Genomic DNA, 112,593 nt, shown 5'->3' with positions numbered 1-112,593 from the left:
GTCATAGGGCTGGAGCAGGGTGCAGCCGTGCTCGGCCCAGAAGTTCGAGAGGCGCAGGATGATCTGCTGGAAAGTCGGTTTTTGGACGGACATGGGCGCTCCGCGGCACAGGCCGCGCGAATTTGGGCAAAACGCGGATTTTACTGGGTTTCCACCGACTTTGAATGCCTGATGGTGCGCGGGGCGGCAAAGCCCTTCAGAACGGGGCCGGCCCGTCCGGCGACGAAATCTGTAAAGGAAATGAACAGGCGACCGTAAATAAGCCACACATAATAAACACCGGTGCCCCGGCGACCGGTGATCCATCCAGAGCCCCGCCTGTTGCTGAGGACCCGCCATGAGTCTCGACAATCTTCGCGTCGCCACGCGTATGCGACTGCTCGTCGCCCTTGCCCTAGTGGGCCTCTCCCTATTATGCGCAGTGAGCCTTGCCCACCTTCACACCAGCATGATGGAAGACCGAAAGCTCCAGACCAGGCTCCTTGTCGAGAACGGCAGCGGGGTCATCGAGCACTTCTACAAGCAGTTCCAGGCCGGCGCGATGAGCGAGGCCGATGCCAGGAAGGGCGCCACCGAAACCCTGCGCACCATGCGCTATGACAAGACCAATTACCTGTTCGTGGTCGATCAGCGCAGCTACTACGTGCTGATGCCCCCCAAACCCGAGCGGGAGGGCACCGATGCCAGCGGTCTCAAGGACACCAACGGCAAGAGCATCATCGTCGAGCTGGTCAAAGCCGGCAGCGCTGGCGGCGGCTTCGTGGATTACTGGTTCCCGAAGGCCGGGGAGAGCGCACCCCAGCCCAAGCTGTCCTACGCCCTGCCCTTTGCCCCCTGGGGCTGGATCCTCGGCACCGGCATCTATATCGATGACGTGGACCGCGAGTTCCACAACATCGCTCTGCTCCTCGGCGGCATCTCCGCCGTCATGCTGGTCGTGCTTGGCCTGGCTGGCTGGCGGATCAGCGCCAGCGTCACCACTCAGCTCGGCGGGGAACCCCGGCAAGCCACGGCGGTAATGCAGCAGGCCGCGGCCGGCGACCTCACCGCCGCCCTCGGGGACGCCCGGGAGGGCAGCATGCTCAAGGCCCTGGCCAGCATGGTGGGTGCCCTGCGCTCGATGATGGGCGAGATCAACAGCGGCGCCAACCAGCTGGTCAGCAACGCCGATCACATCACCCGGGTGTCCGCCGAAGTGGCTGATGCCGCCGTGCGCCAGTCGGACGCCACCGCCGCCATGGCCGCCGCCATGGAGGAGCTGACCGTCAGCTCCAGCCACATCTCCTCAAGCGCCCTGGAAACCGAACAGAACTCCCAGGAGGCCATGCGCCTTGCCGCCGAAGGCAGCGAGCGCGTCGGCCAGGCGTCCGAGGCGATCCGCAAGATGTCCGAGACCGTCACCAGCGCATCGGGGCGCATCCTGGCCCTCGAGGAGCGCATCGGTCAGGTCTCGTCCATTGCCAACGTGATCAAGGAGATCGCCGGGCAGACCAACCTGCTGGCCCTCAATGCCGCCATCGAGGCCGCCCGGGCCGGCGAGCAGGGCCGCGGCTTTGCGGTGGTGGCGGACGAAGTACGCAAGCTGGCCGAGCGCACCTCGTCGGCCACCACGGAGATCGAGCAGATGATTTCCGGCATCCAGGGCGACACCAGCAGCGCCGTCGATGCCATGAACGCGGCCCTGCCCGAGGTGGACCAGGGCGTCGCCCTCGCAGCCTCGGCCGCCGAAGCCCTCCAGGCCATCGAGGCGGGAGCCCGTCAGACCCTGTCGCGGGTCCGCGAGATCGCCGATGCCACCCGGGAACAGAGCGCCGCCAGCACCTCCATCGCCCAGCGCGTCGAGGAGATCTCGAACATGGTGGAGAGCACCTCCGAGAACATCCGCGGCGCCGCGGATGCCGCTGTCGGCCTGGAGCGCATCGCCGTCAGCCTGAAGGACCAGATCGCGCGCTTCCGGGTTTAGGCGGAAGCACGCCGGCGCAAGCCGGACGACAAGATGCAGAAGGGGGCCTCGCGGCCCCCTTCTTCGTTCACCGGAAAGCGTTGCGTATCAGGCTTCAACCTTCGGCAGCCCCGCCAGAGCCAGGGCCAGAGCCTGCTCGTCGTAGGGCTGGTCGGTGAGTTTGCCCGACAGGTAGTTGGTGTAGGAGGTCATGTCGAAATGGCCGTGCCCCGACAGGCAGAACAGGATGGTCTCGCTCTTGCCTTCCGCCTTGCAGCGCAGGGCCTCGTCGATGGCGCCACGGATGGCGTGGGTGGATTCCGGCGCGGGGACGATGCCCTCGCTGCGCGCAAACATCACCCCGGCCTCGAAACAGGCGGTCTGGTGCACACCCTTGGCCTCAATCAGGCCCAGCTCCTTCACGTGGCTGACCAGCGGCGCCATGCCGTGGTAGCGCAGGCCACCGGCGTGCAGTCCGGGAGGCGTGAAGTCACTGCCCAGAGTGTGCATCTTGACCAGCGGCGTCAGGTGCGCCGTGTCGCCGAAGTCGTAGGCGTACTTGCCCCGGCTGAGGGACGGACAGGCCGACGGCTCCACGGCCACGATGCGGCGTTTCTTGGCGTTGGGGCCGCCACGCAGCTGCAGGCCGATGAAGGGGAAGGCGATACCGGCGAAGTTGGAACCACCGCCCACGCAGCCCACCACCACGTCCGGGTCGTCACCGGCCATCTCCATCTGCAGGATGGCTTCCTCGCCTACGATGGTCTGGTGCAGCAGCACGTGGTTGAGCACCGAGCCCAGGGCGTACTTGGTATCGTCATTCTTCGCCGCCACCTCGACCGCCTCGGAAATGGCGATGCCGAGGGAGCCGATGTGGTCCGGGTACTCGGCCATCACCGCCCGACCGTACTCGGTCTCGGCCGACGGGGAGGCGATGCAGCGTGCACCCCAGGTTTCCATCAGCGCACGCCGGTAAGGCTTCTGATCGTAGGAAACGCGCACCTGGAACACCGTCACGTCCAGCCCGAAAAGACCGCCCGCGTAAGCCAGAGACGAACCCCACTGGCCGGCACCGGTCTCGGTGGACAGGCGCTTGACACCCTCCTGGGCGTTGTACCAGGCCTGGGGCACGGCGGAGTTGGGCTTGTGGCTGCCAGCGGGGGACACGCCTTCGTACTTGTAGTAGATCTTTGCCGGCGTACCGAGGAGCTTCTCCAGCCGGCGGGCGCGGAACAGGGGGCTCGGGCGCCACTGGGTCAGCACGTCGCGGACCGGCTCGGGGATGTCGATCCAGCGCTCGGTGGACATTTCCTGGGCAATGATCGCATTCGGGAAGATCGGCGCCAGATCGGACGGGCCGAGGGGCTGCAGGGTGCCCGGGTGCAGCGGCGGCGGCAGGGGTACCGGCAGGTCGGCGGCGATGTTGTACCAGGCCTTGGGCATGCGGGATTCGTCGAGCAGATACTTGATCTGGTCGCTCATGGCTATCCTCCTCAATCGTCTTGGTTTTATGGTTCGAAAGCAGAAAGCGGGGCAGGCGGATCAGCGCCGCCCGCACAGGTCAGGCAGCAGCCAGATCCTCGAGAGCGAGGCTCCAGCGGCTCATCAGGAAGCGCAGCAGGGTCTCTTCGCCCTCGCTCACGCTGCCGTCGCTCTTGGCCAGGATCAGCATGGCGGACAGGGCCACCTTCTGCAGGGCCGGATCGGTGAGGTCGTCGGCGAGGCGGGCAAGGCGGTGATCCTCCAGCAGGAAGACGCGCTCCTGCTCGGCTTCGTTGATCACGTCACGGCAACAGTCCAGCAGGACCTGGATCAGGGTGTCCCGGTCGACGCCGAGCAGGGCAGCGGTGTCGTTGTGCTTGATCCAGTCCACTTCCCGGTTGTCCAGGCGGCCATCGGCGAGAATCGCCATGGCAACCAGACGGGCGAGGGCTTCGGGGCTGTTCGTAGGATAGGAGCGCATGGTTCGGGGTGTTCTGTCTTTGAATGGGCGAAGCGCGATGATACGCCGTCCGCCTCAGCTCCGCCGCCACCGGGCACACGACAGCAGCGCCAGGGCCGCCAGCCCCACCGCCGCCCAGTTGCCCCAGCGGGCGTAGGGCGTCAGGCCCTGGTGGCCACGCACTTCCACCACTAGCCCCCCGGCCTGGAAGGCCGGCAGCACTGCGGTCACCGCGCCATCGGGCATCACCAGTGCGGTCATCCCGGTATTGGTGGAGCGCAGCATCGGCCGCCCCGTCTCGAGGGCCCGCATGCGGGCGATCTGCAGGTGCTGGGGCTGGGCAAAGGAATCACCATACCAGGCCAGGTTGGAGAGGTTGAGCATCAGCGTGGCCTCCGGCAGGCTGCGGATCAGCTCCTCACCAAACACATCCTCGTAGCAGATATTCACCGCCACCTTCTGCCCGGCCAGGGCCAGGGGCGGCTGACGCTCGGCGCCCCGGGTCTGGTCGGCCATGGGGATGTTCACCAGGCTGTAGAACCACTGGAACAGCGGCGGCGAGTATTCACCGAAGGGCACCAGGTGCTGCTTGGCATAATGCCCCGCCGGCGAACGGCCGAGGCTGATCGCCGCGTTGTAGATGCGCCCGGCGCCATCACGGGTGAAAGTGCCGAGGATCACGTCGCCCCCGTTGCTGTCGGCGATGCGCCGGAGCTCATCCAGATAGCCCGGTGGCAGATGCTCCACCAGCAAGGGCAGGGTGGTCTCGGGGAGGACGGCGATATCGGCCGGGTGGCTGCGGAGCAGATCCAGATTGACGTCGAGCCAGCGCTGCAGCATCTCGGGTCGCCATTTGAGGCTTTGCTCGATGTTGGTCTGCAGCAGGGCAATCTTCACCGGCGCACCGACGGCTTCCGTCCATGCAAGCTGACGCAGACCCGCCCCGGCGGCGAGCACCGCGAGCACGGCCAGCAGCGGCCCGCGCCGGCGCCCGAACACAGCCTGGCATGTCCAGGCCGCCGTCAGGGCCAGCAGCCCGCCCACTCCGAAGACGCCAAACACCGGCGCAAAACCGGCCAGGGGGCTGGGCGGGCTCTGGCTGTAACCGCTGACCAGCCACGGAAAACCGGTGAACATCCAGCCCCGCAGCCATTCGGTGAGCAGCCACAGGGCGGCAAACAGGGCGGCATCGCGCCATGCCCGGCCCTGCCGCAAAGTGGCAAACAGCGCACCGGCCAGACCGGCATACAGGGCCATGCCGGCGCAGAAGAGCAGGATGGCAAATGCCGCCAGGGGCATGGGCATGCCACCAAAGCGATGGAGGGCGACGTAAACCCAGGACACCCCGGCCAGCAGCGCCCCCAGCCCCCAGGCAAAGCCGATGGAAAACCCATATCGCGCCCGGCGCGAACGGGGCGCGTCTGCCAGCCCCACTGGCAGCAGCGGGGCGAGCAGGCCGTAGAGTACGGCCAGGCTCAGAAGTGCCAGGGGAAAGAGTTCGAACGGGGCGTAGGCCAGCACCGACGCGCCCCCCGCCAGCAGGGCCAGGCCCTGTCGCCAGAAAGCCATCAGCCGCCGATCGCCTCAGGGTCGGGCATGCGTTCGACGAGGAGGGAATGGACGCGCCGGCTGTCGGCCCGCAGCACCTGGAAGCGCAGGCCTTCGAGCTCGACGATCTCGTTGCGCTTGGGCAGACGCCCGAGCTTGCGGATCAGCAGGCCGCCGACGGTGTCGTATTCGGCATCGCTGAAGGTGGTGGCGAAGGCTTCGTTGAAGTCTTCGATCTCGGTCGCCGCCTTGACCCGATAACGCCCGGCCTGGTCGAGGCGGATGTTGTCGGCGGTTTCGTCGAAGTCGTACTCGTCCTCTATGTCGCCGACGATCTGCTCGAGCACGTCTTCGATGGTCACCAGACCGGCCACACCGCCGTACTCGTCCACCACGATGGCCATGTGATTGCGGCTGACCCGGAAATCCCGCAGCAGCACGTTGAGGCGCTTGGATTCCGGCACGAAGACGGCCGGGCGCAGCATGTCGCGCAGATTGAAGGACTCGCCGGCAAAGACGCGCAGGAGATCCTTGGCAAGGAGGATGCCGGCCACGTCGTCCTTGTTCTCGCCGATCACGGGGAAACGGGAGTGGGCCGCACCGATGGCAAAGCGGGTGATGTCCTCGACCGAATCGTCAAGGCAGACAACGTCCATCTGCGCCCGCGGGACCATCACGTCCCGCACCTGCATCTCGGAAACCTGCAGGGCACCTTCGATGATCGCCAGCGCATCCGCGTCGAACAGGTTGCGGTCGTGGGCGGAATGCAGGAGGTGCAGCAACTCTTCCCGGTCTTCCGGCTCCCGGGTCAGGAGGGCGGAGAGCCGTTCAAGCAAGGACGGTTTACTACTGGAGGGTTCCATAAAAAAGGTGGATGAGAAATGGGCCATGGGCGATGGAGAGCGGCTTCACGTCCTTCCATCGCCCATGGCGCATTGCTCACCTCACCACTCAGCGCTCCCCCGCGTACGGGTCGGCGTAGCCCAGACCGGCCAGAATCTGGCGCTCCCGGGCTTCCATTTCATCGGCTTCTGCGTCTTCCAGGTGGTCAAAACCCTGTAAATGCAGCATACCATGCACGGATAAGTGGGCGTAATGCGCATCCAGGGCCTTGCCCTGCTCGGCCGCCTCGCGCTCCACCACCTGCCGGCACAGCACCAGATCGCCCATCAGGGGCAGGCCCTCGGGCAGGGGCATGTCATCTCCTTCACCATAGGCGAAGGTCAGCACATTGGTGGCGTAATCCTTGCCCCGGTAGTCCCGGTTCAGCTCGCGCCCTTCGTCCTCATCCACGATCCGGACGGTGACGCGGGCTGCGCCGGGCTCGGCGGCCCGCAACCAGCGGCGGAATTCGACCCGGGACGGTACGCCGTCGCGATTACACGCGTATTGCACGGACAGGTCGAGGCGGCGGGGAAGCTTGATGTCGCTCATTGTTGCTGGGTCTGCTGTTGCTGGTTGTGATGCTGGGGTGCCACCACTGCCGCGCTGCGCTGACCATGCTTCTCGTAGGCATCGACGATGCGGGCCACCAGCGGGTGGCGCACCACGTCTTCCTTGAGGAAGCGGGTGAAGGCCACTCCACGGACATCGGCCAGCACCTGTGCGGCCTCGGCCAGGCCGCTCTTCTGGCCCCGGGGCAGGTCCACCTGGGTCAGGTCGCCGGTGATCACCGCCCGGGAGCCGATCCCGATGCGGGTGAGGAACATCTTCATCTGCTCCGGCGAGGTGTTCTGGGCTTCGTCGAGGATGATGAAGGCCCGGGACAGGGTGCGGCCGCGCATGAAGGCCAGGGGGGCGATCTCTATGCAGCCGCGCTCGAAGAGCTTGGCCACCCGCTCGAAGCCCATCAGGTCATAAAGGGCGTCATACAGAGGCCGCAGATAGGGGTCCACCTTCTGGGCCAGATCGCCAGGCAGAAAACCCAGGCGCTCGCCCGCCTCCACCGCCGGGCGGGTGAGGACGATGCGCTCGACGTGCTCACGTTCGAAGGCGTCCACGGCGCTGGCCACGGCCAGATAGGTCTTGCCGGTGCCGGCCGGGCCAATGCCGAAGGTGATGTCGTGTTCCTGGATCTGGCGGATGTAATCCACCTGCCGGGGCGTGCGGCCGTGCAGCTCGCTCTTGCGGGTCATCAGCACCGGCGCCGGGCCGCTGCCCTCCCCCAGCTTGACCACCTCGATCAGGCCCAGCTGGATGTCATCCACCGACAGGGCCTCGTCGGACTTCTCGTAGAAGTGGCGCAGGGCGCGCGCCGCGTGATGCATCTGGGGGGCAGCGCCATGCAGGGTGAAACGCTCACTGCGGCGGGCGATGGTGACGTCAAAGGCGGTCTCGATCTGACGGATGTTCTCGTCAAGCGCCCCGCACAGATTGGCGAGGCGCACGTTGTCGAGGGGATGCAGGACGATTTCCGTGGGCTTCATTGGCCGCATGCTGCCAGACTGAAGCCCGCCGGGGAAGGGAAAACCATCAAATTCGTCAATCCCGCGTCACGATCTCGCCGCGCAGGGAATGGGGCAGCGCCGAAACGATGCTCACATCCACGAAGTGCCCGATCAGGCGCGGGTTGCCGGCAAAGTTGACCACCCGGTTGTTGTCGGTGCGGCCGGCCAGCTCGTTCGGATCCTTCTTCGACGGCCCTTCAACGAGGATGCGCTGCACCGAACCGACCATGCCGGCGCTGATCGTGGCGGCATGCGCCTCGATGCGCTTCTGCAGCCGGGCCAGGCGCGCCAGCTTGACGTCCTGGGGCGTGTCGTCGGCGAGATCGGCGGCCGGCGTGCCCGGGCGGGAGCTGTAAACAAAGCTGAAGGACGTATCGAAGCCCAGATCCTCGATGAGCTTCATGGTCGCCTCGAAGTCGGCCTCGGTCTCACCCGGGAAGCCAACGATGAAGTCGGACGACAGGGAGATGTCCGGCCGCGCCGCCCGCAGCTTGCGCACCAGAGACTTGTACTCGATCACCGTATAGCCCCGCTTCATGGCCGCCAGCACCCGGTCGGAGCCGGCCTGCACGGGCAGATGCAGGTGCGACACGAGCTTGGGCAGGCGCGCGTAGGCGTCCACCACACGCTGGGTCATCTCACGGGGGTGGGAGGTGGTGTAGCGGATGCGTTCGATACCGGGGATGTCATGCACACACTCCAGCAGGAAGGCAAAGTCGGCCATCTCACCGCCATCACCATCCACGGGGGCACGCCAGGCGTTCACGTTCTGGCCGAGCAGGGTCACTTCCTTGACGCCCTGGGCCACCAGCCCCGCCACCTCGGCCAGCACGTCGGCCAGCGGGCGGTAGATCTCGTCACCCCGGGTGTAGGGCACGATGCAGAAGGTGCAGTACTTGGAGCAGCCCTCCATGATCGACACGAACGCGCTCGCCCCCTCCACCCGCGCCGGCGGCAGATTGTCGAACTTCTCGATCTCGGGGAAGGAGATATCCACCTGCGAACGCCCCGACGCCTTGCGCTCGGCGATCAGCTTGGGCAGGCGGTGCAGGGTCTGGGGGCCGAACACCAGATCCACATACGGCGCCCGCGCCACAATGGCCTCGCCCTCCTGGCTGGCTACGCACCCCCCCACGCCGATGATCAGATTGGGGTTCTTCTGTTTCAGATGCTTGACCCGCCCCAGATCGTGGAAGACCTTTTCCTGGGCCTTCTCGCGCACCGAACACGTATTGAAGAGGATCACATCCGCCTCTTCGGGGTTGTCCGTCTTCTCCAGCCCGTCGGCCGCCCCCAGCACATCCGCCATCTTGTCCGAGTCGTACTCGTTCATCTGACAACCGAAGGTGCGGATATAAAGCTTTTTCATCACGTGTTGACCAAGAACCATCAAACCCCTATTATAGCGGGCTTCGGTTGGTGATGTAGCTCAGATGGTTAGAGCGATGGATTCATAACCCATAGGTCGGCGGTTCGACTCCGCCCATCACCACCACCCGATTCAAGCAAAAAGGCCAATCCGCGAGGGTTGGCCTTTTTGCTTTTCACCGTTCGCCCTGCCTGCCGCTAGTCCCACTCCCGATGCCGCAGCACGCAGCCGCGGATGCGCTCCACGGTCTCCTCCACCGGCGCCTTCCTCGACACTTCCAGTCCCAGGTCCCGGGCAATGGCGTTCACCCGCGCGGGGTTGAGAGGGATGCCGCCCCGGTCGATGGCATCGATCAGCTGCCGGGCCCGCTCGATGTCCGTCAGCGGGCGAGGACGCGCAAAGCGCTGCCGGACCCACAGGAGGAGGCCGGTCTTCATGGCGCATCTCCCACAGCCTGCAGGGCCTCGACCAACTCGGCAAAGCGCGGCCGGGCCGCCGGATCGGGCTGCAGACAGCGGTCGCGCAGGGTGACGAGTGCCGGCGTGATGGTGCCGCTCGGATCACTGCCGTCACAGTGCTCGACGAGCTCCTCCAGCAGACAGCCAAAAGCGCGTACCTCGAGACGCTGCAGCGCCTCGGCCAGCTCCGGATCATCCGGCGGAATGAAGGATGCGGCGCCGAAATCCCCCAGCAGCGCCCGGCCGTCATCCGGCCGATACAGGATGTTGTGGGCGTAGAGGTCGCCATGGAGGATGTGCCGCGCGTGCAGATGGGCGGCCGCACCGGCCATGTCGGCCGCCAGACGCAGTACCGCCCGAGCGGGCAGGCACTGGTCCGGCGCATACACGTCCCGGGTACACGACGCCCGGCTGGGCGGCCCGGCCAGGGTACGGAAGGCCGGGTCGATCCGCTCCATCACCAGGCCCGCCACGCCCTCGGGGTGATCCCCCAGACGCCCCAGCACCGGAATGAGGCCGGGATGCCGGCCGCTGTCGAGACAGACCGCCATCTCGTTGCCGGGCAGGCCGTCGCTGGTCACCGCGCCCTTGAAGCACTTCACAGCCACGTCCCGCCCGGCGCCATCGGCACCCCAGCGGGCCTGATGGATCACCCCCGAGGCACCCTCACCCAGCACCCGCTCCATCTCCAGCCCGCCCCAGGACACATCGGGCACCCGGATGCGGGCCTTGCGATCCACCTCCAGACCTAAGCAGAAGGGATTGCCGGCATAGGCCAGCCAGCTCAGGCGCGGCATCTTCAGGAGCCAGCCGGGCAAGGCAACAAGGCGGTTGGCGGCAATGCGCAGCAGCTCGAGGCGGGTACACCGGGCCAGCTCCGCCGGAAGCGTATCAAGGAGATTGCCGGCCAGCATCAGCTTCTGCAGCCGGCCGCAGCGTCCGATAGCGGCAGGCAGCCGCCCGATGCGGTTGTCGGTGAGGATCAGCCAGCGCAGACGGGGCGGCAGCGCTTCGGCGGGCACGCTTTCGATGCGGCACGATTTGAAGCCGACCATCTCCAGCTGCGGACAGCGCCCGAGGACCTCCGGGAGGACGCGAAAGGGGTTGCCAGAGCAGAACAGCACCCGCAGACGATGCAGGCGTGGCAGCATATCGGGCAGGCTCTCCAGCTGATTGCCCGACAGATCGAGCACCTCCAGGCTGTCGGCAAGCTCGAAGATCTCTTCGGGAAAATTGGTCAGACCAAAAGACAGGCGCAGCTCACGAGCGCCGTGCAGGCGTCCGGCGCGCAGTTCATCCAGGGTATTCATCGGGCAATCAGCGCGGCAGACAGGACTTGATCCTAGCGTGCGCCGGCATCGCTCTCGCTCACCTCGACGCCCGCCTCGGGCTTGGCCAGTCGCCGCGCCGCACGAGCCCTGGACTCCCGTTCTTCATGACGCGCCCGCTCTGCCATGCTCTCGTGAACGAAGTTGATGTGCGCCCGCACGGCGGCCGAGGCTGCGCCGGGATCGCGGTTGCGGATGCCCTCCCAGATGGCCCGGTGCTGATCGCGCAGCTTCAGCCAGTCTCCGTCCTGGCGCCGCAGGTGGCGCAGATTGCGGTCGATGTGATCGTTGATGACCCGGAACAGGCTCGCCGTCAGGTGGCCGAACATCACGTTGTGGGCCGCCTCGGCAATGGCCTGATGAAAGGCCAAGTCGGCCTTCACCTGCCGCTCCAGCACCTCCGGCGAGGTGCCCTGGGCGAACAGCGACTCCACCACGGCGAAGGTATCGCCGATGCGCTGCAGATCGGCCTCGGTGGCCCGCTGGGCCGCCATAGACGCAGCCTCACACTCCAGCATGCCGCGAAACTCGAGCAGATCGGCCTGGATGTTGGGGTGCTGGGCGAGCATGTCGTGCCAGGGGTCGGTAAACCCCACGTCGAGCCGATCGGTGACGTAGGTGCCGCCCCCCTGCCGGCTGTGCAGCAGGCCCTTGGACACCAGTTTCTGGAGCGCCTCGCGCAGGGACGGGCGCGACACGCCAAGCTCGGCCGCCATCTCCCGTTCGGGCTGAAGGCGGTCGCCGGGTTTGAGGGCTCCGTCCAGGATGCGCCGCTCGAACTCGTGGGCGATGGTGTCGGAAAGGCGCTGGACCGCCAGTTTGCCATTGGCCATGTAGATGCCACCTTGATTGGTCAGACCAAAATTCTAGGTCGCACCTTGATGGACCACAAGCCAGACTACAAAACGCCACCGCCGGCGCCTTGCCCCAAATTTATAGGTTTACCCCTATAACCCCATGAAATCAATCCGTTGAGTGCGACCCCCAATTGACTCGGGGAGCGTCGAAGCGTACATTTCCGTACATCCGATCAATTGGTCTTACCAATTTACCGGAGCATCCAAAACCACAGACAGCCAGACCCGCAGCGACACGGCCCGTCGCGCACCGGCAGAACTGGAGGAGACATGAGCAAGACCCCCCAAACGGCAGGCGCCAGTCACGGCGCGCGCAGCTACCCCCCGCGCCCCGAGGCGGTGTATTTCTACGCAACCTGCCTCGTGGACATGTTCGTCCCCGAAGCCGGCATGGACGCCATCACCCTCCTCGAGCGGGAAGGTGTGCGCGTCATCTTCCCCGACAACCAGACCTGCTGCGGCCAGCCTGCCTACACCAGCGGCTTCCCCGACGAAGCCCGCCAGGTGGTCGAATCCCAGCTTGATCTCTTCCCCGGCGACTACCCCATCGTGGTGCCCTCCGGCTCCTGCGGCGGCATGATCCGCTGGAACTGGGAGAAGGTCGTCGCCAACGACCCGGCCCTCAAGGCCCGGGCCGCCGCCATCGCCGAACGCACCTTCGAGCTGGCCGAGTTCCTGGTCCATGTGCTGGACTTCAAGCGCCCCGACCAGGGCCCGGCGCTCACCGTGGCCCTGCACACCTCGTGCTCGGCCCGCCGCGAGATGGGCACCCTGCTTGTGGGCCGCGAGCTGCTGGCCCGACTCGGCAATGTCACCCTCGCCATCCACGATCACGAATCCGAATGCTGCGGCTTCGGCGGCACCTTCTCGCTGAAGCACCCGGACGTCTCCACGGCCATGGTCAGCGACAAGGTCGCCTCCCTCAAGGCCACCGGCGCCGGCCAGATGGTCACCGCCGACTGCGGCTGCATGCTCAACATCACCCGCCGCGCCGCCCGGGAAGACCTGGACGCCGGCCGCGCCGCGCCGTCCCTGCCCGGCGAGCACCTGGCCACCTTCCTGCTCAAGCGCACCGGCGGAAAGCCCAGTGGAGAACACGCATGAGCGCCCGCGACCGCATCCTCGCCAAGCTGCGCGGAGCCCGGCCCGCCGAGCCCCTGCCCCACCCCGACCCGGCGCCCCACTACGCCACCCGGGCCCGCAATGAATCGAAGGCCGAGCGCCTGGCCCGTTTCCGCACCGGCATCGAAGGCTTCCACGCCGACGTGCATGTCACCACCGAAGCCGACTGGCCCGCGCTGCTGGCCAAGCTGTGCCGCGACAAGCAGGTGGGCACCCTGATGTTCGGCGCCAACACCCCGGCCGGCCAGCGCCTGCAGGCCGACACCTTCGGCGACATCAGCCTGCGCCCCTGGGCCGGCCAGGTGGAAGACATCAAGGCCGACCTGTTCCACCGGGTGGACGCCGGCTTCACCCAGACCCGCGGCGCCATCGCCGAAACCGGCAGCCTGATCCTGTGGTCGTCCGCCGACGAGCCGCGCACCCTGTCCCTGGTGCCGCCCATCCACTTCGCCCTGCTCGACGCCGCCCGCATCCACCCCACCTTCTACGACGCCCTGGTGAGCGAGAACTGGGCGGCCGGGCTGCCCACCAACGCCCTGCTGATCTCCGGCCCGTCCAAGACCGCCGACATCCAGCAGACCCTGGCCTACGGCGCCCACGGCCCGAAGGAGCTGATCGTGCTGGTCATCAACGCCGAAGGAGACGTGCAATGAGCGCCCACCAGCAGACCAGTACCGGCGGCAAGGACGCCGGCAAGCCCATCGCCTTCGTCTCGGCCCAGGCCCTGCGCGAGCGCATGCACGACGCAGTGAATGATCCGCACCTGCGCCAGAGCTTCCGCGGCGCCATGGACTTTCTCATGGCCAAGCGCGCCGCCCAGTTCCCCGATACGGACGAGCTGGACTCCCTGCGCAGCCTGTCCGAGGCCATCCGCCAGTACAGCCTGTCCAAGCTGCCCGACCTGCTCGAACAACTCGAGGCCAACCTGACCCACAACGGCGTGCAGGTGCATTGGGCCGAAACCCCCGACGAAGCCAACGCCATCATGCTGGGCATCGCCCAGCGTCATGCGGCCAAGCTGATCGTCAAGGGCAAGTCCATGGTCAGCGAGGAGATTGAGTTCAACCACGCCATGGAAGCCGCCGGCGTGGGCGCCCTCGAATCCGACATGGGCGAATACATCGTCCAGCTCGCCGGCGAGAAGCCCTCCCACATCATCATGCCGGCGATCCACCAGACCAAGCAGCAGATCGCCAAGCTGTTCGCCGAGCACATCCCCGGCGTCAGCTACACCGACAACGTGGACGCCCTCATCCAGATCGGCCGCCGGGTGCTGCGCGAGAAGTTCGAGATCGCCGACATCGGCCTCTCCGGCGTGAACTTTGCCGTGGCCGAGACCGGCACCCTGTGCCTCGTCGAGAACGAAGGCAACGGCCGCATGTGCACCACCGTGCCCAAGGTGCATATCGCCATCACCGGCATCGAGAAGGTGGTGGAGAAGCTGGAGCACGTCGCCCCGCTGTTCTCCATCCTTACCCGCTCGGCCACCGGCCAGGCCGTGTCCACCTACTTCAACATGATCTCCGGCCCGCGCCGGGGCGAAGACAAGGACGGCCCCGAAGAGGTGCACCTGGTGCTCCTGGACAACGGCCGCAGCCAGGCCTACGCCGACGAACAACTGCGCAAGACGCTGCAATGCATCCGCTGCGGCGCCTGCATGAACCACTGCCCGGTCTACACCCGGATCGGCGGTCACGCTTACGGGACCACCTACCCCGGCCCCATCGGCAAGATCGTCTCGCCCCACATGATGGGGCTTGAGCAGACCCACCTGCTGCCTACCGCCTCCAGCTTGTGCGGTGCCTGCGGCGAAGTCTGCCCGGTGAAGATCCCCATCCCCGAACTGCTGATCCGCCTGCGCGGCGAAGCCAACAGCGAACCCCACGCCAACCCGGCCATGGTGGGTCAGGGCGCCGGGCACAATGCGCTGACGAGCTTCGTGTGGCGCATGTGGGCGCGGGTCCATGCCCGCCCCGGCAGCTACCGGGCCTTCAGCTGGCTGGCCACCCGCTTCCGCGCCTTCACGCCCAAGCGGCAAGGCGGCTGGACGGCGGCCCGCACCCCCCTGCAACCCGCCCCGCGAAGGCTCCGAGACATGGTCAAAGACCGACGCTAGCGCTTCGTGTGTAGGGGCGACTTCAGTCGCCCACTGATCCCGATCAACGGCACATGCCTGTGATCTACGCGCGGATGGGCGACTGAAGTCGCCCCTACATGCCCCCCTCAAACCCCAACCCAATCCCTGCCCGGGAGGACCCGTCATGTCCGCACTCATCGACGCCCTGCGCAACACCCTCTCCACCGACCGTGTCATCACGGACGAACTCCGCCGCCTCGCCTACGGCACCGACGGCAGCTTCTACCGCCTGATCCCCGAGGTGGTGGCCGTGGTCAACGACGAAGGCGAGGTGCGCAAGGTGGTGGATCTGGCCCGCCAGCACGGGCGTCCGGTCACCTTCCGGGCCGCCGGCACCAGCCTGTGCGGCCAGGCCGTTACCGACGGGGTGCTGGTGCTGCTGGGCGAAGGCCTGGCCACCTGCCGCATCGCCGCCGACGGCCAGAGCGTGGAGGTGGGCACGGCCATGATCGGTGCCGAGGTGAATCGCCGCCTCGCCCCCCTGGGCCGCAAGATCGGCCCCGACCCGGCCTCCATCAACGCCGCCAAGATCGGCGGCATGGCCGCCAACAACAGCTCCGGCATGTGCTGCGGCACCGCCCAGAACAGCTACAACACCCTGGCCTCGATCCGCGTGCTGCTGGCCGACGGCACCCTGCTCGACACCGGCGAGCCGGCCAGCGTCGCCGCCTTCCGGATCAGCCACAAGAGCCTGCTCGACCGCCTTGCCGGCCTGGCCGACCAGGTGCGGGCCGACAAGGCCCTGGCCCAGCGCATCCGCAGCAAGTACAAGATCAAGAACACCACCGGCTACAGCCTCAACGCCCTGGTGGACTACAGCGACCCGGTGGACATCCTGGCCCACCTGATGATCGGTTCCGAGGGCACCCTCGGCTTCATCTCCCGCATCACCTACCAGACCGTCCCCGAATACGCCCACAAGGCCAGCGCCCTGGCCTTCTTCGAGGACATGGAAAGCGCCTGCCGGGCCGTGGTGGGCCTCAAGGAACGGCCGGTGGACGCGGTGGAGCTCCTCGACCGGGCCTCCCTGCGCTGCGTCGCCCACAAGCCCGGCATGCCGCCCCTGCTCAAGACCCTGCCCGACGGCGCCACCGCCCTGCTCATCGAAACCCGCGCGCCCTCGGCCGTGGAGCTGCAGCAGCGCATCGACTCGGTACTCGAAGAGCTGGCTGCCTACACCCTGATCGAAGCCCCCGCCTTCACCACCGACGCCACCGAGATCGAGCGCCTGTGGAACGTGCGCAAGGGCACCTTCCCGGCCGTCGGCGCCGTGCGCAAGCCCGGCACCACCGTGATCATCGAGGACGTGGCCGTGGCCGTGCCCGACCTGGCCGCCGCCTGCCTGGATCTCCAGCACCTGTTCGCCAAGCACGGTTATCACGAGGCCATCATCTTCGGCCACGCCCTGGAGGGCAACGTCCACTTCGTGTTCACCCAGGACTTCGGCATCGACACCGAGGTGGCCCGCTACGCCGCCTTCATGGACGAGCTGTGCACCCTGCTGGTGAAGAAGTACGACGCCTCCCTCAAGGCCGAGCACGGCACCGGCCGCAACATGGCCCCCTTCGTCGAGCTGGAATGGGGCACCCAGGCCTACGGCCTGATGCTGGAGATCAAGCAGCTCTTCGACCCCGAAGACCTGCTCAACCCCGGCGTGATCATCAACGACGACGCCGAGGCCCACCTCAAGCACCTCAAGCCCATGCCCGCCGCCGGCCAGCTCTACGCCCCGGTGGACCGCTGCATCGAATGCGGCTTCTGCGAGCCCCAGTGCCCGTCCCACGGCCTCACCCTGTCACCCCGCCAGCGCATCGTCGGCTGGCGCGAGCTGTCGCGCCGCCAGGCCGCCGGCGAGGCCCCCGGCCAGCTCGGCGAGGACTACCTCTACATGGGCCTGGACACCTGCGCCACCTGCGGCCTGTGCTCCACCGCCTGCCCGGTGGGTATCGAGACCGGCGCCCTGACCCGTGCCGTGCGCGGCGAGAAGCTGTCCAGCGTGGCCCGCAGCCTGGGCCAGGTGGCGGCCAACCACTTTGGCGCCACCCAGGCCCTGGCCCGCACCGCCCTCAAGGCCGGCCACCTGGCCGAGAGCATCGTCGGCACCAAGGCCCTGTCACGCCTCACCGGCGGCGCCTGGAAGGAAGGCATGCCCACGCCCCAGCCCCTCGGCCGGGCCACCCGCCAGCAGGGCGACAAGGTGGTGTACTTCCCCACCTGCGCCGGCCGCATGTTCGGCGCCGACAGCCCGGAACAAGCCCTCTCGGCCACCGTCATCCGGGTACTGGAGCGGGCCGGCTACGCCCCCATCATCCCCGAGGACGTCAACAGCCTGTGCTGCGGCCAGTCCTTTGCCAGCAAGGGCCTGGAAGCCGACGCCGACCGCAAGTCGGCCCAGCTCGAAGCCGCCCTGATGAAGGCCAGCAACAACGGCGAATACCCGGTGGTGCTCGACGCCAGCGCCTGCTCCCTGCGCATGAAGACCTTCCTGGCCGAGCGGCTCACGGTGCACGACCTGGTGGAATTCGCCCACGACGCCCTGCTGCCGCGCCTGATGCTGCACAAGAAGGAGGAGCCGGTGCTCATCCACCTCAACTGCTCCGCCCGCCGCATGGGCGCCGAAGCCAAGCTCCGGAAGCTCGCCGACGCCTGCGCCACCCGCAGCATCCTGCCCGCCGAGGTGAAGTGCTGCGGCTTTGGCGGCGACCGGGGCTTCGTGGTGCCCGAACTCAACGCCCACGCCCTGCGCAAGCTCCACGCCGACGTGCCCGCCGGCTGCTGCGGCGGCTACTCCAGCAACCAGACCTGCGAGATCGGCCTCACCAACGCCACCGGCCTGCCCTACCGCTCCATCGTGCATCTGCTCGACGAGTGCAGCGAGGAGGCTGCCCGCCTGGCCACCTGCTGAACAAGCCAGACCACCCGCAGGGGCGACTGAAGTCGCCCCCACAAAAAAGCAATACAAACAGCAGTAAAGACGACACCGACTCTCGGCGATACCCACCCCGCATTCACCAAGGAGGAAACACGAATGCAACCCTGGATGCAGATTTACGACCCCTTGGGCAACCTCTGGTTGTCCTCGCTGGTCGCCGCGCTACCGATCATTTTCTTCTTCGTCGCGCTGGCCGTCCTGCGCCTGAAGGGGCATGTGGCCGGCACCATCACCGTGGCCATCGCCCTGGCCGTGGCCATCTTCTTCTACAAGATGCCCGTCGAGATGGCCCTCGCCTCGGCCGGCTACGGTTTCCTCTACGGTTTGTGGCCCATCGCCTGGATCATCATCGCCGCGGTGTTCCTCTACAAGATCACCGTCAAGACCGGCCAGTTCGACATCATCCGCGCCTCGGTGGTCTCCATCACCGATGACCAGCGCCTGCAGATGCTGCTGGTGGGCTTCTCCTTCGGCGCCTTCCTGGAAGGTGCAGCGGGCTTCGGCGCCCCGGTGGCCATCACCGCCGCCCTGCTGGTGGGCCTGGGCTTCAACCCCCTCTACGCCGCTGGCCTGTGCCTGATCGCCAACACCGCCCCGGTGGCCTTCGGCGCCATGGGCATCCCCATCATCGTCGGCGGCCAGGTCACCGGCATCGACCCCTTCAAGATCGGCCAGATGGCCGGCCGCCAGCTGCCGCTGCTGTCCGTCATCGTCCCGTTCTGGCTGGTGGCCATGATGGACGGCTGGCGCGGCATCAAGGAAACCTGGCCCGCCATCCTGGTGGCCGGCCTGAGCTTCGCCGTCACCCAGTTCTTCACCGCCAACTACATCGGACCGGAACTGCCGGACATCACCTCCGCCCTGGTCAGCCTGATCTGCCTCACCGTCTTCCTGAAGAACTGGAAGCCCAAGCGCATCTTCCGCTTCGACAACCAGCCCAGCGCCGTGCAGGGTGCCGACGAACAGCACAGCTTCGGCAAGATCGCCAAGGCCTGGTCGCCCTTCGTCATCCTGACCATCATGGTCACCATCTGGAGCCTGAAGCCCTTCAAGGCCCTGTTCGCCAAGGACGGCCCGCTGTATTCGCTGGTGTTCCAGTTCCCGGTGCCCATGCTCGACAAGCTGGTCATCAAGATGGAGCCCATCGTCGCCAAGGCCACTCCCTACGCGGCCGTGTACAAGCTCGACCTGCTCTCCGCCACCGGCACCGCCATCTTCCTGTCGGCGCTGATCAGCATGATCGTGCTGGGCATGCGCAGCGGCGATGCCGCCAAGGCCTTCAAGGAAACCGTGGTCGAGCTCAAGCGCCCGATCTACTCCATCGGCATGGTGCTGGCCTTCGCCTTCGTGGCCAACTACTCCGGCCTGTCCGCCACCCTGGCCCTGCTGCTCGCCGGCACCGGCGTGCTGTTCCCGTTCTTCTCGCCCTTCCTGGGCTGGCTGGGCGTGTTCCTGACCGGCTCCGACACCTCGTCCAACGCCCTGTTCTGCTCCCTGCAGGCCACCACGGCGCACCAGGTGGGCGTGTCCGACACCCTGCTGGTGGCGGCTAACACCACCGGTGGCGTGACCGGCAAGATGATCTCGCCCCAGTCCATTGCCGTGGCCTGCGCCGCGGTCGGCCTGGTGGGCAAGGAGTCGGACCTGTTCCGCTTCACCGTCAAGCACAGCCTGATGTTCGCCACCATGGTGGGCATCATCACCACCCTGCAGGCCTACGTGTTCACCTGGATGATCCCCTGATCCATCCCGTTCTCTCTTCAGTACGGGGATGATGCGTCCCCTGGGAGCCTCAACGGCGGCCGGTGATCCGGTCGCCGTTTTTTTGCGTCCACCCCGGCGGGCCGTGATGGAGCGCACACGAAGCGCCATCCACCGCTCGACACGCTTGCGGCGGCCACCTGGAATCAGCCACTCTACGCTCCAGGCGCCACCCTCGAAGCGCCACCGAAGGAACCCCCGGCAGCATGGAACGGCAACTCGAAAACCGGCTTCTCAAATGCGTCGACCTGCTCCTCGACGCTGTCTTTCTCGTGGACGAAGACGGGCACATCGTCTACGTCAATTCCGCCTGTCAGGGCATCCTCGGCTACACGCCGGCCGAGATGATCGGCCGGTCGATGGCCGACTTCATCCTCCCCGACGACCGCCCCCTGACCGCGCGGGAATCGGCCCAGGTGATGGCCGGCCATGGCCGCGTCGGCTTCGAGAACCGCTATGTTCACAAGGACGGGCACACCGTGCACATCATGTGGTCGGCGCGCTGGTCCGAGGCCGACCGCCTGCGCATCGGTGTGGCCCGGGACGTGACCCGGCAGAAGCGCGCCGAGGCCATCCAGATCGCCACCTACGCCGTCTCCGAAGCCGCCCATCAGGCCACCGACCTGGACAGCCTCTTCGAATGGATCCACGCCATCATTGCCGGGCAGGTGCCCCTGGCGGGGCTGGCCGTGGCCATCCGCGCCCCCCGTGGCGAGCTGAGCTTTCCCTACCAACGGGGCGAGGGAGGCGCCTCGCCCATCCTCGACGAAGCCCGGGCCCACGCCCTGTGCACCCGGGTCATGGCCGAGGGCACGGCGCTGCACCTCAGCACCGACACACTCGAGCTGGCCTCTGCCGGCCAGAGCCCGCGTTACGCCTCGTGGCTCATCCTGCCCCTGGTCACCCGCCAGGAAGCCATCGGCGCCCTGGCCCTGCAGGCCCCCGCCGGCGCCCGCTACGATGACGCCGACCGGGAGCTGCTGCACTTCGTCTCCGCCCAGGTGGCCACCGCCATCGAGCACGGCCAGCTCAAGGCCGAGCTGCTGCGGGCCGCCCGGTATGACGAGCTGACCAGCCTCCCCAACCGGCGCCTCTTCCACGACCGCCTCAACACCGCCCTGGCCCGCAGCAGACGCAGGCCGTGCGGCATGGCCCTGCTCTACATCGACATCGACGACTTCAAGCACGTGAACGACACCCTCGGCCATGCCGCCGGCGATCTGCTCCTGCAGCACATCGCCCGCCGCCTCGAAGGCTGCGTGCGCAAGGCCGACACCGTGGCCCGCCTGGGCGGCGACGAATTCGTGGTGATCCTGGAAGAAGTGCACGGCCCCGACGATGCCCGGGAGGTCGCCGACAAGATCCGCAGCGCCCTGCGGAACTACATCCGCATCGACGACAGCCTGCTGCGCACCGAAGCCAGCATCGGCATCGCCATCTACCCGGAGAACGGCACCAATGCCGAAGCGCTGCTGAAGCATGCCGATGGCGGCATGTACCGGGAGAAGATGGGCTGAACCCCGGCGCCCCCGGCGGGCGCGCTCAGACCCTGCTGAACTGCCGCAACATCTCGGTCACGGCCCCCGGCCGGGCCCCGATGGTGGCGGCATCGAAGCCCCCCAGCAGGAAGGGCGCAAAGGCCGGGTGATGCTCGACATCCCTTTTCGTGAGGCGCCGGAAACCCATGCTCCAGCCGGGGAAGTCCCGCTCGGGGATGACGTCCCTGGCGAGCACGAAGAGGCCCTTGTGGCGCTCATCGTCACGAATCCGGCTGTAGGTCTCATCGATGGCCGCCTCTTCACCTTCGATGACCTGCATGAAGTTGCCGTTCAGGTACAGGAGCACCCCGGTGATGCCCTGCTGCGCATTGTGGCGGATGGAGGATTCGAGAATGCGGTCCAGCTCGTCGTCGGACAGCTCCTTGCAGGCAGAGCTCACGTAAATCAGTTGGACCAGGGGCATGACCGCTCCAGGAAACGGGAAAAACCATTTTAGCGCAATGGCCTTGCCTGCTCGCGGCCTCCTGCTGTGCCGCCCTCCGGGGCTGGCGGTGGTGCTACGGGTGCCGCCACGCCCTGCTGCTGCGCCCCCCGGTAGCGGCTGTATTCGCCGAATCCATACCAGGCCAGGCCTGCAACGAGCAGCAGGAAGATCAGCTTGCCGGCACGGCCGGCGCCGGCTTTCGCCCGGGGCGCAATGTCCGGGGGCGGCTCCCGGACCACGGCCCGCCGGCAGCGCAACAGCCTCACTCCACGCCGCTTGCCATCCGGGTCCAGGTCGATCTCGAAGCTGAAGCGGTCGCCCAGGCTGGGGCGGATGCCATCCTGGGGAAAGGCGGAAATATGGACGAAAACGTCGGGGCCGCCCTGGGCGGGGGCGATGAAGCCAAAGCCGCGGTCATTGTTCCATTTGGCGATGGTGCCTTCGATGCGCATGGGAGGGGTCGGTGAGCATGTTCTCTCACGGGCCGGCGGGGACGGGGGCGGGCGCGAGACAGGAAAGTGTGTCGCCCGATGGTGGCACAGGCGTTCACGCCGGCTCTATGGACCAGTTCACTGGAATCGGTCGCCTTATTTGACATTTGCGACACAGTTAAGGCCCGGCTCTGGCACAGATCATCACAGGGGGCGCAAACGCGGATGCGCTGCCGGATTCCTGACCTGTGATAAGAATATGAAGGAAAATTTGCTGCGAACCTGGGGAGCGACGGAGGATAATGCTGCACCTCCGATCTTCCGCTTTTTGACATGGCTGCCTACATCACCGAAAAAGTCCTCAGCGTCCATCACTGGAACGAGACTCTGTTTTCCTTCACCACCACGCGGGATCGCTCGATCCGCTTTGAAAACGGCCAGTTCGTGATGATCGGCCTGGAAGTCGAAGGCCGGCCCCTGGTGCGGGCTTACTCGATCGCCAGCGCCAACTACGAAGAGACCCTGGAATTCTTCAGCATCAAGGTGCAGAACGGCCCCCTCACCTCGCGCCTGCAGCATCTGCAGCCGGGTGACGACCTGCTGGTGTCGCGCAAGCCCACCGGCACCCTGCTGCTCTCCGACCTGCTGCCGGGCCGGCACCTGTACCTGTTCTCCACGGGCACCGGCATGGCGGCCTTCATGAGCGTGATCCGCGACCTGGACGTGTACGAGCGCTTCGAAAAGGTGATCCTGATCCACGGCGTGCGCCAGGTGAGCGAGCTGGCCTATCACGACTACATCACCAAGGAGCTGCCCCACCACGAATACCTGGGCGAGGCCATCTCCGAAAAGCTGATCTACTACCCCACCGTGACCCGCGAGCCCTTCCGCAACCAGGGCCGCCTGACCGACCTGGTGGAGAGCGGCAAGCTCTTCGAGGACATCGGCCTGCCGCCCCTCGACCCGGCCGTTGACCGGGCCATGATCTGCGGCAGCGCCGCCATGCTCAAGGACAGCCGGGCCATGCTGGACAAGCGCGGCTTCCGCATGTCCAAGCGCATCGGCGATCCGGCCGACTACGTGATCGAGCACGCCTTCATCGAGAAGTAAGCACCCGCTCCCTGCACAGGCAAAAGCCGGGGCGTGCCGCAAAGGGCACGCCCCGGCTTTTTCATTGCCGCGCTCAGAAGGCCTTGGTGACGCTCACGAAGAACTTTTCCTTGGCGATGTCGTGCTTGGAGGTGCCGTTGTTGAGGCTGTAGTAGCTGCGGTAGGCGTCGGGCTCGCTGGTGGCCGAGAAGAAGGCGCCGGCGCTCCAGCCATCGGGCAGGGCCTTGGTGATGCCGACCTTGTAGTAGCTGATATCCAAGCCAGTGGCATGGGCGATGACCTGGCGGCCGATCTGGCCACTGAGGTTCCAGCCCTCGGCGATGTCGTAGGCGGCGTTGAGCTCGTAGAAGTGCGAGCCGCGGGTGTTACCGGTGACGCCGGCGCTGGCGTCGCCGAAGAAGCCGCCATTGGTGGGCGAGTTGTTGGTGCTCCAGCCGAAGTACTCGGTGAGGTTGCGGCCGGTCTTGAAGGTGAGCCACTCGTAGCTCAGGGCAATGTAGGCCTCCATGGTGTTGAGACTGTTGGAGCGGTTGTAGCCGGCAAAAGCCGAATCCGTCCAGTTGCCGCCCGGGTAGGTGTAGTAGATCAGGCCCGCGTCATAGCCCACGGTGTCGGCGATCTTGCCCCGGTAGCCACCATAGAAGTCCATCTCCACCGCCGCACCGGGCAGCCAGTGGTCGGACACGTTGGAGGCGAAGAAGCCCGCGTAGACACCGGAGGTGTGGGCCGCCTCGACACTGAACTGCAGGGCCGGCTTGCCCCAGGTCTGGGTCTGGCCGCGGAAGATGTAGTCGCTGACGAAGCCGAGGCTGACCGGTACGGTCCAGGCGGATTCGTCGGCCGCCAGGGCCGGGGTGGTGGCGCCAAGGCTGGCACAGGCGAGGCACAGGGCGGCCGAAGCACGCAGGGAAGAGTGGGACATTGGGGGTTCTCCGTTAAGTGAATGACGAGCTGAAAGGTCGGGTTGTGGATCTAGGGGGCCAGCCCCGCGGCGGGTCTGGCGGCATCGGGCAGGGCAGCGTCACTGTCGTCCTTCAGATCGACACCGGTACGCCCAAGCTTGAGGGCGCCGGCGATCAGGAAGGCGAGTTTTCGCGCTGCTTCGGGGTAATTCAGCCCTTCCGGGCGCACATTGGAGATGCAGTTGCGCTGGGCATCGGTGAGGCCTGGCCGGGGCCGGGCCGTGAGATAAAGCCCCAGGCTGTCGGGGGATGACAGCCCCGGCCGCTCGCCGATCATGACCACCACCTGCTCGGCGCCCAGGGCCTGGCCGATCTCGTCGCCCAGGGCCACGCGGGCCTCACTGGCGATCACCACCGGGAGGGTGGGCAGTTCGGGGAAATACGGCTGCAGGGCCTGCAGCAGGGGCAGGCCGTGACGGGCCACGGCCAGGGACGACAGCCCGTCGGCCAGCACCACCGCCAGCCGGGGCCGTGCGGCCCACAGCCGGGGGCCTTGCCTGGCCAGCAGGGCCAGGCTCTCCGGGGTCAGGCTGCGCCCCCGGTCGGGGCGGCGCAGATACATGCTGCGGTCGGCGGCCTGGCTATGCACGGCCAGGCTGGCGAAGCCGGCGTCCTGAAGGTCGGCCTGCAGGCTGGCCACGTCGAGGGCCTGGTGCACGGCATCGCGGGCCTGGGCGTGGGCGGTGCCAAAGCGCAAGACCTCTCGGGTCGGCAGGCTCACCCCGGCGCGGCCCAGGGCCACCCGGGCGCGGGTCAGGCCCTGCAGGCGCAGCCAGGGGTCGGGGGTGACGATGGCGGGTTTGCTCATGGTCGATCTCCCCTCACAGCGTGGCGGCCAGGGCCAGCAGGGCCTGCTGCTCACCCTGGGGCAGCAGATTGCCGCGAAAATCGGCGATGCCCATGCGCTCCAGCCAGTCCTCGAATTCGGGGGCCCGGCGGCGGTCGAGCACCTTGCGCACGTAAAGCGCATCGTGGAAGGACGTGCTCTGGTAGTTGAGCATGATGTCGTCGGCCCCCGGCACCCCGATGATGAAGTTGATGCCCGCCACCCCGAGCAGGGTCAGCAGGGTATCCATATCGTCCTGGTCGGCCTCGGCGTGGTTGGTGTAGCAGATGTCGCAGCCCATGGGCAGGCCCAGCAGCTTGCCGCAGAAGTGGTCCTCCAGCCCGGCGCGGATGATCTGCTTGCCGTCGTAGAGGTATTCCGGGCCGATGAAGCCGACCACGGTATTCACCAGCAGCGGCCGGTAGCGCCGGGCCAGGCCGTAGGCGCGGGCTTCCAGGGTCTGCTGGTCGGCGCCGTGGTGGGCATTGGCGGACAGGGCGCTGCCCTGCCCCGTCTCGAAATACATCACGTTGTTGCCTACGCTGCCGCGGCCCAGGGCCAGGGCGGCGGTGTTGGCTTCGTCCAGCAGGGCGGCGCTGACGCCGAAGCTGCGGTTCACCGCCTCGGTACCGCCAATCGACTGGAACACCAGGTCCACCGGGGCGCCCTTGTCTATGGCGCGAATCGTGTTGGTGACGTGGGTCAGCACGCAGCTCTGGGTGGGCACCTCGTACTGCTCGCGAAAATCGTCGATCAGGCGCAGCAGGGTGGTGATGGCGGGCAGGCTGTCGGTGGCCGGGTTGATGCCGATCACCGCATCGCCCACGCCATAGAGCAGGCCGTCGAGCATCGACGCGGCGATACCCCGGGGGTCGTCGGTGGGGTGATTGGGCTGCAGGCGCACAGCCAGCCGGCCGGGCAGGCCGAGGGTGTTGCGAAAGCGCGTGACCACCCGGCACTTGGCGGCCACCAGAATCAGGTCCTGGTTGCGCATGAGCTTGCTCACCGCAGCCACCATCTCGGGGGTCAGGCCCGGCGCCAGGGCCTGCAGGCTGGCCGCATCGGCGGCATCCGAGAGCAGCCAGTCACGGAACTCGCCCACGGTGAGACCGGCCACCGGCGCAAAGGCCGCGGCGTCATGCCCGTCGATGATCAGGCGGGTCACCTCGTCGTCCTCGTAGGGCACCACCGCCTCCTGCAGGAAGCGGCCAAGGGGCAGGTCGGCCAGCACGATGCGGGCGGCCATGCGCTCCTCTTCCGAGGCGGCGGCGACGCCGGCCAGCATGTCGCCCGAGCGGGCCGGGCTGGCCTTGGCGAGGAGGGTCTTGAGGTCGCCAAACACATGGCGACGGAGTCCGAGGGTGCAGGCGTAGGTCATGGTCTTGTTCTTCGTCTGTGGTCATCCTGCATCTGCATCGCGCCGGCCCCCGAGCTGGCGGGCGCCGGATCGCATTTGCAGGTTCTGTGCCAGCAATCAGCCCTCGGCCCGGGCCAGCTCGGCAAAGGGCAGCTCCTCGCGCTGCTTGTGGGTCAGCTGGAAGTAGCCGTAGCCCAGGGCCAGGATCGCCACGAAGACGCCGGTGAGGAGCGGGTTGAACCAGGCCACCGTGGCCAGGCAGATCAGCGCCCCCACCAGGGCCACGGCCGGGAAGACCGGGTAGAAGGGCACCTTGTAGGGCCGCGCCAGGCGGGGCTCGGTGGCGCGCAGCTTGAACAGGGCCGCCATGCTCAGCACGTACATCAGCAGGGCGCCGAGCACCGCCATGGTGACGATGTTGGCGGTCAGGCTCTGCCCGCCGAAGGACAGCAGCTCATCGCTGAAGATGGCGGCGATGCCCACCACGCCGCCGGCCAGGATGGCCCGGTGGGGCGTCTTGAAGCGCGGATGGACCACGCCGAACCAGGCCGGCAGGTAGCCGGAACGGGCCTGGGCGTAGATCTGGCGGGAGTAGCCCAGGATGATGCCGTGGAAGGACGCCACCAGCCCGAACAGGCCCAGCCACACCAGCATGTGCAGCCAGCCGCTGGACTCGCCGACGATGGTCTTCATGGCCTGGGGCAGCGGATCGTTGATGTTGGCCAGCTTGGTCCAGTCGCCCACGCCGCCGGCAAACACCATCACGCCCACGGCCAGCACCACCAGCGTGAGGATGCCGCCGGTGTAGGCGATGGGGATGGAGCGCTTCGGGTCCTTGGCCTCCTCGGCGGCCATGGCGACGCCCTCGATGGCCAGGAAGAACCAGATGGCGAACGGGATGGCGGCGAAGATGCCCGGTACGGCGGCCAGGGAGAACTCGTCCGCGCCGCCCCAGCCGCCCTTGGTGAAGTTGGCCAGCGAGAAGCCCGGCGCCACCACCCCCATGAACACCAGCAGCTCGAAGATGGCGAGCAGGGTCACGAAGAGTTCGAAGGTAGCCGCGATGGTCACCCCGACGATGTTGAGCCCCATGAACACAATATAGGCGCCCACCGCCGCGATCTTGGGATCGAGGGCCGGGTACTGCACGTTGAGGTAGGCACCGATGGCCAGGGCAATGGCCGGCGGCGCAAACACGAACTCGATCAGGGTGGCCATGCCCGCCACGTAGCCGCCGGTGGGGCCGAAGGCATGGTAGCTGTAGGCAAAGGGGCCGCCGGCGTGAGGGATGCTGGCGGTGAGTTCGGTGAAGCTGAAGATGAAGGTGCCGTACATCACGGCCACCATCACGGTGGTGACCAGAAAGCCCAGGGTGCCCGCCGAGGCCCAGCCGAAGCTCCAGCCAAAGTACTCGCCCGAGATCACCAGCCCCACGGCGATGCCCCACAGCTGCCAGGTGCCCAGGCTGGCCGACAGGCCATGGGCGGATTGCGTGTTCGCACTCATGATTCACTCCAGGAAAATTGATGGGTGAATCGTCGCCCACACCGCCCCGGCGCATCTATCAAGTTTCAGCACCGCAATAGCAATTTTCGGCACCGCTGCAGGATGCCTGCAACACAGCGACAAAATCCTGCACCAGCCCAGTGCCTGCAGCCATCGACCTGCACCGCGACGGGGCCGGAAGGCGGCACCGGGCGACCCGCCCACCCCCGCTCAGGGCGCACTGCCCCGGCACGCCGACGACGGTACGGCGCTTGCTAAACCCGTACACACATTTTCCGTACAGGAAACCCCCATGAGCGCCATCTCCCCTCCTCCACCCGCCCAGACCCACCCCCTGCGCCGGGTGACCCGCTCCCGGGACGCGGATGAGCATGCCCACAACCTGTCCCAGTGGGACCAGCGCTACGACCAGCTCACGCCGGGCAGCTTCGAGGGCGCGGTGACCGAGCTGTGGCTGCCCCGCACCCAGGTCTTCGTCGAGACGGCCAACCGCCGGCTGCGCCAGACCTGCGCCGCCTGGCCGCGCTCGGTGTGGTTCGGCATCCCCGCCGCCCGGGACGGCATGATGTGCCTGGGGGGCAAACCCCTGTCATCCCGCGCCGTGTGCGTCCGTGACGGCGGCGCCGAGTTCGACCTGCTCACCGCCCCCGACTTCAACCTCTTCGGCGTGGTGGTGGACCGCCTGGCCTTTGCCGACTACCTGGACCGCCGCAGCCACCAGGACCTGGACCGCCTGCTGCTGCAGGGCGACGTGCTGCACCTGGCCCCCGGCCGCAAGGAGACCCTCATCGCCACCCTGGCCGACATCCTGGCCGACGCCGGCACCCCCGCCGCCCCGGCCAGCGCCGACGCCCTGCAGCTGCGCATCTTCGGCGCCCTGGCCGGCATGTTCGAGGAACGCGACAGCGCCCCGGCAGCCCTCAGCCGCAGCCGCCTGCTGCACCAGCAGGCCGTGGACAAGGTGCGCCAGTATGTCCTCAACCACCCGGAGCAGCCCCCCACCATCCCCGAACTGTGCGCCCACCTGCACCTGAGCCGGCGCGCCCTGCAGAACTGCTTCGAGGACGTGACCGGCATGCCGCCCCTGGCCTACATGCGCAGCCTGCGCCTCAACGCCGTACGCCGGGCCCTGCGCTACGGCGACGGCCTGCGCCCCATCTCGTGCATCGCCTACGACTGGGGCTTCACCCACATGAGCCAGTTCGCCCGGGACTACAAACGCCTGTTCGGCGAGCTGCCCTCGGACTCCCTGCGGCAAGGCTGAAACGCCGGAGTCCGTGCCGTTACTGGCTTGCGTTCCGTTGTTTTGCGTGACCTTGGCCGGGATTTCGCCCCGGCGGGGCGGAACGGGCTTTTCGGAGGCACCGAGCCCCTGCGGACATCAAGTCGGGTACTGGCCGTTGATCACCTGCATCTCCTTTCCCCTCTGGCACGCCGACTGGAGGTAATGCCGGGCGAAAAAGGGCTGCGCATGTCTGAGCCCGCAGGGCGAGTTTGCGCAGACCCCGCCCGGCATTGCCGGAAGGAGGGAACCCCCGCAGGGGGCGCGACAGCGGGGTACGTTTTCTTGCCTTCTTCTTTGTCGTACAACAAAGAAGAAGGTCGGCCGCCGGGCCGAGACCCGGCCAACGTAACGCAAAACAACGGAAAGCCAGCCCGCATGGCTCAACGATTCGAGGTCGAATGAATTCGACCCCACAGAACTGCGACCTGCCCGCTCACCCCGCTACACTAGCGGGCCCCCGCCCTTGCATCGCCCTCGTCCATGCCCCACGCCCCCGCCTCCTCCTGCCCTTCAGCCCCGCTGCACGCCGCCGATGCCGACGCGCCCCTGCCTGCCCATCGCCCTCTGCCGGTGTACCGGGTGGACGGCACGCAGACGCACGCCGGCATTGATGAAGTGATCGAGGAAGTCCCCGTGGCCCTGGTCTTCAACGGCATCTCCCACGCCGTGCTGCTGGCCACGCCGACCGATCTGGAGGACCTGGCCCTGGGCTTCAGCCTGAGTGAGGGCATCCTGGCGGAACGCAGCGAGCTCTACGACCTGGAGTGCTTCGCGGGGCCCCAGGGCATCGAGCTGCGCCTGGAGATCGCCTCAAGCCGCTTTGCCAGCCTCAAGGCACGTCGGCGCAACCTGGCCGGCCGCACCGGCTGCGGGCTGTGCGGGGTGGAGAGCCTGGACGCCCTGGCCCGGCCGCTCGCCCCGGTGCCGCCCCACCCGGCACTCGACACCGCGGCGGTGGCCACCGCCCTGGCCGAGCTGCCCGGCTGGCAGGGCCTGCGCCAACTCACCGGCGCCGTGCATGCGGCGGCCTGGGTGGATGCCGACGGGCATATCCGCGCCCTGCGCGAGGACGTGGGCCGCCACAACGCCCTGGACAAGCTCCTCGGCCACCTGGCCCGGACGGGCACCGATACGCAGAGCGGCTTCGCGCTGGTCTCCAGCCGGGCCAGCTACGAGATGGTGCAGAAAGTGGCCGTGCGCGGCATCGGCTGCCTGGTTGCCGTCTCCGCCCCCACTGCCCTGGCAGTCAAGCTCGCCACCGAAGCCGGCCTCACCCTGGCCGGCTTTGCCCGGGGCGAGCGCCTGGTGGTGTACAGCCACCCAGCCGGGCTGGGGCTGGCGGCCACCTGATCGTACGGAGCAGCAAAAAGGGCGGCCGAAGCCGCCCTTTCCTGGTCGCCAACGCGCCCCGCTTACTCCAGGTCGGCGCGCTTCACGCGGCGCTGACGCACCGCCTCGGCGAGGATCTCCAGCACTTCCAGGCTGTCTTCCCAGCCGATGCAGGCATCGGTGATGCTCTTGCCGTATTCCAGCTCCACGCCGGGCTTGAGGTCCTGGCGGCCTTCCTTGAGGTGGGACTCGACCATCACGCCGATGATGCGGTCTTCACCGTTGGCCAGTTGGCCGCCCACGTCCCGGGCCACGTCCACCTGCAGCTTGTGCTGCTTGCGGCTGTTGGCGTGGGAGAAGTCCACCATCAGCTTGGCGGTCACGCCCGAAGCAGCGAGCTCCTTGCAGGCGGCGTCGACGCTGGCGGCGTCGTAGTTGGGGCCCTTGCCGCCGCGCAGGATCAGGTGGCAGTCCTCGTTGCCGCCGGTGGACACGATGGCCGAATGCCCGGCCTTGGTCACCGACAGGAAATGGTGGGGCGACTGGGCCGCCTTGATGGCATCCACGGCGATGCGGATGTTGCCGTCGGTGCCGTTCTTGAAGCCCACCGGGCACGACAGGCCGGAGGCCAGCTCGCGGTGCACCTGGCTCTCGGTGGTGCGGGCGCCGATGGCGCCCCAGGAGATCAGGTCGGCAATATACTGGGGGGTGATCATGTCGAGGAACTCGGTGCCGGCGGGCAGACCCAGCTCGTTCACCTCCCACAGCAGCTTGCGGGCGATGCGCAGGCCGTCGTTGATGCGGAAGCTGTTGTCCATGAAGGGGTCGTTGATCAGGCCCTTCCAGCCCACGGTGGTGCGGGGCTTCTCGAAATACACGCGCATCACCACCAGCAGGTCGTCCTTCAGGCGGTCGGCCTCGGCCTTGAGGCGGCGGGCGTATTCCATGGCCGCGTCGGTGTCGTGGATGGAGCACGGGCCGATGACCACCAGCAGGCGGTCGTCGGCGCCAAACAGGACGCGGTGAATGGCGGTGCGCGCCTCGAAAGCCGTCTCGGCCGCCTTGGGGGTGGCCGGGAATTCCCGCAGCATGTGGATGGGCGGGGCCAGTTCCTTGATGTCCTTGATCCGGACATCGTCGATATGGACTTTCGATGAGGCGTGCATGGTCAATCCTGTCGGCTGCTTTTGAGTGAGTCGATGATTCTAGCCCATGGCCCCGGCCCGAGGCCATGCCGGGCAGGCCAGGACACCTGCCGTCACCCTAGAGCATCACCTGGGTGCCCAGCTCCACCACCTGGTTGGAGGGCAGCTTGAAGTAGGTGGCCGCTCCTTCCGACTGGCGCATCATCCAGGCGAAGAGCCCGCAGCGCCACGCCGGCATCTTGCCGGGGCCGTCCACGATGCTCGAACGGGCGACGAAGTAGGTGGTGGTCATGGGCTCGAGCTCCAGGCCCAGGGGCGCGGCCAGGGCCAGGGCGGCGGGTACGTCGGGCTCCTCGCGAAAACCGAAGCGCGCATCCACGTTGTAGATGCCCTCGGCGAGCTGGGTCACCGTGACCCGCTCCCGGTCGTCGATGCGCGGCACCTCCTCGTTCACCACATGCAGGAACACGGTGCGCTCGTGCATGACCTTGTAGTGCTTGAGGTTGTGGAACAGGGCGCTGGGCACCAGAGAAGGCTCCGAAGTGAGATACACCGCCGTGCCGAAGACATGGGGCACATCCGGCAGGGGCCCCTTGATGAAGCCCGCCATGGGCACGTCGATGCAGCCCCGCTGCTCGGCCAGCAGGCGACTGCCCTCCTTCCAGGTGGTGAGCATCAGGAAGATGCCCGCGCCCAGGGCCATGGGCATCCAGCCGCCCTCGCCGAGCTTGGTCAGGTTGGAGCTGAAGAACAGCAGTTCGAGGGCGCCGAACACCGCCATCGCCGCCAGCAGCCGGATGCGCCCGCGCACATCCGACACCAGCAGGATGAACACCGTGAGCAGGGTGGTGATGATCATCGTGCCCGACACGGCGATGCCGTAGGCCGCCGCCAGGGCCCCGGAGGAGCGGAACTCCAGCACCAGGATGATCACCGACACCAGCATCAGCCAGTTCACGATGGGCACGTAGATCTGCCCCCGCTCGGTGTCGGAGGTGTGCAGGATGCGCAGGCGCGGCAGGTAGCCCAGCCGGGTGGCCTGCAGGGTCATGGAGTAGGCGCCGGTGATGGTGGCCTGGGAGGCGATCACCGTGGCCAGGGTGGCGAGGCCCACCAGGGGCAGCAGGAACCAGTCCGGCGCCAGCAGGTAGAAGGGGTTCTCGATGGACACCGGGGCCCGCAGCACCAGCGCGCCCTGGCCGAAGTAGTTGAGCATCAGCGCCGGCCACACCAGCCCATACCAGGCCAGCCGCACCGGCCGGGGCCCGAAATGCCCCATGTCGGCGTACAGGGCCTCGCCACCGGTCAGGGCCAGGAACACCGCGGCGAGCAGGATGAAGGCCACATGGGGCTTGTCGATGGCAAAGCTGAGGGCGTAGCGCGGGTCCACCGCCCGCAGCACCTCCGGGGTCTGCACGATGCTGGCCACACCGAGAATGGCCAGGGTGGCGAACCACAGCACGGTGATCGGCCCGAAATAACGCCCGACCTGCCCGGTGCCGTGCTTCTGGATCATGAACAGCCACACCAGGATGCCCACCGTGATGGGCACCACGTAATGCTCCAGGTGCGGCATGGCCACGCTCACCCCCTCCACCGCCGACAGCACCGAGATGGCCGGGGTGATGATGGCGTCGCCGTAGAACAGGGCCGCGGCGAAGATCCCGGCCCCCACCGCGAGCTTCGCCCACAGCGGCGTCGGGGCGTCCCGGTGGGCCCGGGCCGTGAGGGCCAGCACGCCGCCCTCCCCCTCGTTGTCAAAGCGCAGCACCACCCACACGTATTTCAGGGAGACGATCACCAGCACTGCCCAGAAGAAGGCCGACAGGGTGGCCAGCACGTTGGCCTCGCTGGGGTCGATGCCATGGGCGCCGGCGAAGGCCTCCTTGAAGGCGTAAAGGGGGCTGGTGCCGATGTCGCCATAGACCACCCCCAGGGCGGCCAGGGCGAGCGCCGCCGTGCTGCTTCGGGAATCCGTGTTCGGGTTGTGCATGAGTGACTCCGCGGGAGACCGTACGACTAGAGTTGAAACCGGTAGCCGACCCCGGTCTCGGTGAGGAAGTGGCGCGGCTGCGCCGGATCGTCTTCGAGCTTGTGGCGCAGATGGCCCACGTAGATGCGCAGGTAGTGGCTGTTGTCGCCCGTGGCCTGGCCCCACACCGCCTGGAGCAGCTGGCGGTGGGTCATGACCTTGCCGGCATTGGCGGCCAGCACCGCCAGCAGGCGGTATTCGAGGGGGGTGAGGCGCACCGCCTCGCCCCGGCGCTGCACCCTATGCAGGGAGAAATCCACCTCCACCTCGCCGAACACCACCCGGGCGGCCTCGGTGTCGGGCCGCCCCCGGCCGCGCCGCAGCAGCGCCCGCACCCGGGCCAGGAGTTCGCCGATGGAGAAGGGCTTGGTCAGGTAGTCGTCCGCCCCCGCGTCGAGCACCCCGATCTTGTCGTGCTCGGTGGACCGGGCCGACAGCACCAGCACCGGCGCCGACGACCAAGCCCGGAAATCCGCCACGAACCGGCTGCCGTCCCCATCGGGCAGGCCCAGGTCCAGGATCACCAGCTCGGGCTGACAGCGCCCGGCCTCGAGCAGGCCTTCGCGCAGGGTCTCCGCCTCGCTCACCCGCAGGCTCTCCTTCTCCAGGGCACCGCGCACAAAGCGGCGGATCTGGCGCTCATCCTCGATGAGCAGGATCATCGCGTCCTTCATGTCCCCTCCCCTTGCACCGGCAGGGTCTCGGGTTCCAGCATTTCGGACTCGATGGGCGGCGGGTTGCCCAGGGGCAGGCAGAAGGCCACGCAGCCCCCGCCCTCTGCGGGATTGAAGGCGCGGATGCGGCCCCCGTGGGCCTCGACGATGGCCCGGCAGATGGCCAGCCCGATGCCCATGCCGGGTACCGCCGTCTCGGGCTGACCGCGCTCGAACAGCCCGAACACCTTGTCCAGCTTGTCCGGCGGAAAGCCATCGCCCCCGCTCGCCACCTGCAGCTCCACCATGGACGGGCCGGCGATGGCCGAGAGGACGATGGGCGAACCCGGCGGTGAATACTTGGCGGCGTTCTCCAGCAGATTGCAGAAGACCCGCTCGATCAGCACCGCATCAAACTCCAGCAGCGGCAGCGTCGCCAACCCCAGCACCCGCAGCGGGTGCCCGTCCAGGGCTCGGCCGAGCAGCTGCAGGCTGGCCCCCACCACCTCCTCCACCGGCTGCCACTCCTTGCGCAGGCGGACCGGCCCGCTCTGCAGGCGGGCCATGTCGAGAAGGTTGCCGACCATGCCATTGACCCGCAGGGCCTGGTCGCGGATGGCCCCGGCGATGTCCCGGGCCTCGTCGGGCAGGGGCGGTGGCCCCACCACCAGGGAATCGGCCAGCCCATAAAGCGCGGTCAGCGGGGTACGCACGTCGTGGGACAGGGCCGACAGGATGGAGCTGCGCAGGCGCGCCGATTCGGCCTCCAGCTGGGCCGCCTGGGCCACCTCGACAAAATGCAGGCGTTCCACCGCCGTGCTCACCAGGGCGGCCAGCACCGCCAGCAGGGGCCCGATGTCGTCGTCGTCCTCCTCCAGCACCACCATCAGCACGCCCCGGTTGCGGGTGGCGCCGGCCAGAGGCAGGGCATGCAGATGGCCGGAGCCACCCCCGGCGGGCACCCGCAGGGGACGCAGGCCACTACGGGCCTGGGTCAGCAGCGCCGAGCCGGCGTCCAGGAAGGGGCCACTGCGCTCCCCCACCGCCCGCAGCCCCTCGTCCGGCGCCGGCAACAGCAGACGACAGGGGGCCTGCCACTGATCCTGCAGAAAGCGCGCCACCGACTCATCCACCTGCTCCACCACCATGGCGCCGGCCAGCTCCCGGGCCAGGCCGTACAGCCCCCGCGCCACCCGCTCCCGGCGCGCCGCCTCGCGGGCCTGGGCGCGCAGGCCGGCGGTGAGCTGACCGACGATCAGCGAGACCACCAGCATCACGGCAAAGGTGAGCAGATGCGGCGCGTGGCTGACCTCGAAGGAGAAGCGCGGCGGCACGAACAGGAAATCGAACAGGGCCACGCCGAGCACCGAAGCCAGCACGGCCGGCCCGCGCCCGGCCATCAAGGCCACCACCACCACGGTCAGCAGAAAGAACATCACCGTGTTGGGCAGATCGAGATGGGTGCGGAAGGGCAGCAGGCCCAGCACCACCACCCCGCAGGCCAGCACCGCCAGCCCATAGCGCCCCCCCGCGGAGCGCTTGCGGTCTTCAGTCAGCAGGATGGACGACGACATCAACTCTCCCCATGGGACAGCCCCTCGGAGGAGCACGGGGAAATTGTTGCACCGCTTCCATAAAAAAGGCGTAAACGCCGCTATCGCGGTCGTTCCTGCCCCAGCGCATCCCGGTGTAGATGAACAGCGGCCCGGCGTAGTGCCTGGCGGCACGCCCCCGAAACAGAAGTCAGCACCTCCAACCAGATCGACTTCTGACCGCTGCCACAAATGGGGGAATTTCCGTCAGCCCTCCGACAGCCCGCCCCCCAGCGCCTTGTAGAGGGACAGCGCGTTCTTGAACACCGCGCGGCGCAGGGTGAGCACGCCCTGCCGGGCCGCGTAGGCCTGCCGCTGGGCGTCGAGGAGCTCCAGCCGGCTATCCTGCCCGGCACGGTAGCGGAGATTGGACAGATCCCGACGACGCTCGGCGCTGGCCACCACCCGCACCTGCGCCCGCAGCTGGGCATCGAGAGTGGAACTGGCGGAGAGACCGTCGGACACCTCCCTGAAGGCCGTCTGGATGGTCTTTTCGTACTCGGCCACCGCCGCCGTCCGGCGGGCCTCGGCCAGATCCCGCCCGGCGGAGAGGCGGCCGTTGGTGAAGAGCGGCTGGGTGAGCTGGGGGGTGAATCCCCAGGCCAGCTGGCTGCCCTTGAACAGACTGCCCAGCGCCGGGCTGGCGTAGCCCAGGCTGGCCGTCAACGACAGGGTGGGAAAGAACGCCGCCCGGGCCGCGCCGAGATCCGCATTGGCCGCCCGCAGGGCCTGCTCGGCCTGACGCAGATCGGGCCGGCGCAGCAGCAGGTCGGACGGCAGGCCCGCCGGCAGGAGGGTGCGGATGGGCTGCTCCGCCAGCGGCCGCCCGGCCGGCAGATCATCCGGCGGCGCGGCCCCCAGCAGCAGGGTCAACGCGTTGCGGGCCTGGGCCAGATCCCGGCGGCGGCTTTCCAGATCGGCCTCGGCGGAAGCCACCTGCCCTTCGGCCTGGGCCACGTCGAGGCCGCTGTTCTGCTTGGCGTCCTTGAGCAGGCGCGCCAGGGACAGGGACTGCTGCCAGTCCGCAAGGGTGGTCTCGGTGAGGTGGAGCTGCTCCACGGCCAGCCGCTCCTCCAGGTACGCATCCGCCACGGCTGCCACCAGGCTGATGCGGACCGCCCGGGAGCCCTCCGCACTGGCCAGATAGCGTGCCTGGGCGGCGTCGGACAAGGCCCTCACCCGACCGAACAGGTCAATCTCGAAGGCGCTCAGGACGAGGCCGGCGGCATCGCTGCCCTGCACCACCGCGGGGCCACTCCCGGTGGCGGCCACCCGCTCCCGGCCCAGGGTGCTGCGGGCATCCACCCGCGGCAGCAAGGCGCTGCGCTCGATGCCGTACAGGGCGCGCGCGGCCTCGACATTGGCAACGGCGACCCGCAGATCGCGGTTGTTGGCGAGGGCCAGACGCACCAGGGCCTGCAGGCGCAGGTCGCCAAACATTTCCCGCCAGCCGAGATCGGCGCCATGGCCGTCGTGCAGGGGCGCGTCGGCGTAGGTGGCGGGCAAGCCGGCCTCCTGCGCCGGCAGGGGCGGCACCAGGGAACACCCCGCCAGCGCCAGGACAAGACTCAGGGGAAGCAGACGCATCATTCAGCGCTCCACGACAGCCCCGCGCCGGAACAGACGCTGGAGGCGCCCGTGCAGACCGAGGACAAACACAAAGAAGACCGGCACGAAGAACACCGCCAGCACCGTGGCGCTGACCATCCCGCCAAACACGCCCGTACCGATGGCATGCTGGGTTTCGGCACTGGCGCCGGTGGCCAGCATCAGCGGCACCACCCCCAGCGCAAAGGCGAGGGACGTCATCAGGATGGGCCGCAGCCGCAGGCGGGACGCCTGCACGGCGGCCTCCACCAGGCCCATGCCCTGCTCCCGCAGCTGCTTGGCGAACTCGATGATGAGGATGGCGTTCTTGGCCGACAGACCGATCACGGTGATCATGCCCACCTTGAAGAACACGTCATTGGGCAGGCCGCGCACGCCCACCGCCAGCACGGCGCCGATCAGCCCCAGGGGCACCACCAGCATCACGGCCAGGGGAATCGCCCAGCTCTCGTAGAGCGCCGCCAGCACCAGGAAGACGACCAGCATCGACAGGGCCATCAACACCGGCGCCTGGGCGGCGGACTGGCGCTCCTGCAGCGACTGCCCGGTCCATTCGATGGCGAAGCCCGGCGGCAGCCTGGCCGCTAGCCGCTCCATCTCGGCCATGGCCTCACCGCTCGACACCCCGGGGGCCGCCGCGCCGGAGATGCGCACGGCGGGATAGCCCTGGTAGCGCAGCATCTGCAGCGGCGCGTCCGCCCAGACGGGGTTCACCACCTCACCCAGGGGCACCATGCCCCCCGCCGCATTGCGCACGTAGAGCTTGAGAATGTCATCCACCTGCATCCGGGCCCGGGCGTCCGCCTGGACGATGACCTGCTGCATGCGCCCGGCGTTGGGAAAGTCATTCACGTAGAGGGAGCCCATGGCGATGGACAGGGTGTCGCTGATCGCGGCAAAGGACACACCCAGCGCCTCCGCCTTCTGGCGGTCGATGTCGAGCCGGACGCTGCTGCCCGGGGGCAGGCCTTCCGGATACACCATGCCAAACACCGGGCTCTCCGCGGCCAGGCCGAGCAGGGTCTCCTGGGCCTTCATGAGGGCGTCGAAGCCCTGGTTGGCCCGGTCCTGCAGACGCATGGCGAAGCCCGACGAGGTGCCCAGCTCTTCGATGGCGGGCGGCATGAGGTTCATCACCATGCCCTCCGGCGTGCCGGCCATGGCGCCCTGGGCCAGGGCCACCTCTTCGGCGGCGGTGGCGCCGTTGCGCTCGCCCCAGGGCTTCATGTTGGAGAACACGATGGCCGCGTTGGGGCCCGAACCCGAGAAGCTGAAGCCCAGCACGGCCTGCTCGGAGGCAATGCCCGGACGCGTCGAGGCGTGGGCCTCGAAGGTCCTGACCACCTCCAGGGTACGCTCGGTCGTGGCGTCGGAGGGCAGCTGGATGGAGGTCATGAAATACCCCTGATCCTCCTCCGGCAGAAAGGCGGAGGGCAGCGCCCCCAGCCCGAAGGACAGGGCCCCCACCAGGGCGGCAAACACCAGCATGACCCGGCCGCTGCGCAGCAGCAGCCCCTGCACGCCGCCCGCGTAGCGACGCTCCATGCGCGCAAAGCCCTGGTTGAACCAGCCGAAGAAACCCCGCTGGGCAGCATGCCCCGCGTGGGGATGGAGCAGCGTGGCGCACAGGGCCGGGGTCAGGCTCAAGGCCAGGAAGGCCGAGAACAGGATCGCCACCGCCATGGACAGGGTGAACTGGCGGTAGATGACCCCCACCGACCCGCTGGCGAAGGCCATCGGAATGAACACCGCGATCAGCACCAGGGTGATGCCGATCACCGCGCCGGTGATTTCCTTCATCGCCTTGAGCGTGGCCTCCCGCGGCCCCAGCCCTTCCGAGGCCATCAGGCGCTCCACGTTCTCCACTACCACGATGGCGTCGTCCACGATGATGCCGATGGCCAGCACCATGCCGAACATGGTGAGCACGTTGATCGAGAAACCCGCCACCAGCATCACCGCAAAGGTGCCCAGCAGCGCGATGGGCGCGACGATGGCCGGGATCAGCGTGTAGCGGACGTTCTGCAGGAACAGGTACATCACCAGGAACACCAGCACCATGGCCTCGAGCAGGGTCTGCGCCACCTTCTCGATGGAGATCTGCACGAAGGGCGCCGTGTCGAAGGGCACGGAATAGCTGATGCCCGCGGGCATGGCGCGGGACAGCTCGGCCATGCGCGCATGCACTGCCGCCGCGGTGCGCACCGCGTTCGCACCGGGGGCCAGCTGCACCGCCAGCGCCGAGGCCGGCTGGCCGTTCTCGCGGATGGTCTCGGCGTAGGACTGGGCACCCAGCTCCACCCGGGCCACATCGCCCATCACCACCTTGGACCCGTCCGGATTGGCCTTGAGCACGATGGCGGCGAATTCCTCCGGCGTGCGCAGCTGCCCCTGCACCGTCACCGGCACGGTCACCCGCTGGCCTTCGACGGTGGGCGCGCCCCCCACCCGGCCCGGGGCGATCTGCACGTTCTGGCGGCCCACCGCGTCGCTCAGGTCACTCATGGAGAGCTTGTAGGAGAGCAGCCGGGCCGGATCGACCCAGATCCGCATGGCCCGCTCGGCGCCAAACAGCTGCACCCGGCCGACCCCCTCGATGCGCCGCAATTCCTCCACCACGTTGCGGGCCAGGTAGTCGCTGAGGGCCACCTCGTCGAACTGCCCGTCCACCGACTTGACGCCCACGATCATCAGGAAGGACGACGCGGCGGACTCCAGCCGGAGGCCGTTCTGGCGCACCACCACCGGCAGGCGCGGCTCAATGGCCTTGATGCGGTTCTGCACGTCCACCTGGGCCATTTCCGGGTTGGTGCCGGGCTTGAAGGTGGCGCGGATCTCGGCCGCACCGGAGGTGTCCGTCGAGGACTCGAAGTACAGCAGATTGCGGACGCTGGACAGCTCCCGCTCGATGAGCCCCACCACCGCATCGTTCATGGTGCGGGGGGTGGCCCCGGGGTAGGTGGCGTAGATGCTCACCGTCGGCGGAGCGACGGTGGGGTAGCGGGCGATGGGCAGTTGGGGAATGGCGATGAGGCCCAGCAGGATGATGAACAGGGCCACCACCCAGGCAAAGATCGGCCGGTCGATGAAAAAACGGGGCATGGGCGATCCTCCTCAGCGCGCGGCGGTCGCCGCTTTGGCGGCCCCGTCGGACCAGGCCTGCGCCCGGGCGGGCTCACCGACGCGAAGCCGATCCTGCCCCTCCACCACCAGCGTGTCGCCCGCCGCCAGGCCGGATTCGACCGGGTACTCGCCGGCCTTCACCTTGCCCACCCGCACGATGTGCTGGCGTGCCTTGCCCGCGGCGTCCAGCGTCCACACCCGGGGCTGGCCGTCGCCGGCCCGCACCACCGCCTGCTGGGGCACCGAGATGCCCTCCACCGGCCCGCCCCGGGGCACCTGGGCCCGCACGAACATGCCCGGCAGCAGGTGCCGCGCCGGGTTATCCACGCGAATCCGCAGCACCACATCCCCCGTCCCCACATCCACATTGACGCCGGAGAACAGGACACGGCCGCCCACCGGGTAGGGCCGGCCCTGGGCATCCAGGATGCTCACCCGGCCCGGGGCCTCGCCCTCCCGCCCGGCCGACGCCCGGATGGCGTCGAGCATGGAGGCAGGCTGGCGCACGTCCACATACACCTGATCGATCTGCTGGATGCGGGCCATGGGCGTGGCGTCATTGCTCGCCACCAGCGCCCCCTCGGTCACCATCTCCTCGCCGATGCGCCCGCCGATGGGCGCGCGGACGGTGGCGAACTCCAGGTCGAGGCGCCGCCGGGCAAGCTGGGCACGGGCCTGATCCACCTCGGCGGCGGCCTGGTTGCGCTGGGACAGGGCATCGTCGTAGAGCTGGCGGCTCACCGCGTCGGCATCCACCAGCGGCTCCAGCCGCTGGGTCTGCTGACGGGCCCGCTCCAGGGCGGCGACCGCGCGCTTCAGGCTGGCCTCGGCGTTGTCCACCTCTGCCTTGAAGGGCGCCGGGTTGATCTGGAACAATACCTGCCCGGCCTTCACCTCCGCCCCCTGCTCGAAGAGCCGGCGCTGCACGATGCCCCCGACCTGAGGACGGATCTCCGCGGTACGCACCGCCGCCACCCGGCCGGGCAGGTCGTCATCGGTCTGCAGCGTGCGGGGCTGCACGCGGAGGGTGGACACCAGCGGCGCCTCGGCCACCGGCGGAGGCGCCTCCTGGGCGGAACACGCCGCCAGCAGGCACACAAGAAGCGCCGCCGCAGAGGGTGGCAGAAGAGCGGGCAAGAAATCAGGCTTGGTCATTTCGGGCTTGGCCGCGCATGCTGCGCAGCAACATCAATGCAATGGCCCGAGCCTACCCCCCGCGTGTTGGGCCTTCGCGGGCGGAAGATGGAGATTCGATGGAGCCCCAACCCGAGGCAAGAGCACACCCCATGAACAACGCAGCACTGGTCCTGATCGCCGAGGACGAACCCGAGATCGTGGACATCCTCAAGGCCTACCTGCACCGGGAGGGCCTGCGCACCGCCTGGGCCGCCGACGGCAGGGCCGCCCTCGACATGCACCAGGCCCTCAAGCCCGACCTGCTGCTGCTGGACGTGCAGATGCCCCTGGTGGACGGCTGGCGGGTGCTTTCCGAAGTACGCACCCGCGCCACCACGCCGGTGATCATGGTCACGGCCCACGACCAGGACATCGACAAGCTGATGGCCCTGCGGGTGGGCGCCGACGATTACGTGGTCAAGCCCTTCAACCCGGCGGAGGTCGCCGCCCGGGTGCAGGCCGTGCTACGCCGCAGCCGGGGCAAGGACGAGACGCCCGCCGACGTCCTGCGGATCGGCAAGCTCGAGATTGACCTGGAAGCCTTCCACGCCCGGATCAACGATGCCGGAGTCCAGCACCCGCTGCCGCTGACCCTCACCGAGTTCCGCCTGCTCGCCCACCTGGCCCGGGCGCCGCGGCGGGTGTTCAGCCGCGGCGAGCTGATCACCGCCTGCCTGTCATCCGAGGGGGACGTGCTGGAGCGCACCGTGGACAGCCACATGAGCAAGCTGCGCAAGAAGCTCGAAGACGCCGGCCTGCCCGGTGTGCCGGTCAGCCTGCGCGGCGTCGGCTATCGGCTCGAGGAGGTGGCCTGATGCGCACCACCGGCCTCAGCCGGCAGCTGGCGCTGTCCCTGTCGGGTATGGTACTGGGGGTCATGCTGCTGCTGCACGCGGGCTTCTACCTGTTCTACGCCATCGTGATGCGGGTCAATCCCGCCCTGGTGTCCCCCACGATGGATAGCTGGCCGCCCACACCGTCGGAGTGGGCGCTCATCGCCACCCTGACGGTGCTCGGCCTGTTTCTGGCGGTGAACACCGCCCTGCGCCTGTCCCGCCGCATCCTGCAGCCCCTCAACTCGGTGGCCCAAGGTGCCCGCCAGCTGGCCCGGGGCGATCTGTCGGTGCGCGCCAGCACCGAAGACCGCAGCCTGGGCGAAGCCGTGGGCCTGGTGGATGACTTCAACTCCATGGCCGAACGCCTTGAGCGCATGACGCGGGAGCTCGTCACCTGGAATGCCGCCATCGCCCACGAACTCCGCACACCGGTCACCATCCTGCGGGGGCGCCTGCAGGGCCTCGCCGAAGGGGTCTTCGAGCCTGATGAAGCCCTGTTCCGCAGCCTGCTGGCCCAGGTGGAAGGCCTGTCCCGGCTCATCGACGATCTGCGCACCCTGAGCCTGGCCGACAGCGGCCACCTCAGCCTGCACCGGACCCGGGTGGACATGGCCGCCGAGATCCGCGCCATCGTAGATCTGATGGCGCCGGAGCTGCGGGCCGCCGGGCTTGAGGTACAGCTCGCGCTGGAGGCCGGCCCGCTCCACTGCGACGCCGCGCGCCTGCGCCAGGTGGTGCTGGCCCTGCTGGAAAACGCCCGGCGCCACGCCTCCCCCGGCCCGCTGCGGATCAGCACGGCGCACATCAACGCCGAGTTCGTGCTGCGCGTGGAAGACGCCGGCCCGGGGATTTCCGAAGAGCTGGCGGCGCACATCTTCGAGGCCTTCGTGCGGGGCGAGGAATCCCGCTCGCGCCAGAGCGGCGGCACGGGCCTGGGGCTGGCCGTGGTAAGGGCCATCGTGCAGGCCCACCACGGCCGGGTGGCCTGCCAGCCGGGCACACACGGCGGAACGTGCTTCAGCGTGAGCCTTCCGGACGCCCCCGACGAGGACTCCGCCGCGAGCGGATCACCGCCTCCGGGCTGAGCCCCGGCCTGCCTCAGTCGCTGCTGGCGCCGGCGATACAGGTCTGGACTGCCCCCATGGAAATGCCTCCTTGCAGTGAAAGGGTTCGGTCGGCCGGCATCGTCACTTGAGCAGCGTGACCGGCACGTCGGCCAGGCGGACCACCTCGGAGGCCACCGATCCGAGGAACAGCTTGGTCAGCGCGCCACGGCCGTGGGTGGTCATCAGGATCTCGTCGCAGGCCAGGCGGGTGGCCAGGCCGGCAATCGCCGCGGCGGGGTCCTCGCCCACCAGCACGTGGAGCTGCGGGCTGTGGCCGACGGCCTGCAGGGTCGCGCGCACACTTTCCAGGGCCTTGAGGCCCTCCTCCCGGTGGTAGTCCTGCAGCGTGTCGTGGCCGACGAACTGCCCCACGTCATGGCCGACGGGGTGCTGGACATTGACCAGGTGGAGCACGGCCGGCGCCCGGTACAGGGCAAGCCGGGCCGCCAGGACATCAGCGACGCGGGCGGAGGCTTCGGAACCATCGATGGGCATCAACAGGGTGGGCATGGTCATCTCTCCTTCAGCGCGGGGTGCTGCTGTGCGGGGCGCTCTCGCCCAGGGGGATCTCGACGGCGGCCTGGCGCGCCTGGCGGGCAGCCATCAGCTTGCCGACCCCCACCACGAAGACCGCGCCGGCGATCGGCAGGGCCCGGTGCAGCCAGGCAGCGTTGGCGTCGATCCACGGCCCGAGGAAGAGGTCGCTGACGAACATCTCCCCGGCCACGTAGCCGAGCAGTGCGGCGCCGGCGGTGATCACTACCGGGAAGCGCTCCATCACCTTCATCAGGTAGGTGCTGGAGAAGACCACCAGCGGAATGCTCAGCCCCAGCCCGAAGACCAGCAGCAGCACGCTGCCCTTGGAGGCGCCGGCAATCGCCACCACGTTGTCCATGCTCATCACCAGGTCGGCCAGCATGATGGTCTTGATGGCGGCGATGAAGCCGCCGCTGATCGGGCCGGCCCCAGCCCCTTCGTCCTCGCTCTCGGGCACCAGCAGCTGGACGGCGATCCACAGCAGGAGCACGGCGCCGACCACCTTCAGGAGCGGCAGACGGAGCAGCTCCGCGGCCACGATGGTCAGCACGACCCGCATCACCACCGCGGCGCTGCTGCCCCACATCACCGCCTTGCGGCGCTCGGCCTCGGGCAGGGCGCGGGCGGCCAGGGCGATCACCACGGCGTTGTCCCCGGACAGGACGATGTCGATGCCGATGATCTGGATCAGGGCGATCCAGAAGGCATGGTCAAACACGAACTCTTGCATGCTTCTTTCCTTCCAGCGGGTCGGGCAGCGGGGCCGCCCTTCCCTTCAGTGGCTTACTTGCGAACCTTGGCGAACTCACTCACCTGCATGCCGGCCTTCTTCGGATCCTCCAGCGCCTCGTTGGCCTGCTGGCGGGACACCTGGCGCTGGTAGGCGGCGGCGTCACCGATCAGTTTCTTCTCGTCGGCGCTCAGGCTGTCCCACAGCTTCTTGCTGAAGACCAGGGACTTGGGGTGTAAACGTGACGGGTGACAGCCAGATGCTTCTGCACTTCACTGAGCTTGGCGGCGCGGAGGGAGGGCTCCCTGTCCGCCTGCCAAGAACCGTCGGCGTTCAGCGGCCGATGCGGATGCCCCAGTTGATGCCGCCACGCCCCCAGGGGTGGCCAGGGCGACCGTAGGAGCGGAAGGGCTGGCCGTAGTAGATCGAGCCGTAGGGGTACACCGGGTAGGCGTCCCAGGCGCCGCGGCGATAGGCCTCGGCCCGGGCCCGGTCGACGGCGGCAGCCTGCTCGGTCTGCTGGCGCGCCCTGGCTGCGGCCGCATTGTCCTGCTCCCAGCGGGCCTGGGCTTCGGCCAGGGCATCGAGCACTTCCGGCGCCACGCCCTGCTCACGCAAACGCAGGACTTCTGAAGGGCTCAGGGCATGGTGGGTGCCGGTGCTGCGCAGGGTTTCGAGCAGGGTGGCGGTAGGAGTGCCCTGCCGGGAGAGACGCACCACCTCGTCGAGGCTGAGGGGCTGGCCCGGGCGCGCCGCGTCGATGCGGGCGCTCTCGGCCGGATCAAGCCGGCGCACCGCCCGGGGGTCGGCGGACGGGGGCGTGGCGCAGGCCGCGCCGAGCACGGCCAGGATGGCGATCAGGGGGTAACGCAGGTTCATGCTCGTCCGCTCCATCAACGCTCGGCGGCGGTGGCGAGCTTTTCGTAGTGGCCCACCACCAGGTCCATCTGCTCCAGGATTCGCTCGCTGGTGGTGCCCACATCCGCCGCGGCCTTGCGCTGCCCCCCTGCATCGCGCATGCTCAGCGCGTTCTGGAAGAAGAACCACTGCTGCTCCACCAGGGCCAGTTCGGACTTGATCTGCGGCGTGTTGACCGCCGCAGCCTTGAGCTCCTCGTGGGCCTTGGCGAACTCCTTCATGGCGGTGTCGAGCATCTCGCCCGCTGGCGCGGCGTTGATGTCCATCTGCCGGAAATAGTAGGCCTTGGCCATGCGCTGGGACAGCATGCGCTGCCGGCCCGACACATTGACGAGACGCCCGGCCGAGGAGCCCGCGGCCTTCTCGTAAGCGAGCGTCAGCTTCTGGGCGCTGGCGAGCACCGCCTCGCTGTTTGTCCAGATGGCCTTGGCGTCGCTGCGGATATCCGCCAGCTGGGGGCGCAAGCGCCCCCAGTCGTGCTCCAGCTGCAGGTGCAGGGTGTGCAGCTCGTCGCTGGGCAGCAGGGTCTTGAGCTCCGCCAGCTGGGCCTCGAAGAGGGAGGATGACTGGCCCAGGATGGCCTTGGCACGCTCCGGAAAGACCCCCATCACCAGCATCAGCCAGGCCTTGGCCGTGCGCTGGGAGAGCATGCGCTGACGCCCGGCCTTGTTGATCGCCGCCGGCAGGGACAGGCCACCAGGCGTCGCCGCCGGGGCAGCCCAGGCTTCTGCCAGGGGCTGTGCACACCATCCACCCGCCAAGGCCAGGAAGGCGCGCCGCTCCATGTCAGCCTCCGGTGCCGCCGACGGTCAGGCCGTCGATGCGCAGGGTCGGCTGGCCGACCCCCACCGGCACGCTCTGGCCGTCCTTGCCGCAGGTGCCGACGCCCGGGTCCAGGGCCATGTCGTTGCCGATCATGGACACCCGGGTGAGGCAGTCGGGGCCGTTGCCGATCAGGGTGGCGCCCTTGACGGGGCGGGTCACCTTGCCGTCCTCGATGAGGTAGCACTCGGAGGTGGAGAAGACGAACTTGCCGGAGGTGATGTCCACCTGGCCACCGCCGAAGTTGGCGGCATAAAGGCCGTTCTTCACCGAGGCGATGATCTCGGCGGGCTCGTGCTGGCCAGCCAGCATGATGGTGTTGGTCATGCGCGGCAGGGGCAGGTGGGCGAAGGATTCGCGGCGGCCGTTGCCGGTGGGCTTGACGCCCATCAGCCGGGCATTGAGGGTGTCCTGCATGTAGCCGGTGAGGATGCCGTCCTCGATCAGCACGGTGCGCTGGGTGGGGTTGCCCTCGTCGTCGATGGTCAGGGAACCACGGCGGTCCGGCAGGGTGCCGTCGTCCACCACGGTGACGCCCTTGGCCGCCACCCGCTCGCCGATGCGGCCGGCGAAGGCGGAGCTCTCCTTGCGGTTGAAGTCACCCTCCAGGCCGTGGCCGATGGCTTCGTGCAGCAGGATGCCGGGCCAGCCGTTGCCGAGCACCACGGTCATCAGGCCGGCCGGTGCCGGGCCGGCGCCCAGGTTGACCCGGGCCTGGTGCACGGCGGCGCGGGCGAAGCCGGTGAGCACCTCGTCGCTGAAGTAGCTGTAGTCGTAGCGCCCGCCACCACCGCCGGAACCCTGCTCGCGGCGGCCGTTCTCTTCCATGATCACCGTCACCGAGACCCGCACCAGGGGGCGCACGTCGGCGGCCAGGTGGCCGTCGCTGCGGGCCACCATGACCACCTCCCAGGAGCCGACCAGGCTGGCCATGACCTCCTTGACCCGCGGATCCTCGGCCCGGGCCATGGCTTCGAGGCGCTCCAGCAGCTTGACCTTGCTGACGTCGTCGAGGGACCCCTGGGGGTTGTCGGGGATGTAGAGGGCGGCCGGCGACTTCTTGGCGGCCTCGACCTTGTGGGTCTTGCGGCGCCCGCTGTCGGCAATCGCCCGGGTGGCGTCGGCGGCGTCCTTGAGGGCCTTCAGGCTGATGTCGTCGGAGTAGGCGAAGGCGGTCTTCTCGCCGGTGATGGCGCGCACGCCGACACCCTGTTCGATGTTGAAGCTGCCCGACTTGACGATGCCCTCTTCCAGGCTCCAGGCCTCGGAGCGGTGGTACTGGAAGTACAGGTCGGCGTAGTCGAGCTTGTGGCGGAAGAGCTTGCCGAAGACCTTGTCGAGATCCTCGAAGTCCAGGTCGTAAGGCTTGAGCAGCAGCTTGCTGGCGATCTTCAGGGGATTGGGGGGAGGATTCTTGCTCATGATCTCTCGGGGTGAATTCGGTTTGTTTAACTGATCTTGCGGTGGCGCAGCGCAGGCAGGCTGGCGCGGACGTCGGCGATGCGAGCCGGGTCCAGGTCGGCCACAACCACGCCGGGGCCCTCGGGCAGGCGCGCCAGCACCTCGCCCCAGGGGTCGATGATCATGCTGTCGCCCCAGGTGCGCCGGCCGCTGGGGTGGCGTCCGCCCTGGGCGCTGGCCAGCACGTAGCACTGGTTTTCGATGGCCCGGGCGCGCAGCAGGACTTCCCAGTGGGCCTGGCCGGTGGTCCAGGTGAAGGCGGCGGGCAGGACAATCAGGTCCACCTCGCCCATGGCGCGGAAGAGCTCCGGGAAGCGCAGGTCGTAGCAGATCGACAGGCCGATCTGGCCGCAGGGCCCCTCGAAGGCGACCACCTCGTTGCCGGCCTCGATGGTCGCGGATTCGTCGTAACACTCGTCGCCCTTGCGGAAGCCGAAGAGGTGCACCTTGTCGTAGCGGGCCACCCGCCGGCCTTCATCGTCGAAGACCAGAGTCGAGTTCTTGACCTTGTCGGGGCTGCCGGCCTCCATGGGGCAGGAGCCGCCGATCAGCCACAGCCTGTGGCGTCGTGCCGCGTCCCGCAGGAAGTTCTGCAGCGGGCCGTCACCCTCCTGCTCGCGGATGCGCACCTTGGCGGTTTCGTCGCTGGTGATCAGGGGAAAGTATTCGGGCAGCACGGCGAGGCGCGCGCCCGCGGCGGCGGCTTCACCGATCAGGCGGTCCGCCTCGGCCAGGTTGCGGTCCACGTCCGGGCCGGAAACCATCTGGATGGCGGCGATTCTGCACACCGGTGTGTTCATGGAGAAGTCCTTGACGGCACGGCAGGTTGAGGTGAGGCCACGGGAAGGTCCGAAAGTTTCTCCACCTTGGGGTCGGACCAGCCTCCGGTCACGGCGTATTCGAAACTGAAGAGTTTTTCCACAGGGTCACGCAGGGCCTTCTGGACCAGGTAGGCCGCCAGGCCCAGGGCCGGGTTGATGGCGCCAGTGGTGGCGATGGCGGAGCCCACCGCGATGGATTCGGAGAGGGTCGGCTGCACCTTGACCCGCAGGTTCTGGGTTTCGCGCGCCGCGTCGGCCTCGCCGCTCATGAAGACTCGCGCCGCCGGTCCGAAGATCTCGAGATCGTCGGTGCGCAGCACGCCGCTATCGAGCCGGATGCTACCGGAAATGCGGTCGAAGGCGAATCCTTCGGAGAACACGTCACGAAAGTCGAGGGTGATGCGCCGGGGCAGGGCCTGCAGGTTGAGCACCCCGAGGAGGCGCCCGACACCGGGCTCGAGCTGGGTGAACTGGCCGCTCTCGACCCGCACGTTCATCCGCCCTCCCAGGCTGGGCAGGTGCAGGGCCGTCGGCGGCCCCTTCCACACCAGCTGGCCCTCCAGATTGCCCTGGCCACGGCGCACGGCCTCGGGGTAGCCGAGGCGGCTGAGCATCTTCTCGACGCTGCCCACATCGAGCTTGAAATTGAGGCGGGTCTCCTCCCGCGCGCCGGGGCGCCACACCCCGTCACCACTGAGGCTGCCATCCGGGCTGACGATGCTGAGCTGCTCCAGGCGCCAGTTGTCCCCCCGGTTGGCCGCCTTCAGATCGAGGCGCCCGAGAGCGTGGCCACGCAGGATGAAGCTGTCGGCCGTCACGTCGAGGCCGGGCAGCGCCGACAGGCGCTCCTCGTCGGTGGCAGCCGGCTCTGCATTTTTCGGCGCGCCCTGGGCCGAGCCGATGGAAAGCTGCTTGAAACGTGCCTGCAGGCGGCCCCGGCCCTGGTCGCGCCACAGGATGTCGCCGCTGGCCTCCTTGCTGCTGAGGCGGGCCTGCCAGCCGCCCTCCTCCATCACGGCGCGCAGATTCACGTCACCCAGACGCTGCCCCAGGATCAGCAGCTCACCGGCCCGCAGGGCCAGGCCGGACAGGGGAAAGTGGCCGGCGTCGGCATTTTCGGCGCTGTCGGCCGGCACTGGCGCGGGCTTGCCAGCGAGGGCCTTGCGCCAGGCGTCGGCATCCAGGCGGTCGGCCCGAGCGGCCACCAGCACGCCCTTGTCGGCCAGCCGGACGGGCTCGTTCAGGGCCATGCCGCCCCGGGCGATGACCATCTGCCGGCCTTCCCGGCGGCGCTGGAACTGGGCCTGGAACACCGACCCGGCGGCCAGCTTGAGGGTGTCGCCGGGCACCCCGCCGGCGGGCGGCACGATCATCTCGAAGCGGAAGGGCAGCGTTCCGGTGGCCGATTTGTTGAGGGGCTCGGGCAGACTCGACGAAACCCCCAGCAGGCCGCTGTCGAGCACGAACTCGACCCCACCCTTGGGCATGACGGTAATGCTGCCCTTCCAGGCCGCGGAGCCCGACAGGTGATCGAGCAGGGGCAGGCCCAGCTCCTTGCGCAGGGCCGGCATGCCGAGGCTGCCCTGGGCGTTAAGGAGGATGCTGCCATCGGCCCGGCTGCCCCCGGAGACGCTCACCGGGTCACCGAAGATGCGCGCTGCGCCGCTGCGCACATTGAGCTGGCTCTCGGTGAACTCGACCCGCCCGGTGGCCTCGGTGAGGACGGGCATGGCCGCATCGAGCTGAAGCTGGTTGCGGGTGAACTGGTAGTCCCCCTTCACCCGCGACTGGTTGAGCTTGTGCAGGGGCAGCACCAGCTGCAGGTCGAGCTTGCCACGCCCATCGGCCTGGAAGGGGTCGGTGAAGTGGTTGATCATGCCGGCCACCGGGCTCTCGGCGATGAAGCGCAGGAAATCCTGGGTCGCCCCATGGGCGCTCCCCCGGACGGTGAGCACCGCGTCGCTCTCGAAGTCGGGCAGCACCGCGCTGACATCCTGCAAATCGACGCCGAAGATGCGCCCGTGGCGGGCCTTCACCGTCATGCCGGCGCCTTCGAAGAGCAGCTCGCCGGCCACATCCTCGATCTTCGGCCAGCCCGGGGCGTAATCAAGCTGCCCGTCGCGGATGCGCGCCGCCACCCGGAAGCTGCCGTCCCGCGGATTGCGGAAGGGGAAGCGCGACAGATCGCCCTTGAGCACCAGCCGGGTATCCGCCGCCTTGCCGCCCACCAGGGCCTGCTGCAGCCAGTCCCGGGCCGTCTTGCCAACCACGTGGGGAATGTAGCGCCACACGGCGGTGGCATCCGCCTCCGTGAGGTGGGCCTGGAGATCGATCTGGCCCGGGGTGTCAGGCGTGGCCCGATAGCGCCCGGAGGCAGTGCCGCGGGCATCGTGGTTGGCAAAGCTTGAGCTGGCCAGGGTGACTTCGAGGGCCCCCTCGGGGTGACTCCAGCTACCCTCGGCGGCCAGTTCGGACAGGCGCAGGTGGGACTCGGGGAAGACCTGGGGGAGCTCCAGGGCAGCATCCCGCCCACTCAGGGTGAAGCGCCCGCCCTTCTCGTTACCGGCGATCCGCCCCGCCACACCGGCAAAACCGGGCCAGGCCCCCAGAGGCTCGATGCCGACCCCCTCGAAGCGGGCATCCACCGCGTAGGTGGCCAGCGCCTCGTCCTTCAGGCTCCATTTGAGATCCACCGGCGCGACCCGGCCGGCCGGGGCCAGGGTGGCCAGGCGCTTGCGCAGCCCCCCGTCGAAGGGCAGGCGGCCGGCCAGTCGCGACAGCACGCCCAGGTCGAGCTGATTGGCCACGAACTCGCCCCGCGCCGGGGTGGTGGCGGTGGCCTCGTCGACCCGCAGGAAGAAGTCGGTGGGGGCCACCACCAGGCCGTCGCGGGTCTGCAGGCGCAGCTTGCGGCCGCTGGCCTCCAGCCCGCCCTTCTCGCGCCGCACCCGCAGGCGCCCGGCGGCCTCGCTCATGGCGATGTCTTCCAGGTCGGGGGCCAGGCGCACGCGGGCATCGCGCAGGGCAAAGTCGGCGGTGGCACCGAGCAGGCGGCCGTCGGCCAACTCCAGCCAGGCCCGGACACCGCCGGCTCCGCTCACGTCGAGGGGGTAATCCACCCAGACCCGCCAGGCGCCCAGATCGGCGTAGTCGAGGCTGGCATACAGCTCGCCGCGCCACTCGGCGGGGCGAGCCGGGTCACGGCCGCGCAGATCACCGCGCAGGTCGAGGGCGGCGGCCAGGCGGGCCGGGGGCTGGGCGCGCAGGCCGAAGCGGTGGTGATCGCCCCGGTTGTCGAGACGGAACTCGAGTTTGTCGAGCACCAGGGTCTCCGCACCCCGCAGGGCATCCGACCACTCCAGCCTGGCATTGCGGATCACCACCTGGCGCTGGTCCAGCAGCCAGCTACTGAAATCCCCCTGGTCGCCACCGGCGGCCACCGGCAGGCCGGCCACGAACACCTGGCCGTCGGCATTGCGCCGGATGGCCAGCTGCGGCGAGTCGATCTCCAGGCGATGCAGGCGCAGGCGCATCAGCCACAGGGAACTCCAGCCCACCTCGGCATCCACCCGGTCGAGGCTCAGGGCCGCCTGCCCCGCGGCATCGCGGATCGTCAGCCCGCCCATCTGCAGGCGCGGGTGCAGGCCCTGCCAGTCGGCCGACAGGCTGGCAATGTCCACCGGCAGGCCGAGGGAGCGGGACAGCATCTGGGCCACCTCGCCCCGATAGTCCGGCACCTTGGGCAGCACCCCATGGCGCAGGACCAGGAAGGCCAGGCCGAAGACGAAATAGGCGATCACCCCCGCCCACGCCAGACGTTGCAGGCACAGGCGCGGCAGATGGAGAAAGGACAGGCGGCCTTCAGCCACGCGCAGGATGAGGGCTCATCGGGGCCGCGGATGCCCGCGCGGGGGCGGCTACATCACGCAAAGACCGGACAGACCCGCGGAGGCAGACGCATCCGGCATGAGGCTTGACGAAAATCAGTCCGGCAGACATAAGACGGGTTGAACATTAACGAATCCGTATTCTACCAATCGGCCCACGCCATGTCCGAACAGCCCATCGCCCTGCCCCAGCCCATCCTCCACGCCCTCGCCTGCTCCCGCTTCCTGCGCCGCCAGCTCGACAGCCGGCCGTGGCTGGCCGAAAAGCTCGCCGCCAGCATCGCCACCCCGCTGGACGCCACGGCCCTGCGCGATTACCTGCGTGAGGAGAAGGTGGACGACAACACCCTCAAGACGGTGTTGCGCAAGCTGCGGGCCTGGGTGATCTGCCACGTGATGGTGCGCGACATCGCCCGCCTGGCCGAACTGAGCGAAGTCACCGAGACCATGACCCTGCTGGCCGACATTGCCGTGGAGACCGCCCACGACGTGCTGCGCGAACAGCTGGTGGCCCGCCACGGGCAACCCGTATCGGCGGACGGGCGCGAGCAGGAATTCATCATCATCGGCATGGGCAAGCTCGGCGGACGCGAGCTCAATGTGTCGTCGGACATCGACCTGATCTTTGTCTACCCCGAAGACGGCAGCACCGCCGGGCCCAAGATCATCGACAACTTCGAGTTCTTCACCAAGCTCGGGCGCGGCCTGATCCAGGCCATCAACGACCTCACCGGCGACGGCCAGGTCTTCCGGGTGGACATGCGCCTGCGCCCCAACGGCGAATCCGGCCCCCTGGTCGCCAGCTTCGACATGCTCGAGAACTACTTCATCACCCAGGGGCGCGAGTGGGAGCGCTACGCCTGGATCAAGGCCCGGGTGATGACCGGCATCCGCAGCGCCGAGCTCAACGCCATCTCCCGGCCCTTCATCTTCCGCAAGTATCTGGACTTTGGCGCCATCAACGCCATGCGCGACCTGCACGCCCAGATCCGCCGCGAAGTGGCGCGCAAGGACATGGTCAATAACGTCAAGCTCGGCCCCGGCGGCATCCGCGAGATCGAGTTCCTGGCCCAGGTCTTCCAGCTGATCCGCGGCGGCCGCGACACCTCCCTGCAGATCAAGCCCACCCTCAAGGTGCTGGGCCGCCTGGCCGAGCGGGGCATCATCACCCATGAGGCCGAGCGCGAGCTGGCCGCCGCCTACGACTTCCTGCGCCGGGTAGAGCACCGCCTGCAATACCTGGACGATGCCCAGACCCACAACCTGCCCACCGGCGAAGCCGACCAGGCCATCGTTGCCCGGGCCATGGGCTTCGGCTCCTACGACGCGCTGCTGGCCGAGCTTGACGACCACCGCTCCGCCGTTGCCCGCCACTTCAACGGCGTCTTCGGCGACCCCACCGAAAAGGGCCACGACCTGGACAACCTGTGGGCCTGCGCCGGCGACGAGGAGCGCTGCGGCGAAGAGTTCCAGCGCCTCGGCTACCCCGACCCGGCGGCGGCGGCCCGCCGCCTGGCCACCCTCAAGGCCGGCAACCGCTACCTGCAGATGCCGCCCTCCATCAAGACCCGCTTCGACCCGCTGATCCCCCGGGTGGTCGAGGCCGCCGCCGAAACCGCCGCCCCCAACGCCACCTTCGAGCGCCTCCTCGACATGCTCGACGCCATCAGCCGGCGCGGCTCCTACCTGGCCCTGCTGCAACAGTATCCGCAGACCCTGCACAAGGTGGCCGAGCTGGTGGGCGCCTCGGCCTGGGCGGCCCAGTTCCTCAACCGCCACCCCATCCTCCTCGACGAAGCCCTTGATCCGCGGATGCTGGAGGAAGAGATCGACCCGGGCGCCTTCCGCCGGGAGCTGAGCACCCAGCTGGACGAGATCGAGCCCGACATGGAACGCCAGATGGACCTGATGCGCGAGCAGCACCACGCCCAGGTCTTCCGCCTGCTCACCAAGGACATCGCCGGCAAGCTCACCGTCGAGCGCCACGCCGACTTCCTGTCGGCCCTGGCCGACATCATCGTGGACCTCACCGTCACCATGTGCTGGCGCAAGATCAAGACCCGCCACCGGGACGAACCGAAGTTTGCCGTGCTGGCCTACGGCAAGCTGGGCGGCAAGGAGCTGGGCTATGCCTCCGACCTGGACATGGTCTTCGTCCACGACGACGACGCCCCCGAAGCCGCCGAGGTGTACACCCGCCTGGGCCAGCGCACCAACACCTGGCTGTCCACCCAGACCCCGGCCGGGCAGCTCTTCGAGACCGACCTGCGCCTGCGCCCCAACGGCGACTCCGGCCTGATGGTGGTGTCGCTCGAATCCTTCCGTCAGTACCAGCTCGAAAACGCCTGGGTGTGGGAACACCAGGCCCTCACCCGGGCCCGCTTCTGCGCCGGCGACAAGGCCATCGGCGCCAAGTTCGAGGCTATCCGTATCGAGGTGCTGCGCCAGAAGCGTGACTTGGCCAAGCTGCGCGACGAGGTGCTGGCCATGCGTCAGCGCATGGCCGACGGCCACCCCAACAAGACCGACCTGTTCGACCTCAAGCACGACAAGGGCGGCCTGGTGGACGTGGAGTTCATGGTCCAGTATCTGGTCCTCGGCCACGCCCATGAACACCCCAGCCTGTGCGGCAACCTGGGCAACATCGCCCTGCTCCACATGGCCGGCGAACTCGGCCTGATCCCCACCGACCAGGCCAGCGCCGTGGCCGACTCGTACCGGGAATACCGCCGCCTGCAGCACGGCCTGCGCCTCAACAACCAGGCCTCGCGGGTCGAACGGGACCAGGTGGCCGAGGCGGCGGCGGGGGTGCAGGCCCTGTGGCAGACGGTCTTCGGCACCGCCCGCTGAACGGCCCTTGCCAGACTCAGCCCTTGCGGCTGTCCAGCCACACATCCAGCCCCTGGGCGTTGAGTTCCACGTCCAGAGCCAGGATGCGCCGCCACTCGGCTTCGGGCACGCCCCAGCCCGCCCGGGCGGCCTCCTCGCCCACCAGCGCCCAGATGTCCTGCTCGATCCGCTCCTTGCGGCCTTCGGCGGCCTCGTGGCGTTCGGCGATGGCCACGTGGGCGTCGATCAGGCGGTGCATGTCCGCAGCCAGGCGCGGCACGTCGCGCACCTGGGCGTAGTGGGTCAGGTACATGGCGGTGGGCTGCTCGGCCTCCATGCGCCGGATGGAAGCGTGCATGGCCTCCGGCTCAAACTGCACCGGCGTGGTGGTGGGGAAGATGCTCGGCCGCCCGTCCACATCGAAGGCCCGGTAGGACAGACCGAAGGTGTCGCCAGTGAAGAAGGCGCGGCTCTTCGTGTCGAAGTAGCACACGTGATGGCGGGCATGGCCCGGGGTATCGAAGACGCGGATGACGCGCCCGCCCAGGTTCAGCTCATGGCCGTCGCCGGCCTCGATGATGCGCTCGACGGGCACGGGGATCAGCTCGCCATACAGTTCCTTCGCCCGCTCCGGCCCATACACCGCCGACACCCCGGCAAACAGCTTTGACGGCTCGGCCATGTGCCGGGCACCCCGCGGATGCACCACCAGCCTGGCGTTGGGGAAGGCCTGCATGAAGGCACCCGCCCCGCCGGCGTGATCCAGGTGGATGTGGGTGAGCAGCACGTAGTCCACCGCATCCGCAGACAGGCCGGTCTCGGCCAGGGCCGCCAGCACATGGCGCAGGGACTCGTTGTTGCCGGTATCCACCAGCGCCGCCCGACCACCCTCCTCGATCAGATGGATGGCCGCCACATCCGGCCCCGTGTAGCCGGAGTCCACAGCGTAGATGCCGCTCCCGAAATCGATCAGTCCCTGCATGGCCTTACCCCTGAAAAAGCCATGATTCTAGCCGGCGGAGGCAGGTTTATGTGACGTGCACGTCAAGTAAGTGAAGCACCTTGCCCCAAGTCACTCAAGATCTCCTCTCCGGCCCGGCAAAGCTGTTCTGACCCCATACGCCGGCCGGGGTAGAATCCGGGCCCTATGAGCCGCGCCCGCGAAACCCTCTACCACGTCTTTGGCTACGCCCAGTTCCGTGGCCCCCAGGAAGACATCGTCGAACACGTCTCGGCCGGGGGCGACGCGCTGGTGCTGATGCCGACCGGCGGCGGAAAGTCCCTGTGCTATCAGATCCCCGCCCTGCTGCGGCCCGGAGTGGCCGTTGTGGTCTCGCCCCTGATCGCCCTGATGCAGGACCAGGTCAGCGCGCTCAAGGAGGTGGGCGCGGCGGCGGATTTCCTCAACTCCAGCCTGAGTTTCGACCGGGCCATGGAGATCGAGCGGGCAACTCTGGCCGGGGCGCTCGACCTGCTCTACGTGGCGCCCGAGCGCCTGGTCACACCGCGCTTCCTGGACCTGCTCGACCATCTCCACGAAGCCGGCCAACTGGCGTTGTTTGCCATTGACGAAGCCCACTGCGTATCCCAGTGGGGGCATGACTTCCGGCCCGAATACCTGCAGCTGTCGATCCTGCCGGAGCGCTACCCGCAGGTGCCGCGGATCGCCCTCACCGCCACCGCCGACGCCCAGACCCGCCGCGAGATCGCCGAGCGCCTGCGCCTCACGGAGGCCCGGGAGTTCGTCTCCAGCTTCGACCGGCCCAACATCCGCTACACCATCGTCCCCAAGGACAACCCCCGCGCCCAGTTGCTGGCGTTTCTCAAGGACGGGCACCTGGGCGAAGCCGGCATCGTGTACTGCAGCTCCCGCAAGAAGGTGGACGAGACCGCGGCCTGGCTGCTGGAAAAGGGCATCGCCGCCCTGCCCTACCATGCCGGCATGGCCGCCGACGAGCGCGCCACCAACCAGGATCGCTTCCTGCGGGAGGACGGCATCGTGATGGTGGCCACCATCGCCTTCGGCATGGGCATCGACAAGCCCGACGTGCGATTTGTCGCCCACCTGGATCTGCCCAAGTCCATCGAGGGCTACTACCAGGAGACCGGCCGCGCCGGCCGGGACGGGCTGCCCTCGGAGGCCTGGATGGCCTACAGCGTGGCCGACCTCGTGCTGCAGCGCCGTTTCATCGACCAGGGCGAAGCCGACGCCGAAGTGAAGCGCGTGGCCACCGCCAAACTCGACGCCCTGCTGGGCCTGTGTGAAACCACCGGCTGCCGGCGCCAGCGCCTGCTGGGTTATTTTGACGAGGATTCGGCGCCCTGCGGCAACTGCGACACCTGCCTGAATCCGCCCCAGGTGCAGGACGCCACCGAGGCCGCCAAGAAGGCGCTGTCCTGCGTGTTTCGCACCGGCAGCCGCTTTGGCGCCGGGCATGTGGTGGATGTGCTGCTGGGCAAGGCCACCGACAAGGTCAAGGAATGGCAGCATGACCAGGTGAGCACCTTCGGCATCGGCTCCGATTTTGACGACAAGGGCTGGCGCACCCTGATCCGGCAGCTGGTGGCCCACGGCGCGCTGGCCGTGGATCATGAACGCTACGGCGCCCTCACCCTCACCGAGGCAGCCCGGCCGCTCTTGCGCGGCGAGTCCCGCTTCACCCTGCGCATCGACACCACGCCCCAGAAGAAGAGCCGCAAGGCCGATACGTCGCGCAAGCTGCGCGAGTGGCCCGAAGCCACCGGCGCCGAGGCAGCGCTGCTGGAGCGCCTGCGGGCCTGGCGGGCCAGCACAGCCCGGGAACGCAATGTGCCGGCCTACGTGATCTTCCACGACGCCACCCTGCGCGACATCGCCCACCAGCGCCCCGACAGCATCGAGGACCTGGGCAGCATCTCGGGGGTGGGTGACCGCAAGCTCGAAGCCTACGGGCAGGACATCCTGGAGCTTCTCGCCGACGCCGACTGATCAAAACAGCCCTGTGGGGTCGAATTCATTCGACCGCGGACTCCGATCAAAGGCAGACCGATAATGCAGCGCGCGGAGGTCGAATACATTCGACCCCACGCAAAACCTGCCCGGCTCAGGGCTTGAGGCGCATCTCGGCGGAGCGGGCGTGGGCCTGCAGGCCTTCGCCGTGGGCCAGCACCGAGGCGATGCGGCCGAGGGTCTGGGCGCCGGTTTCGGACACGTCGATCAGGCTGGTGCGCTTCTGGAAGTCGTAGACCCCCAGCGGGCTGGAGAAGCGCGCGCTGCGCATTGTGGGCAGCACGTGGTTGGGGCCGGCGCAGTAGTCGCCCAGGGCCTCGACGGAGTGGTGACCGATGAAGATGGCACCGGCGTGGCGGATGCGGTCCACCCACGGGCCCGGCTCGGCCAGGGACAGTTCCAGGTGCTCCGGCGCGATGCGGTTGGCGATCTCGCAGGCCTCGGCCAGATCGCGCACCAGGATCAGCGCGCCCCGGTTCTTCAGGGAGGTGGCGATGGTCTCGCGGCGGGGCATCTCGGGCAGCAGGCGGGCGATGCTCTCCTCCACCCGGGCAATGAAGGTCGCGTCGGTGCACAGCAGGATGGACTGGGCCAGGTCGTCATGCTCGGCCTGGGCGAAGAGATCCATGGCCACCCAGTCGGGGTTGCCGGAGCCATCGGAGATGATCAGCACCTCGGAGGGGCCGGCCACCATGTCGATGCCAACGGTGCCGAACACGCGGCGCTTGGCGCTGGCCACGTAGGCGTTGCCGGGGCCGACGATCTTGTCCACCTGGGGGATGGTCGCCGTGCCGTAGGCCAGGGCGGCCACGGCCTGGGCGCCGCCGATGGTAAACACCCGGTCGACACCGGTGATGGCCGCGGCGGCCAGCACCAGGGGGTTCTTCTCGCCCCGCGGGGTGGGCACCACCATGATCAGCTCGCTCACCCCGGCCACCTTGGCGGGGATGGCGTTCATGAGCACCGAGCTGGGGTAGGACGCGCGACCGCCGGGCACATACAGGCCGACGCGGTCGAGGGGCGTGACCTTCTGGCCCAGGCGGGTGCCGGCCATTCCCGGCGCCTGATCTTCGTACTGCCAGGATTCCTGCACCTGCCGGGCGTGGTAGCTGCGCACCCGCTCGGCGGCGGCCTCGAGGGCCTGACGCTGCTCGGCACTGAGCCCGGCCAGGGCGGCCTCGAGCTCGGCCCGGGGAAGTTCCAGGGCCGCCATGTCGGCGGCATCCAGGTGATCAAACCGGCGGGTGAATTCCACCACCGCCTGGTCGCCATCCCGGCGCACGGCCTGCAGGATGTCGGCCACGGCCTGCTCGATGGCCGCATCGGTGCTGCCTTCGAAGGCCAGCAGGGCGTCGAGGGTCGCGGTGAAGCCCGCATCGGCAGACGAAAGGCGACGGATCTGCTCGCTCATGGTTTGACGGCTCCGGCGAAGGCGTCCAGCACGGGCTGGATCAGCTCGCGCTTGAGCTTGAGGGACGCCTGATTGACGACGAGACGGGAACTGATGGGCATGATGTCCTCGACCTCGATCAGATTGTTGGCCTTGAGGGTGCCGCCCGTGGACACCAGGTCGACGATGGCGTCAGCCAGCCCGACCAGGGGCGCCAGCTCCATGGAACCATATAGTTTGATGAGGTCCACATGCATGCCCTTGGCGGCAAAGTGGGCCTTGGCCGCGGTCACGTACTTGGTGGCCACACGGATCCGGGCGCCACGCTTGACGGCGGCGGCGTAGTCGAAATCCTTGCGCACGGCCACGCACAGGCGGCACTTGGCGATGTTCAGATCGAGGGGCTGGTAGAGCCCGGCGCCGCCATGCTCGATGAGCGTGTCCTTGCCGGCGATGCCCAGGTCGGCGGCGCCGTACTGCACGTAGGTCGGGGTGTCGGTGGCCCGCACGATCACCAGCCGCACATCCTCGCGGTTGGTGCCGATGATGAGCTTGCGCGAGCTCTCCGGGTTGTCGGTCGGGGTGATCCCGGCGGCGGCAAGCAGCGGCAGGGTCTCTTCGAAAATTCGGCCCTTCGAAAGGGCAAGCGTAATGCCGTTCAAGATGATGATCTGTCTGCGTAAAAAGCGATTCTAGCCGATCGGGAAGCGATCCGCCCCGGGGGCTGCGGCGGGAGGTTTGTCCTGCCCGGCAGCTTCTGATAGCCTGTGCTGCATGGCTGAACCGCAACACGCGGTGTCGGCCATTTTCTTTTGTTCAATTCCGAGGAGTCTGTGATGAAACCCGAAATCATCGTTTCCAACAACGACCTGGAGCGCCTGGAAGGCCTGCTCTCCAAGCCCCCCACCCGCAACCGCAGCGATCTGGACGGCCTGCGCGACGAGCTGGAGCGCGCCCGCGTCGTGGACGCTGCCGACCTGCCCGCCGACGTGATCGCCATCGACCGCCGCGCCCGCTTCCGTGAGGAACATTCCGGCCGCGAATACGAACTGACCCTTGCCTGGCCCCATGAGGCCGACGCCACCCAGGGCCGCGTCTCCATTTTTTCTCCCGCCGGCAGCGCCCTGCTGGGCCTGGCCGCCGGCCAGGTGATCGACTGGCAGACCCCCGAGGGCCACGCCATCCAGCTCCGCGTGCTGGAAGTCCTGCCCGCAGCCTGAGTGCCCCCGGCAGGGAAACACAGGGGCGGCGCCCGCCGCCCTATGCCTTTCAGCGGATACGGCTGACCCGCGCGCCCAGGGCGGCGAGCTTTTCTTCGAGCTTCTCGTAACCCCGATCCAGGTGGTAGATGCGTTCGATGGTGGTCTGCCCTTCAGCCACCAGGCCAGCGATGATCAGGCTGGCCGAGGCCCGCAGATCGGTGGCCATCACGGTGGCGCCCTGCAGGCTGGTCACACCCTTCACGAAAGCCGTGTTGCCGTCGATCTTGATGTCGGCGCCCAGACGCTGCAGCTCGACCGCGTGCATGAAACGGTTCTCGAAGATGGTCTCGCGGATCACCGCCGTGCCCTCGGCCACCGCATTGATGGCCATGAACTGGGCCTGCATGTCGGTGGGGAAAGCCGGATACGGAGCCGTGCGCAGGCTCACGGCGTTGAGCCGGGCCGGGGCCTTGAGCCGCACCGCGTCGCGCTCGGCGACGATCTCACAGCCGGCGTCCATCAGCTTGTCGATGACGGCGTCCAGGTAGCTGGCCGAGGTGCCGGTGAGGCGCACCTCGCCACCGGTGGCGGCAGCGGCGCACAGGTAGGTGCCGGTCTCGATGCGGTCGGGCATGACCCGATGGGTCGCGCCGTGCAGGGCGGCAACCCCCTGGATGCGGATCACGTCGCCGCCAGCACCTGAGATACGGGCGCCCATGGCCACCAGACAGTTGGCCAGGTCCACCACCTCGGGCTCGCGGGCGGCGTTCTCGATCACCGTCTCGCCGTCGGCCAGACAGGCCGCCATCATCAGGTTCTCGGTGCCGGTCACCGTCACCATGTCGGTGAAGATGCGGGCGCCCTTGAGCTTGGGCACCTTGGCGTGCACGTAGCCGTGCTCCACCTTCACATCGGCGCCCATGGCTTGCAGGCCCTTGATGTGCTGGTCCACGGGGCGTGCGCCGATGGCGCAGCCGCCGGGCAGGCTCACCCGGGCCTCGCCGAAGCGCGCCACCAGGGGGCCGAGCACCAGGATGGAGGCCCGCATGGTCTTGACCATCTCGTAGGAGGCCACCGGGTTGTCCACGCCGGAGGCATCGAGGGTCACGGCGTCGCCATCGCGGCTCACCTTGACGCCCATCTGCTCGAGCAGGCGCAGCAGGGTGCCGATGTCGTTGAGCCGGGGCACATTGGTGAAGGTCACCGGCTCCGTGGTCAGCAGCGCCGAACAGAGGATCGGCAGGGCGGCATTCTTGGCGCCGGAAATGGCGATCTCACCCGACAGGCGGGCGCCGCCTTCAATCAGCAGTTTGTCCATGCATCAAAGGGCGTTCAGCCCAGTTCCTTCAGAAGTTCGGCCCACTGGGAGGGTGTGTAGGTGTTCAGCTGGAGGGCGTGGATCTCGTTGCCCATCAGCTTGCCCAAGGTGGCGTACACGGCCTGGTGCTGGCGCACGCGGGGCTTGCCCTCGAAGGCCGGGCTGACCACGATGCCGGAAAAATGGGTGCCGTCATCGCCCTCGATCTGCAGGAACTCGCATTCCAGGCCCACCGCGATCAGACGTTCGATTTCACTTGCTTGAAACATGATTCAAATCCTCAGGCCCGCAGTTTGTAGCCCCTGGCAAGCATTTGCAGGGTAATCACCGCGAGCACGACAAAACAGACTGCCACCACTCCGATGCTCGTCCAGGGCGAGACATCGGAGACCCCGAAAAATCCGTAACGGAACCCGTCAATCATGAAGAAAAACGGGTTGAAATGCGACACCCCCTGCCAGAAGGCCGGCAGGGAGTGAATCGAATAGAAGACGCCCGAGAGCATGGTCAGGGGCATGATCAGGAAGTTCTGAAAGGCCGCCAGCTGGTCGAACTTGTCGGCCCAGATGCCGGCGATGACCCCCAGGGTGCCCAGGAAGGCGCCGCCGATCAGGGTGAAGGCCAACACCCAGCCCGGCTCGGCCAGGCTCAAGGAAGCAAACGGCAGGGACACCAGCAGCACCCCCACCCCGCAGGCAATGCCCCGCAGCACCGAGGCAATCACGTAGGCGGCGTAGAACTCCTGGTAGGAGATGGGCGGCAGCAGCACGAACACGATGTTGCCGGTGATCTTGCTCTGGATGAGAGACGAGGAGCTGTTGGCAAAGGCGTTCTGCAGCACCGTCATCATCACCAGCCCGGGGACCAGGAAGGCGGTGTAGCTGACGCCCGGGTAGGGCTGGACGTGATTCTCGAGCACGTGGCCGAAGATCAACAGGTACAGCACCGCGGTGAGCACCGGCGACAGCACGGTCTGGAAGCCGACCTTCCAGAAACGCAGGCACTCCTTGTAGAGCAGGGTCTTGAAACCTTCCATGGACGCCTCAGTTCTGATTCATGATGCCGACGAAGACCTGCTCCATGTCGGGCTTGCCGAGGGCCATGTCGGTGATCTCGCCCCCCGCGGCACGCAGGCCGGCGAGCAGATGTCCGACATCGTCGTAGTGATCGAAACCCAGCACCAGCTCGGTGCCCGCCTGGCTGACGATGCGGGCGGAGAACGGCGGCGGCAGGCTCACCGGCGCGGCGAGCTGCAGCTTGAGGGTATGGGTGGCAAAGCGCTGCAGCAGGTTGGCGGTGGTGTCCAGCGCCACCACCCGGCCCGCCTTGAGCATGGCAATGCGCCCGCACAGGGATTCGGCCTCTTCGAGGTAGTGGGTGGTCAGCACGATGGTGTGACCATCCAGGTTGAGCTTGCGGATGAACTGCCACAGGCCGTGGCGCAGCTCCACGTCCACGCCGGCGGTGGGCTCATCGAGCACGATAACCGGCGGACGGTGCACCAGCGCCTGGGCCACCAGCGCCCGGCGCTTCATGCCCCCCGACAGCATGCGCATGTTGGCGCCGGCCTTGCCGGTGAGGTCGAGGTGATGAAGGATCTCGTCGATCCAGTCGTCGTTGTTACGGATGCCGAAGTAGCCCGACTGGATGCGCAGCATCTCGCGCACCGAGAAGAAGGGGTCGAAGACCAGCTCCTGGGGCACCACGCCCAGGGCCAGTCGGGCGGCGCGGTAGTCCTTGACCACATCGTGGCCCATGACCTCAAGGGTGCCCGAGTCGGGCCGGGCCAGGCCGGCCAGGGACGAGATCAGGGTGGTCTTGCCGGCGCCGTTGGGGCCAAGGAGGCCGAAGAACTCCCCCTGGGCCACTTCCAGATCAACCCCGGCCAGGGCCTGGAGGGAACGGAAACGCTTGGTGACGCCGGCAATGCGGATGGCTGGAATCATGGACAGGAGACCGCGGCTCAGTGGGCCAGCGGCAGGATGGAGTCGACGTCGTAGAGGGACGCGAGGCTGACCAGCGCCGCCGGGGGCTGATCAATGGTGAGCCGGTGACCGGCGTTGCGGGCCGCGCGGACCCAGCTGAGCAGCAGGGCCAGCGCGGCGGAATCCACCTGGGTCACGCCGGACAGGTCGACGACCACATCCCCGGCGGTGACGTGCGCCTGCCCCGCGCTGGCGAGTTCGCCGGCGGTAGCCACCGTGAGCGGCCCGGAGAGGCTGAGGCGCGGGCCCTCGCAGCGGATCATCTCTTGGCCGAAGCGGTGGTGTCGAGCTGCTTGTTCTTGTCCTTGAGGGACTTGATCAGACCGTCGATGCCGCCGGCACGGACTTCCTTGCCGAAGTCGTCCCGGTAGTTGGTGACGAGGCTCACGCCGGCCACCAGCACGTCGTAGACCTTCCAGCCTTCCGGCAGCTTTTCGAGGTTGTAGTCGATCTGCACCGCCTTGGCACCGGGCTGGCGCACTTCGGTGCGCACCACCACGTCGGTGTCTTCGGGCTTGGCCTTGAGGGGCTTGAAGTCGATCTGCTGGTTGCGGTACTGGGTCAGGGCATTGGAGTAGGTGCGCACCAGCAGGGTCTTGAACTCCTGGGTCAGGATGGTCTTCTGCTCGGGGCTGGCGGTCTTCCAGTCACGGCCCACGGCGAGGCGGGTCATGTGGGCGAAGTCGAAGTAGGGCAGCACGCGGGTCTCCACCAGCTCGACGGCCTTGCGGGTATCGCCCGACTGGATGGCCTTGTCCTGACGGACGATGGTGATAACGTCGTCGGTGACGCTTTTGACCAGGGCGTCCGGCGCAGTGGCGTCGGCGGCAAAGGCATTGAACTGGACACCCACGCTGAGGGCCAGCGCGGCAAACAGGGAAGCGATCTTTTTCATGGGAAATCTCTCTGATGGCGTTCTGTGGTGGCCGGCATCATGCACCGGCCCCGGGGCTCACTCGTCGTCCGGATCCTTGACCCGCGGCGGTTGCCCGTCATAGACCTGATTGAGGCGATACTGCAGGTAGAAGCTGCGCATGTAGCCGTATTTGTCGAGGGCCGCCTGATCAGCCGTGGTATCAGCCCCCAGCAGGGCGGCACGGCGATGGACAAAACGCAGGCCGGTCAGGGAGTTGCGCACGGCCACCTCCTTGAACTGCCACACCGGGTCCACCTGCAGGTCGCCGATCAGGCCCACGCTGTCGCGCACGGTGCTCGGCCCCAGGAAGGGCAGCACGATGTAAGGCCCCTCGCCGACGCCCCAGCTGCCCAGGGTCTGGCCCAGATCTTCGTCGTGCTTCTCGAGGCCCATGTCACTGGCCACGTCGAACAGGCCGAAGATGCCGACGGTGCTATTGACCAGCACCCGGCCCCCATCCGACAGACCATCGATGAACTTGCCCTGGAGGACGTTGTTCACGCCGATCCACACGTCACCGATGTTGCCGAAGAAGTTGCCGACCCCCACCTTGATGGGCAGGGGAACGTAGTCGTACACCTGGGCCACCGGCCGCATCACGTATTTATCAGCGGTCTCGTTGAAGCTGAAGGTGGCCCGATTGACGGACTCGAAGGGGTCTTTGGGGTGACCACCGGTGCTCGCACAGGCCGTCAGGGCCAGCGCCAGCCCGAGCGTGGCCGTGCGTGCGGCCAGGCTTTCGGTATCAGGCATGTGTTTGATCATCGTCGCGTGCTCTCGGTAGGGGCGGCTGTCGTCCGGCAGCTCACTTTGCCGGCGCGGTGTCGCCCTCGGCCGCCTTGTTGAACATGAACTGGCTGATCAGCTTTTCAAGCACAACGGCGGACTGGGTCTTCTTGATGACATCACCCGGAGCCAGGAGCTTGTCCTCGCCACCCGGGTCCAGGCCCACATACTGCTCCCCGAGCAGGCCGGAGGTCAGGATGTTGGCGAAGGTGTCGGTCGGGAACTTGTAACGTCCGTCCACGCTGAAGACCACCTCGGCCTGGAAGCGTTCATTGTCGTAGCGGATCTCGGTCACGCGCCCCACCAGCACCCCGGCCACCTTGACCGGCGCACGGGCCTTGAGGCCGCCGATGTTGTCGAAGCGGGCCGACAGGGTATAGGGGGCCTGGATGTCGGACCCGGAGATGCTGCCCACCTTGAGGGCCAGGAAGAGGAGCGCGGCGATCCCCATGGCCACGAACACCCCTACCCACAGATCCAGCGTGGTACGACTCATCATTAACCTCGGAACATGAAGGATGTCATTACAAAATCAAGGGCCAGGATGGCCAGGGCCGAACTCACCACGGTTCGGGTGATGGCCCGGGACACGCCCTCGGCGGTGGGCACGCAGTCGTAGCCCTCGAACACCGCGATCAGGGCCACCGCCACGCCGAACACGCAGCTCTTGATCACCCCGTTGAGCACGTCATAGCGAAAATCCACGGCCGACTGCATCTGCGACCAGAACGCGCCGTCATCGACGCCGATGGCCACCACCCCGATCAGCCAGCCGCCAAACACGCCCATGGCCGAGAACAGGGCGGCCAGCAGGGGCATGGAGATGACCCCGCCCCAGAAGCGCGGCGCCACCACCCGGGCGATGGGGCTGACCGCCATCATGTCCATGGCCTTGAGCTGCTCGGTGACCTTCATCAGACCGATCTCGGCCGTGACCGCCGAACCCGCCCGGCTGGCGAACAGCAGGCCGGCCACCACCGGACCGAGCTCGCGCACCAGGGACAGGGCCACCAAGGTACCCAGGGAATCGCTCGCGCCATAGCGCTGCAGGGTTTCATAGCCCTGCAGGCCCAGCACCAGACCCACGAACAACCCCGACACCAGGATGATCAGCAGGGACATCACGCCGCTGAAATACAGCTCGCGCAGGGTGAGGTGGATGCGCGTGAAGGACTGCCCCGAATACACCAGGATCAGCCAGAAGAAGCGGGTAATGAAACCCAGCTGCCAGACGCCGTTGATGAACAGCGCCCCCAGCCTGCGAATCGCGCCCACCATCAGCTCGACCCTCCAACCAGGGCCGTGGCGTAATCGCCGGCGGGGTAATGAAAAGGCACCGGGCCGTCGGCCTCGGCGTGCACGAACTGGTGCACGAAGGGATCGGTGGAGTTGCGGATGGCCTCGGGCGTGCCCTCGGCAGCCACCCGGCCTTCGGAGATGAAGTAGATGTAATCCACGATCTGCAGGGACTCCTGGATGTCGTGGGTGACGATGACGGAGCTCGCCCCCAGCGCGTCATTGAGGCGCCGGATGAGCTGCCCGATGACGCCCAGGGAGATGGGATCGAGACCGGTGAAGGGCTCGTCGTACATCAGCAGCATGGGGTCGAGGGCGATGGTGCGCGCCAGGGCCACCCGCCGCGCCATGCCGCCCGACAGCTCGCCGGGCATCAGCCGGGCGGCACCGCGCAGGCCCACCGCATGGAGCTTCATCATCACCAGGTCGTTGATCAGCTCGGGGGGCAGGTCGGTGTGTTCCCGCAGGGGGAAGGCCACGTTGTCGAACACCGTCATGTCGGTGAACAGCGCGCCGAACTGGAACAGCATGCCCATGCGCCGGCGCAGGGCGTACAAGGCCTCGCGTCCCAGCCCGGCCACGTCCTGCCCGTCCACTGTTACACGGCCGCCCACGGCCTTCTCCTGCCCGCCAATCAGGCGCAGCAGGGTGGTCTTTCCGCTGCCGCTGCCGCCCATGATGGCGACCACCTGGCCACGGGGAATCGACAGGGAAATGTCGCGCAGGATCGTCCGTTGGCCATAGGCGAAACGCACGTTCTCGAGACGGACAAGGGGCTCGGACATGGAAATATGTTGCAACGCGGGAGGCGGATTGTAGCAGAGGGATGATTGCGTGACATGCAGCACAGCCGCCATCAGGGGGGAAATATCTCGTCACATCAACGTCTTGAGCACGCCACAGCGGGGTTTGCAGGAGCCGTTTATAATGCGCGGTTTCGTTCCATCCGCGATCCGCCACGCCCATGCAGGACAAATATCTCCCCGCCGACATCGAGCGCGCCGCCCAGCAGCACTGGGACAGCACCGAAGCCTTCCGCGTCACCGCCGACGCGTCCCGGCCCAAGTACTACTGCCTGTCCATGTTCCCCTACCCCTCGGGCAAGCTGCACATGGGGCATGTGCGCAACTACACCATCGGCGACGTGCTGTCCCGCTTCCACAAGATGAAGGGCTTCAACGTCCTGCAGCCCATGGGCTGGGATGCCTTCGGCCTGCCCGCCGAGAACGCCGCGATCAAGAACCAGGTGCCGCCGGCCAAGTGGACCTACGACAACATCGCCTACATGAAGCAGCAGCTCAAGTCGCTGGGCTTTGCCATCGACTGGAGCCGGGAGCTGGCCACCTGCACCCCCGAGTATTACAAGTGGAACCAGTGGATCTTCCTGCGCATGCTCGAAAAGGGCGTCGCCGAGCGCAAGACCCAGGTGGTGAACTGGGACCCGGTGGACCAGACCGTGCTGGCCAACGAGCAGGTCATCGACGGCCGCGGCTGGCGCACCGGCGCCGTGGTCGAGAAGCGCGAGATCCCCGGCTACTACCTCAAGATCACCGACTACGCCGACGAGCTGCTGGGCGACCTGGACGAGCTCGGCGGCTGGCCCGAGCGGGTCAAGCTGATGCAGGCCAACTGGATCGGCAAGAGCACCGGCGTGCGCTTCGCCTTCAAGCATGACATCGCTGGCGACGACGGCCAGGCCATCAACGACGGCAAACTGTGGGTGTTCACCACCCGCGCCGACACCATCATGGGCGTCACCTTCTGCGCCGTGGCCGCCGAACACCCGCTGGCCCTGCACGCCGCCAAAGGCAACGCCGAGCTCGCCGCCTTCATCGAAAAGTGCAAGCACGGCTCGGTGATGGAAGCCGACATGGCCACCATGGAGAAGGAAGGCCTGCCCACCGGCCTGTTCGTCACCCACCCCCTCACCGGCAAGCAGGTCGAGGTATGGGTCGGCAACTACGTGCTGATGAGCTACGGCGATGGCGCCGTGATGGGCGTGCCGGCCCACGACGAGCGCGACTTCGCCTTTGCCAAGAAGTACAGCCTGCCCATCGAGCAGGTCGTGGCCGTGGGCGACAAGGCCTACAGCCTGGACGCCTGGCAGGAGTGGTACGGCAGCAAGGACGGCGTCTGCGTCAATTCCGGCAAGTACGACGGCCTCGACTACGAAGCCGCCGTTGATGCCATCGCCACCGACCTGGCCGCCCAGGGCATCGGCGAGAAGAAGGTGCAGTGGCGCCTGCGTGACTGGGGCATCTCGCGCCAGCGCTACTGGGGCTGCCCCATCCCCATCATCCACTGCGACAGCTGCGGCTCGGTGCCTGTGCCCGACGACCAGCTGCCGGTGGTGCTGCCCGAAGACTGCGTGCCCGACGGCTCCGGCAACCCGCTGCACAAGCGTGAGGACTTCCTCAACGTCCCCTGCCCCTGCTGCGGCAAGCCCGCGCGGCGCGAGACCGACACCATGGACACCTTCGTGGATTCGTCCTGGTACTACGCGCGCTACGCCACCACCTTTGGCGCCGACAAGATGGTGGACGACGAGACCAACTACTGGATGACCGTCGACCAGTACATCGGCGGCATCGAGCACGCCATCCTGCACCTGCTGTATTCCCGCTTCTGGACCAAGGTGATGCGCGACCTGGGCCTGGTCACCTACCGCGAGCCCTTCGCCCACCTGCTCACCCAGGGCATGGTGCTCAACAACGCCTTTTTCCACAAACCCGAAGGCGGCGGCAAGAACTACTACTGGGAGAGCGAGCTCGACGTCCAGAAGGACGCCAAGGGCCAGATCACCGGCGCCACCCTCAAGAAGGACGGCACGGTGCTGGAGCACGAGCTCACCACCATGTCCAAGTCCAAGAACAACGGCGTGGACCCGCAGTCGCTCATCGAGCAATACGGCGCCGACACCGCCCGTTTCTTCATGATGTTCGCCGCGCCCCCCGAGCAGACCCTCGAGTGGTCCGACGCCGGCGTTGAAGGCGCCTACCGCTTCCTGCGCCGGGTGTGGAGCTTCGGCCACCTCTTTGCCAGCGAGATCCGCGGGCAGATCGGCGCCCAGCGCCAGCTCGCCGGCGCCAAGCTGCCGGACGACCTCGCCGCCTTCCGCCGCGAGATCCACCTGCTCCTCAAGCAGGCCAACTACGACCTGGGCAAGCAGCAGTTCAACACCGTGGCCTCGGCCACCATGAAGATGCTCAACGCCCTCGAAAAGGCGCCCCGCCAGGGCGCACTGGCCGCCGAGACCATCGAGGAGTGCTTCGGCATCCTGTTGCGCGTGCTCTCGCCCCTCACCCCGCACATCAGCCACGCCCTGTGGCGCGATCTGGGCTACGGCGAGGACATCCTCAAGGCCGCCTGGCCCGAGCCCCTCGACGCCGCCCTGGTGCAGGACGAAGTCGAGCTGATGCTGCAGGTCAACGGCAAGCTGCGCGGCGCCCTCCGGGTTGCCGCCGACGCCCCCAAGGACGCCATCGAGGCCGCCGCCCTGGCCCACGAAGCTACCATCAAGTTCCTCGAAGGCCGCGCCGCGAAGAAGGTTGTCGTGGTGCCTGGCCGCCTGGTCAACATCGTCGGCTAACCCCCCACAGGAGCCCGCTCATGCTGCGCCTTGCCCTTCTCGCCACCCTCGTCCTCCTGTCCGGCTGCGCGTCACCGGAGCGCAACTTCTACGAGGGCATCCGGCAGGAAAACGCCCGGCGCCAGCATGAGCCCGGCCGCGACGTCAGCCGTGACACCCCGCCACCGGGCTACGACGCTTACGAGAAAGAACGTCAGCGCCTCAAGGAGGAATCGCCCAAATGAGTTCCGCCCACCTGCCCGGGCGCCGACGTGCCCTCGCCACCCTTGTCGCCGCCCCCCTGCTCGCAGCAGGCTGCGGCTTCCAGCTGCGCGGGCCACGCCCCATGCCCTTCGATACCATCTACCTGGGCATGTACGAATACTCCGAACTGGCCGCCGCCATCCGGCGGCAGATCCAGGCGGGCAGCACCACCCGGGTCGTATCCCGCCCCGAGGACGCCGCGGTGCGTCTGGAGGTCCTGGCAGATGCCAAGGAAAAATTCATCCTGGCCCTCAACACCCAGGGCCGGGTACGTGAATACCAGCTCCGTCATCGCTTCAGCTTCCGGCTGGTAGACAAGAACGGACAGGAGATCATCGCCCCCAACGAAATCCTGCTGCGCCGCGACCTGGCCTTCGACGATTCGCAGGTGCTGGCGAAGGAGCAGGAAGAGATCCTGCTCTACCGGGACATGCAGGGCGACTTGGTGCAGCAGCTCATGCGCCGGCTCTCGTCCGCCCGCATGCCCGACGCCCCGCCCAAACCGTGAACCTGCGCCCCGAGCAGCTCGCCAGCCAGCTCGACAAGCCCCTCGGCCCGCTGTACGTCCTGCATGGCAACGAGCCCCTGCTGGTCCTCGAGGCCGGCGACGCCGTCCGCGCGGCGGCGCGCAGGCAGGGCTACGCCGAGCGCGAGGTGCTGGTTGCCGGCCAGGGCTTTCGCTGGACCGAACTGCAGTCGGCGGCCGGCAACCTGTCCCTGTTCGGGGCAAGCAAGCTGGTCGATCTGCGCATCCCCAACGGCAAGCCCGGTCGCGAAGGCGGCGAGGCGCTGCAACGCTACGCCCGCCACCTGGACGAGGGCGTCGTCACCCTGATCACCCTGCCCGAGCTCGACTGGGCCACGCGCAAGGCGGCGTGGTTCGTGGCCCTGAGTGAAGCTGGCGTTGTGGTCGAGCTCAACGCCCCCGAGCGCGAGCGCCTCCCCGACTGGCTGGCCAGACGGCTGGCCGCCCAGCAGCAGAAGGCCTCGCCGGACGCCCTCGCCTTCATCGCCGACCACATCGAAGGCAACCTGCTGGCCGCCCACCAGGAGATCCTCAAGCTCGGCCTGCTCCACCCGCCGGGCGAACTGTCCCTGGAAGCGGTGCGCGACGCCGTGCTCAACGTGGCCCGCTACGACGTGGACAAGCTGCGCAACGCCATGCTTGACGGCGCCCCCGCCCGCTGCGCCCGCCTGCTCGAAGGCCTGGAAGGCGAGGGTGAAGCCCCGCCCCTGGTCCTGTGGGCCCTCGCCAACGAGATCCGCACCCTCGCCCGCCTGCGCATGGGCATCGACGACGGCCAGCCCCTGCAGGGCCTGCTCAAAGCCGAACGCGTATTCGAAGAGCGTCGCAAGCAAGCCATCCAGCGCGCGCTCCAGCGCCTCACCAGCGGCACCCTGCGCACTGCGATCTTGCACGCGGCCAGAATTGACCGGATGATCAAGGGTCTGACAACGGGCGACGTGTGGGACGAGTTCCTGCAACTGTGCCTGCGCCTGACCCACGGCGCGGCCCAGCCCCCGGCGCGGCGCTGAACGCCGCCCACCGATTCGAAAGCACACACGATGGACATCAAGACCTACATGCAAGGCATCGGCCGCCAGGCCCGTGCCGCCTCCCGGGCGGTTGCAGCAGCCACCACCGGCGCCAAGAACACCGCCCTGCTGGCCATGGCCGCCGAGATCCGCACCCGCAAGGCCGAGCTCCTCGCCGCCAACCAGCGCGACCTGGAGGAGGCCCGCGCCAGCGGCCTCGAAGCCTCCATGATCGATCGCCTGACCCTGTCCGAAAAGGGCATCGAGGCCATGGCCCAGGGCCTGGAGCAGGTCGCCGCCCTGCCCGACCCGGTGGGCGAGGTCACCGACATGAAACGTCGCCCCTCGGGCATCTCGGTAGGCAAGATGCGCGTGCCCCTGGGCGTCATCGGCATCATCTACGAAGCCCGCCCCAACGTCACCGCCGACGCTGCGGCCCTGTGCCTGAAGTCCGGCAACGCTGCCATCCTGCGCGGCGGCAAGGAGGCCCTGCACTCCAACCAGGCCATCGCCGCCTGCGTGCGAGCCGGCCTGACCGCAGCCCGGCTCCCCGAGCACGCCATCCAGGTGATCGAGACCACCGACCGGGCCGCAGTGGGCGAGCTCATCACCATGCCCCAGTTCGTGGACGTGATCGTCCCCCGCGGCGGCAAGGGCCTCATCGAACGCATCTCCAGCGAAGCCCGGGTACCGGTCATCAAGCACCTGGACGGCAACTGCCACGTCTATGTGGACGAGTTCGCCGATCCGGCCAAGGCCCTGGCCATCGTCGAAAACTCCAAGACCCAGCGCTACGGCACCTGCAACACCACCGAATCGCTGCTGGTGGATGCGGCCATCGCCCAGGCCCAGCTGCCCGCCATCGGCAGCATGCTGGCTGGCAAGGGGGTCGAGCTGCGCGCCTGCCCCGCCGCCCTCGCCATCCTGCGCGAGGCCGGCATCGCCGAAGCCCAGCTCAAGGCGGCGGTCGAATCCGACTGGACCGAGGAGTTCCTCGCCCCGATCATCGCCATCAAGGTGGTGGCCGGGCTCGACGAAGCCATCGAGCACATCAACACCTGCTCATCCCAGCACACCGAGTCCATCGTCACCGAAAACCACACCCGGGCCATGCGCTTCCTGCGCGAGGTGGATTCCGCCTCGGTGATGATCAACGCCTCCACCCGCTTCGCCGATGGCTTCGAGTACGGCCTGGGCGCCGAGATCGGCATCTCCACCGACAAGATCCACGCCCGCGGCCCGGTGGGCCTGGAAGGCCTGACCAGCCAGAAATGGATCGTCTTCGGCGACGGCCACGTGCGCGCCTGAGCCCTCAAAGTCTCCCCGCCGGGTGGATTCCCGGCTAAGATTCAAACGCCCGTTCGAAATCGCATGCAAAGGCGACGGACGGGCGTTTGCACATCCACACATCAGGAGACAGCCATGAACCGATTTTTCAGCGGGCCCCTGCTCGCTGCCGCCCTGTTCCTTGCCCTGCCCGCCAGCGCGGCCGAGATCGCCGGCACCCACATCGACGACAGGGCCAGCGTGGCCGGCACGGAGCTGGCTCTCAACGGCAGCGGCCTGCGTACCCGCTTCATGCTCAAGGTCTACACCATCGGCCTGTATCTGCCCAAACGCGGCGAAGCCCCCCTCGCCACCGCCAGCGGCCCCCGCCGCATCCAGATCATCACCCTCCGCGAGCTCGGCGCCGAAGACTTCGCCAATGCACTGATCGACGGCATGCGGAAGAATCACAGCGACACCGAATTCGCCAGCCTGCAGAGCCGGGTCGAGGAATTCCGCAACATTCTCCTCGGCCTCAAGACTGCCCCCAGCGGCACTCAGGTGCGCATCGACTGGCTGCCCGCGAGCGGCACCCGACTTTCCGTCAACAATGAAATCCGCGGCAAGGATATTGCCGGAGAAGATTTCTACCGTGCCCTGCTGCGCATCTGGATCGGCGACAAACCCGTCGATGAAGACCTGAAGAACGCCCTTCTCGGAAAACGCTGACGGGCTTGCGACCGGCCCGGCGGCGGGCGCAGAATCGAGGAATGACTTTGCCACACAACGCCGCCCCGATCACCGGGCTTTCTGTCGCACTGCCCGCCCCATTCGGGAAAGTCGGCGTCTTTACAAGCGGCGAATTCATCCATGAAATCGCCTTTCTGCCTCCGGCCCATCCGGCCATACCGCCCCGCGATGCCCTCGGAGAAAAGGCTGCGAGGGAGATTGAGCGCTATCTGGACGACCCGGACGCGCCTTTCACCCTGCCCCTTGCCCTGCGCGGCACCGCCTATCGCCGCCGCATATGGGCCGCCATTGCCGCCATTCCCCGCGGCCGCACACGCAACTATGGAGAACTGGCCCGGGACGCCCGCAGCGCCGCACGGGCGGTGGGTCAGGCCTGCGGCGACAATCCTTTTCCCCTGGTAATTCCGTGCCATCGAGTTGTGGCAGCCCGCGGCCCCGGCGGCTTTGCCCACGACCGGGGCGGCTATCTTCTCGACACGAAACGTTGGCTATTGCTCCACGAGAACGCCCTCCCCGGCACCGACGAAGCTTTCCTTCCCGGCCTCTTCGACACCCCGCATTCCTGAACGCATCACCCGGCCATCGAGGCCTATTCCTCCCCATTTCCCGACTGCCATGTCCCGCTCAGATCAGAACGCCCCCGAAACCCAGGCAACCCGATATCTCCGTCAGCATCACACGGCTTTCTCCACTCACCTCTACGCCTACGAAGAACACGGCGGAACAAAGGTGTCCGCCCGGGAACTGAATGTGGCGGAGCACGCCGTCGTGAAAACCCTGGTGATGGAAGACGAAGCCCGCCAACCCCTCATCGTATTAATGCACGGCGACCGCAAGGTATCCACCAAGGAACTCGCCCGCCAGATCGGTCGCAAGCACATCAGCCCCTGCGACCCGGCCGTCGCCCAGCGCCACACGGGCTACATGGTTGGCGGAACCTCACCCTTCGGGACGCGCAAGGCACTTCCGGTATTCATGGAGAAGACCATCCTGGATCTTCCCCTGATATATATCAACGGCGGAAAAAGGGGCTTCCTGGTCGGGGTTCACCCTCATGACATCCTGCAACTTCTTCAACCCGGGGTGGTCAGCGTGGCCCTGGAATGAATTGAAATAAAAACACCTACCAAATCTTCGGTCTATAGTGGCAAAATAAATAGCGCGATTAAGGCCGAAACAATCCGGTCGATTTCACGGCATGTGCCCAGGCACCCGTGCCGCCACTACATCACCAAGGAAAACAGCACCATGGAACTCTCTTCCCTCTCCCTCTCCGAATTGCGCCGCCTCAAGGGCAAGGTCGAAACCGAAATCCAGCGCCGCTCCGACACGGCCAAGAAGGATCTGCTCAAGCGTATGCAAAAGCTTGCCGCCGAGCACGGCATGAGCCTGAATGAAGTAATCGGTCAGGAAAGCGCCGAAAAGGCTGCTCCCGCCCCGCGTAAGGCTGCCGCCAAGCCCGCCGCCAAGAAGGCCGCCAAGCCGGCTTCGGTGATCAAGTTCCGCAACCCGGAAAACCCCGCCATTGGCTGGACCGGCCACGGTCGCAAGCCCCAGTGGGTGATCGACTGGCTCGCACAGGGCAAGCCCCTCGACGAATTGCGCGCCGACGCAGTCGCTGCCGCCTGAGCACGCTCAGGCGCAAGCCTGCCAATTCAGCGCGGCAGGCCTGCGGTGGGGGCGTGTTCCGGGGGCTCGGCACCATCGCGCCCCCGCTCGATGAATACGCCCACGCGCCGCACATCTTTCATGACGCCAATTTTTGCAATCGCGAGCTTCACCCATGGAGCGCCGAATTCTTCAAAGAGCAATTTGACGATGAATTCGCCCAGGGTTTCGATCAGATTGAATTGGTGATTGCCAAGCTCCTCCCGAATGCGCTCGATGACCTTGGCGTAATCAATGGTGTCCGCAATGTCGTCATGTTCGGCAGCCGCGTCGGGCACACCGAAGGTGAGATTCAACTCAAGGGTCTGCTCGGTCACCCGCTCCCGCGGGTAAATACCCACCCGGGCCTTGACCCGCAGTGCTTCGATAAAAATGAAATCCATCGTCCGTCCCGGCTAAAATCGCGCCCATTCTAGCTCGCGCCACAATAAAAGCATGCCCCTCGCGCTCCTGCTCGCCGCCGCCTACCTGATCGGCTCGATTCCCTTTGCGGTGGTGGTCAGCCGCCTTTTCGGCATGGCCGACCCCCGCAGCTACGGCTCGGGCAACCCCGGCGCCACCAACGTCTTGCGCAGCGGCAACAAACTCGCTGCCGTCCTCACCCTGCTCGGCGACGCCTTCAAGGGCTGGCTGGCGGTCATTCTCGCCGACATGCTTGCCCCTGCTGCCGGGCTCGGTAGCATCGCCGCCCCCGCAGCGGCGCTGGCGGCCTTCCTGGGCCATCTGTTCCCGGTCTTTCTCGGCTTCCGCGGCGGTAAGGGCGTTGCCACGGCAGCAGGCGTCCTGTTCGGTGCCAGCGGCTGGCTCGGGCTGGCCACCCTCGGCGTCTGGCTGGGCGTGGCCTTCACGACCCGCTATTCGTCCCTGGCCGCCCTGTGCGCCGCCATCGCAGCCCCCGGAGCGGCCTTCCTGCTCGGGCTCGATCCCTACTGGGTGCTGTCGGCGAGCGTAATGTCCCTGCTGCTGATCTGGCGCCACAAGGACAACATCAAGCGCCTGCTGGCCGGCCAGGAAAGCCGGATCGGCGGCAAGAAAAAAGAAAGCTGAAGCGGCCGGCCGATCAGGCCGCAACCGGAGGCCGGGGCGCCGCAATGTCCAGCAGGCTCCAGCGCGGCCGCACCGCAAACCGGCCATCGCCGACCTCGGCCTGCGCACCCGCCATGAACCGCAGGGCGCCGGCAAAGGCGATCATGGCGCCGTTATCGGTGCACAGCTCCATTTCCGGGTAAAAAACCTTCGCCCGCCGCCGTGCCGCCGCCTCATCGAGGGCCGCACGCAAGGCCAGGTTGGCCCCGACCCCGCCCGCCACCACAAGCTGTCGCAGCCCCGTGTGGCGGAGCGCCGACATGGATTTGGCCACCAGCACATCCACTGCCGCAGCCTGAAACTCGGCGGCCAGGTCGGGCTTGTCAGCTTCGCCAAAACCCTCCGCGCCGGCCGCCGTCAGGACCGCGGTCTTCAGACCGCTGAAACTGAAATCGAAATCCTTGCTGTGAAGCATCGGCCGCGGCAGCTTGAAGCGCCCCGGCGTACCCTCCAGCGCAAGCCGTGCCAGGGCCGGCCCGCCGGGATAGGGCAGCCCGATCAGCTTGGCGGTCTTGTCGAAGGCTTCGCCGGCCGCATCATCGACCGTCTCGCCCAGCAGGGTGTAATCCCCGACCCCTGCCACCCGCATCAGCTGGGTATGTCCGCCCGAAACAAGCAGGGCCACAAACGGGAACTCCGGCGGCGTTGCCGACAACAGGGGCGACAGCAGATGCCCTTCCAGATGATGCACGGGCAGCGCCGGCACCCCCAGCGCCAGCGCCAGCGCCTCCGCCACACTCGAACCGACGAGCAGCGCCCCTGCCAGGCCAGGGCCGGCCGTGTAGGCGATGCCGTCGATGTCGCCCATGGCCAGCCCCGTCTCCGCCAGCACCTCCCTCAGCAGCAGGGGCAGGCGACGGATGTGATCACGGGAGGCCAGTTCGGGCACCACCCCGCCGTAGGCCGCATGAAGGTCTATCTGGGAATGCAGGCGATGCCCGAGCAGGCCCCTTTCCGTGTCATAGATGGCGACACCCGTCTCGTCACAGGAGGATTCAATACCCAGAACGCGCATGGCACTTCCGCAGGAAAATCAGCATTTTACCTTGACGCAGCCAACAAAGCTAAAAGTGGACTTGGTAGACCCGAACGACTTGGTTATACTCATCGTTTTTCCGTCCAAAGAATTTTCGAGGAAGCACGCAATGCCGGGTATTCGCGTCAAAGAAAACGAGCCGTTTGAAGTTGCCATCCGCCGCTTCAAGCGCACCATTGAAAAAGTGGGCCTGCTGCCCGAGCTCCGCTCCCGCGAGTTCTACGAAAAGCCCACCGCCGAGCGCAAGCGCAAGCTGGCCGCCGCGGTGAAGCGCCATCACAAGCGCCTGCGCAGCCAGACCCTGCCCCCGAAGATGTACTAAGCAACACCCGAGTACACGCTTCCCGATCGCCACGCGATGCGCGCTTTTTGCGCGAGCGCGTGGCGTTTGTGCTTTTCCGCTGCACGGCCCCGCACTTGGCCCGCGCGAATCATCATCAGGAACTCCATCCATGTCCCTCAAGGTTCAAATCTCCGACGACATGAAGGCCGCCATGCGCGCCAAGGACAGTGCACGCCTGTCCGCCCTGCGCCTGCTGCTGGCCGCCATCAAGCAGCGCGAAGTGGATGAACGGATCGAGCTTGATGATGCCGCCGTCGTGGCTGTCGTGGACAAGATGCTCAAGCAGCGCCGGGACTCGGTCGCCCAGTACGAAGCCGCTCAGCGCTTTGACCTGGCCAGCGCCGAGCGCTTCGAGATCGACGTGCTGACGGCCTACAAGCCCGCCGGCCTGAGCCTCGAACAGATCGCCGCCATCATCGATGCAGCCTTGGTCAGCACCGGCGCCAGCACGCCCGCCGACATGGGAAAGCTGATGGCCGCAGTCAAGCCGCAGCTTGCCGGCAAGGCCGACATGACCGAGGTCTCCAAACTGGTCAAATCCCGCCTCGGCAACTAGGATTCATGGGAATGATGGCGCCCTCGCGCGCCGTCCGGACATCATGATTCCGCAATCCTTCATCCAGGATCTTCTCGCCCGCGTCGATATCGTCGAGGTCATCGAACGCTACCTGCCGCTCAAGAAGGGCGGGGCAAACTATTTTGCCTGCTGCCCCTTTCACGGCGAGAAGTCGGCGTCCTTTTCCGTCAGCCCGACCAAGCAGTTTTATCACTGCTTCGGCTGCGGCGTGCACGGCAGCGCCATCAGCTTCCTGATGGAATACAGCGGCCTCGGCTTCATCGACGCCGTGAAGGAGCTCGCCGGCACGGTGGGCATGGAAGTCCCGGAAGACGACTTCACCCCGAACCGCGACCGCGCCAAGGAGCAATCCCTCACCGAAGTCATGGCCCAGGCGGCCCGCTTCTACAAGGATCAGCTCAAACGCAGCCCGGTGGCCATCGACTACCTCAAGGGTCGCGGCCTGACCGGCGAGATCGCCGCCCGCTACGGTCTCGGCTACGCCCCGGAGGGCTGGCAGGCCCTGCAGGCCGCCTTTGCCGACTACAGCGCAGCCCAGCTGCTCGAATGCGGCCTGGTCCTCGAAAACGAGCAGAACCGCCGATACGACCGCTTCCGCGACCGCATCATGTTCCCCATCCAGGACCAGCGCGGCAACGTCATCGGCTTCGGCGGCCGGGTCCTGGGCAAGGGCGAGCCCAAATACCTGAACTCCCCCGAGACACCGATCTTCGAGAAGGGGCGGGAGCTCTACGGCCTGGTTCAGGCACGTCAGGCCGTACGCGAGCAGGAATGCGTGCTGGTCGTCGAGGGCTACATGGACGTGGTCGGCCTGGCCCAGTTCGGGGTCGGCAACGCCGTCGCGACCCTCGGCACCGCTGCCACGCCCCACCACATCCAGAAGCTCCTGCGCCTCACCGACCGGGTGGTGTTCTGCTTCGACGGCGACGCCGCCGGCCGCCGCGCCGCCGGCCGCGCACTCGAGGTCAGCCTCGAACACCTGGCCGACAACAAGACCGTCAGCTTCCTCTTCCTGCCCGAGGAGCACGACCCCGACAGCTTCGTCCGCGCCGAAGGCCCCGACGCCTTCCGCACTGCCATGACCCGGGCCCAACCCCTGGCCGAATTCCTGCTCGCCGAGCTGCGCAAGGACATCGACCTGGGCACCGCCGAAGGCTGCGCCCGCCTGGTCCACGAAGCCAAGCCCCTGATCACCCGCATCGCCGCACCGCTGCTGCGCCTGCAGGTGATCAAGATGCTCGCCGAGGCAGCCGGCTTCACCCAGGCTGAAGTGGAAACGGCCTTCGGCCTGAAGTCGGCGGCCCCGCCTCCCCGGCGCTTTGAATCCGACAGGCAGTTCGACTCCGGCTTCCCACGCGACTTTGGCGACGGCAGTGGTGGCGGGCGCTTCCGCGGCGGGCGCCGTGGCTTCGGCAAGGAACTCCCGCGCCTGGCACCCCGGCAGACACCGTCCAACCCGGTCGAGACCCTGCTCAAGCTGGTGATCCAGCACCCCGTCTGGGCAGCCCGCCTGCCCATCGACCTGCTCCCCCACGACACCCCCGAAGGCCTGGCCCTGATCGCCATGACCGACGCCATGAGCGTCGGCGACCTGCCCACCCACGGACTCGGCGCCCTGCTCGAACACTATCGCGACACGCCCCATGCGCCGGTGCTGTCGCGGATCTCCGGCCAACTGGCGGATACGCCACTGGACGAAGCCATGCTGGAACCCCAGTTCAACGACACACTCTACAAACTCGAATCCAACCTGATCGAGAAAGAGATCAACACCCTGAACGCCAGAGCCCGCGAAAGCGGCCTCGAACCTGCAGCACGAAGGCGGCTTGCAGAGCTGCTTTCGCTGAAAGAGAAGCTCAAAACCCGAGCCAAAGTATCGGATTCGTAATATAATTTTCGGTTTCGCGAAATTCGCCCGCCGAGACCTATCGCAACGGCGCGCCAAAGCAGACGCAGGGACGCAGACACAGAGACCTGCCGACAGCTTTGCGCCAACAGCTCGGACGACCAATCGAGGACAGCCATGACCACGGAAAAGCCCAAACAACCGCGCAAAGCGCCTGCCAAGCCGCGAGCAGCCAAGGTCAAGGACAAACTCGCCCCGATGATCGCCGAGGCCCCCTCGGCGGAAGAGGCTGAAGTTCGCCGCACCCGGCTCAAGACCCTGATCGCTCTCGGCAAGGAACGGGGCTACCTCACCTACGCCGAGATCAATGACCACCTGCCCGACGACCTCGTCGACGCCGAGCAGATCGAGTCCATCATCACCACCTTCAACGACATGGGCATCCAGGTCTTCGACGTGGCCCCGGCCGCTGAAGACCTCCTCATGTCGGAAGTCGCCCCCACCGTGGTGGACGACGAACAGGCCGAAGCCGAAGCCGAGCAGACCCTCTCCGCGGTCGACTCCGAATTCGGCCGCACCACCGACCCCGTGCGCATGTACATGCGCGAGATGGGCACCGTGGAGCTCCTCACCCGCGAAGGCGAAATCGAAATCGCCAAGCGTATCGAGGAAGGTCTGAAGCACATGATCCAGGCGATCTCCGCCTGTCCGACGACCATCGCCGAGATCCTCGAGGCCGCCGACAAGATCGGCCGCGACGAGATGCGCATCGACGAACTCATCGACGGTCTGATCGACCCCAACGCCGTCGAGGCCATCGAAGAGCTCGCCGAGAGCGATGACCTCGAAGTGGACGAAGCCGACGAAGGCGACGACGAGGAAGACGACGGCGGTGCCGGCGCCCAGTCCGCTTCGCTGATCAAGCTCAAGGCCGACGCGCTCGAACGCTTCGCCACCCTGCGCGGCCTCTATGAAAAGATGGCTGCAGCCCTCCAGAAGAAGGGCTACCAGGACAAGACCTACATGAAGCTCCAGGAGCAGGTCTCCAACGAGCTCATGAACATCCGCTTCACCGCCCGCACCACCGAGCGGCTGTGCGACGCCGTGCGCCACATGGTCGACCAGGCCCGCGGCCACGAGCGCAAGATCCTGAATCTGTGCGTAGACAAGGCCGGCATGCCGCGCCCCCACTTCATCAAGAGCTTCCCGGGCAACGAGACCAATCTCGACTGGCTCAAGGCCGAGATCTCCGCCGGCCCCAACAATGCGCCGGTGCTGATGCGCATGCAGCCCGCCGTGCTCGAAGAGCAGCAAAAGCTGATCGACCTGCAGGACCGCATCGGCATTCCTCTCAAGGAACTCAAGGACATCAACAAACAGATGTCCACCGGGGAAGCCAAGGCCCGCCGCGCCAAGCGCGAAATGACCGAGGCCAACCTGCGCCTGGTGATCTCCATCGCCAAGAAGTACACCAACCGCGGCCTGCAGTTCCTCGACCTGATCCAGGAAGGCAACATCGGCCTTATGAAGGCCGTGGACAAGTTCGAATACCGCCGCGGCTACAAGTTCTCCACCTATGCCACCTGGTGGATCCGCCAAGCCATCACCCGCTCGATCGCCGACCAGGCCCGCACCATCCGCATCCCGGTGCACATGATCGAGACGATCAACAAGATGAACCGGATCTCCCGCCAGATCCTGCAGGAAACCGGCAACGAGCCCGATCCCGCCACCCTGGCCGAGAAGATGGAGATGCCCGAGGAGAAGATCCGCAAGATCCTCAAGATCTCCAAGGAACCCATCTCCATGGAGACCCCGATCGGCGACGACGACGACTCCCACCTGGGCGATTTCATCGAGGACAACGCCACCCTGGCCCCGGCCGAGGCAGCCCTGTATTCCAGCCTGCGCGATGCCACCAAGGAAGTCCTGGACTCCCTCACCCCGAGGGAAGCCAAGGTGCTGCGCATGCGTTTCGGCATCGAGATGAACACCGACCACACCCTGGAAGAAGTCGGCAAACAGTTCGATGTCACCCGCGAGCGCATCCGCCAGATCGAAGCCAAGGCCCTGCGCAAGCTGCGCCACCCCAGCCGCTCCGAGCGCCTGCGCAGCTTCCTCGACAACGAAGCCTGATCGCAGCCGGGCCGCTCCCCAGCGGCCCCCGTGCTCCCCTTTCGGGCCCATAGCTCAGTTGGTTAGAGCAGGCGACTCATAATCGCTTGGTCACAGGTTCAAGTCCTGTTGGGCCCACCATATGCTTCAAACACTCAGGCCAACCCTCCGGGGTTGGCCTTGTGCTTTTCAGAGCCATTGCTCCCCAGCCGCTCCCGGAACCGTGTATCGGCGGCTGCCCATGCACCTATCTTGCAACGTCGCGGCAACAAGACTACATCTGCCTAGGGTGTGTGGACATTCACGCAGCCCAAATGACAACGGCACATAGACAGATGAACGACGCAAAACGGGATGCGAGCTTGTCGTAGCGGGTTGCGATGCGCCGAAACTGTTTGACGCGGCAAAATCTGATGCGCTCCGGGGTCAGATCCTTCAGCAGCTCGGCCAGCAGGGAATGCACCCTGCCAAGCAGGGAAAGCTCCCCCTGCCCTTTCTTGCGGCCCCGGGTAATCCGCTCACCCCCGGGCCGGATGGCTTTCTCGTGGTCGCGCTTGTAGGAGCGGGCGGCCACGTAGGCGGCCCAGGCTTCACCAACGGTCACGGCTTGCCGCTGCAGTTCCTTCTGCTCGGCTTCGGCAGCCGCCTTGCAGGTGTGGACGGCGGCCTGCTTGTCGGCCTTCTCTTGCCGCGGGTCGATACTCTGGTCGATCAGGATCCGCGGGCATTGTCATGTATTGAGGGGCTAGAGTCTGTGGACATTTAGTCCCTGCGCTTGCTCAAGGGGCTGTTCACAAAGGCTGATTTCTGTTTACATCCTGTCTTTTGGGTCACGACAGGCATGGCACGGATGTGGTTGCGGGATGATCAATGGGCACGGATCGAAGGGATGCTCCCGGGTAAGGTGGGAGACCGGGGCCGCAGTGCTGCGGATAGCCGTCGCTTCGTCGAGGCCGTCCTGTGGATTGCCCGGACGGGGAGTCCATGGCGGGATCTGCCCGAGGAGTTCGGTCTCTGGAACTCGGTATTCCGACGTTTTGCGCGATGGTCTGATGCCGGCGTGTGGGCTCAGGTGTTCACGACGCTGGCTCAGGATGCAGATTTCGAGGAGGTCTTCCTGGACACGACCATCGTTCGCGCCCATCAGCATGCCGCAGGCGCACCCAAAAAAAGGGGGAGCAGGCGCTCGGGCGCTCACGCGGGGGACTGAGCACCAAGATCCACGCGCTGGTCGAGGGGCTGGGGCATCTGGCCCGCTTTGAACTGACGCCGGGACAAGCCGGCGATGTCAAACGGGCCACGGATCTGCTCGAGGGGCTACCGGTGCAGACCGTCATGGCCGACACGGCTTACGATGCCGCCCATCTGATCGACCCCTTGAACGAACGCGGGGTGACGACCGTCATTCCCTCTCACCCTACGCGCAAGCATCCGAGGCCTCTCGACAAGCACCTTTACCGCAGCCGCAATCTGGTCGAACGCTGGTTTTGCCGCGTCAAACAGTTTCGGCGCATCGCAACCCGCTACGACAAGCTCGCATCCCGTTTTGCGTCGTTCATCTGTCTATGTGCCGCTGTCATTTTGGCTGCGTGAATGTCCACACACCCTAGGCGCGGCGGTGGTACTCGGTCAGGCGGCGATGGGCTCGCGAAGCGCGTAAGGTTGAATCAGCACGTCGGCAGGCAGGCCCAGGCCTGCACACAGACGGCGGATCATCGTCACAGACAAGGGGCGGGTACGGTTCATGATGTCGGCTACCCGGCCACGCGGCCCGATGTACTGCTCCAAGTCCTTCCGGGTGAGCCCCCGGACATCCATGATGTACTCCAGGTAGGAAATGGGATCGGGCGCTTCGATCGGGAAATGCGCCTTCTCAAAGGCCTCCACCAGCATGGCAAGGACTTCCAGCCGGTCTGCATCTGCACTGCCCTCGGGAGCGTCCCAAAGACGTTCAATGTCGGCCAGGGCTTCGGCGTGCTCGGCTTCGGTTCGGATGGGCTTCAGTTCCATTGCGGCTCCTAGATGGTTTCGGCGTCGATCCGGTCATACTCGGCATGGGTGCCGACAAACCGGATGAACATCATGGTGGAGGTGTAGCGCACAGCCACCACCAGCCGGTAATCATTGCCCTTGATGTTGAACACCACACGGTTGTTTGCCAGGAAGCTGGCATTCCGGTGCGCAGCCTTGATGGCCGCCGGTGTTGCCCAGTCGGCCCGGCTTGCCTCGGCATACCATGCACGCAAAGGCGTTTCAGCCTGCGGATGCTTCTCCCAAAATTCGCGTAGTGCTCGCAGTGCAATGATGTGCATGCCTCAATCTAGCACGTTACCGTTTCGGTATCAATCTATCAGTTTCCCACGACCCGCAGCCCCTGGACCTGCCCTTCGCACGGCTGTTCGATGCCCGCGTGCTCCAGAATCCAAGCCTCGATCTTCACGTGCCACATGCGCAGCAGGTCGAGAGGCCGGCGGCGATAGTGCTTCTCGGCCAGGGCGGACGGCTTGTGTCCCTGGATCTGGGCCACCACTCCCACCGGGCACTCCACCCGCTCGGCCAACGTGCCGAAGGAACGACGCAGGTCATGCAGGGAGAACGGCGGCAGGCCAGCAGCCTCCATCGCCTTCTTGTGGGGCTTGAGCGGTTCCTGGAGGCGGCCGGATGCCGCCGAGGGGCTGGAGAACACCCATTCATTTCGACGTGGCAGGGCCGCCAGCAGCGCCGACACATAGGGCGTCAGCGGGATGGTGCGCTCCCCTTCTACCTTGTCCCGGATGGTCAGGGACTTCCATTGGAAGTCGACGCAATCCCACGTCAGGCCGGCCAGCTCCTCGCGGCGCGCGCCGGTCAGCAGCAGGGTTTGCAGGTAGGCAGAGTGCACCGGGTTGCCCAGCTTCCGGACATGCTCGAACCACAGGGGCAACTGCTCCCGCTGCAGGCTGTCGCCTTTGGCGTTGGCCGCCTGCACCTGGTCCCGCACTTCGCTGGTGCGGCACGCGTCCGCCCGGACGAGGCCGGCATACTCCGACCGCTCGGCACACCAGCCGAGGAAGGCGCGCACAGGGCGGAAGTTCTTCGCCGCTTCGGTAGCGCCGCGGGCGTTGTTCGCCTGCATCCAGGTCGTGAGGCGCTCCGGGGTCAGATCCTTCAACGGTTCGGCCAGCAGGGAATGCACCATGCCAGGCAGGGAAAACTCCCCCTGCCCTTTCTTGCGGCCCCGGGTAATCCGCTCACCCCCGGGCAGGATGGCTTTCTCGTGGTCGCGCTTGTGGGAGTCGCCCCACTTGTGGGAGCGGGCGGCCACGTAGGCGGCCCAGGCTTCGCCAACGGTCACGGCTTGCCGCTGCAGTTCCTTCTGCTCGGCTTCGGCAGCCGCCTTGCAGGTGTCGACGGCGGCCTGCTTGTCGGCCTTCTCTTGCCGCGGGTCGATACTCTGGTCGATCAGGATCCGCGGGCATTGTCATGCATTGAGGGGCTAGCCGCCCCACTGGCTGGAGTGTGGGGCGACGGCATCGACGGACCGGCACGATAGGGTCAGCGCACCAAGTGCTGGAGCAGGAAGTCAATCAACACGCGCACGCGTAGCGGCATGTGCCGGCTCGCTGGGTAAAGCAGCGAGAATGGTCTCGATGCGCCAGCGTAGTTCGAAAGCAACTCCACAAGGCGGCCTTCTCGCAGATCTTCCTCAACAAGGAACCTGTAGGTCTGCAGTACGCCCGCCCCCGCCCGAGCCAGGGTTACCGGCCCGAGGATGTCATCGGCACAGCGCAGGCGTCCCGGTGGAGCATGCTCGATGATGCGACCTTCGTGCCGCAAAAGCCACGGAACGGGCTGCCCGGTGCTTGGCAGCATGAACTGAATGCACTCATGTTGAGACAGATGATCGAGCGTTCTCGGTTCTCCCTGAGCGCGCACATAGTCCGGTGCTGCGACGACCACCAGTTCTGCATCTTCCAGTTTGCGTGCCACCAGCCCTGAGTCTGGTGGCGTACGCCCACGTACCGCCAGATCAAAGCCTTCATCGGTGAAGTCGATATTGCGGTTCGACAGGTGCAGGTCGAGTTCGATTGCCGGGTACTGCCGGGTGAACGCCGGCAGCAACGGCAGCACCCGATAGTGACCGTAGGACGTAGGCAGGCTCACCCGCAGCACGCCAGCCGGAGCAGTCTGCTCACCCGTGATCTCACGCTCGGCCTCCACCAATTGTTCCAGCGCGTGCTGACACTGCCCGTAAAAGCGCTGACCGGCGTCGGTCAAGCGCACCTGGCGCGTTGTCCGCATAAAGAGGCGTACCCCCAAGCGAGCCTCCAAGCGTGCAATTGAGCGGCTCACCGCCGCCGCTGTAAGGCCGGTGGCTTTGGCTGCGGCGGTGAAGCCACCATGTTTGGCTGTCAGGCAAAACAGCTCCAAGCTACCCAGTTGAAGGGTTTCAAACTGGCGACTCACTATTGATATCCATGTAATCAGTGAAGTGATTTTCTATCCGTTTATTATCAACCAAGTCGTCAATAAACTTTCACCGCTCAATCTCTGTTGAAAGGATCGACGACCATGAAACTGTACTTTTCCCCCGCAGCGTGCTCACTTGCCTCGCACATCGTGCTCCACGAGGTTGGCCTGCCCTTCTCGCTCGAACAGGTCGACACCGCCCGCCACATCACCAGCGACGGCAGGGATTTCTACAAGATCAACGCCAAAGGCCAGGTGCCGGTGCTGGAACTGGAAGACGGCACCCGGCTGACGGAAGGCCCGGTGATATCTCAGTTCATTGCCGACGCGGCGCACGCAATCTCGCTAATGCCCGCACCCGGCACCCTGGCCCGCTATCGCGTGATGGAGTGGCAGAACTACATCACCAGCGAACTGCACAAATCGTTCACTCCCCTCTTCCGCACCGATCTGGCTACGGAGGCCAAGGCCACCCTGGCTGCCACGCTGTGCAGGAAGCTGGAGTGGTTGAACACGCAGTTGGCGAGCCAGCCCTATCTCACTGGCGCGAGCTTCACGGTCGCCGACGCATACCTCTTCGTGGTGCTGGGCTGGGCCAAGTTCGTGAATATCGGCCTCAACGACTGGCCCCATCTGCAGGCCTTCGTCACGGAGGTGGGCAAACGGCCCGCCGTACGTGCGGCAATGAAAACCGAGGGCCTGCGGGCCTGAGCACCGAAGCCCCCTCACCTGCCCAGCCCCAGCCCGGAATACACAGCCCGCTCTCCTGGCTCCCACAGCCAGCAGCAACGGCGGTCGCCTGATCACAGGCCGTGAGCCGGGCTGAAGCCGAGGGCTTCCCTGGAAGCAGTGCGATGACGAGCGCGACTCGCTGAGCGGCTCGCGCACTGCATTCCACTTCTCCCCCCCTTTGAAGGAGCATAAGGCATGCCCTACGTCCACATCCAAATCACGCGAGAAGGTGCAACGGCCGAACAGAAGGCCCAACTCATCCGCGGCACAACGGATCTGCTGGTTCGCGTACTGAACAAGAACCCCGCCACCACCTTTGTGGTGATCGACGAAGTCGACACAGGCGACTGGGGCGTTGGCGGTGAAACGGTCACCGTACTAAACCAGCGCGCCCGCGAGCAGGAGTCCAAGCGATGAACGATCACGTCCAAGCCTATGCCGAGGTTGCTGCGGTTCTGCAGGTCTACTTCGACGGCCTTCACCACAGCGACACAGATCGGCTGAGCCGTGTTTTCCACCCACAGGCCGTTTACGCAACCGCCAGTGCAGACATGCCACTGATCCTGCGAATGGACGAATATTTTCCCCTCATTGATGCGCGCCCCTCTCCCGCATCACGTAACGAGGCGCGCACCGACCACATCGACTCCATCGAATTTGTCGGGCCGGTGACGGCCTTGGCCAAGCTGCGTTGTTCAATCAGGCCACGCCACTTCATCGACATCCTGACCTTGATCCACGTTGACGACCGCTGGCAAATCATCGCCAAAGTCTTTCACTTCGATGCAGAGCGTCCACTCGCCACATGATCACCAGATTGCGCATCTTCAGAAGTACACCAGCACTCCGACCGAAAACTCGCGGATCTCTCCAAACTGCGTCCACGCGGCGCGCACCGCCAGATCGCGATTCAGCGTGTAGTGCTGGGCGAGCGTCCAGCGGGTCTCGTCCGAGTGCGCCCCCCAGCGGTAGGCAGTCCGGGTAAGACGGGCGGAGACTTTCCAGCCGGCGGCGGGTTCGGCGATCAGGCCGGCATTGAAGCCCGGGCCGGCGCGCTGTGCGTGCCCGGCTCCGTCCTCGAACTCCAGGCCCGGCAGGGCGAACCACAGGATGCGCCACGGCCAACGGGTTTCGCTGGCCAGGCCGGCCTGGGCCTGGGCGCGGAAGACCAGGCAGTCCGGGCAGTCCCGCCGGGGGGCGGGTGCCCACCCCGCCTGGGCCCGCCAGGCCGGGCGGGGCAGCACGGGGTTGAAGGGCGGCAGTGATTCTATGGAAATCAGGCTCAGCGCATTCAGGCGTGTACGGCCTGTCGCGGGGGAGTGGTGAAGAGAGCCGCCAAGCAGTTCGATGGCGGCCTCCGGCGCATAGCCGGCATCGGCCTCGAGCAGATCGTGAAAACTGGCGCGGGCACTGAGTTCGATGAAGCCCTGGCCACCTCGCTGCCCCACGGCCAGGCCGCTGCGACGGGACGCATGCCCAGCCTCCGGACGGCCGGCGTAGGGGGCAATGGTGAGGGATGAAACACCCGGGCCCAGGGCACTGCGGGCAGACAGCAGTCGATGGAGGCCCTCATCCGGGGGAGCGGTGGCATCCGCCCCCTCCTTCCCGGGACCGGCGCCACCGCTCCGCTGACGCAGATCCATGGCCAGGTCGAGAAGCAAGGCCTGGCGATCCGGGGCCAGGGCGCGAAACGCCGGCTTGCCCACCTGGTCGAGATCCGCGCGGACGGCCTGCGCCTGCCTCCGCTCCCCAGCGTCCAGAGCGGCGTAGCGCCGCCGGATCGCGCTGCCCCGCGCCGGACGCGGCGTGGCGCCCTGCACCAGCCCGGCTTCGGCATTGATCAGGCGCAGAACGTCGGGGGGCGCCACCCACAGGGCAAAGCGGTCGGACAAGGCCAGGGCGGGATCGGCCACTTCCAGCAAGGTCAGGAGCTGCCAGGCGCAGTTCTCGCTGAAGAAGAAGTAATCGAACTTGACCCCACGCAGCTCCCACAGATGGGCAATGAGCCGGTCCATCTGGCCTGCGCCGAGATTGAGCCGGTATTCCCAGATATCCCGGTTCTCGATGTCGCTGTAGTTGCGCACCAGGCGATCATAGGATTGCAGGTCGAAGTAGCCGGTGAAGCCGCCGGCGATCCCCTTTATGCCGTACATCAGGCCCGTGCTGCCGCTGTCGTCCGCCGCGTAGCTGACCGCGTAAGCCAGGAGCGGGGTGCCGGCCGAGGCATCACGCCGGTCTAGGCGCAGCAGGGTATGGCCGAAGAGCGAGGCGGGATTGTTGAGGTATGCGGAGGTGAACACCAGCGTCGCAGACTCGGCGTCCAGCTCGGTCTTCCAGCGGGAGAATTCCCTGCAAGGCAGTTCGGGGAGGCGTAGTGAGTCGAATCCCAGCGCCTGGCGGAGCCACGTGTAGCGGGCGACAAAGGCGCACTGGGCCGGCTGTGGGTCCGCGCCGACGGGCGCGTTCGAAAAGAACGCGGCCAGGGTTGCGGCGAGCTCGGCGGCGGGATCGGTCTTGCCCCCCGGGGCAAGAAAGAAGCGCGGATCGTCGGCATCACTGGTGACGCCACCGCCCAGGGTGTTGCGGCGGTAATGCAGGAGCACCTGCCAGCTCCGGCTTTCGGCCAGATGCGCCTCGGCGGCCCGCTGCTGCAGTTCGACGAGATAGGCAGGGTCGGCCTTCGCGCCCGACGCCCACAGCATCAGGCCAAGGGCCAGCAGCGCGCCGGCGCGCACGCGCGCGGCCGGCGTGAAATCGCCCCTCAGTTCAGGGCGACGCGCTGGGCAAAGCGCGGGTCGGCACGCATTTCACGATCGAGTGCAGCCAGCATGTCGGCGGCACCGGTCTGCGCATTGGGGAACAGGCGGGTGAAATTGCCTTGGGCAAAAGCAAAGAAGGCTGGCCGCTGGGCAGCTTCGATCTGCATCAGGCTGGCGAGCGACGACAGGTACTCACCCTGACCGATGCTGATGTCCCGCTTCAGGTGATCGAAATTGTTCTCGGTGAAACGGGCAATACGCTGCTCCCGGGTCATCAGCGATGCGCTCTTTGAATCACCGCCACTGCTGCTACTGCTGTGGCTGCTGGAGCTCGGGTCGATGACGGTACAGGCCGCGGCGCTGACAGCCAGCAGCGAAACGAGGGCAAGTTTAGGCAAGGTCTTCATGTTCGAACCAACCCGGAGTGGAGAAATCGGGCTCAAAGTATCGCCGTCAATACTGGGTGGGTCAATCCATGCACCGGGCCGGCCCCTGCCGGACGGGGATACAATCAGCCCCCCGATTCCAGGCGAACCACGGAAGCACGAACCACGATGAGAACCAACCTGCAGGTACCGTTTGCCGAGAAGGACCAGGCCAAGGCGCTGGGAGCCCGATGGGACGCCACCAAGCGCCTCTGGTACGTACAGAACGTGAGCGATCTGGCGCCCTTCGCACGCTGGCTGCCCCAGGGCAGTGACAGGCCGACGGCCTCCGCCGGAGCCGGCCGGAAGACGGAAGCCGCATCCGTCGTGAAGACCGGCGCACGCTACTTCAAGCTGGACTGCGACTGCCTGCCCTGGGTGGGCTGCACCAAGTGCCGCCACACGCTCGAGGCACACAGCTGGAGCACGTCAGCCTGACCGAGCACCGACCCGGATTGCGCGAACATGCAGACATCCGGTTGTCATTTCTTCCAAAAACGCGCTGGATATTCCTCAAGTTCCGCCCGTAACAGCCGTTTTCCCGGGCACACAACCGAGTGCTCTAGGCCCAACCCTGACCGTTCGGACTGCTGTGACCGTGCTCGCGCCATGCGCAGGGCTCCTTCGGGACGTTTTTTCGGGAATCCATGATGACTATCGCTCACCGCCTGCAACTTCTTGTCGGCGCAGCCCTGGTTAGCCTGCTCGTGCTCGCCGGCATCAATTACCAGCAGATGAACCAGGTCTACGAACAGACCAACTTCTCCAGCGTCAACGTGGTCCCCAGCATCGAGATCCTCAACAAGATTGCCATTGACTTCGGCCGCCTGCGCATCCGGGTCTATCGCCATGGTCTAGTAACCGATGCCGAAGAGATGGCCCAGATTGAAACCACCATCGCTGAAATCCAGAAATCCCTGGAACAATCTCTGAAAGACTATGAGCCACTGATCGCCAGCGAAGAAGACCGCCGTCTGCTGAACGCTGAACGCACCGAGTATGTACGCCTGAACGAATTGATCGCGGCCATCCTGCCGGTATCCCGCGCCAACCGCACCGAGGAAGTGCGGACCATGCTGGGCAAGTTTGACCCCGAGGCCGTCAAGTTCAACCAGAGCCTCGAAGCACACATGAAATTCAACCGTGACCTGGGCCTCTCCAGCTCAGCCGCGGCTGCAGCGCTCAAGGACAAAGCAATCTGGATCAACATCGGCGTTCTGGTACTGACCGGCCTGCTGATGGCCGGCATGAGTGCGGCCATCATCCGCAGCATCGCCTCACGGCTTGGCCAGGCCAACCAGATGGCGGCCCGGATTGCCGGTGGGGATCTGTCCGGCCAGGCGGTGCATGGTCAGAGTTCCGATGAGATCGGCACCCTGCTCCGCTCCCTGGAAACCATGCGCAGCGAGCTGGCGCGGACCATCACCGAAGTCATCTCCAACTCCAACGATGTGGCCAGTTCGGCCAGCCAGCTGTCCAGCGCGGCCCAGCAGGTGTCGATCAGCAGCGAACAACAGTCCAGCGCCACCTCCTCGGCCGCGGCGGCCGTGGAGCAACTCACCGTCAGCATCGACCATGTGGGCTCCAGCGCCGACGACGCCAGCGCCCGGGCCGCCGAGGCTGGCAGCCAGGCCGTCGTGAGCGGCAAGGGTGTGGATGCTGCCGCAGAGCGGATCGGCCGGGTGGCGGAACAGGTCGAAACCACCGCCGGGCAGATGCAGGCCCTCTCCGAACAGGTCCAGCAGATCGACAAGATCACCGTGGTGATCCGCGAGGTGGCCGACCAGACCAATCTCCTGGCGCTCAACGCCGCCATCGAGGCTGCCCGCGCCGGTGAGCAGGGCCGCGGCTTTGCGGTGGTGGCCGACGAAGTGCGCAAACTGGCCGAACGCACCACCAGCTCCGTCCAGGAGATCAGCTCGGTCATCAGCACCATCCAGCACGGTGCTGCCGGCGCAGTGAGCAGCATGCAATCGAGCCGGACGCTGGTTAACGAGGTGGTGGTTGCGGCGAGCACGGCAAGCGAGTCGATGGCCGGGATCTGCCACTCCGCCTCGACCATGCAGAGCGCCATCGGCAACATCTCCGATGCCCTGCGCGAGCAGCGTGGCGCCTCCACCGACCTGGCCCGCAACGTCGAAGCCATCGCCCAGATGTCGGAAGAGAACTCGGCCGCCGTCGGCTCGGTGGCCAGCACCGCCCACCGCCTACTGACCGTCGCAGACAGCCTGAAAGGCAGCGTTTCGCGCTTCCGGGTTTGAAGCACCTTCAAGCTGCGACACTATGACGCACCAACTTGGTGCGTCATTTTTGCTGCAAATCAAATCCTCCGCTTTCCGCAAAACCTAAGGTGGCGCTCTCTTGAAAACCCAGGGAGCCCACCTCCATGCTTCACCCCGCATCACACTGGCCCGCCCGCCTGCCCCTCGCCCTCGCCATCTCCTGCGCCTTTCCGGCTTTCGCAGACACCACCCTGCGTGAGGTCGTGGTCACCGCCCCCGCCATGGAGGCGCCCCTCACAGTCAGCACCGACCCCCGCGCCCCGCGCCAGCCGGTACCGGCCCATGACGGCGCCGACTACCTGAAGAACATCCCCGGCTTCTCGGTGATCCGCAAGGGCGGCACCGACGGCGACCCGGTGTTCCGTGGCATGGCCGCCTCGCGCCTGGGCATCCTGCTGGACGGAGAGATGATCCTGGGGGGCTGCGGCATGCGCATGGACCCGCCCACTGCCTACGTCTTCCCCGAGGCCTTCGACCGCATCACCGTGCTCAAAGGCCCGCAGACCGTGAAATACGGCCCGGGCAACAGCGCCGGGGTGGTGCTCTTCGAACGTGCGCCCAAGGTCCGCAAGGCCTTCTCCGCCTACGCCGAAGGCAGCGTGCTGGCCGGCAGCTTCGGACGCAACGACCAGGTGCTGGAGGCCGGCGTCGGCAATGAGCGCTACTACGGCGAGATCACCGGCACCCATTCCCACAGCCAGGACTACAAGGACGGCGCCGGACGCCAGGTGCACTCCCGCTACGACCGCTGGAGCGTGAGCGGCGCCGTGGGGCTGACTCCGGACGAGAACACCCGCCTCGAGCTGAGCTTCGCCAAGAGCGACGGCCAAGCCGCCTATGCCGATCGCAGCATGGACGGTGCCGCCTTCGACCGGACCAACGTGGGCCTGAAGTTCGAAAAATCCCGCATCAGCCCGCTGCTCGCCAAACTGGAAGGCCAGATCTACCGCAACTACGTGGATCACGTGATGGACAACTACAGCCTGCGCAGTACCACAGGCATGAAGATGGTCAGCAACCCGGACCGGGAGACCAAGGGCGGGCGCTTCGCCGCCACCCTCGATCTGAGCCCCCGCAGCACCCTGGAAACCGGCATCGACTTCCAGACCAATGACCACAGCCTGCGCAGCGCCAGCGGCAACGCCGTGAGCAGCTACGACAGCCTGGGCCGCCGCCCCGACATGCGCTTCAACACCTGGGGCGTGTTCGGCGAGCTGACCCATGAACTCAACGCCGCCCACCGCCTGATCGGCGGGGCACGCCTGGACTGGAGCGAGGCCGAAGACCAGCGCAGCGGCAAGGCCACCTCGGGGCGCAGCGACAAGGACACCCTCAAGGCCGGCTTCCTGCGCTGGGAGAACGCCTTCACGCCCACCACCACCCTTTACGCCGGCCTGGGCCACAGCGAACGGGCCGCTGACTACTGGGAACGCACCAAAGCCCCCGGCGCCACCTCGATGATGATGAGCGGCAGCGCCAGCACCTTCTTCCTGAAACCCGAAAAGACCACCCAGCTCGACACCGGCGCCATCTACGCCGCTGGCCCCCTGCGCGCCTCGGCGTCCCTGTTCTACGCCAAGCACAAGGATTTCATCCAGATCCGGCAGATCAACGCCTTCGCCACCGACGCCCTCAACATCGACGCCACCACCTACGGGCTGGAAGGCGACATGAGCTATGCCCTGGGGAATTTCTGGAAGGCCTGGGGCACGCTGGCCTGGGTGCATGGCGAGAACGACAGCAGCGGCAAGCCCCTGTCCCAGATCCCGCCCCTCGAAGGCCGCCTCGGCGCCGGCTACGACGACAAGACCTGGAACGCCGGCGCCCTGCTCCGCATGGTCCAGGGCCAGAAGCGCTACGACGCTGGCTACGGCAACGTCGTGGGGCAGGACATCGGCGCCTCGGCCGGCTTTGCCATCGTCTCCCTCAACGCCGGCTACCGCCCGCGCAAAGGTGTGCTGTTTACCGCCGGGGTGGACAACCTGTTCGACCGGACCTACGCGGAGTACATCAGCCGCAGCGGCGCCATGGTGGGCGGCTTTACCCAGACCACCCGGGTGAACGAACCCGGCCGGACCCTGTGGCTGAAGGCCAATATTGCGCTGAACTGAGGCCTGCCGACCTGCGGCCGACGTCTAGGCGCTGAGAGTCCGGGCGAGGTGCTTCAGGTCGAGCACGCTTAGCATGCGCTCCGCAGCCCCCGAGCCGACCATGGCCGGTGACCAGCGGGCGCCGTTGCCCTCGGGCAGGCTCGGCAACGGGCTGCGGCCCACACCCGGGGCATCCGGGCGGTTCAGCGGGGCATCGTCAATGGTCATCAGGCGGGCCACGTTGAAGCCGACGCAGCCCGTCTCGGTCTCCACCACCAGCACGCTCGCCGTCGGTGAGCGCTCGGCGCCAGCCAGACCCATCAGGCTGCTCAGGCAGAAGGTCGGGATGGCGCGGCCACGGCTCACCACCAGACCGGCAGCGCGGGAACCCGCCCCGAAAACAATCCCCTTGTCTTCCGCCTGGGGCAGGACCTCGGCGATCTGGTCGATGGGCGTGGCCACCTCGAAGCCCAGATCATAGGTAAGCACCTGGCAGCGCTCGGCCAACAGGCGTCGCTCTCCGTCGGAACGCACCCGCCCGGCATCGAGGCCGCGGGCCTCCACCGGGGTATTCATGCGCGCCAGGCCGGACAGATCCCGGTGCCCGATCACCTGCCCGGCATCGAGCATCAGGAAGTAAGCCGCCTGCAGATCACTCCCCGCCGTCACGCCCGGCAGGGCGTCCATGGGCAGGGCGCCGGCAAACAGCGCATCTCCGGGCAGGATGCCCGGCGGGATGGGGACAAGACCGCGGGCATCCGCACGCACCACGTCGATGATCTGGTCCACCATGAAGGCCACCAGGCCCTGGGGGTACTGGATCAGGAAAGCCTGGGTCAGCCACGGGTTGGCGATCTCGCCGAGGCCACACAGGGCCAGCAGGTCCACCGCCGGCACCTTGCGTCCCGCATGTTCGATGATGCCCAGACACCAGCCACCGGTCAGCGGCGAATTGAGGATCTCGGGATGGAGGATGGTGGTGTGAACGGCCTCCGACGCCAGGGCCATCGGCACCGAGCCCGTGCGCACCAGCATCAGGTAGGCCTCGGTCAGCCCGCCGCCGCCCAGCTCTCCCCCTCGGGGGAGTTGCGACGGGTCACGGCCGGAGTTCTCCACCATCGGCACATCCCTCAGCCCGGCCAGGCCGACCGGCGAAAGCACGCTGACCATGCTCCCGTCGTCCGGGCGCCGGAAGCCACCACCGAAGATGGACAGCTCACCATTGCGGCTGACCATCGGGCTCCAGCCTCCCTCCGGGCACTCGAAAACGCCCACCACCCCGCTCGCCAGCAGGCCGAGCAGGCGTTCCTCGAAAACCATGATCACGATACTGCGGGGCGCGCTGCCCGCAGCGGGCAGACCGATGACCACCCGCAGGTCGACCACCGGCACCAGCACCCCGCGCAGATCAATGCCGCCAATCACGCACGGGGCCGCACAGGGCAGGGCCGACAGGGCCGACAAGGGCACCACCTCGCGCAGGGCCTCCAGGGGCAGGGCGAGCTGCAGCGTTGCCAGGCTGAATACGCCGAAGCGCCTGTCGCCGGCCTGGGCGGCCATCATCCCCTCACGGCACTGGCAAGCTGCTCGATCAGCCCCGACACCTGCCCCGCCATGTCGCGCTGCTGCTCGGTGGCACCGGCGATCTCGGTGGCGCTGTCCACCGTGCGCTCCACGGCGGTGAGGATACCCTCGAAACTGCGAGCGGCCGAGCGGCTCACCTCGGCCCCCTGCTGCACGTTGAGGGTCGACTCGTCGATCAGGCGGGCAATCTCCTGGGCGGCGGTGGAGCTGCGCTCGGCCAGCTTGCGCACCTCGGCGGCCACCACCGAGAAGCCCACGCCCTGCTGGCCGGCCCGCGCCGCCTCGATGGCCGCATTGAAGGCCAGCAGATTGGTCTGATTGGCGATTTCACTGATCACCCGCACGATCTCCGACACCCGGCTCGAGCTGTTCTGGATGCGGTCGATGGCTGCGATCGACTGCTGCACCGCCTCAAAACCGGCCCGGGCAGCGGTGGAGGTCTCCATGGCCATGCTGGAGGCCACGCTGGAGTTTTCGGCAATGTTGCGGATACTCTCCACCAGGCTGCGCACGCTGCCCGACATCTCGGTGGCCTTGGCGGAGATGCGCTGCTCGAGCTGCACCTCCTTGGTCACGTCGTAGGCGTACTTGACCACCTTCATCACCTGCCCGTTGAGGTCGAGGATGGGGTTGTAGCTGGCCTGGATCCACACATCCCGGTTGTACTTGCCGATCCGGTGGAAGCGCCCGCTGATGTGCTGCCCCTCGCCAAGACGCAGCCAGAAATCCCGGTACTCCTCGCTCTGGGTATAGTCGCCGGTACAGAAGATGCTGTGATGCTGCCCCTCGATCTCCCGCAGGGTGTAGCCCATGGCCGCCAGGAAGTTGCGGTTGGCGGTCAGGATGCGGCCTTCCAGGTCAAACTCGATCACCGCCTGCCCCAGGCCGATGGCTGCCACTTTCGCCTGAAATTCGGCGCTGTGGAGCTTGGCACAGGTGACATCGCTGGCAAACTTCACCACCTTCACCGGATTGCCCCGGGGATCGAAGATCGGGTTGTAGGTGGCGTGTATCCACACCTCCTTGCCGTCCTTGCCGATGCGCTTGTACTCGCCGGTACAGTATTCGCCGCGGGCGAGGCGCTCCCAGAAGCTCTGATACTTCGTGCTTCCGGCGTATTCCCGTTCGACAAACAGGCGATGATGCTGGCCGAGCACGTCTTCCAGGCGATAGCCCATCAGGTTGAGGAAGTTGGCGTTGGCATTGAGCACATGCCCCTGCAGGTCGAACTCGATGACCGCCTGGGCCCGGTCGATGGCTCCGAGCTTGCCCTCCGCATCCAGGCGCGACAGCTTGGCCTCGGTGATGTCCTGGGTGATCACGATCACCTTGTTCAACTGACCGTCCATGCCCAGCACCGGGCTGAGCGTCGAAGCGAACCACAGTTCGCGCCCGTCGGCGCCCTTGCGCCGCCGCTCGATACTGATCGAATGCCCCTCGCGCAGCTCACCCCACAGGTTGCGGTACTGGCCGCTCGCCCTGTCGTCGTCGAAGATCAGCTCGCTTTCGTTGCGGCCGATCAGCTCGCCACGGCCGTAACCCAGGGCACGCTCCATGCGTTCGTTGCACTGCAGGATGGTGCCGTCCCGGGCCAGGTCCATCACGCAAGTGCTCGAATAAACGGCCTGGAGGCGCGCCGTATTCTCGATGGCGGCGAGCTTGCGTTCGGTGATGTCGGTCGCGAACTTGATCACCTTGACCGGCTTTCCATCCTGATCGAGCACCGGATTGTAGGAAGCCTGGATCCACACCTGACGACCATTCTTGCCAATGCGTAGGTATTCCCCGGAATCGAACTCACCTTTTCCCAGCTTCTGCCAGAAGACCCGGTAGGCGCCGCCCACCGCCTCTTCCTTGTCCACGAAGAGGCGATGGTGCTGCCCCTGGATCTCGTCCAGGGTGTAACCCATCAGGCGCAGGAAATTGTCGTTGGCGCCAAGCACGATGCCGTCCAGCCCGAACTCGATGATGGCCTGACTACGGTCAATGGCTGCCATGTAGCCGGCAAGGTCGCTTCCAGCCGGCCCGAAGACCGCCACTTCGGCCGGAGCGGCACTGCCGCGGCCGGGTTTCTCTGAAGCCCCCATCTTGGAATTCCCTTCGCAGATTGACCGTCGGACGCACATGCCCAATCCGGGCTGACCCAACGCACCCGTCTGATTACGGTTCCATGGGGGACATCTTTAGTTACACACCTCAACCCAACAGCGCCACCGACTTGATCTGCGCCACGACCGTCATGCCCTCGACCAGCCCGAGCTGATCCCGGGAAAGATGGGTGATCCGCGCCAGCAGGGGGGTTCCGGCGACGTCCAGGCTGACCAGACACTGGGCCGGATGGGCGGCGTCTCCAAACCCCACAATGCGCGCCGGCAGACGATTGACGATGCTCGAACGGTTGTCGCCGGCCAGGGCGATGCTCACGTCCCGCGCCTGGATCTTGATCCGCGCCCTGGCCCCGACGGCAAGCGCCTTGCGGGTCACCTGGATGTGGCCGCCGGCAAAGCCCAGGCAGGTCAGCTGGTAAGCGTCGTCATGGGAGAGCACATGGGCATCCACCCGCACGGCGGCCTCCTCGTCCCGGGCCAGGGGCAGGTCGAGGCGGGTCAGCACCTCGCCGGTGGGGCCGCTGGCCAGCACCTTCCCCTGCTCCAGCAGCACCAGGTGATCGGCCAGGCGGGCCACCTCGTCCGGCGAGTGGCTCACGTACAGCACCGGAATCGCCAGCTCGTCATGCAGACGCTCGAGGTAGGGCAGGATCTCGTGCTTGCGCCTGGCGTCGAGGGCAGCCAGGGGCTCGTCCATCAGCAGCAGGCGCGGGCTGGTGAGCAGGGCCCGGGCGATCGCCACCCGCTGGCGCTCGCCACCGGACAGGGCTTCGGTGCCCCGCTCCAGCAGGTGGCCAATCCCCAGCAGTTCAAGCGCCGCGTCCCAGCCCACCTTGCGCTCCGCCGCCGGGATACGCTTCAGGCCGAACTCCAGGTTGGCCCGCACTGACAGATGGGCAAACAGGCTGGCCTCCTGGAAGACGTAGCCCAGGGCACGCCGGTGCGTCGGCAGGAAGAGGCGCCGGGCGTCGTCCTGCCAGCATTCGCCGTTGATCTCCACCCGCCCCGCTCCGCGGGCCAGCCCGGCCACACAGCGCAGCAGGGTGGTCTTGCCGGAACCGGAGGGGCCGAACAGCGCCGTCACACCACGCCCGGGCAGGGTCAGATCGGCCTCCAGCACGAAGTCCGCCAGAGGCAGGCGGCAGGCCACATGCACGCCGTTCATCGCCCGGCCCCCAGGGTGTTGCGGGCGCCACCCACCGTGTACAGCGCCAGCAGCACCACAAACGAGAAGCCGAGCAGCAACGCCGCCAGCCCGTGGGCCTGCCCATACTCCAGCGCCTCCACGTGGTTGTAGATCTGCATGGAGATCACCCGGGTCTTGTCGGGGATGTTGCCGCCGATCATCAGCACCACGCCGAACTCCCCGACGGTATGGGCAAAACCCAGAATGGCCGCCGTGATGAAACCGGGCCGGGCGAGGGGCAAGGCGACGGTGAAGAATGTCCGCAGCGGAGAGGCGCGCAGGGTGGCCGCCACCTCCAGGGGCCGATCCCCCATGGCCATGAAGGCGTTCTGCACCGGCTGCACCACAAAGGGCAGGGAATACAGGATGGAGGCCACCACCAGCCCCGGGAAGGTGAAGGGCAGGCGCCCCAGGCCGAGCGCCTCGGTGAAACGTCCGACGGCCCCCTGCGGCCCCATCAGTACCAGCAGGTAAAAGCCCAGCACGGTGGGGGGCAGGACGATGGGCAGGGAGACGATCGCCCCCACCACACCGCGCAGCGGAGAGCGGCTCCGCGCCAGCCACCAAGCGATCGGCGTGCCGATGATCAGCAGCAGCACCGTGACGATGCTGGCCAGTTCCAGGGTCAGCCGGATCGCCGACCAGTCATCCGCGCTCAGGTGCATTGCTCAGAGATCGTAACCATAGGATTTGATGATGTCGGCGGCCGTCTTCGACCGGAGAAAGCCCGCCAGTGCCTCTACCGCCGGGTTGCCCTTGCCCCGGGCCAGCACCACTGCGTCCTGGCGGATCTGACTGTAATGGCGGGCCGGCACCAGCCAGTAGGAGCCATCGATCAGTTTGCCGTCCTTGTGGATCTGGGAGAAGGCGATGAAGCCCAGCTCCGCGCTGCCCGAAGTGACGAACTGCTGGGCCTGGGTGATGCTTTCGCCCATGACGATCTTCGACTGCAGGCTGTCCGCCACGCCGAGCGCCTTCAGGGTCTCGGTGGCGGCCAGGCCGTAGGGCGCCAGCTTGGGGTTGGCAATGGAGAGGTGCTCGAACCTGCCGCCCTTGAGCACCTCGCCCTTGTCGTCAACAAAGCCCGGCTTCGGCGACCACAACACCAGCTTGCCGATGGCGTAGGTGAACTGGCTGCCGGCCACGCCGTCGCCCTCCTTCACCAGCTTCGTCGGGGTCTCGTCGTCGGCCGCCAGCAGCAGCTGGAAGGGCGCCCCGGACTTGATCTGGGCGTAGAACTTGCCCGTGGAGCCGAAGATCAGCTGGGCCTTGTGGCCGGTGGCCTTCTCGAACTCGGCGGCGATCTTCTGCATCGGCGCGGTGAAATTGGCAGCCACCGCCACCGAGACCTCCTCGGCACGGGCCGTCAGGGCGGCACCGGCGAGCACGGCAAAGAGGGCAAGGCGACGAAAGACGGGTTTCATGGCGAACGGCATGGTCTGGCTCCTGGAAGCGTTGAAATTCAATCGAAAACGGCGAGGATCACCGAGGTGGCCTGGAACACCGCGCAGGCCATGCTGCCCACCTGGAGGTCCAGAATGCCGATGCTGTCGTGGGTCACCACCGAGGTGATGTTGCGGCCGCTGGGCAGGGTGATGGTCACCTCGGAGCTCACCGGCCCCTCGTGGATGGCCGTAACCTCCCCCCACAGGTGATTGCGGGCAGTGGTGCGGGTCTGAGGGTCGGTGATGATCAGCACCGACGGCGCCTTGACGAAGGCGTGCACCTCGCTGCCGATACCCAGCTCCAGGTTCTCGGCGCTGGCCCGGGTGATCACCGCCACCACCTCGTTGGCGTCGTCCAGGCGGACGCGGACCTCGAAGCTGACCTCTCCTTCACGCAGGCCCGACACGGTGCCCACGAACTGATTGCGGGCGCTGGTGCGCATCGACATGCGCCGGAGCAGGGTCTGGAACTGGCGCACATTGGTCTCGCCCCCCTCACCCAGCCGCGACGACAGGCGATCGATGGCCTGCTGGTACTCTTGCTCCACCGCCCGATACATGGCGATCACCCGCCGCCCGTAGTCGGTGAGGCTGGTGCCGCCCCCATGCTTGCCGCCCACCGAGCGCTCCACCAGCGGCGCCTCGGCCAGGTTGTTCATCGCGTCCACGGCATCCCAGGCCGCCTTGTAGGACAGGGGCACGGCCTTCGCCGCCTGGGAGATGGAGCCATAACGGTCGATGGCCTCCAGCAGGCGGATCCGGGTGTCGCCCAGGAAAGTACCGAACTCGGTATCGACTGTCAGCTTTCCGACAAGCTTGTGCTGAACGGGGCGTCGGGTAGTCATCAATTGTCCTATATAGATCGATACACAACGGTGCGTACTGTACTTCAGCAAATAGCGGGCCACAAATGCTGCACTGCGCTATGGTTGCGGGTAGTGAACACCCCTGGGTAGAGTGCAGGCACCCCACCCATCGAACCAGGAGCCTCAGAATGAAGATCAGTGCCCGCAATGTCTTTGACGGCAGCGTCCAGGCGGTCAAACCCGGCGCCATCAATTCCGAAGTGAGCATCGCCCTCCCCGGTGGCCTCCAGATCGTCGCCACGGTCACGAACGACAGCGTCGCCGAACTCGGCCTCACGGCCGGCAAGGCCGTCAAGGCCCTGATCAAAGCCTCGTCCGTGCTGGTTCTCACCGAGGGAGACGGGGTCAGGCTGTCGGCCCGCAACCGTCTCGGCGGCACGGTGAGCGCCCTCACCGAAGGCCCGGTCAGCACCGAGGTGGCGATTGCCCTCCCCAACGGCCTGACGGTCTACGCCACCATCACCCGCGACGGCGCAAACGCCCTCGGGCTCAAGGTGGGCACACCTGCCAGCGCCGTGTTCAAGGCGCCATCGGTGATCATCGGCGTCGCCGCCTGAACACCTGCCCCGGCCTCCATCCATCCTGCGGAGCCCCCCCGGCTGACGCACCACGGGCTCCGCAGCATCCACTTCGCCAGCCCTTTTATATGCACGCATATATAGCGATTCGCACCAATTCTGCGCATATGGTGGGCTGATGGCGGTATTCACAGGCTTTTGACGAAGGCGAGCAGTGCATCCCGCTCCGCCCGCCCCATGCCCTCGAAACGCAGGCGGGCACGGCGGGCCTCTCCGTCATGCCACAGGATCGCCTCGGTCAGGCTACGGGCCCGGCCGTCATGGAGATAGCGCTCCACTTCGCTCACCGTCCGGGTCAGTCCGATGCCCCACAGGGGCGGCGTTCGCCACGCGCTCCCCGAAGCCTGGAAATCCGGACGCCCGTCGGCCAGCCCCGGGCCCATGTCGTGGAGGAGCAGGTCGGAATACGGGGCAATGCTCAGCCCGGCCAGCCGCGGAAAGCGCGGGCTGTCCCCGGTGCGGAGCTGCGGCCGGTGACAGCCCGCACACCCGATCGCCGAGAACAGCGCCTCACCCCGGCGCACCGCCGGCACGTCCTCGTTGCGCCGCGCCGGCACAGCCAGATGAGCAAGGTAGAACTCCACGTCGTCCAGCTCCGACTCCCCCAACTCGGGCCGGCCACCGTCGGGTGCCTGGCGGCAGGCCACCTGCACGGGCTGGCAGCTTTCCCGGGGGTGCAGGGGCGAGGTGATGCCGAGATCGCCCAGGAAGGCCCCGGCGATCTGCGCCCGCAGGTCCGGCATGTTGGCCTTGTGGCCGAAGCGCCCGGGTACGCCCCCGGCCAGCCGGTTGACCCGCCCGCGCACCCCATCCGGCCGGGCTTCGGCAGCGAGGGCCTCCAGCGTTGCGGCCGGCACGGCATCGAGCAGGCCCATGCCCACCACCTGCTGCCCCACCCGGGGCGACACCAGCACCCTCCCCATGGGGCCATAGCCCAGCTCCGTAAAGCGGATCCGTGGCTGGCGCAGACGGACCAGTGTGCCATCCGCCAGGCGCCGGCGGGTCTCCACCCAGCCCAGCGCCGCCCGCCCTTCCGGCGGCACGCCGGGGATGGCCTCTTCATTGAACTGCTCACCGTAGGCAGGATGGGGGCGTACCCCGCCCACAGCCGGTCGGCCCGGCACCGACAGCCGCAACAGCATCGACTGCATGCGCTCACCCGGCGCTTCCGGCGGCACCCCACGGCCATTGCGGGCGTGGCAGGACACGCAGGCCAGCCGGTTGTAGAGGGGCCCCAGGCCATCCACCCGGTCGTCCCTGGCCGGCGCCACCACCCAGCTCTGGTTGAACAGGGAGCGCCCGCGGAAGAAGCGCTCACGCTCGGCCTCGTCCAGACCGCCGACGGGGTTCATGAAGGCATCCCGCCCGGCATCCACCCCCAGCCCGTCGGCCGGCGCTCCGGCCGCGAGCGTTAGGGCCGGGAGCGCACAAACCATGAGCACCCCGGCGACGATGCGCCGGATCATGCGCCCCCCAGCAGTTCAGCGGCCTTGGCGTAGCGGGCCCGGGCGGCGGCGGCCCAGCCGGCCTCCAGCGCCACCGCCCGGGTCTCGGCGGCGGGATCATCTCGACGGGCGAAGAAGGCCTGTTGCACAGCCGGGTCATCCACCTCGGACTCCTTGCAGGGCGCGGCGGAGAGCAGCGGCCAGACCTTCGCCCAGGTGGCCGCGTCGGCGGCGCGCAGCCGCGTCCACAATGCTGCCAGCCCGGCCTGCGGACGCACCAGCGCCTGCCCGAAGGCCGCTGCCACCGGCGCCGCCCGCCCCTTGCCACGCCCGTTGTCGTAGCGGTAACCGCCCTGCGCGGCGACCGCAAAGGGGTTGTGGTAGCCCGCCGGCAAACCTGCATACACCGCGGGCCGCACCGGCAGTTTGCGGATATCCGGATGCGCCAGAATGCGCTGGCCCGCCTCCGACAGCACGAAGCTGACAAAGGCCTTGGCCCCCTCCAGGTTGGGGCTGGCGGCAGTCACCGCTACATGGGCTGGATTGACGCCGCCCTGGCGCGGGTAGACAAACTGCAGAGGCGCGCCATTGGCGATGGCCGACGCGACGAAGAAGTCGATGGACAGCCCCACCCCCTGGCGCCCGGCGCCCAGCTCGTCGGACACGAAGCTGCCGCCCCGCCCGACAAAGCGGGCGTTGGCGGCGATGGCGCTCCACAAGGCCCAGCCCGTGTCCCAGCCATAGGCCTGCAGGGGGATGTCCACCAGCACCGGCGCGAAACCCACCTCCACCGGGTCGGGCACCAGCACATGCCCGGCATAGGCCGGCTGGGCCAGATCGCTCCAGTCCGCCGGCACGGGCAAGCCGTGGCGGGCCAGGTAGCCGGGATTGACGGCAAAGCCGTAGCCCGCCACTTCCGACGCGGCAAAGTAGCCGTCCGGGTCATCGATCACGCTGTTACCCACCCGCCCCGGCAGGCCGGCCAGACTGACCGGCAGCTTGCGCAGGGCCTGCTCGGCCTTGAGCTGGGTGAAAGTCCGGGGGGAGGCACTCCAGTACACATCCACCCCGCCCTGCCCGGGCTGACGCAAGTAGGGCAGCGCATCGTGGGGCATGCGCCAGACGATGCGCAGGCGGTAGCGCGGCCAGGCCTTCTCGAAGGCGGCCTCGAAGCGCGACACCACGGCGTCCGGATAGGCGGTAAGCACCACCACGTCGCGTCGCGTCGCAGCCTCCAGGGGGGCCGTGACGCCGGCCACTGCGAGCGCACCGGCACCCCGCATGAACGCCCGGCGCGAAGGCTTGAAGCTGTCGTGCATGGTGCGCTCCTCAGAAGGCGTAGCGGGCGTTGGCAAACCACATCCGGCCCGGCATGGGGTAGCCGTCGGCCAGGGCGTAGTTGGCGTCCAGGATGTTGCTGGCGCCGCCCTCGATGGCCAGGCTGGGCGCAGGCTTGTAGACCACCTTGAGGTTGGCCAGGGCGTAGCCGGAGAGCTTCACGTAGCTCGCCGCATTGCCGCTGCCGTAGGCCACCATCCGGCCGTTCTCGGCCTCGGCCGAGCCGAGCAGCTCCCAGCGATCGGCCGGCTTCCAGCTCGCGTAGGCAAAGAGCCGGTTGCGCGGCGTGTCGGTGAGGGGCTTGTCGGAGCTGCGGTTCTCACGATCCAGGTAGGTGTAGTTGCCGCCCACCTGCCAGCCATGCCCCAGGTCCTGGTCGATGGACAGCTCGATGCCGGCATGACGGGCCTCGGCGATGTTCTGCAGCTGCGTGCACGAGGTGGCCGCCGACAGGCCGGGCTGGTTGCACAGGGACACCGGCACGATGTTCATGGACTGCATCAGGTTGTCGATGCGGCTGTAGAACAGGGCGGCATGCCCGCGGGCACCGGCCCAGGGCCGCCCCTTCAGGCCGGCCTCGAGGTTGAGGGACGCCTCCGGCTTCAGGTCGGGGTTGGGCAGGGCGCCGCCGAGGCGAGCTGAGTAGCGGTCCTTGATGGTGGGGAAGCGGGTCTTGCGGGCCGCGCTGGCGTAGGCCTCGTGGCCACCGTCCAGACTGCGGGCCACCTCGACCAGCCAGTTGCTCCCCGAGGTCGAGCCTACCGGCCAGTAATACACCTCGCGGGCGTCGCGCTTGTCATGGCTGAAGCCCAGGCGCATGCGCCAGCGCTCCGACAACTGGATGCTGTCCTCGACGGCCAGGGAGGTAGTCACGTCCCGGTAGTTCTTGGTGCCGCTGAGGCCATTGTCGGCGTGCTTGTCTTCCTTGTAATGGGCCGCCACCGCCAGCTCGTGCCCCTTGAAGGCAAAGCTCGCCAGCTCCACCGAGGCGCCGGTGGTGGTGTCGCTGTACCAGCTCGGGAAGTTGGTCGTGTTCGAAATCTGGGTGGTGTAGCGCCCGTTGGTGTAGGCGAGGATCTTGTTGTCGTAGTTGTCCTGGTACACCCGCGCCTTGAGCATGTGCTCGCGCCCCAGGGCGATGTTGCCGATGAAATAGGTGCTCTCCAGGTTCCAGTAAGGCCAGCGCCAGAAGCGGCTGTTGGCCCCGCCACCGATGTTGAGATACTGCCCCGGCGCGTCGCCGGCATAGGGCGGATTGCCCTTGCTGCCCTCCTGCTTCACGTAGCCGATGGCGTATTCGTCGGTGGCGTTGGGGGTCAGGCCGATCTTCAGGGACAGACGCGAATCGGACGACTGGGAGTTCTCCCGATGACCACCGTTCTCGAGCACGTTGCGCGTCGGGTTGGTAGCGCTGGTCGGCACACTGCGCGGCCGGTAGTCACTGGAAAGGGGCGTCCACTTGCGGTCCGAATAGCTGGCCCCGAGCTGGAAATACCAGGGCCCCTGGTTGCTGCCCACGTTGACCGCGTAGGTCTGCAGCCCACCACTGCCGACACCCGCCTTCAGGTCACCCTCCAGCGCCGTTCGCGGCTTGCGGCTCACCAGGTTGATCGCCCCGCCCAGGGTGTTGGGGCCATAAAGCAATGACGCCGCGCCCTTGGCGACCCGGATCTCGGCCAGATCGAAGGTGGTGAAGCGGCCGAAGTCCACGTAGCCGTCATAGGGCACATAGGCCGGAATGCCGTCGATGAACAGGGGCACCTGGCGCACGTCGAAGCCGCGCAGGTACACGATGTCCTCGTTGCGGCTGTTGCGGGACAGGTTCATCCCCGGCGTGAGCACCACCGCTGCACCCAGGGTGTCCCGGTTGAAGCGCCGCAGGTCCTCCACCTTGACCACCGATTCGGCCGGGTCCGGAGAAGGCAGCGGGCTGCCCACCACCTCCACCGTACCCAGCTCGAAAACCCCCTGCGCAGCCCCGGCACTGCCCATGGCCAGCACCGACACCCCACCCACCACCCAACTGCAGATCAGCCTTTCCATCACCCTTCCCCCGGAACCAGGCATCGCCTGTATTGATTACGACATATCGAAGAACATCACCGATGCGGGATTAGCAACCCGCATGCCCACTACAGCCGATCCGCCAGCACACTGGCGAAACGCAGCCCCCTTCCCAAAACAGCTATATACAAAACTACATATCGATGTTCGAACCCTTACAAAATGAAGGGTTTGATACAAAGCCTGGAATCACCTCACGCGTACAAGGCTTTTCATATCCGCCTTAATATCACGCCCGACAGCGCAGAACATGGACGCGCCAAACCAGGCTTCCAGCAGGCACGCAGCATGCTTATTTCGATATATACCAATCTATACATCGAATTGCAAAAGGAGGCGCACCATGCTGCACGACGGGCACTACACACATCAGTATTTCGACATCAAGCCGGGCCACGTACGCCGCCCCGAGGCCGCCATCCGCTGGAGCGAAGGTCTGCCCCCGGAATGGCGCAACCAGGTCGTCGCCCCGCTTTACTTCGACCACTACAAGGAATACCTGGTCAAAGCCGCGCGCATCCTCGGCCGGGACGAAGACGAGCAGCCCTGCTACTGCGCGTTCTGCTACGTGCTCGAAGAAGATGCGGACCCGGCCCACCCGGACCGCTGCCGCCCCCTGGCCTATGCCGAGACCGTACGCGCCTGGCGCCTGCGCGATGGGCGCTGGCTGATCCACCGCATCATCATTCACCGTGGGGAACAGGCCCGGGCACGGGGCTTCTTCTCCCTGAGCCCTCACATGCCCCGCTGATGCGGCCCGAGGAAAAAGCCCCACGCCCGGGTAAAAAAGTCAACACAATCGCCGCCAACCCCGTACAATCCGCGCACCGTGCGCCTGCCAATCAGCGTACCGGCACCCTCTTTCATCAGTTTCGACCGATCCCAGCGATCCCGAAATCTCGTTGCGCCCGCCCCGATTGGTGCCGCTCTCCGTGAGCGTTCAGGCCGTCGCAGGAGCAGACATACCCATGACTCAAGCCCAATCCGGCGCCCAGGCGCCGGTTGCGATCACGTTTGCCGACCTCGCCCTGTGCGAGCCCATCCAGCGCGCCATTGCCGACACCGGCTACACCGCGCCGACCCCCATCCAGGCCCAGGCCATTCCCCAGGTACTCGCCGGCGGCGACCTGATGGCCGCCGCCCAGACCGGCACCGGCAAGACCGCCGGCTTCACGCTGCCGATCCTGCACCTCCTCGCCGAAGAGCACGCCCACAACATCAAGCCGGGGCGCCCCCGCTGCCTGATCCTGACCCCGACGCGCGAGCTCGCCGCCCAGGTCGAGGAGTCGGTCCAGACCTACGGCAAGCATCTGCCCCTGACCTCCATGGTCATGTTCGGTGGCGTCGCCATCAACCCGCAGATCGCCAAGCTCAAGAAGAAGGTGGATATCCTCGTCGCCACCCCCGGCCGCCTGCTCGACCACTGCACCCAGAAAACCATCGACCTCTCCGGTGTGGAGATCCTGGTGCTGGACGAAGCCGACCGCATGCTCGACATGGGCTTCATCCGCGACATCAAGAAGATCCTTGCCCTGCTGCCGAAGAAGCGTCAGAACCTGCTGTTCTCCGCCACCTTCTCCGACGAAATCAAGGCCCTGGCCGACGGCCTGCTGCACAACCCCAGCTTCGTCGAGGTGGCCCGCCGCAACACTGCCTCCGAGCTGGTCACCCAGTCGGTGCACCTGTGCCCGCAGAAGGTCAAGCGCGAGCTGCTGGCTTTCCTGATCAAGAAGCACCAGTGGTTCCAGGTGCTGGTGTTCACCCGCACCAAGCACGGCGCCAACAAGCTGGCCGAGTACCTGGGCAAGCACGACATCCCCTCCGCAGCCATCCACGGCAACAAGAGCCAGTCGGCCCGCACCCGTGCCCTTGCCGACTTCAAGGACGCCAAGCTGCAGGTGCTGGTGGCCACCGACATCGCCGCCCGCGGCCTGGACATCGACCAGTTGCCCCAGGTGGTCAATTTCGAGCTGCCCAATGTCTCCGAAGACTACGTGCACCGCATCGGCCGCACTGGCCGTGCCGGCTCCTCCGGCGCCGCCGTCTCCCTGGTTGACCGGGACGAGCTGCCGCTGCTGAAGGACATCGAGCGCCTGATGAAGCGCCTCATCGACAAGGTGGAAGTGCCCGACTTCGTGCCCTCCGCCGCGCCCCCCGATACCGACGAGCGCCCGCCCCGCGAACCCCGTGGCTCCCACAACGGCGGCCGTGCCCGTCAGGGCCAGGGTGGGGGTCAGGGTCAAGGCCAGAAGCAGGGCCAGGGTCAGGGTCAGGGACAGCGCCAGGGCAAACCCAAGGGTCAGGGCGGCGGTCAGGGGCAGAATAAGGGGCAGGCCGCCCGTGCCGACGGCAGCCAGGCTCAGCCCGCCCGCCCGGCCAAGCTGCAGCAACCCAGCCAGGGGCCCAAGCCCCAGCGCCCGGCCCGTCAGTCCGACGGCCAGCCGGTGGATGACGATTTCGGCAACCGGGTGGACTACCAGCCCCGCGCCCGCTCCAACTACCGGGATCCGGAAGCCGGCGGCCACCGCCATGGCAACGGCGGCGGTTTCGACAAGCCCAACCGGGGCTTCGGTGGCGGCAAGCCTGCCGGCCAGGGTTCGCGGGGCGGCAACCAGGGACAGGGCTTCAAGGGCGGCAACCCCAACCGGGGCACCCCGGCCGCGCTGGATGAAGCCACGCGCCCGGTCGTCACCCTCACCGGCCGCAAGGCAGGCGACGTGAAACCGGCTGCGCTGTTCACCCCGCGGGGTAACGGCAACGGCAATCGCGGCTGAGCACAGCACGACCCCAGCCCTTCGAGAGACGCCCCATCCGGGGCGTTTTTCATTTCATGCTCGCCGGCAGTCCGCCCGGGAACAGCCCCTCCCCCCAGACGCGCTGCGCCATCGGGATAGGGGCGGTCAGATAATCTGACCGTTCCCCTCCCACACCACCCGGCATGCGGGTCCGCACCGGGCGGTTCGAGTTGTTGAGGTTATGAGAGTCGAGGTACGCCGAGCCGGTCAAAGTAGGCAACAGGCATCGCGCGGTTGAGCAGAAAGCGGCTGTTACGCCACCACCTTCGACTGTTCGCAGCCACCTGCCGGGCGTCCGTTTCCGAGCCGCCCATTGCCTTCAGTTCCCGATACATTGTCGTGCCCCGACGCCAGTGCTTGAGCTGCACCGCGCGCAGTCGGTGACGGATCCACTCGTCGAGTTCGCGGAACACCTTCGGCGTCTGCGCAAGCTGGAAGTAAGCCTTCCAGCCCGGCAGGTAAGTCCGCAGGCGTTCGGCGATCTCTGGCAGGCTGCGCCCGCCCGAGCGTCTCGTCATCTCCCGGATGCGTTGCTTGAAGCTCTCTTTGGCTTTGTCGGCGACCCTGCACTTGGCCTGTCCGCCCGGGCCGTACCAGAAGGC

At 67.1% G+C, this 112,593-nt stretch carries 101 protein-coding genes, 2 tRNA genes and 2 pseudogenes (1 of these 105 only partly in view); 41 read left to right on the top strand and 64 right to left on the bottom strand.

Features of this window, described 5'->3' with window-relative positions; genetic code table 11:
• Nucleotides 1-93: the 5' end (the start) of a glycine--tRNA ligase subunit alpha gene (gene glyQ, locus L6Q67_RS03770; RefSeq protein WP_296565535.1), read on the bottom strand. 816 nt of this gene lie to the left of the window's left edge; the window shows 93 of its 909 coding nt (coding positions 1-93); its start codon is at nt 91-93; its stop codon lies beyond the left edge, outside the window.
• Nucleotides 94-448: 355 nt separating this feature from the next.
• On the opposite strand from glyQ, the gene L6Q67_RS03765 reads away from it, so the two are divergent.
• Complete coding sequence (locus tag L6Q67_RS03765) at nt 449-1,963, top strand: methyl-accepting chemotaxis protein (protein ID WP_296565533.1); 1,515 nt, start codon at nt 449-451, stop codon at nt 1,961-1,963.
• 87 nt (nt 1,964-2,050) lie between these two features.
• Here the strand turns inward: L6Q67_RS03765 and L6Q67_RS03760 are convergent, their stop codons facing one another.
• The 7 genes from L6Q67_RS03760 to miaB form a co-directional block, all read right to left on the bottom strand.
• The gene (locus L6Q67_RS03760) at nt 2,051-3,424 is read right to left on the bottom strand and encodes a TrpB-like pyridoxal phosphate-dependent enzyme (protein ID WP_296565530.1); all 1,374 of its coding nucleotides are present in this window, start codon (nt 3,422-3,424) and stop codon (nt 2,051-2,053) included.
• Between the two features lie 79 nt (nt 3,425-3,503).
• Complete coding sequence (locus tag L6Q67_RS03755) at nt 3,504-3,905, bottom strand: hypothetical protein (protein ID WP_296565529.1); 402 nt, start codon at nt 3,903-3,905, stop codon at nt 3,504-3,506.
• 54 nt (nt 3,906-3,959) lie between these two features.
• Nucleotides 3,960-5,453, bottom strand: coding sequence for an apolipoprotein N-acyltransferase (gene lnt, locus L6Q67_RS03750; protein ID WP_296565527.1), 1,494 nt, complete (start codon nt 5,451-5,453; stop codon nt 3,960-3,962).
• Nucleotides 5,453-6,295 carry an HlyC/CorC family transporter gene (locus tag L6Q67_RS03745; protein ID WP_296565518.1) on the bottom strand — a complete coding sequence of 281 codons (843 nt, stop codon included), beginning with the start codon at nt 6,293-6,295 and terminating at the stop codon, nt 5,453-5,455. The genes lnt and L6Q67_RS03745 overlap by 1 nt, the downstream gene beginning before the upstream one ends.
• 88 nt (nt 6,296-6,383) lie before the next feature.
• Complete coding sequence (gene ybeY / locus L6Q67_RS03740; RefSeq protein WP_296565514.1) at nt 6,384-6,866, bottom strand: rRNA maturation RNase YbeY; 483 nt, start codon at nt 6,864-6,866, stop codon at nt 6,384-6,386.
• Nucleotides 6,863-7,858, bottom strand: coding sequence for a PhoH family protein (locus tag L6Q67_RS03735; protein ID WP_296565511.1), 996 nt, complete (start codon nt 7,856-7,858; stop codon nt 6,863-6,865). Before L6Q67_RS03735 ends, ybeY begins: the two co-directional genes overlap by 4 nt.
• A 55-nt stretch (nt 7,859-7,913) precedes the next feature.
• Nucleotides 7,914-9,248 carry a tRNA (N6-isopentenyl adenosine(37)-C2)-methylthiotransferase MiaB gene (gene miaB / locus L6Q67_RS03730; RefSeq protein WP_296565508.1) on the bottom strand — a complete coding sequence of 445 codons (1,335 nt, stop codon included), beginning with the start codon at nt 9,246-9,248 and terminating at the stop codon, nt 7,914-7,916.
• Nucleotides 9,249-9,297: 49 nt separating this feature from the next.
• Between miaB and L6Q67_RS03725 the strand changes: the two genes are divergently transcribed.
• Nucleotides 9,298-9,374: transfer RNA gene (locus L6Q67_RS03725), tRNA-Met, on the top strand.
• 71 nt (nt 9,375-9,445) lie between these two features.
• On the opposite strand, the gene L6Q67_RS03720 is transcribed toward L6Q67_RS03725, so the two are convergent.
• The 3 genes from L6Q67_RS03720 to L6Q67_RS03710 are packed head-to-tail and all read right to left on the bottom strand — an operon-like array spanning nt 9,446 to nt 11,867.
• Complete coding sequence (locus L6Q67_RS03720) at nt 9,446-9,685, bottom strand: hypothetical protein (protein WP_296565506.1); 240 nt, start codon at nt 9,683-9,685, stop codon at nt 9,446-9,448.
• Complete coding sequence (locus tag L6Q67_RS03715) at nt 9,682-11,016, bottom strand: leucine-rich repeat-containing protein kinase family protein (RefSeq protein WP_296565503.1); 1,335 nt, start codon at nt 11,014-11,016, stop codon at nt 9,682-9,684. The genes L6Q67_RS03720 and L6Q67_RS03715 overlap by 4 nt, the downstream gene beginning before the upstream one ends.
• Nucleotides 11,017-11,048: 32 nt before the next feature.
• The gene (locus tag L6Q67_RS03710) at nt 11,049-11,867 is read right to left on the bottom strand and encodes a FadR/GntR family transcriptional regulator (RefSeq protein ID WP_296565500.1); all 819 of its coding nucleotides are present in this window, start codon (nt 11,865-11,867) and stop codon (nt 11,049-11,051) included.
• 294 nt (nt 11,868-12,161) lie between these two features.
• Here L6Q67_RS03710 and L6Q67_RS03705 point away from each other — a divergent pair, with 294 nt between their 5' ends.
• The 6 genes from L6Q67_RS03705 (at nt 12,162) to L6Q67_RS03680 (ending at nt 21,360) form a co-directional block, all read left to right on the top strand.
• On the top strand, nt 12,162-12,995 hold the full coding sequence (locus L6Q67_RS03705) for a (Fe-S)-binding protein (protein ID WP_296565497.1): 834 nt from the start codon (nt 12,162-12,164) through the stop codon (nt 12,993-12,995).
• Nucleotides 12,992-13,666: a lactate utilization protein gene (locus L6Q67_RS03700; protein ID WP_296565494.1), complete on the top strand. Its 675-nt coding sequence runs from the start codon at nt 12,992-12,994 to the stop codon at nt 13,664-13,666. The genes L6Q67_RS03705 and L6Q67_RS03700 overlap by 4 nt, the downstream gene beginning before the upstream one ends.
• Nucleotides 13,667-13,749: 83 nt before the next feature.
• On the top strand, nt 13,750-15,129 hold the full coding sequence (locus L6Q67_RS03695) for a LutB/LldF family L-lactate oxidation iron-sulfur protein (protein WP_296566195.1): 1,380 nt from the start codon (nt 13,750-13,752) through the stop codon (nt 15,127-15,129).
• A gap of 145 nt (nt 15,130-15,274) precedes the next feature.
• Nucleotides 15,275-18,055, top strand: a complete 2,781-nt coding sequence (locus L6Q67_RS03690; RefSeq protein WP_296565490.1) for an FAD-binding and (Fe-S)-binding domain-containing protein — start codon at nt 15,275-15,277, stop codon at nt 18,053-18,055.
• Between the two features lie 123 nt (nt 18,056-18,178).
• The gene (gene lldP / locus L6Q67_RS03685; RefSeq protein WP_296565486.1) at nt 18,179-19,825 is read left to right on the top strand and encodes an L-lactate permease; all 1,647 of its coding nucleotides are present in this window, start codon (nt 18,179-18,181) and stop codon (nt 19,823-19,825) included.
• A gap of 224 nt (nt 19,826-20,049) precedes the next feature.
• On the top strand, nt 20,050-21,360 hold the full coding sequence (locus tag L6Q67_RS03680; RefSeq protein ID WP_296565483.1) for a diguanylate cyclase: 1,311 nt from the start codon (nt 20,050-20,052) through the stop codon (nt 21,358-21,360).
• Between the two features lie 25 nt (nt 21,361-21,385).
• Here the strand turns inward: L6Q67_RS03680 and L6Q67_RS03675 are convergent, their stop codons facing one another.
• Entirely contained in the window at nt 21,386-21,805 is a 420-nt protein-coding gene (locus tag L6Q67_RS03675; protein ID WP_296565481.1) for a BLUF domain-containing protein, read from the bottom strand.
• Between the two features lie 29 nt (nt 21,806-21,834).
• Nucleotides 21,835-22,278 (bottom strand): cold-shock protein, encoded by a 444-nt coding sequence (locus L6Q67_RS03670; RefSeq protein ID WP_296565479.1) that lies wholly within the window; start codon nt 22,276-22,278, stop codon nt 21,835-21,837.
• A 312-nt stretch (nt 22,279-22,590) separates the two neighbouring features.
• Here L6Q67_RS03670 and L6Q67_RS03665 point away from each other — a divergent pair, with 312 nt between their 5' ends.
• A complete protein-coding gene (locus L6Q67_RS03665; RefSeq protein WP_296565476.1) occupies nt 22,591-23,367 on the top strand; it encodes a ferredoxin--NADP reductase in 777 nt (258 codons plus the stop codon).
• Between the two features lie 73 nt (nt 23,368-23,440).
• On the opposite strand, the gene L6Q67_RS03660 is transcribed toward L6Q67_RS03665, so the two are convergent.
• The 4 genes from L6Q67_RS03660 to eat all read right to left on the bottom strand — a co-directional run bounded on the left by L6Q67_RS03660 (nt 23,441) and on the right by eat (nt 28,018).
• Nucleotides 23,441-24,289: a TorF family putative porin gene (locus tag L6Q67_RS03660; protein ID WP_296565473.1), complete on the bottom strand. Its 849-nt coding sequence runs from the start codon at nt 24,287-24,289 to the stop codon at nt 23,441-23,443.
• 50 nt (nt 24,290-24,339) lie between these two features.
• A complete protein-coding gene (eutC, locus tag L6Q67_RS03655) occupies nt 24,340-25,137 on the bottom strand; it encodes an ethanolamine ammonia-lyase subunit EutC (RefSeq protein WP_296565471.1) in 798 nt (265 codons plus the stop codon).
• Between the two features lie 13 nt (nt 25,138-25,150).
• Nucleotides 25,151-26,533 carry an ethanolamine ammonia-lyase subunit EutB gene (locus L6Q67_RS03650; protein WP_296565467.1) on the bottom strand — a complete coding sequence of 461 codons (1,383 nt, stop codon included), beginning with the start codon at nt 26,531-26,533 and terminating at the stop codon, nt 25,151-25,153.
• A gap of 96 nt (nt 26,534-26,629) precedes the next feature.
• Nucleotides 26,630-28,018, bottom strand: a complete 1,389-nt coding sequence (gene eat, locus L6Q67_RS03645; protein ID WP_296565463.1) for an ethanolamine permease — start codon at nt 28,016-28,018, stop codon at nt 26,630-26,632.
• A 292-nt stretch (nt 28,019-28,310) separates the two neighbouring features.
• Here eat and L6Q67_RS03640 point away from each other — a divergent pair, with 292 nt between their 5' ends.
• Nucleotides 28,311-29,282: a helix-turn-helix domain-containing protein gene (locus L6Q67_RS03640; RefSeq protein ID WP_296565460.1), complete on the top strand. Its 972-nt coding sequence runs from the start codon at nt 28,311-28,313 to the stop codon at nt 29,280-29,282.
• A 501-nt stretch (nt 29,283-29,783) separates the two neighbouring features.
• Nucleotides 29,784-30,653: a formate dehydrogenase accessory sulfurtransferase FdhD gene (gene fdhD / locus L6Q67_RS03635; RefSeq protein WP_296565457.1), complete on the top strand. Its 870-nt coding sequence runs from the start codon at nt 29,784-29,786 to the stop codon at nt 30,651-30,653.
• Nucleotides 30,654-30,715: 62 nt separating this feature from the next.
• Here fdhD and aroG read toward each other — a convergent pair whose 3' ends face one another.
• From aroG to L6Q67_RS03600, 7 genes are all read right to left on the bottom strand, one after another.
• Nucleotides 30,716-31,798: a 3-deoxy-7-phosphoheptulonate synthase AroG gene (aroG, locus tag L6Q67_RS03630; protein WP_296565453.1), complete on the bottom strand. Its 1,083-nt coding sequence runs from the start codon at nt 31,796-31,798 to the stop codon at nt 30,716-30,718.
• Between the two features lie 97 nt (nt 31,799-31,895).
• On the bottom strand, nt 31,896-33,770 hold the full coding sequence (locus L6Q67_RS03625) for a potassium transporter Kup (protein ID WP_296565451.1): 1,875 nt from the start codon (nt 33,768-33,770) through the stop codon (nt 31,896-31,898).
• 26 nt (nt 33,771-33,796) lie between these two features.
• The gene (locus L6Q67_RS03620; RefSeq protein WP_296565447.1) at nt 33,797-34,483 is read right to left on the bottom strand and encodes a response regulator; all 687 of its coding nucleotides are present in this window, start codon (nt 34,481-34,483) and stop codon (nt 33,797-33,799) included.
• Complete coding sequence (locus L6Q67_RS03615) at nt 34,480-36,036, bottom strand: DUF4118 domain-containing protein (RefSeq protein WP_296565444.1); 1,557 nt, start codon at nt 36,034-36,036, stop codon at nt 34,480-34,482. Before L6Q67_RS03615 ends, L6Q67_RS03620 begins: the two co-directional genes overlap by 4 nt.
• Before the next feature lie 225 nt (nt 36,037-36,261).
• Nucleotides 36,262-37,644, bottom strand: coding sequence for an efflux transporter outer membrane subunit (locus L6Q67_RS03610; protein WP_296565442.1), 1,383 nt, complete (start codon nt 37,642-37,644; stop codon nt 36,262-36,264).
• On the bottom strand, nt 37,645-40,764 hold the full coding sequence (locus L6Q67_RS03605) for an efflux RND transporter permease subunit (RefSeq protein ID WP_296565440.1): 3,120 nt from the start codon (nt 40,762-40,764) through the stop codon (nt 37,645-37,647).
• Nucleotides 40,765-40,776: 12 nt separating this feature from the next.
• Nucleotides 40,777-41,940 (bottom strand): efflux RND transporter periplasmic adaptor subunit, encoded by a 1,164-nt coding sequence (locus L6Q67_RS03600; RefSeq protein WP_296565437.1) that lies wholly within the window; start codon nt 41,938-41,940, stop codon nt 40,777-40,779.
• A gap of 131 nt (nt 41,941-42,071) precedes the next feature.
• Here L6Q67_RS03600 and L6Q67_RS03595 point away from each other — a divergent pair, with 131 nt between their 5' ends.
• On the top strand, nt 42,072-42,776 hold the full coding sequence (locus L6Q67_RS03595; protein WP_296565434.1) for a response regulator: 705 nt from the start codon (nt 42,072-42,074) through the stop codon (nt 42,774-42,776).
• Entirely contained in the window at nt 42,776-43,882 is a 1,107-nt protein-coding gene (locus L6Q67_RS03590; protein ID WP_296565431.1) for an ATP-binding protein, read from the top strand. Before L6Q67_RS03595 ends, L6Q67_RS03590 begins: the two co-directional genes overlap by 1 nt.
• Before the next feature lie 102 nt (nt 43,883-43,984).
• Here the strand turns inward: L6Q67_RS03590 and L6Q67_RS03585 are convergent, their stop codons facing one another.
• The 8 genes from L6Q67_RS03585 to L6Q67_RS03550 all read right to left on the bottom strand — a co-directional run bounded on the left by L6Q67_RS03585 (nt 43,985) and on the right by L6Q67_RS03550 (nt 53,061).
• Nucleotides 43,985-44,413 (bottom strand): universal stress protein, encoded by a 429-nt coding sequence (locus L6Q67_RS03585; protein ID WP_296565428.1) that lies wholly within the window; start codon nt 44,411-44,413, stop codon nt 43,985-43,987.
• A gap of 13 nt (nt 44,414-44,426) precedes the next feature.
• Nucleotides 44,427-45,170 carry a TerC family protein gene (locus L6Q67_RS03580; protein ID WP_296565424.1) on the bottom strand — a complete coding sequence of 248 codons (744 nt, stop codon included), beginning with the start codon at nt 45,168-45,170 and terminating at the stop codon, nt 44,427-44,429.
• 53 nt (nt 45,171-45,223) lie between these two features.
• Nucleotides 45,224-45,343, bottom strand: a complete 120-nt coding sequence (locus tag L6Q67_RS03575; RefSeq protein ID WP_296566192.1) for a hypothetical protein — start codon at nt 45,341-45,343, stop codon at nt 45,224-45,226.
• Between the two features lie 160 nt (nt 45,344-45,503).
• Entirely contained in the window at nt 45,504-46,049 is a 546-nt protein-coding gene (locus L6Q67_RS03570) for a hypothetical protein (protein ID WP_296565421.1), read from the bottom strand.
• Between the two features lie 14 nt (nt 46,050-46,063).
• Nucleotides 46,064-46,873, bottom strand: a complete 810-nt coding sequence (locus L6Q67_RS03565; protein WP_296565418.1) for a type IV pili methyl-accepting chemotaxis transducer N-terminal domain-containing protein — start codon at nt 46,871-46,873, stop codon at nt 46,064-46,066.
• Nucleotide 46,874: 1 nt separating this feature from the next.
• Complete coding sequence (tldD, locus tag L6Q67_RS03560; protein WP_296565415.1) at nt 46,875-48,332, bottom strand: metalloprotease TldD; 1,458 nt, start codon at nt 48,330-48,332, stop codon at nt 46,875-46,877.
• Nucleotides 48,333-48,358: 26 nt separating this feature from the next.
• Nucleotides 48,359-49,171 carry a carbon-nitrogen hydrolase family protein gene (locus tag L6Q67_RS03555; protein WP_296565411.1) on the bottom strand — a complete coding sequence of 271 codons (813 nt, stop codon included), beginning with the start codon at nt 49,169-49,171 and terminating at the stop codon, nt 48,359-48,361.
• Nucleotides 49,168-53,061: a YhdP family protein gene (locus L6Q67_RS03550; RefSeq protein WP_296565408.1), complete on the bottom strand. Its 3,894-nt coding sequence runs from the start codon at nt 53,059-53,061 to the stop codon at nt 49,168-49,170. The genes L6Q67_RS03555 and L6Q67_RS03550 overlap by 4 nt, the downstream gene beginning before the upstream one ends.
• Before the next feature lie 180 nt (nt 53,062-53,241).
• Here L6Q67_RS03550 and glnE point away from each other — a divergent pair, with 180 nt between their 5' ends.
• Nucleotides 53,242-55,929 carry a bifunctional [glutamate--ammonia ligase]-adenylyl-L-tyrosine phosphorylase/[glutamate--ammonia-ligase] adenylyltransferase gene (glnE, locus tag L6Q67_RS03545; protein WP_296565405.1) on the top strand — a complete coding sequence of 896 codons (2,688 nt, stop codon included), beginning with the start codon at nt 53,242-53,244 and terminating at the stop codon, nt 55,927-55,929.
• Between the two features lie 16 nt (nt 55,930-55,945).
• On the opposite strand, the gene L6Q67_RS03540 is transcribed toward glnE, so the two are convergent.
• Entirely contained in the window at nt 55,946-56,890 is a 945-nt protein-coding gene (locus L6Q67_RS03540) for an MBL fold metallo-hydrolase (protein WP_296565403.1), read from the bottom strand.
• Nucleotides 56,891-57,055: 165 nt separating this feature from the next.
• Here L6Q67_RS03540 and recQ point away from each other — a divergent pair, with 165 nt between their 5' ends.
• Entirely contained in the window at nt 57,056-58,876 is a 1,821-nt protein-coding gene (gene recQ / locus L6Q67_RS03535; RefSeq protein WP_296565400.1) for a DNA helicase RecQ, read from the top strand.
• A 115-nt stretch (nt 58,877-58,991) separates the two neighbouring features.
• Here recQ and hisD read toward each other — a convergent pair whose 3' ends face one another.
• Together hisD and hisG are read right to left on the bottom strand one after the other, a co-directional pair.
• Nucleotides 58,992-60,308, bottom strand: a complete 1,317-nt coding sequence (gene hisD, locus L6Q67_RS03530; protein WP_296565397.1) for a histidinol dehydrogenase — start codon at nt 60,306-60,308, stop codon at nt 58,992-58,994.
• Nucleotides 60,305-60,949: an ATP phosphoribosyltransferase gene (hisG, locus tag L6Q67_RS03525; RefSeq protein ID WP_296565395.1), complete on the bottom strand. Its 645-nt coding sequence runs from the start codon at nt 60,947-60,949 to the stop codon at nt 60,305-60,307. The genes hisD and hisG overlap by 4 nt, the downstream gene beginning before the upstream one ends.
• A 174-nt stretch (nt 60,950-61,123) precedes the next feature.
• On the opposite strand from hisG, the gene rnk reads away from it, so the two are divergent.
• Nucleotides 61,124-61,507 carry a nucleoside diphosphate kinase regulator gene (gene rnk / locus L6Q67_RS03520; protein ID WP_296565393.1) on the top strand — a complete coding sequence of 128 codons (384 nt, stop codon included), beginning with the start codon at nt 61,124-61,126 and terminating at the stop codon, nt 61,505-61,507.
• Nucleotides 61,508-61,556: 49 nt separating this feature from the next.
• On the opposite strand, the gene murA is transcribed toward rnk, so the two are convergent.
• The 10 genes from murA to L6Q67_RS03470 are packed head-to-tail and all read right to left on the bottom strand — an operon-like array spanning nt 61,557 to nt 68,575.
• Nucleotides 61,557-62,807, bottom strand: coding sequence for a UDP-N-acetylglucosamine 1-carboxyvinyltransferase (gene murA, locus L6Q67_RS03515; protein WP_296565390.1), 1,251 nt, complete (start codon nt 62,805-62,807; stop codon nt 61,557-61,559).
• A gap of 14 nt (nt 62,808-62,821) precedes the next feature.
• A complete protein-coding gene (locus tag L6Q67_RS03510) occupies nt 62,822-63,076 on the bottom strand; it encodes a BolA/IbaG family iron-sulfur metabolism protein (protein ID WP_296565387.1) in 255 nt (84 codons plus the stop codon).
• A gap of 11 nt (nt 63,077-63,087) precedes the next feature.
• Nucleotides 63,088-63,843: an ABC transporter permease gene (locus tag L6Q67_RS03505; protein ID WP_296565384.1), complete on the bottom strand. Its 756-nt coding sequence runs from the start codon at nt 63,841-63,843 to the stop codon at nt 63,088-63,090.
• A gap of 7 nt (nt 63,844-63,850) precedes the next feature.
• Nucleotides 63,851-64,753: an ABC transporter ATP-binding protein gene (locus L6Q67_RS03500; protein ID WP_296565374.1), complete on the bottom strand. Its 903-nt coding sequence runs from the start codon at nt 64,751-64,753 to the stop codon at nt 63,851-63,853.
• Between the two features lie 17 nt (nt 64,754-64,770).
• On the bottom strand, nt 64,771-65,055 hold the full coding sequence (locus L6Q67_RS03495) for an STAS domain-containing protein (protein ID WP_296565371.1): 285 nt from the start codon (nt 65,053-65,055) through the stop codon (nt 64,771-64,773).
• The gene (locus L6Q67_RS03490) at nt 65,052-65,687 is read right to left on the bottom strand and encodes a phospholipid-binding protein MlaC (protein ID WP_296565368.1); all 636 of its coding nucleotides are present in this window, start codon (nt 65,685-65,687) and stop codon (nt 65,052-65,054) included. Before L6Q67_RS03490 ends, L6Q67_RS03495 begins: the two co-directional genes overlap by 4 nt.
• A gap of 57 nt (nt 65,688-65,744) precedes the next feature.
• A complete protein-coding gene (locus L6Q67_RS03485) occupies nt 65,745-66,461 on the bottom strand; it encodes a VacJ family lipoprotein (RefSeq protein ID WP_296565366.1) in 717 nt (238 codons plus the stop codon).
• A gap of 52 nt (nt 66,462-66,513) precedes the next feature.
• Entirely contained in the window at nt 66,514-66,990 is a 477-nt protein-coding gene (gene mlaD, locus L6Q67_RS03480; RefSeq protein WP_296565363.1) for an outer membrane lipid asymmetry maintenance protein MlaD, read from the bottom strand.
• A gap of 2 nt (nt 66,991-66,992) precedes the next feature.
• Nucleotides 66,993-67,772 carry a lipid asymmetry maintenance ABC transporter permease subunit MlaE gene (mlaE, locus tag L6Q67_RS03475; RefSeq protein WP_296565359.1) on the bottom strand — a complete coding sequence of 260 codons (780 nt, stop codon included), beginning with the start codon at nt 67,770-67,772 and terminating at the stop codon, nt 66,993-66,995.
• Entirely contained in the window at nt 67,772-68,575 is an 804-nt protein-coding gene (locus L6Q67_RS03470) for an ABC transporter ATP-binding protein (RefSeq protein WP_296565357.1), read from the bottom strand. Before L6Q67_RS03470 ends, mlaE begins: the two co-directional genes overlap by 1 nt.
• A 179-nt stretch (nt 68,576-68,754) precedes the next feature.
• Here L6Q67_RS03470 and leuS point away from each other — a divergent pair, with 179 nt between their 5' ends.
• The 9 genes from leuS (at nt 68,755) to L6Q67_RS03425 (ending at nt 76,803) form a co-directional block, all read left to right on the top strand.
• Nucleotides 68,755-71,379: a leucine--tRNA ligase gene (gene leuS, locus L6Q67_RS03465; RefSeq protein WP_296565353.1), complete on the top strand. Its 2,625-nt coding sequence runs from the start codon at nt 68,755-68,757 to the stop codon at nt 71,377-71,379.
• Nucleotides 71,380-71,399: 20 nt separating this feature from the next.
• Nucleotides 71,400-71,603, top strand: a complete 204-nt coding sequence (locus L6Q67_RS03460) for a hypothetical protein (protein ID WP_296565351.1) — start codon at nt 71,400-71,402, stop codon at nt 71,601-71,603.
• Nucleotides 71,600-72,130 carry an LPS assembly lipoprotein LptE gene (lptE, locus tag L6Q67_RS03455; RefSeq protein WP_296565348.1) on the top strand — a complete coding sequence of 177 codons (531 nt, stop codon included), beginning with the start codon at nt 71,600-71,602 and terminating at the stop codon, nt 72,128-72,130. Before L6Q67_RS03460 ends, lptE begins: the two co-directional genes overlap by 4 nt.
• Complete coding sequence (holA, locus tag L6Q67_RS03450; RefSeq protein ID WP_296565345.1) at nt 72,127-73,158, top strand: DNA polymerase III subunit delta; 1,032 nt, start codon at nt 72,127-72,129, stop codon at nt 73,156-73,158. The genes lptE and holA overlap by 4 nt, the downstream gene beginning before the upstream one ends.
• Nucleotides 73,159-73,188: 30 nt before the next feature.
• A complete protein-coding gene (locus L6Q67_RS03445) occupies nt 73,189-74,466 on the top strand; it encodes a glutamate-5-semialdehyde dehydrogenase (protein ID WP_296565343.1) in 1,278 nt (425 codons plus the stop codon).
• Between the two features lie 114 nt (nt 74,467-74,580).
• A complete protein-coding gene (locus L6Q67_RS03440; protein WP_296565340.1) occupies nt 74,581-75,153 on the top strand; it encodes a chalcone isomerase family protein in 573 nt (190 codons plus the stop codon).
• Between the two features lie 41 nt (nt 75,154-75,194).
• Nucleotides 75,195-75,740 (top strand): methylated-DNA--[protein]-cysteine S-methyltransferase, encoded by a 546-nt coding sequence (locus tag L6Q67_RS03435; RefSeq protein WP_296565335.1) that lies wholly within the window; start codon nt 75,195-75,197, stop codon nt 75,738-75,740.
• Nucleotides 75,741-75,789: 49 nt separating this feature from the next.
• On the top strand, nt 75,790-76,281 hold the full coding sequence (gene ybaK / locus L6Q67_RS03430; protein WP_296565331.1) for a Cys-tRNA(Pro) deacylase: 492 nt from the start codon (nt 75,790-75,792) through the stop codon (nt 76,279-76,281).
• A gap of 141 nt (nt 76,282-76,422) precedes the next feature.
• Nucleotides 76,423-76,803, top strand: coding sequence for an H-NS histone family protein (locus L6Q67_RS03425; protein ID WP_296565327.1), 381 nt, complete (start codon nt 76,423-76,425; stop codon nt 76,801-76,803).
• 26 nt (nt 76,804-76,829) lie between these two features.
• Here the strand turns inward: L6Q67_RS03425 and L6Q67_RS03420 are convergent, their stop codons facing one another.
• Nucleotides 76,830-77,225, bottom strand: a complete 396-nt coding sequence (locus tag L6Q67_RS03420) for a dihydroneopterin aldolase (RefSeq protein WP_296565323.1) — start codon at nt 77,223-77,225, stop codon at nt 76,830-76,832.
• Between the two features lie 52 nt (nt 77,226-77,277).
• Between L6Q67_RS03420 and plsY the strand changes: the two genes are divergently transcribed.
• Complete coding sequence (plsY, locus tag L6Q67_RS03415) at nt 77,278-77,889, top strand: glycerol-3-phosphate 1-O-acyltransferase PlsY (protein WP_296565320.1); 612 nt, start codon at nt 77,278-77,280, stop codon at nt 77,887-77,889.
• A 13-nt stretch (nt 77,890-77,902) separates the two neighbouring features.
• Here plsY and tsaD read toward each other — a convergent pair whose 3' ends face one another.
• Nucleotides 77,903-78,943, bottom strand: a complete 1,041-nt coding sequence (gene tsaD / locus L6Q67_RS03410) for a tRNA (adenosine(37)-N6)-threonylcarbamoyltransferase complex transferase subunit TsaD (RefSeq protein WP_296565317.1) — start codon at nt 78,941-78,943, stop codon at nt 77,903-77,905.
• A gap of 130 nt (nt 78,944-79,073) precedes the next feature.
• Here tsaD and rpsU point away from each other — a divergent pair, with 130 nt between their 5' ends.
• From rpsU to L6Q67_RS03385, 5 genes are all read left to right on the top strand, one after another.
• A complete protein-coding gene (rpsU, locus tag L6Q67_RS03405; protein ID WP_079432811.1) occupies nt 79,074-79,286 on the top strand; it encodes a 30S ribosomal protein S21 in 213 nt (70 codons plus the stop codon).
• A gap of 130 nt (nt 79,287-79,416) precedes the next feature.
• Nucleotides 79,417-79,863: a GatB/YqeY domain-containing protein gene (locus tag L6Q67_RS03400; protein ID WP_296565315.1), complete on the top strand. Its 447-nt coding sequence runs from the start codon at nt 79,417-79,419 to the stop codon at nt 79,861-79,863.
• Nucleotides 79,864-79,906: 43 nt separating this feature from the next.
• Nucleotides 79,907-81,772: a DNA primase gene (gene dnaG / locus L6Q67_RS03395; RefSeq protein WP_296565312.1), complete on the top strand. Its 1,866-nt coding sequence runs from the start codon at nt 79,907-79,909 to the stop codon at nt 81,770-81,772.
• A gap of 135 nt (nt 81,773-81,907) precedes the next feature.
• Nucleotides 81,908-83,866 (top strand): RNA polymerase sigma factor RpoD, encoded by a 1,959-nt coding sequence (rpoD, locus tag L6Q67_RS03390; RefSeq protein WP_296565310.1) that lies wholly within the window; start codon nt 81,908-81,910, stop codon nt 83,864-83,866.
• Nucleotides 83,867-83,909: 43 nt separating this feature from the next.
• Nucleotides 83,910-83,986, top strand: a tRNA-Ile gene (locus L6Q67_RS03385).
• A 160-nt stretch (nt 83,987-84,146) separates the two neighbouring features.
• On the opposite strand, the pseudogene L6Q67_RS03380 reads toward L6Q67_RS03385, so the two are convergent.
• Nucleotides 84,147-84,254: pseudogene (locus tag L6Q67_RS03380) on the bottom strand (IS5/IS1182 family transposase); the annotation flags it as partial.
• 432 nt (nt 84,255-84,686) lie between these two features.
• On the opposite strand from L6Q67_RS03380, the pseudogene L6Q67_RS03375 reads away from it, so the two are divergent.
• A pseudogene (locus L6Q67_RS03375) lies at nt 84,687-85,438 on the top strand (IS5 family transposase).
• 36 nt (nt 85,439-85,474) lie between these two features.
• Here the strand turns inward: L6Q67_RS03375 and L6Q67_RS03370 are convergent.
• The 4 genes from L6Q67_RS03370 to L6Q67_RS03355 form a co-directional block, all read right to left on the bottom strand.
• Complete coding sequence (locus L6Q67_RS03370) at nt 85,475-85,855, bottom strand: transcriptional regulator (protein ID WP_296565307.1); 381 nt, start codon at nt 85,853-85,855, stop codon at nt 85,475-85,477.
• 8 nt (nt 85,856-85,863) lie between these two features.
• Nucleotides 85,864-86,157, bottom strand: a complete 294-nt coding sequence (locus tag L6Q67_RS03365) for a type II toxin-antitoxin system HigB family toxin (protein WP_296565304.1) — start codon at nt 86,155-86,157, stop codon at nt 85,864-85,866.
• Between the two features lie 38 nt (nt 86,158-86,195).
• Complete coding sequence (locus L6Q67_RS03360; protein WP_296565301.1) at nt 86,196-87,179, bottom strand: tyrosine-type recombinase/integrase; 984 nt, start codon at nt 87,177-87,179, stop codon at nt 86,196-86,198.
• Nucleotides 87,180-87,379: 200 nt separating this feature from the next.
• On the bottom strand, nt 87,380-88,291 hold the full coding sequence (locus L6Q67_RS03355) for a LysR family transcriptional regulator (RefSeq protein ID WP_296565298.1): 912 nt from the start codon (nt 88,289-88,291) through the stop codon (nt 87,380-87,382).
• 105 nt (nt 88,292-88,396) lie between these two features.
• On the opposite strand from L6Q67_RS03355, the gene gstA reads away from it, so the two are divergent.
• The 3 genes from gstA to L6Q67_RS03340 all read left to right on the top strand — a co-directional run bounded on the left by gstA (nt 88,397) and on the right by L6Q67_RS03340 (nt 89,835).
• The gene (gene gstA / locus L6Q67_RS03350) at nt 88,397-89,005 is read left to right on the top strand and encodes a glutathione transferase GstA (RefSeq protein ID WP_296565294.1); all 609 of its coding nucleotides are present in this window, start codon (nt 88,397-88,399) and stop codon (nt 89,003-89,005) included.
• Nucleotides 89,006-89,221: 216 nt separating this feature from the next.
• On the top strand, nt 89,222-89,443 hold the full coding sequence (locus L6Q67_RS03345) for a 4-oxalocrotonate tautomerase family protein (protein ID WP_296565292.1): 222 nt from the start codon (nt 89,222-89,224) through the stop codon (nt 89,441-89,443).
• On the top strand, nt 89,440-89,835 hold the full coding sequence (locus tag L6Q67_RS03340) for a nuclear transport factor 2 family protein (protein ID WP_296565289.1): 396 nt from the start codon (nt 89,440-89,442) through the stop codon (nt 89,833-89,835). The genes L6Q67_RS03345 and L6Q67_RS03340 overlap by 4 nt, the downstream gene beginning before the upstream one ends.
• Before the next feature lie 18 nt (nt 89,836-89,853).
• Here L6Q67_RS03340 and L6Q67_RS03335 read toward each other — a convergent pair whose 3' ends face one another.
• Nucleotides 89,854-91,761 carry a DUF4105 domain-containing protein gene (locus L6Q67_RS03335; RefSeq protein ID WP_296565286.1) on the bottom strand — a complete coding sequence of 636 codons (1,908 nt, stop codon included), beginning with the start codon at nt 91,759-91,761 and terminating at the stop codon, nt 89,854-89,856.
• Nucleotides 91,762-91,787: 26 nt separating this feature from the next.
• Complete coding sequence (locus L6Q67_RS03330) at nt 91,788-92,192, bottom strand: DUF3015 family protein (RefSeq protein ID WP_296565284.1); 405 nt, start codon at nt 92,190-92,192, stop codon at nt 91,788-91,790.
• Nucleotides 92,193-92,339: 147 nt separating this feature from the next.
• On the opposite strand from L6Q67_RS03330, the gene L6Q67_RS03325 reads away from it, so the two are divergent.
• From L6Q67_RS03325 to L6Q67_RS03315, 3 genes are all read left to right on the top strand, one after another.
• Complete coding sequence (locus L6Q67_RS03325; protein WP_296565279.1) at nt 92,340-92,648, top strand: DUF5710 domain-containing protein; 309 nt, start codon at nt 92,340-92,342, stop codon at nt 92,646-92,648.
• 212 nt (nt 92,649-92,860) lie between these two features.
• Nucleotides 92,861-94,471, top strand: a complete 1,611-nt coding sequence (locus L6Q67_RS03320; protein WP_296565276.1) for a methyl-accepting chemotaxis protein — start codon at nt 92,861-92,863, stop codon at nt 94,469-94,471.
• 125 nt (nt 94,472-94,596) lie between these two features.
• On the top strand, nt 94,597-96,603 hold the full coding sequence (locus L6Q67_RS03315; protein ID WP_296565274.1) for a TonB-dependent copper receptor: 2,007 nt from the start codon (nt 94,597-94,599) through the stop codon (nt 96,601-96,603).
• Between the two features lie 24 nt (nt 96,604-96,627).
• On the opposite strand, the gene L6Q67_RS03310 is transcribed toward L6Q67_RS03315, so the two are convergent.
• The 6 genes from L6Q67_RS03310 to L6Q67_RS03285 form a co-directional block, all read right to left on the bottom strand.
• Nucleotides 96,628-98,145 (bottom strand): chemotaxis protein CheW, encoded by a 1,518-nt coding sequence (locus L6Q67_RS03310; protein ID WP_296565269.1) that lies wholly within the window; start codon nt 98,143-98,145, stop codon nt 96,628-96,630.
• Nucleotides 98,142-100,253 carry a PAS domain-containing methyl-accepting chemotaxis protein gene (locus L6Q67_RS03305; RefSeq protein ID WP_296565265.1) on the bottom strand — a complete coding sequence of 704 codons (2,112 nt, stop codon included), beginning with the start codon at nt 100,251-100,253 and terminating at the stop codon, nt 98,142-98,144. Before L6Q67_RS03305 ends, L6Q67_RS03310 begins: the two co-directional genes overlap by 4 nt.
• Before the next feature lie 109 nt (nt 100,254-100,362).
• Entirely contained in the window at nt 100,363-101,439 is a 1,077-nt protein-coding gene (gene modC, locus L6Q67_RS03300) for a molybdenum ABC transporter ATP-binding protein (RefSeq protein WP_296565263.1), read from the bottom strand.
• The gene (modB, locus tag L6Q67_RS03295) at nt 101,436-102,125 is read right to left on the bottom strand and encodes a molybdate ABC transporter permease subunit (RefSeq protein WP_296565261.1); all 690 of its coding nucleotides are present in this window, start codon (nt 102,123-102,125) and stop codon (nt 101,436-101,438) included. The genes modC and modB overlap by 4 nt, the downstream gene beginning before the upstream one ends.
• 3 nt (nt 102,126-102,128) lie before the next feature.
• Complete coding sequence (gene modA, locus L6Q67_RS03290) at nt 102,129-102,884, bottom strand: molybdate ABC transporter substrate-binding protein (RefSeq protein WP_367171626.1); 756 nt, start codon at nt 102,882-102,884, stop codon at nt 102,129-102,131.
• Between the two features lie 38 nt (nt 102,885-102,922).
• On the bottom strand, nt 102,923-103,750 hold the full coding sequence (locus L6Q67_RS03285) for a TOBE domain-containing protein (RefSeq protein ID WP_296565255.1): 828 nt from the start codon (nt 103,748-103,750) through the stop codon (nt 102,923-102,925).
• Between the two features lie 149 nt (nt 103,751-103,899).
• Here L6Q67_RS03285 and L6Q67_RS03280 point away from each other — a divergent pair, with 149 nt between their 5' ends.
• Nucleotides 103,900-104,328, top strand: coding sequence for a TOBE domain-containing protein (locus L6Q67_RS03280; protein ID WP_296565253.1), 429 nt, complete (start codon nt 103,900-103,902; stop codon nt 104,326-104,328).
• A 149-nt stretch (nt 104,329-104,477) separates the two neighbouring features.
• Here the strand turns inward: L6Q67_RS03280 and L6Q67_RS03275 are convergent, their stop codons facing one another.
• The 3 genes from L6Q67_RS03275 to L6Q67_RS03265 are packed head-to-tail and all read right to left on the bottom strand — an operon-like array spanning nt 104,478 to nt 109,175.
• Nucleotides 104,478-105,815 (bottom strand): di-heme oxidoredictase family protein, encoded by a 1,338-nt coding sequence (locus tag L6Q67_RS03275; RefSeq protein ID WP_296565247.1) that lies wholly within the window; start codon nt 105,813-105,815, stop codon nt 104,478-104,480.
• Nucleotides 105,812-107,113 carry an extracellular solute-binding protein gene (locus L6Q67_RS03270; protein WP_296565240.1) on the bottom strand — a complete coding sequence of 434 codons (1,302 nt, stop codon included), beginning with the start codon at nt 107,111-107,113 and terminating at the stop codon, nt 105,812-105,814. The genes L6Q67_RS03275 and L6Q67_RS03270 overlap by 4 nt, the downstream gene beginning before the upstream one ends.
• A gap of 10 nt (nt 107,114-107,123) precedes the next feature.
• Nucleotides 107,124-109,175, bottom strand: coding sequence for a TonB-dependent receptor (locus L6Q67_RS03265; RefSeq protein WP_296565234.1), 2,052 nt, complete (start codon nt 109,173-109,175; stop codon nt 107,124-107,126).
• Nucleotides 109,176-109,539: 364 nt separating this feature from the next.
• On the opposite strand from L6Q67_RS03265, the gene L6Q67_RS03260 reads away from it, so the two are divergent.
• Both L6Q67_RS03260 and L6Q67_RS03255 read left to right on the top strand, forming a co-directional pair.
• Nucleotides 109,540-109,947, top strand: a complete 408-nt coding sequence (locus L6Q67_RS03260; protein ID WP_296565231.1) for a hypothetical protein — start codon at nt 109,540-109,542, stop codon at nt 109,945-109,947.
• Nucleotides 109,948-110,164: 217 nt separating this feature from the next.
• Nucleotides 110,165-111,970, top strand: coding sequence for a DEAD/DEAH box helicase (locus L6Q67_RS03255; RefSeq protein WP_296565229.1), 1,806 nt, complete (start codon nt 110,165-110,167; stop codon nt 111,968-111,970).
• 200 nt (nt 111,971-112,170) lie between these two features.
• On the opposite strand, the gene L6Q67_RS03250 is transcribed toward L6Q67_RS03255, so the two are convergent.
• A partial coding sequence (locus L6Q67_RS03250; protein ID WP_296565226.1) for a group II intron maturase-specific domain-containing protein occupies nt 112,171-112,593 on the bottom strand: 423 nt, incomplete at its 5' end.

This window comes from Zoogloea sp. (assembly GCF_023150065.1).
Taxonomy (GTDB): Bacteria; Pseudomonadota; Gammaproteobacteria; order Burkholderiales; family Rhodocyclaceae; genus Zoogloea.
The sequence above is the reverse complement of the archived record's forward strand: the minus strand, read 5'-3'. Positions and strand labels throughout refer to the sequence as shown.

Bases quoted from the DNA above. Each gene is read 5' to 3' on its own strand.
- L6Q67_RS03600 (WP_296565437.1), bottom strand. From the start codon at position 41,940: ATGACCAAGCCTGATTTCTTGCCCGCTCTTCTGCCACCCTCTGCGGCG.
- L6Q67_RS03275 (WP_296565247.1), bottom strand. From the start codon at position 105,815: ATGATCCGGCGCATCGTCGCCGGGGTGCTCATGGTTTGTGCGCTCCCG.
- L6Q67_RS03735 (WP_296565511.1), bottom strand. From the start codon at position 7,858: ATGAAGCCCACGGAAATCGTCCTGCATCCCCTCGACAACGTGCGCCTC.
- L6Q67_RS03555 (WP_296565411.1), bottom strand. From the start codon at position 49,171: ATGAACACACCGGTGTGCAGAATCGCCGCCATCCAGATGGTTTCCGGC.
- L6Q67_RS03705 (WP_296565497.1), top strand. From the start codon at position 12,162: ATGAGCAAGACCCCCCAAACGGCAGGCGCCAGTCACGGCGCGCGCAGC.
- L6Q67_RS03615 (WP_296565444.1), bottom strand. From the start codon at position 36,036: ATGTCGTCGTCCATCCTGCTGACTGAAGACCGCAAGCGCTCCGCGGGG.
- L6Q67_RS03720 (WP_296565506.1), bottom strand. From the start codon at position 9,685: ATGAAGACCGGCCTCCTCCTGTGGGTCCGGCAGCGCTTTGCGCGTCCT.
- L6Q67_RS03330 (WP_296565284.1), bottom strand. From the start codon at position 92,192: ATGAAGACCTTGCCTAAACTTGCCCTCGTTTCGCTGCTGGCTGTCAGC.
- modC (WP_296565263.1), bottom strand. From the start codon at position 101,439: ATGAACGGCGTGCATGTGGCCTGCCGCCTGCCTCTGGCGGACTTCGTG.
- L6Q67_RS03315 (WP_296565274.1), top strand. From the start codon at position 94,597: ATGCTTCACCCCGCATCACACTGGCCCGCCCGCCTGCCCCTCGCCCTC.
- L6Q67_RS03400 (WP_296565315.1), top strand. From the start codon at position 79,417: ATGTCCCTCAAGGTTCAAATCTCCGACGACATGAAGGCCGCCATGCGC.
- L6Q67_RS03565 (WP_296565418.1), bottom strand. From the start codon at position 46,873: ATGGAGCGGCGCGCCTTCCTGGCCTTGGCGGGTGGATGGTGTGCACAG.
- ybaK (WP_296565331.1), top strand. From the start codon at position 75,790: ATGTCCCGCTCAGATCAGAACGCCCCCGAAACCCAGGCAACCCGATAT.
- plsY (WP_296565320.1), top strand. From the start codon at position 77,278: ATGCCCCTCGCGCTCCTGCTCGCCGCCGCCTACCTGATCGGCTCGATT.
- L6Q67_RS03540 (WP_296565403.1), bottom strand. From the start codon at position 56,890: ATGCAGGGACTGATCGATTTCGGGAGCGGCATCTACGCTGTGGACTCC.
- eat (WP_296565463.1), bottom strand. From the start codon at position 28,018: ATGAGTGCGAACACGCAATCCGCCCATGGCCTGTCGGCCAGCCTGGGC.
- L6Q67_RS03420 (WP_296565323.1), bottom strand. From the start codon at position 77,225: ATGGATTTCATTTTTATCGAAGCACTGCGGGTCAAGGCCCGGGTGGGT.
- L6Q67_RS03640 (WP_296565460.1), top strand. From the start codon at position 28,311: ATGAGCGCCATCTCCCCTCCTCCACCCGCCCAGACCCACCCCCTGCGC.
- aroG (WP_296565453.1), bottom strand. From the start codon at position 31,798: ATGCACGCCTCATCGAAAGTCCATATCGACGATGTCCGGATCAAGGAC.
- gstA (WP_296565294.1), top strand. From the start codon at position 88,397: ATGAAACTGTACTTTTCCCCCGCAGCGTGCTCACTTGCCTCGCACATC.
- L6Q67_RS03325 (WP_296565279.1), top strand. From the start codon at position 92,340: ATGAGAACCAACCTGCAGGTACCGTTTGCCGAGAAGGACCAGGCCAAG.
- L6Q67_RS03620 (WP_296565447.1), bottom strand. From the start codon at position 34,483: ATGAAGGACGCGATGATCCTGCTCATCGAGGATGAGCGCCAGATCCGC.
- L6Q67_RS03495 (WP_296565371.1), bottom strand. From the start codon at position 65,055: ATGATCCGCTGCGAGGGCCCGCGCCTCAGCCTCTCCGGGCCGCTCACG.
- L6Q67_RS03765 (WP_296565533.1), top strand. From the start codon at position 449: ATGATGGAAGACCGAAAGCTCCAGACCAGGCTCCTTGTCGAGAACGGC.
- L6Q67_RS03285 (WP_296565255.1), bottom strand. From the start codon at position 103,750: ATGACTACCCGACGCCCCGTTCAGCACAAGCTTGTCGGAAAGCTGACA.
- L6Q67_RS03340 (WP_296565289.1), top strand. From the start codon at position 89,440: ATGAACGATCACGTCCAAGCCTATGCCGAGGTTGCTGCGGTTCTGCAG.
- L6Q67_RS03305 (WP_296565265.1), bottom strand. From the start codon at position 100,253: ATGGGGGCTTCAGAGAAACCCGGCCGCGGCAGTGCCGCTCCGGCCGAA.
- L6Q67_RS03670 (WP_296565479.1), bottom strand. From the start codon at position 22,278: ATGCGCATCGAAGGCACCATCGCCAAATGGAACAATGACCGCGGCTTT.
- recQ (WP_296565400.1), top strand. From the start codon at position 57,056: ATGAGCCGCGCCCGCGAAACCCTCTACCACGTCTTTGGCTACGCCCAG.
- tsaD (WP_296565317.1), bottom strand. From the start codon at position 78,943: ATGCGCGTTCTGGGTATTGAATCCTCCTGTGACGAGACGGGTGTCGCC.
- L6Q67_RS03490 (WP_296565368.1), bottom strand. From the start codon at position 65,687: ATGAAAAAGATCGCTTCCCTGTTTGCCGCGCTGGCCCTCAGCGTGGGT.
- L6Q67_RS03345 (WP_296565292.1), top strand. From the start codon at position 89,222: ATGCCCTACGTCCACATCCAAATCACGCGAGAAGGTGCAACGGCCGAA.
- L6Q67_RS03580 (WP_296565424.1), bottom strand. From the start codon at position 45,170: ATGCAAGAGTTCGTGTTTGACCATGCCTTCTGGATCGCCCTGATCCAG.
- L6Q67_RS03320 (WP_296565276.1), top strand. From the start codon at position 92,861: ATGACTATCGCTCACCGCCTGCAACTTCTTGTCGGCGCAGCCCTGGTT.
- hisD (WP_296565397.1), bottom strand. From the start codon at position 60,308: ATGAGCGAGCAGATCCGTCGCCTTTCGTCTGCCGATGCGGGCTTCACC.
- modB (WP_296565261.1), bottom strand. From the start codon at position 102,125: ATGCACCTGAGCGCGGATGACTGGTCGGCGATCCGGCTGACCCTGGAA.
- L6Q67_RS03265 (WP_296565234.1), bottom strand. From the start codon at position 109,175: ATGGAAAGGCTGATCTGCAGTTGGGTGGTGGGTGGGGTGTCGGTGCTG.
- L6Q67_RS03365 (WP_296565304.1), bottom strand. From the start codon at position 86,157: ATGCACATCATTGCACTGCGAGCACTACGCGAATTTTGGGAGAAGCAT.
- L6Q67_RS03700 (WP_296565494.1), top strand. From the start codon at position 12,992: ATGAGCGCCCGCGACCGCATCCTCGCCAAGCTGCGCGGAGCCCGGCCC.
- dnaG (WP_296565312.1), top strand. From the start codon at position 79,907: ATGATTCCGCAATCCTTCATCCAGGATCTTCTCGCCCGCGTCGATATC.
- leuS (WP_296565353.1), top strand. From the start codon at position 68,755: ATGCAGGACAAATATCTCCCCGCCGACATCGAGCGCGCCGCCCAGCAG.
- mlaD (WP_296565363.1), bottom strand. From the start codon at position 66,990: ATGAGTCGTACCACGCTGGATCTGTGGGTAGGGGTGTTCGTGGCCATG.
- rpsU (WP_079432811.1), top strand. From the start codon at position 79,074: ATGCCGGGTATTCGCGTCAAAGAAAACGAGCCGTTTGAAGTTGCCATC.
- L6Q67_RS03440 (WP_296565340.1), top strand. From the start codon at position 74,581: ATGAACCGATTTTTCAGCGGGCCCCTGCTCGCTGCCGCCCTGTTCCTT.
- glnE (WP_296565405.1), top strand. From the start codon at position 53,242: ATGTCCGAACAGCCCATCGCCCTGCCCCAGCCCATCCTCCACGCCCTC.
- lptE (WP_296565348.1), top strand. From the start codon at position 71,600: ATGAGTTCCGCCCACCTGCCCGGGCGCCGACGTGCCCTCGCCACCCTT.
- L6Q67_RS03660 (WP_296565473.1), bottom strand. From the start codon at position 24,289: ATGTCCCACTCTTCCCTGCGTGCTTCGGCCGCCCTGTGCCTCGCCTGT.
- L6Q67_RS03590 (WP_296565431.1), top strand. From the start codon at position 42,776: ATGCGCACCACCGGCCTCAGCCGGCAGCTGGCGCTGTCCCTGTCGGGT.
- L6Q67_RS03680 (WP_296565483.1), top strand. From the start codon at position 20,050: ATGGAACGGCAACTCGAAAACCGGCTTCTCAAATGCGTCGACCTGCTC.
- L6Q67_RS03500 (WP_296565374.1), bottom strand. From the start codon at position 64,753: ATGATTCCAGCCATCCGCATTGCCGGCGTCACCAAGCGTTTCCGTTCC.
- L6Q67_RS03675 (WP_296565481.1), bottom strand. From the start codon at position 21,805: ATGCCCCTGGTCCAACTGATTTACGTGAGCTCTGCCTGCAAGGAGCTG.
- lldP (WP_296565486.1), top strand. From the start codon at position 18,179: ATGCAACCCTGGATGCAGATTTACGACCCCTTGGGCAACCTCTGGTTG.
- L6Q67_RS03505 (WP_296565384.1), bottom strand. From the start codon at position 63,843: ATGGAAGGTTTCAAGACCCTGCTCTACAAGGAGTGCCTGCGTTTCTGG.
- fdhD (WP_296565457.1), top strand. From the start codon at position 29,784: ATGCCCCACGCCCCCGCCTCCTCCTGCCCTTCAGCCCCGCTGCACGCC.
- L6Q67_RS03610 (WP_296565442.1), bottom strand. From the start codon at position 37,644: ATGATGCGTCTGCTTCCCCTGAGTCTTGTCCTGGCGCTGGCGGGGTGT.
- L6Q67_RS03665 (WP_296565476.1), top strand. From the start codon at position 22,591: ATGGCTGCCTACATCACCGAAAAAGTCCTCAGCGTCCATCACTGGAAC.
- L6Q67_RS03715 (WP_296565503.1), bottom strand. From the start codon at position 11,016: ATGAATACCCTGGATGAACTGCGCGCCGGACGCCTGCACGGCGCTCGT.
- mlaE (WP_296565359.1), bottom strand. From the start codon at position 67,772: ATGGTGGGCGCGATTCGCAGGCTGGGGGCGCTGTTCATCAACGGCGTC.
- L6Q67_RS03485 (WP_296565366.1), bottom strand. From the start codon at position 66,461: ATGCCTGATACCGAAAGCCTGGCCGCACGCACGGCCACGCTCGGGCTG.
- murA (WP_296565390.1), bottom strand. From the start codon at position 62,807: ATGGACAAACTGCTGATTGAAGGCGGCGCCCGCCTGTCGGGTGAGATC.
- L6Q67_RS03370 (WP_296565307.1), bottom strand. From the start codon at position 85,855: ATGGAACTGAAGCCCATCCGAACCGAAGCCGAGCACGCCGAAGCCCTG.
- L6Q67_RS03255 (WP_296565229.1), top strand. From the start codon at position 110,165: ATGACTCAAGCCCAATCCGGCGCCCAGGCGCCGGTTGCGATCACGTTT.
- L6Q67_RS03280 (WP_296565253.1), top strand. From the start codon at position 103,900: ATGAAGATCAGTGCCCGCAATGTCTTTGACGGCAGCGTCCAGGCGGTC.
- L6Q67_RS03425 (WP_296565327.1), top strand. From the start codon at position 76,423: ATGGAACTCTCTTCCCTCTCCCTCTCCGAATTGCGCCGCCTCAAGGGC.
- L6Q67_RS03695 (WP_296566195.1), top strand. From the start codon at position 13,750: ATGCACGACGCAGTGAATGATCCGCACCTGCGCCAGAGCTTCCGCGGC.
- L6Q67_RS03585 (WP_296565428.1), bottom strand. From the start codon at position 44,413: ATGCCCACCCTGTTGATGCCCATCGATGGTTCCGAAGCCTCCGCCCGC.
- L6Q67_RS03760 (WP_296565530.1), bottom strand. From the start codon at position 3,424: ATGAGCGACCAGATCAAGTATCTGCTCGACGAATCCCGCATGCCCAAG.
- L6Q67_RS03625 (WP_296565451.1), bottom strand. From the start codon at position 33,770: ATGCACAACCCGAACACGGATTCCCGAAGCAGCACGGCGGCGCTCGCC.
- rnk (WP_296565393.1), top strand. From the start codon at position 61,124: ATGAAACCCGAAATCATCGTTTCCAACAACGACCTGGAGCGCCTGGAA.
- L6Q67_RS03650 (WP_296565467.1), bottom strand. From the start codon at position 26,533: ATGACCTACGCCTGCACCCTCGGACTCCGTCGCCATGTGTTTGGCGAC.
- L6Q67_RS03595 (WP_296565434.1), top strand. From the start codon at position 42,072: ATGAACAACGCAGCACTGGTCCTGATCGCCGAGGACGAACCCGAGATC.
- L6Q67_RS03445 (WP_296565343.1), top strand. From the start codon at position 73,189: ATGGACATCAAGACCTACATGCAAGGCATCGGCCGCCAGGCCCGTGCC.
- L6Q67_RS03510 (WP_296565387.1), bottom strand. From the start codon at position 63,076: ATGTTTCAAGCAAGTGAAATCGAACGTCTGATCGCGGTGGGCCTGGAA.
- modA (WP_367171626.1), bottom strand. From the start codon at position 102,884: ATGAAACCCGTCTTTCGTCGCCTTGCCCTCTTTGCCGTGCTCGCCGGT.
- lnt (WP_296565527.1), bottom strand. From the start codon at position 5,453: ATGGCTTTCTGGCGACAGGGCCTGGCCCTGCTGGCGGGGGGCGCGTCG.
- L6Q67_RS03260 (WP_296565231.1), top strand. From the start codon at position 109,540: ATGCTGCACGACGGGCACTACACACATCAGTATTTCGACATCAAGCCG.
- L6Q67_RS03690 (WP_296565490.1), top strand. From the start codon at position 15,275: ATGTCCGCACTCATCGACGCCCTGCGCAACACCCTCTCCACCGACCGT.
- L6Q67_RS03570 (WP_296565421.1), bottom strand. From the start codon at position 46,049: ATGAACCTGCGTTACCCCCTGATCGCCATCCTGGCCGTGCTCGGCGCG.
- L6Q67_RS03755 (WP_296565529.1), bottom strand. From the start codon at position 3,905: ATGCGCTCCTATCCTACGAACAGCCCCGAAGCCCTCGCCCGTCTGGTT.
- eutC (WP_296565471.1), bottom strand. From the start codon at position 25,137: ATGAGCAAACCCGCCATCGTCACCCCCGACCCCTGGCTGCGCCTGCAG.
- rpoD (WP_296565310.1), top strand. From the start codon at position 81,908: ATGACCACGGAAAAGCCCAAACAACCGCGCAAAGCGCCTGCCAAGCCG.
- L6Q67_RS03460 (WP_296565351.1), top strand. From the start codon at position 71,400: ATGCTGCGCCTTGCCCTTCTCGCCACCCTCGTCCTCCTGTCCGGCTGC.
- L6Q67_RS03310 (WP_296565269.1), bottom strand. From the start codon at position 98,145: ATGATGGCCGCCCAGGCCGGCGACAGGCGCTTCGGCGTATTCAGCCTG.
- L6Q67_RS03605 (WP_296565440.1), bottom strand. From the start codon at position 40,764: ATGCCCCGTTTTTTCATCGACCGGCCGATCTTTGCCTGGGTGGTGGCC.
- tldD (WP_296565415.1), bottom strand. From the start codon at position 48,332: ATGAGCAAGAATCCTCCCCCCAATCCCCTGAAGATCGCCAGCAAGCTG.
- L6Q67_RS03470 (WP_296565357.1), bottom strand. From the start codon at position 68,575: ATGTCCGAGCCCCTTGTCCGTCTCGAGAACGTGCGTTTCGCCTATGGC.
- ybeY (WP_296565514.1), bottom strand. From the start codon at position 6,866: ATGAGCGACATCAAGCTTCCCCGCCGCCTCGACCTGTCCGTGCAATAC.
- L6Q67_RS03710 (WP_296565500.1), bottom strand. From the start codon at position 11,867: ATGGCCAATGGCAAACTGGCGGTCCAGCGCCTTTCCGACACCATCGCC.
- L6Q67_RS03435 (WP_296565335.1), top strand. From the start codon at position 75,195: ATGACTTTGCCACACAACGCCGCCCCGATCACCGGGCTTTCTGTCGCA.
- miaB (WP_296565508.1), bottom strand. From the start codon at position 9,248: ATGAAAAAGCTTTATATCCGCACCTTCGGTTGTCAGATGAACGAGTAC.
- L6Q67_RS03270 (WP_296565240.1), bottom strand. From the start codon at position 107,113: ATGCACGACAGCTTCAAGCCTTCGCGCCGGGCGTTCATGCGGGGTGCC.
- L6Q67_RS03745 (WP_296565518.1), bottom strand. From the start codon at position 6,295: ATGGAACCCTCCAGTAGTAAACCGTCCTTGCTTGAACGGCTCTCCGCC.